Below are 108458 nucleotides of genomic sequence, written 5' to 3'. Positions count from 1 at the left end.
GCCGCGTTCACGTTGCCCATCCTGCATCGCCTGATGCCGCTGGCCAACACCAGCGCCTCGCCCGCGCGGCACCCGGTGCGCGCACTGATCCTCACGCCCACGCGCGAATTGGCGGACCAGGTCTACGAAAGCGTCAAGCGCTACAGCAAGCAGACGCCCCTGCGCTCGGCCGTGGTGTTCGGCGGTGTCGACATCGGTCCGCAAAAAGAAGCGCTGCGCCGCGGTTGCGAAGTGCTGGTCGCCACGCCGGGCCGCCTGCTCGATCACGTCGAACAGAAGAATGTGAACCTCAGCCAGGTCGGCATCCTGGTGCTGGACGAAGCCGACCGCATGCTCGACATGGGCTTCCTGCCCGACCTGGAACGCATCATCCGCCTGCTGCCCGCGCAGCGCCAAGGCCTGTTGTTCTCGGCCACGTTCAGCAACGAAATCCGCAAGCTCGGCCGTTCGTACCTGAACCACCCCGTTGAAATCGAAGTCGCGGCGCGCAACGCCACGGCCACCACCATCACGCAGATCGCCTACAAGATGGCGGGCGACAAGAAGCGCGCCGCGGTGGTGCACCTGGTGAAGTCGCGCGGCCTGAAGCAGGTCATCGTGTTCTCGAACACCAAGATCGGCACGGCGCGCCTGGCCCGCGAACTCGAACGCGACGGCGTCAAGGCCGAATCCATCCACGGCGACAAGACCCAGGCCGACCGCATGAAGGCGCTGGAAGCCTTCAAGGCCGGCGAACTCGAAGTCCTGGTCGCCACCGACGTGGCCGCTCGCGGCCTGGATGTGGCCGGCGTGCCTTGCGTCATCAACTACGACCTGCCGTACAACGCCGAAGACTACGTGCACCGCATCGGCCGTACCGGCCGCGCGGGCGCCTCGGGCGAAGCCATTGCCCTGTTCACGCCCGACGAAGAGCGTTTCCTGCTCGACATCGAAAAGCTGATCAAGCGCGAAGTGCCGCGCGGCACGCTGGACGTGCCGGCCGATCTGGTGGCCCGCAGCCATGGCCGCGGTGAAGATCGCGAGCGCGGTTCTTCCTCGCGTGAAGGTCGTGGTGAGGGTCGCGAGAGCCGCGAAGGCGGCCGCGAGCGTGGCCGTTCGTCCGACCGCCGTTCGGGTGGGGGCTACGGTTCCAATTCGTCGCGCCAGCCGGTGGACGATTTCTTCCTCAAGCCCTACGAACCCTCGGCCGCGCCGGCCCCGGAACAAGAGCAGGCCCCGCGCCAAAATGGCAATTCGTCCGCGCCCAAGCGCCAGATCGCCGTGTTGCTGGGCGGTAGCCGAAAGTGAAGTGAGCAGGGCGCATGCGGTATGCGCCCGATGCCCCAAAGAGAAAGCGCCCTGGCCGGGCGCTTTTTGTTTGCAGGTCGTTCGCTGATGAATCAGGCCGCGAGCAGCCGGGGCAGGTCGGGCAGGTCCGATGTCACTGCCGGGCTGTCTTCGTTCAGGCTTTCCAGCAGGCGCTCCAGGTGGCCGATATGCGGCAGCATGGGGCCATAAAACACCACGCGCCCCTGGATCTGGACCATCAGGGTAGGGAAATTTTCGACGTCGACTTCGCCCAGCAATTCGGCATGGTCTTCGATGTCGATCCAGGCGAATACATGCTGGCGCAGGGTGCCGGAAAGCGTGCGCAGCTTGGGCCGGTATTCGCCGCAGGTATCGCACCAGGCGGCGCAGAAACAGGCAATCAGCCACGACTGCGGCGAGGCCGCCAGTTGGGCGCGCAGGGCGGTCAGATCGGAACCAGGTACCAGGAGTGTCATACGAGCGAAGGCAAGCGTGTTTGACTATCATACCCGGGATGCCCACCTTATATTTGCCATGCCATGACCGCCTTGCGCACTGATCCCCAAGCCCCCGGCGCCGGCCGTTTTTCCGGGCCCGCGGGCAGCGTGGCGCAAGCCTTCAAGCGCGCGCTGGTTTCGCAATGCCACCCGTCGATGCTGTTCGCGGTGCTGCTGCCTTTCCTGATTGCGCTGGTCGGCGCCTTCCTCTTGCTCTGGCTGTTCTGGACGCCCCTGACCGACTGGTTGCGTGTCGAGGCTTCGCACTGGGACTTCGTCAACCGCACCGACGAATGGCTCGTGGCGATGGGGCTGTTTTCGCTCAAGATCTACCTGATCCCGGTGATCGCGGCCGCCATCCTGCTGCCGGTGTCCGGCATCCTGGGCCTGGCCATCGCGGCCGTATTCGTCATGCCGCTGGTATTGCGCCATGTCGGCCAGCGCGAATACGCCGGCCTGGGGCGGCAGGGCAAGTTTTCCACTGCCGTCAGCGTCTGGAACGCGGTCTGGGTGTCGGCGGCGTTCGCCGCCGGCTGGCTGCTCACCTTGCCCCTGTGGCTCGTGCCGCCCATGGCCGTGGTGCTGTCGGTGTTCTGGTGGGCCTTTGCGTTCTCGCGCATGATGCGCCTGGACGCCATCGTTGAACACGCCAGTCCCGCCGAACGCAAGATCATCCTCAAGCGCAACAATGGCGGCTTCTGGGTCATCGGCCTGATCTGCTCGCTTCTGAACCTGCTGCCGCCCGCCTGGATCATCCTGCCGGTGTTTTCGGCGCTGGTCTATGCGCACTACGGACTGGACGCCGTGCAGCGCCTGCGCCAGGAACGCACGATCGACGTCGACTGACGCTCCTGCCTTTCCCTCATTCAACCGCCTCAATCTGGAACCGGACATGGCTGCAGAATCTGCCTCCCGCCGCATCGGCCTCATCATCGTCGGCGACGAAATCCTGTCGGGCCGCCGCCAGGACAAGCATTTCTCCAAGGTCGTCGAACTGCTCGCCGCGCGTGGCATGCAACTGAGCTGGGCGGAATTCCTGCCCGACGAGCGCGATACGCTGGTGGCCGCCTACCGCCGCAGCTTTGCCACCGGCGACGTGGTGTTCTCGTGCGGCGGCATCGGCGGCACGCCCGACGACCACACCCGCCAGGCGGCGGCCGCGGCGCTGGACCTGCCGCTGGCGCTGCACCCCGAGGCCGAGCAGGCCATCGCCCTGCGCACCGCCGAGATGGCGGCCAAGGGGCAGGGCACGGCCGACATGAGCGCCCCCGAAAATCAGCAGCGCCTGCAGATGGGCGTCTTTCCGCAGGGTTGCGAGATCGTTCCCAACCCCTACAACCGTATCCCGGGCTTCTTCATCCGCGACCACACGTTCGTGCCGGGGTTTCCGGTCATGGCCTGGCCGATGCTCGAATGGACGCTCGATACGCGCTATCGTGCATTGCAGCATGTGCGCCAGCACGCCGAGCATTCCTTCCTGGTGTTCAGCATGCCCGAATCGCGCATCACCCCGGCCATGCAAACGGTCGAAACCCGCTGGCCGGGCGTGCGCGCCTTCAGCCTGCCCAGCGTCGGCGAAGCCGGTGGCACCCCGCATATCGACCTGGGCGTCAAGGGCGAACCCGGGGCGGCCGCCGAGGCGTTGGAGTTCCTGCGGGGCGAAGTGCTGCGCCTGGGCGGCAAGCTGGCGCCGCCTGCCAACTGAAGCCGGATACGATCAAAACGGGGGGCGTCCCCGTTTTGATGGATAAAAAAGCGGTTGCCAAATCTTCCCGCAAATTTCACAATACGGGAAAGAACTGTTTGCTGCGTTGCCGCAAGACTGGTCTCTTTCGGTGGCGCCGCACGAGCCCCTTTCCCTTCCTATGTCCCGTCTTCCCACCACCCGCAATGCCCTGGACGCCGAGGCCGATGGCGCGTCGTCCCATCCGATCGCCATCCAGGTCATCGAGCGCGCCATGCGCCTGCTCGACGCGCTGGCCGCGCAACCCGAACCCGTCACGCTCAAGGAACTGTCCGCGACCACGGGGCTGCACGCCTCGACCGCGCACCGCATCCTGAACGACCTGGTCGTCGGCCGCTACGTCGAAAGGGTGGACAACGGCCTGTATCAACTGGGCATGCGGCTGCTGGAACTGGGTTCTCTGGTCAAGGGTCGGCTCAATGTGCGCGAGGCTGCCATTTCGGCCATGCGTTCGCTGCACAAGCTGACCGGCCAGACCATCAACCTGTCGGTGCAGCAGGGCGACGAAATCGTCTATATCGACCGCGCCTGGAGCGAGCGCTCCGGCATGCAGGTGGTGCGGGCCATCGGCGGACGCGCACCGCTGCATCTCACGTCCACCGGCAAACTGTTCCTGTCCACCGGCGATACCCGCCAGGTGCGTGCCTACGCGCTGCGCACGGGTCTGGCCGGCCACACCCGCAACAGCCTGACCGATCTCGATCGCCTTGAACGCGAACTCGCGCTGGTGCGGCGCCACGGCTATGCGCGCGACAACGAAGAACTCGAACTGGGCGTGCGCTGCATCGCCGCCGGCATCTTCGACGATACCGGCAAGCTGGTGGCGGGCCTGTCGATCTCGGCACCCGCCGAGCGGCTGCAGGACGATTGGATCAAGGCCCTGGTGGATACCGCCGCCAGCATTTCCGAAGCGCTGGGCTACGAGCCTTCCGTTTCCAGTGGCTTCAACGGGCTGGGACTGGCGGCCGAAGCCATGCGGTCCTGATCACTTGGCGCCCCGTGAATGAAAAAAGCCCCGCAAGGGGCTTTTTCACTACCGGCGCAAGCCGGACGGGGCGCCTGCCGGACACGCCCGCCGTGGCGGACGTGTCCGGCAGGCGCGCCCGCGTTATTGCTGTTCGACGCCAGCTTTCTTGAACAGCTCGGCCCACTGCGGCACCTGCTGCTTCACCTTGGCATCCAGCGCCTGGGGATTGGCGTCGGCGGTCAGGACCGTGGCGCCCAGCTGCTTCATGCGTTCCTGGAATTTCGGGTCGGCCAGGCCGGCCTGCAGGCTCTTGATGAGCTTGTCCACCACCGGCTTGGGCGTGCCCTTCGGCACCCACATGCCATGCCAGATACCGACTTCGAAGCCCTTGAAGCCGGACTCGTCCATGGTCGGCAGCTTCGGCAGGGTGGGCACGCGCTGCAGGCTGGTGACGGCGTAGGCCTTGACCTTGCCGCTGTCGATCTGCTGCGTGGTGTTGGTGGTCTGGTCGCACAGCAGGTCCACCTGCTTGCCCAGCAGGTCGTTCATGGCCGGCGCCGTGCCCTTGTAGGGAATGGTCAAGAGTTGCACGCCCAGGGCTTCGACCAGCATGGTGCCGCACAGGTGGCTGGCGGCGCCGATGCCGGCGTTGGCGAGCGAAACCTTGTCCTTGTTCTTTTTGACGTACTCGGCCAGTTCCTGGATGGTGTTGGGCGGGAAGTCCGAACGCGCAATGATGGTCATGGGCACATCGACCACCAGGCCGATAGGCTCGAAGCTCTTGTAGGGGTCGTACCCCGGATTCTTGTACAGGGACGGCGCGGTCGAGAAGCCGGCGTGCATCAGCAGCACGGAATAACCGTCCGGCTGGGCCCGCGCCACTTGTGTCGTGCCGATGGTGCCGCCCGCACCGCCCTTGTTTTCGACCACGACGGTCTGGCCCAAGGAGTGACGCATGGCTTCTGCCAGCGAACGCGCAACGTTGTCCGTCGGACCGCCGGCGGCGAAAGGCACCACCATATTGATGGGGCGTTCCGGGAATTCCGCGTGGGCGGCGCCGGCCGCGAGCATGGCGCTGGCCGCGAGCAGGGCCGAAAGCGTGCGGGGGATGAAGGTCATGAAGTCTCCGATTGCAGGGTTTTGCTTGCTGCGATGTGTTTTTGATCGCTGACTTATCGTTTGTGTTTGTCTGTCATCAGCGTGCAAGCAGTGTAGAAAAGAATTGATACGCCGTCATGTCCGGTATTTCCCGAATCATGGGAAATCCTTGCGCGCGATCAAACGCGCGCAGGGGCGTGCACTGTTAAAGTGCAAATAGTTGTTGCGTTGCACCAATATTGCTTGACAGGTTTTTTTTGGCCCGTAGAATGTGAATTGTGCAGTGCATCAAACGGGCCGGCGGTAGCTTGTAGTACCAGTTTCCGCGCACGTTGTTAATTTCGTCGCAGACACCATCCTTACCTGCCGGAAAGCCTCCGGCTACCCCTAAAAGGAGCAATTCTATGAGCGCTATCCCGCAACAAGTCCTGGACCGTCAAAAAGCCAGCATCAACACCTTCGTGGCCGCCCAGTCGGCTGTGTTCGCCGGTTTCGAAAAGCTGGTCGAGCTGAACCTGAAGGTCGTGCGCGCCACCCTGGACGAAGTCGCCCAGAAATCGCAACAAGCCACCGAAGTGAAGGACCCGCAAGAAGCCGCGGCGTTCGCCTCCGGCCTGCTGCAACCGGGCGCCGAAAAGGCCCTGGCGTACACCAAGCACGTGTATGACATCGTTGCCGGCGTGCAAGGCAACCTGGTCAAGCTGACCGAAGAACAAATCGCCGAAGGCCAACAGCAACTGACCGACGCCGTCGAGCAGTTCTCCAAGAACGCCCCCACGGGTTCGGAAAGCGCCGTTGCCCTGATCAAGTCGTCGTTGGCCACCGCCAACAGCGCCTACGATTCGCTGACCAAGGCCGCCAAGCAGGCCGCCGAAGTCGCCGAGTCCAACCTGAATGCCGCCGCGAACGCGACCTTCAAGGCTGCGACGGATGCCGCCGACGCCGCCACCAAGGTTGCCAGCCGCAGCCGCCGCAGCGCCTAAGTATTTGGCGCGCAGTGCTGCGCAAATCGCAGTTATGTAGTACTGTTGAGTGACAGAGCAGAGCTGGAATTAGGGCCACCCTTCGGGTGGCCTCTTTTTTTGCCTGCGTTTTGGCTTGCGCTCAGGGGCGCGCGACCGCGCGCACGCATTCGCCCACCAGGGCGGGGCCGCGGTAGATCAGGCCCGTATACAGTTGCACCGCATCGGCGCCGGCCTGCATTTTCTCTTGGGCCTGGCGGCCCGACAGTACGCCGCCCACGCCGATGATCGCCAGGCTGTCGCCCAGGCGTTCCTTCAGGCGGCGGATCACCGCCAACGACAATTCATGCACCGGTGCGCCCGACAGGCCGCCGGCCTCGTCGGCATGTGCCATGCCCGTGACGGCCTCGCGCGACAGCGTCGTGTTGGTGGCGATCACGCCGTCGATACCGTGGCGCGGCAGGGCATCGGCGATGGCGTCGATCTGCTCGGTCGTCAGGTCCGGGGCGATCTTCACGGCCATCGGCACGCGGCGCTGGTGCTGGTCTTCCAGCGCCCGGCGCTTGTCCGCCAGCAGCGCCAGCAGGGCCGACAGCTCGTCGCCGCCTTGCAGCGCGCGCAGGTTCTTGGTGTTGGGCGACGAGATGTTCACCGTCACGTAGTCGGCATGCGGGTACACGCCCGCCAGGCCGATCAGGTAGTCGTCCGCCGCGCGTTCGATCGGGGTGTCGGCGTTCTTGCCGATGTTCAGCCCCAGGATGCCGCCTTGTTTGCGCCACTGGCTGCGCTGCACATTGGCCAGAAAGGCATCCAGGCCCTGGTTGTTGAAGCCCAGACGGTTGATCAGCGCATTGGCGCGCGGCAGCCGGAACATGCGCGGCTTGGGATTGCCGGGTTGCGCGCGCGGGGTCACCGTGCCCACTTCCACGAAGCCGAATCCCAGGTTGCCCAGCGCGTCGATATACGCGCCGTTCTTGTCCAGCCCGGCGGCCAGGCCGATCGGGTTGGCCAGCTGCATGCCCATCAGGGTGCAGGGCGCCTTGGGCTGCGCGTGCAGCAGCTTGCGGGTGGCGCCGCAATCGTAGGCCCGTTGCAGTCCCGACAGGGTGACTTCGTGGGCGGTTTCCGCGTCCATGGCGAACAGCGCCGGGCGGGCCAGGGGGTAGGCGTGGAAGAGGATCGACATGGAGCGGGATTGTAAAGCGTCTTTGGCTGCCCCTGGCGCCGTCCGGCCGCCGTCAGGCCGGATCGGTGGGCGGCGGCGCGGCGGGCGTGGGGGCTTCGCGCCAGCTGCCGTCGATCAGGTACTGGGCCGGGTGGAAGCTGGCCTTGTACGACATCTTGCGGCTGTCTTCGATCCAGTAGCCCAGGTACAGCCACGGCAGGTTCAGCGTGCGGCATTGTTCGATCTGCCACAGGATGCTGTAGGTGCCCAGGCTGCCCGGCACGTCGGGGTCGTAGAAGGTGTAGACGGACGACAGGCCGTCATCCAGCACGTCGATGATGGACACCATCATCAGGATGCCGCCCGGGTCGCGGAATTCGACCAGGCGCGTATTGACGCGGCTGGTCAGCAGGAATTGCGCGTACTGGGTGCGGCTGTCTTCGTCCATGCCGCCGCCGGGGTGGCGGCCCTGCTGGTAGCGCGTGTACAGACGGTAGTGTTCAGGCGACCAGGCCAGTTCCGCCACGAACGATTGCAGGTTGCGGTGATCGCGCCATGCGCGCCGCTGGCTGCGGTTGGGGGCGAAGCCGGCGGTGTCGACCCGCACCGGCACACAGGCGTGGCAATTGTCGCAATGCGGGCGGTAGGTGAACAGGCCGCTGCGGCGAAAGCCCTGTTCCACCAGCTGGGAATACGTGCCGGCGTTGATCAGGTGGCCGGGCGCGGCGACCTGCGACCGTGCCTGGCGCCCTGGCAGGTAGCTGCAAGGGTAGGGGGCGGTCGCGTAGAACTGCAGCGTGGAGAAGGGTAATTCTTTAAGCTGGCTCATCTGGGGTCCCGGCGTGCGGCGCCAAGTCCGTGACGGGATGGGTACATATTAACGCTTAACCCGCAGACCCATGTGGCCTCAGGCGCCGGCTGCGGGATAGTCCGGGGCCGCGCCCGGGCGCGCCAGGGGGATCAGCCGGCCGGCGCTGTCCAGGCGGCCGGGCGCCCAGGCGATGGCAGGGCCGGCGGTCGCGGCGCGCACATGCGCCAGGAAGCGCGAACGCGGCACGGGCTTGGCGCCCAGGCTGGCCAGGTGGCGGGTCTGCTGCTGGCAATCGATCCACTGCACGCCCTGGGCCGTCACATAGCGCACCAGGTAGGCCAGCGCGATCTTTGACGCATTGGGCACGCGCGTGAACATCGATTCGCCGAAGAACATTCGGCCCAGGCTGATGCCATACAGGCCGCCGGCCAATTCGCCGTCGATCCAGGTCTCGATGCTGTGGACATAGCCGGCTTCGTGCCAGGCGCGATAGGCCTGGCGCATGGCGCCGGTGATCCAGGTGCCCGGCTGGCCGTCACGCGGCGCGGCGCATGCCGCCATCACGTCGGCAAACGCCGTGTCGACCCGTACTTCGATGCGCGGGGTCGGGGCGATTTCCTGGCTGGCGACCTGGCGCAGCAGCTTGCGCAGCGAGTGCGAAGGGGCGAAATCCTTGCACGCCAGCACCATGCGCGGATTCGGGCTCCACCACAGAATGGGCTCGCCTTCGGAATACCAGGGGAAGATGCCGTTGGAATAGGCCTGGATCAGCCGGTCGGTGGTCAGGTCGGCGCCGGCGGCGAGCAGGCCGTCCGGATCCGTCAGCGCGAATTCGGCCGGCGGAAACGGCGTGTCTGCAGCAAGCCAGGGCAGCTTCAACGGTGCGATTCGAGGGTGTAGTGGTGAGGGCCGAACGTGCCGCGCTTGCGGTCCTCGAAATAGCGCTGCAGCGTGGTGGCCACGGTGCGAAACGCCAGGTCGTCCCAGGGAATGTCGGCCTCGTCGTAGAAGCGGGCTTCCAGGCTTTCCGGGCCGGGATCCAGCTCGGGGCCCAGCACCTCGGCCAGGTAGAAGACGTGCACTTGCTCGATCTGCGGCACGTCGATGATGGTGTAGATCTCGCCCAGCCGGATGCGCGCGCCGGATTCTTCCAGCGTTTCGCGGCCGGCGCCCTGTGCCGTGCTTTCGCCCAGTTCCATGAAGCCGGCCGGCAGCGTCCAGGTGTTGTAGCGCGGCTCGATGGCGCGGCGGCACAGCAGCACGCGGTTGTCCAGCACCGGCACCGTGCCCACCACCAGGCGGGGGTTCTGGTAATGGATGGCGCCGCAGTGGTCACAGATGTCGCGTTCGCGGTTGTCGCCCTCGGGCACCCGGCGGTTCACGGGCGAGCCGCATTGGCTGCAGAAATTCGCACGGCGGGGCGCGGGGAAGTATTCGAGGGGCGATTTGGCGGTCATGGGGTCGATTCTACCGGCTGCGGCGCCGGCTGGCGCGCCGGGCCGGGGGCGCCGGGGTCCGGCTGCCGAAGCGTTCTTCCAGGTGCTCGACGAACGAGCGCACCTTGGGCGACAGGAAGCGCCGGTGGGGGTACACGGCATACATGGAGATCGGGGTGTGGCCGTAATCCTGCAGCAGCGCCACCAGCCGGCCCGCACGCACATCGTCGCCCACCAGGAACTCCGGCTGCAGGATCACCCCGTGCCCGGCCAGCGCGGCGGTGCGCAGCACGTCGCCGTTGTTTGCCCGCAAGGCCGCATTGACCCGTACCAGGTGGGTGATGCCGTCTTTCTGGAAATGCCATTCGTTGCCCGTGCTGGCATAGGCATAGTGCAGGCAGCGGTGCTGCTTCAGGTCGTCGGGCGTCTGCGGCACGCCATGGCGTTCCAGGTACGTGGGCGCCGCGCACACCAGCAGCTGCTGCGCCGCCAACGGCCGCGCCACCAGCGACGAATCCTGCAGCGGTCCGATGCGCACCGCCACGTCGTAGCCATCTTCGACCAGGTCGACCACGCGGTCGTTCAGGTCCAGGTCGATCACCACGTCCGGATAGCGCAACAGGTATTCGGCGATGGCCGGGCCCAGGTGCAGGATGCCGAAGGACACTGGCGCGCTGACTCGCAGGCGGCCGCTGGGCGCCTGGCCTTCGGCCTGCAGCGACAGTTCCAGGTCGGCCACTTCCGCCAGTATCGGCCGCACCCGCTCATAGAAGGCGCGGCCCGCGTCGGTCATGCTGAGCTTGCGGGTGGTGCGGTTCAGCAGCCGCACGCCATATTTTTCTTCCAGGTAGGCAATTTGCCGCGTGACCACGGAACGGGCCTGGCCCATCTTGTCCGCGGCGGCCGCGAAAGAGCCCAGTTCGACGACCCGGGCGTAGGTCTGCATCGCGGTGTGAGTGTCCATGGCGTGTCCGGTATTGTTACCAATCGGGGAACAATAAGTTGCGATTTTGCATGTTTATCTTTGTTTTTGGAATCGCAAGAATAGCGGCCATGAAGAATCTTCCCGTCCTGGGCGATTCGCTCACGGAGAGTGCAATGATCGATACCCGTACCGCGCCTTATGCCGCGCTTTTGCTCCGCATCGCGCTGGGCGTGATGTTCCTGGCCCATGGCCTGACCAAGCTGCTGGTGTTCACCCTGCCGGGCACCGCGCAGTTCTTTGCCAAGATCGGCTTTGCCGGCTGGCTGGCCTATCCGGTGACCTTCTTTGAAATCGGCGCCGGCGTCCTGTTGATCCTGGGCGTGGTGCCGCGCTGGATCGCCGTCATCGCCACCGTGCAGTTGTTCGTGGCGTCCACCGTCCACTTCGGCAATGGCTGGGGCTTCAGCAACCCGAACGGCGGTTGGGAATACCCGATCTTCCTGTCGGTCGCAGCCGCCGTGCTGGCGCTGCTGGGCGATGGCAAGTTCGCGTTGGTCAAGAGCGGCCGCGGCTGATCGTCTCGCGCATCAGTCTGTCTACCGGATTGGACGTCGCCCCCGGGGCGGCCGGCCCCTAGAATGGTCCGGCCGCCCCGGTATTTTTTATCTGGAGATTCCATGACGTTCATGAAGCGCGCCTTTGGCGCTGTCCTGATTGCCGCCGCTTTGTCACCCGTGGCCTATGCTTCGCCCGAGCAGGAAGCCGCGAATAAAGAGGCCGTGCTGGCCTTCTACGAAAAGGGCTTGAACCAGAAAGACGCGGATGCCGCCTTGAAATACGTGGGCGACCGCTATGTGCAGCACAACCCCAACGCGGCCGACGGCCCCGAAGGCTTTCGCAAATTCGTCGCCTTCCTGCGCGACAAATACCCGCAGTCCAAAAGCGAGATCAAGCGCGTCTTCACCGACGGCGACTACGTGATCCTGCACGTGCACGCGGTGCGCGAGCCGGGCTCGCGCGGCAACGCCATCATCGACATCTTCCGTCTGGAAAAAGGCAAGATCGTCGAGCATTGGGATGCGGTCCAGCCGATTCCCGAGCAATCGGCCAATACCAACGGCATGTTCTGAAGCGGCTCGCCGCGAGAGGCGTCTCGGCGCGTGCCTTATTCGCCGCGCTCCGGCTCGCCTGGCGCGGCCTGGTCGATGGGGTTCGCTTGAAAACCCAACGTGGCGGCCAGGTCGCGCTGATCGATCAGGCGCAGCGGCGCGGGGGGATAAGCGTCCGGCAGCGTGACGCCGATGGCATGCCCGGAATCCAGCGCGTCCAGCACATCCAGCAGCGGCGCGCCGTCCGGGGTTGTCAGCCGGTCCAGCAGCGCAGGCAGGTCGCGGTCCAGCACGATGCCCGGCCCCAGCGGGGTCATGGCATAGAGCTGGCCGCCGTCGTCCAGCCACCAGCCGCTGACGGTATCCACTGCGGCATCGGTGTGCGTCACCAGTGTGCGGCTGTCATCGCTCAATCGGAGCACGTACGGCGCCGCATCCAGCCGCAGGTACACGCGCTGCGGGCCGTTCTGGAAAAACCAGCGGCCGGCCTCGTCGTGTTCGTAATTGCGGTTGATGAAGCCCAGGATCTGCGCATTGGTGATGGACTCGCCCGGACCGCCTTGCGCGGCCTGGCCTTGCGGATGCAGGCGCCAGCGTCCGCGCGCGTCCAGCGACAGCCAGCCGAACACCGCCGGCACGTCGGGCCAGCGGGCGATGGCGTCTTTCACCGAAGGGTCCATGGTCAGGGGCGGATGATGATGGGGGGCGGGTTGATGACGATGGCGGGCGCTGGCATCGGCACTACGACCGGTTGCGGCGCGCCGTAGCCGTAACGGTAGTCGTCGCGGCACTTGCGCTTTTCGCGGTAGTCGCCATTGCGCTTCCATTTGCGCTCGACCTCACAGGCGCCGTCCCAATACTTCTCTTTGTACTCGCCGCGGCCATGCTTATGGCGGTGGTGGTGACGGTCGGAATCCGCCTCGGCCGCCAGGGGCGCCAGCGTCATCAACGTCGCGGCCGACAGCGCCAGCAGGGTGGAGGGGGCGCGTCGCAGCATAGGTTTTTTCTGATTGTGGGGCATGGCTTCGTCGTTCAATGAAAACGGCGTCACCTTAGCAACCAATCGATTGACCGGGCGTAGGGATGGGTAACGAGATGCAGGGGGAGGGGTATTGCAGGAGGGGGGGTACTGGAGGCGCAAGCCGGAATCGAACCGACGTACACGGATTTGCAATCCGCTGCATAACCACTCTGCCATTGCGCCAGTACTGCAAGAAAAAAGGAAGCTCGGTGTTGGCCGGTGCTTCCTTTTTGTATTTGGAGCGGGAGACGAGTCTCGAACTCGCGACCTCAACCTTGGCAAGGTTGCGCTCTACCAACTGAGCTACTCCCGCTTGGGTACTGCTGGGCTTGTTTTCAAGCCTTACTTCACTTGTCTTGGCGGGGCTTTCTAAAAAAGGCCGTGTCCACCAAAGACAGCGATTATACACAGTTTTCCGAATTGTGCCGATGCGTGAGCCGGAAACCGGATCTTCCAACAACGTCGCCGCCGAAATGAAAACGGCCTGCTGCGTAAGCGTTGGAGCGGGAGACGAGTCTCGAACTCGCGACCTCAACCTTGGCAAGGTTGCGCTCTACCAACTGAGCTACTCCCGCGCGGGGCACTGCGGTACTGCTTTGAAGAGGCAAGAGTATACATCAAATCCGCCAAGGGTCAACGAAGCGGGGGCGCATCATGGCCCAGCCCAAATTGCGCTTCTTGGCGCTTTCTCGCCAGGCGGTGGCATTGCACTATGTCGGTACGCGGTGTCGTCCGCAACCCATTGAAGAAAGGTACGAGTGAAATGAGCCAGCGTTTGAATTACTTCGAGGTGTCCGCCGAACTGTCCAAGCACTACCTGGATTTCAGCGCCTCCCTGAAAAAGAAGGCCGTCATCAAGGAATTCAATGACCTGGTGACCATCCGCGCCTCGCAGATCAATGGCTGCGGCTTCTGCCTGGACATGCACGTCAAGCAGGCCAAGATCGGCGGCGAGCGCGAACTGCGCCTGCACCATATCGCCATCTGGCGCGAGTCCAAATTGTTCAGCGCACGCGAGCGCGCCGCGCTGGAATGGACCGAAGCCCTGACCGTGCTGCATCCGCATGGCGTGTCCGATGCGGTCTACGAACAGGTCCGCAGCCAGTTGTCCGAAGCGGAAATCTCGGACCTGACCTTCCTGGTCGTGGGCATCAATGGCTGGAATCGCTTGAACGTCGCCTTCCGCACCGAGCCCGGCTCGGCGGATGCCGCATTCGGCCTGGACAAGGCCGGGTTGAACTGAGGCGCGGCGGGCGTTGGCCCGTATCGTGGTCTGCCAAGGCCTGCCCATCGGGGCAGGCCTTGTTCACATCAGCGCAAGAATCCTGCGGCCCAGCTGTTCGGCCCGTTCCTGCGATTCGATGTTGGTAAAGCTCATCAACAGTCCCGAGCCGCAGGGCGCGGCCGTCGACCAGCGCGACAGCGCGTGCGCATAGATGCCGTTCTCGACCATGCGGCGGGCCAGCGGGCGGTCGGTGTGGTGTCCCTTCATCCTGACCAGCAGATGCATGCCGCCCGGTTGCGGATTGATGGGCATGTCCGGACCGAACACCTTGGACAATCCCGCTGCCGTGGCCTCGCGGCGCTCGGAATACAGCCGCCGCATGCGCTGGATGTGCCGCGCGAAATGTCCCTCGGTCATGAACGCGCAGACCAGCGCCTGGGTCAGGCCGGGGATGCCATTGCCGAGCACGCGATTGACGTCCTCGAAACGCCTGATCTGCGTTTCGGGCACGACCAGGTACGCCAGGCGGATGCCGGGAAACATGACCTTGCTGAACGTGCCCGCGTACAGCACGCGGCCATGGCGATCCAGGCTTTTCAGCGCCGGTAGCGGCCGGCTGATGTAGCGGTATTCGCCGTCGTAGTCGTCTTCCACGATCCAGCGCTGGTTGCGTTCGGCCCACTCCAGCAGTGCCTGGCGCCGGGTCAGCGACAAGGTCACGCTCAGCGGGCTTTGGTGGGCCGGGGTCACCACCGCGGCACTGGCCTGTGGCGCTTGCTCGATGCCGCGCGAGACCATGATGCCCTCGGCGTCCACCTCGATAGGGGCCAGTTCCAGGCCGGCGTGGGTCAGCAGTTCGCGCGTGGGCGGGTAACCCGGATCTTCGACCCACACTTGCTGGCCCGGTTGCAGCAATGCCTGGATCACCAGGTTCAGGCTTTCGCGATAGCCGGACGTGATGAACACTTGCGAGGGCGTGCAATGGATGCCGCGCGCCACCTGCAGGTGGGCGGCGATGGCGGTACGCAGCGCGGGCAGCCCGTCGGCCGGCGGATATGACAGGTCGGCCGCCTGCGTGGCGCGCAGGTGGCGGGCGCCCAGCCGCGCCCAGATCTTGCGCGGAAATGCATCCAGCGCTGGCAGTCCCATCTGGAAGGGCAATACCGACGGCGGGTGGCGCCAGGTGTCGGGGTCCGGCTTGACCGGGGCGGGCGCTGGCTTGGTCACGGTTTGCGCCTGCAGTCCCGGCGTCACCACGGTGCCGGCCTGGCCACGCGGCTGCACATAGCCTTCGGCGTGCAGCAGTGAATAGGCCATCTCGATCGTGCCGCGGGCCACGCCCAGGTCCTTGGCCAGCGCTCGCGCCGACGGAATCCGGTCGCCCGGCTTCAGGGTGCCCTGGGCGATGGCCCCACGAAAGCGGTCGTAGATCTGGCGGTAGAGCGGTTCGTCGCTGGCGGCAGCGGGCGGAAGGCTGTCAATGGGAGACCGCGTCATGGCCTAGTCCAAAGTTCAATTTATGGTTCTTCAAATTATGGCATGGGCTGACTAGCATGATGTCTGCCTCGGTCGGTTCCGGCCGCGGGCCCGATTCACGGCAAGATTGCCAGGACAGGACTATCAAGACATGAGTGACCCGAACATCCGCCACCTAGAAACCGCCGACGAGCTGCGCGCTGCTTTTCCCGTCATGCAGGAACTGCGTCCGCACCTGGCCGACGAGTCTGATTTTGCCGCCCGCGTTGCCCGCATGCGTGCTGAAAACTACGCGCTGCTGGCCGTCTGGGAAGGCGGCGAGCCGGTTGCTCTGGCGGGCTACCGCTACCAGGAAAACCTGATCTACGGCCGTTTCCTGTATGTGGACGACCTGGTCACCACCGAGCGCAGCCGCGGTGGCCGCCACGGCGCGCGCCTGCTGCAGGCGCTGGAAGGCATCGCCCGCCAAGCCGGGTGTGCCAAGCTGGTGCTGGACACCGGCCTGGCCAACGCCCTGGCGCAGCGCTTCTATTTCCGCCAGGGCCTGTTGACCGGCGCCATGCGTTTTTCGAAAGTGCTGGGAGGTCAGGCAGCATGAGCATCCTGCGTTTGACTTGCAGCCCGCGCGGCGTGGGCTCGGAAAGCCATCGGCTGTCCCAATTCGTGGTGGAACACCTGGCTCGGCACGACCCTGTGCGCGGCCGCGATATCGTCGAAATCGACGCCAACCTGCTGCCGCATGTGGATGTGGACTACGCCCGCGCGTTGGGTTCGCCCGCCGACCCAGGCAGTGACGTTTGTGGCCGCGGCTCGCTGCGCCAATCCGATCAACTGATCCAGTCATTGTCCGATGCGGACTATGTCGTCATCGCCACGCCGATGCACAACTACACCGTCCCGTCGGCGCTGAAGGTCTGGATCGATCACGTGGTGCGGGTGCGCAGCACCTTCAGCGTGACGCGCGAAGGCAAGGTCGGCGTGCTGGCCGACCGGCCGGTGTTTGTCGCCGCGTCGTCGGGTGGCCTGTTCTCGGGTCCCGATGCCAGGCAGCCCGACTTCCTGACGCCTTACCTGAAAGTGGCCCTGGCCACGATCGGCTTGAAGCGCCTGACCTTCTTCTCGGTGGAAGGCACCGCCATGGGCGGGCAGGCACTGGATGCGGCCAGGCTGCGCGCGCAGGAACAGATCGCGGGACATTTCTCACAGCAATAGGGCGGCTTGCAGCCCATGCCGCTATCGGGTAAGCGGCGGGCTGCCGGCTACTGATCCATCCACACGTCTTCGTAACCCTGGTCGTCAATGATGAACTTCGCCCCGGGTGGCAGGTGCAGGTAATCCACAACCTGGGGCAGCATCTGCGCCAGATGCGCCGTGTGGACCGGCTGATAGAAATCATCCGCATCGGAATAACCGCCGCAGTGAATGAACCAGCTGATGGTGCCGTTTTCCGGCAGGACGATACGGGTGCCGTAGATGGGCATCTGGCCCGGCGTGGATATGGCGACGGCGATCATGTCTTCGGGAGGCGTGTCAGCCAGGCCATATTTGGCGCAGATGTCGTTGCGTGCTTGCATATCGGGAATCCCTCGCTACATGCGGCGATCTGGCGCACCAATGAAAAAAGGGCCCGCAGGCCCTTTCGTCAATTTACGCAGCGGTTGTGAACGCGCTGCGCATCAAAATCTGGAGCGGGAAACGAGTCATGCACTAGAGCGCTAAGTCTCTGTTTCCCAATCACTTTCTCCACTGTGGTGATCAGCGAAGAACTCAATTATAGCCTTGTTTTTCGCCCTCGGCAACAAAGTTCATCCAACCACTTCCACCAGCGTCCAAGGATGATCCATCCACCCGTCGTTACGCCTGATGCGTCCAGCTGCTGAGCGGGTTCGCTATCGAACTCCAACTTGCGACGATCATGACTTGCGCTCGCTCCGCAGGCAGCGCGGGGTGGTGTCGCGTGGACTACCTGGCACCTGGACGGCTGTAGGACACAACCGCCGGCATCGGAACACCGCAAGTACTCATCTTTACATCGCTGCGGCTAACTTCGCCGGAGCGCAACGCGGCGCCAGTGTAGTGGCAGCCAGCCTCAACGAAGGCGTGCAGCAATCCGGTTCATCTGCTCGATCTCCGCGCGCTGGCCATCGGAAATCGCTTGGCATAGGTTGACGAGTTCCGGATCTGAGAGCTGCGCCTCGCGGCACATGAGGATCGCTCCCGAATGGTGCGGGACCATAGACGCGATGAACTGTCGATCGCCGATTCCGGTTTGAGCACGGGTAGCGGCAAAAGAACCGAGTGTGAGAACGGCAAACAAGCCGTACAGCACGAGATTGAGCCGCCGGTTTGGAAACATGCCGGGCATTGTCGCTAGCATGAAGATGCCCATTGGCGCCCACATAGTGACCGCCATGTAGAGCATGTTGAGATTGTTTCTGAAGTCCCTGGCGCCGTCGATCATGCTGAACATTACGAAGTACATGACGACGAGGCCCAACACCATGTTCACCCAGAACTTGGCGTATGGTCGGCCGTGCTTACCCATCTGACCGGATGTGTGATGTTGATGTTCATGGGAATGTTCAGCCATCTCCGTCTCCTATGTGCTGGGGCAACCTGGCAGGGTCACTGGTACTGCGGCAGATACTTTGTCGATATATCAGCATGTGGAGCGATGCATCACTAACCGCTGATTTCCAGTCCCCAACTGGACGTAGGGGCGTCGAACGCTTCAACTCGCTGGTCTTGAACCGTCTGGATATCAGACCATACCAAATCGGTCTTGATGGGCTTTGCGCCACCTATGACGCTGGTACCGTGAGCGCCAATATCGAGCTTGCGTCCTCATCGCTCGATGGGCCGGCAACTGATCGATTCTTGCATATCAAGCAAGACAAGGCCACCTGCGGCGGACGCCAATGGCCTCCTCCGCCTTCGCTTAGGGCATCGCCTCAAGCGTCCGTCGCAGGCCATAACGACACAACAGCCCTTGGGCAAGAAAGGAGCCGGTGATGTAGCGCACCCGAAAGGAGACGAAGACATGCACAAGGACATTTCAACATCAAAGGTGTTCTATCGTCCCATCGAGGCGGCCATCCGATGGGCTGGGTTGCTGCGGTATCTCCCGATGATCCTGGCCACGATCGCGTCACCGCGTGTCCTGCCTCGGTCGCTGAACTGCCCTCGATGGAATGAGTGCCGGCTGCACTCGGAACGTATCTATGACGGCATCCTCAACGGAGAGCTGCCCTACGGCAAGAACGGGATCACGCTCAATGATCCGAACCTGCTCAATTCTCTGGATCTGACTGTTCGCCATGTCGATCTAAAACGCTGGATGCGCACCCACTATCCCGAGCACCGGCCAGGATTTCTGTTCAGCCGTGGCGAACGCATGGCGCATCCTTTCATCACCATGGAAACAGGACAGGCGATCCTCGTGGAGCGGCTGGCCCTTCAGGCCGCGCTTGAACAAGCCCGACGTGAGATGCGAGAACTGCAGGAGCAGCACGACACGCTACTCAAGCAATCCTCGGTGCTGTTGGCATCCAAGCAATGCGAGATCAGCGAACGGGCGGAAACGACCTATCTCAACATCATTGGAGGGATGTTGACGCTGATGCTGAGCCAGTCGCCTTCAGGCGTGCCCTATTCCAGCTTCAAAACGCAGGAGGCCCTTGTCTCTGCATTGGTCGCCCACTACGGCGGCACCATGGGCATCACTGAGCGCACCTTAAACGGAAAGTTCGCCAACGCTAAGAGGTACGTTCGTAGCGCAAGCGCATGAGGTTATCCAGCTTGTATGTGCAATCGCGGAGATTGCATTTGCAATGTCTTTCCGCAGCCAGGTCTATTGAATAGAGGTCACGCCAACAAACGCCACCGAGCGTTCAGGAGTGACCGCCATGTCGCAGACCCCTGTACTCCCGCCGAACGAGCGCCGCATCCTGCGGCTCGATGAAGTCGAAGCGAAGTCCGGCTTCAAACGCGCCCACATCTACAACCTGATGAAGAAGCGCCAGTTCCCTCAGGCGCTGCGCCTGGGCGTGCGCGCTGTCGGCTGGGATTCGATCGAAATCGACCAGTGGATCGCCGAGCGCCTCAACCACCGGACCTGACCCGCTCTCCCGCGGACTTCCCATTCCCAGCCGGAGAGCGCCATGCAGGTCGTGTCCATCATTTCAACGAAGGGCGGCGTCGGCAAGACCACGACGGCCGCCAACCTGGGCGGGCTCGCCGCGGACGCGGGCCTGCGCGTGCTGCTGCTCGATCTCGACGTGCAGCCCACCTTGTCCTCCTACTACGAACTGACCCAGCGCGCGCCGGGCGGCATCTATGAGCTGTTGGCCTTCAACGAGCGCGACCTTGGCCAGCTCGTGTCCCGCACGATCATCGCGGGCCTGGACCTGGTGCTGTCCGACGACCACCGGGGCGAGCTGAACACGTTGTTGCTGCATGCGCCGGATGGCCGCCTGCGGTTGCGGCATCTGCTGCCAGCACTTGCTCCCCTCTACGACCTGGTGCTGATCGACACCCAGGGCGCGCGTTCCGTGCTGCTGGAGATGGCGGTGCTCGCCTCCGATCTCGCGCTGTCGCCCGTCACGCCGGAGATCCTCGCGGCACGCGAGCTGCGGCGCGGCACCATGCAGTTGCTCGAAGACATTGCGCCGTACCGGCACCTGGGCATCGAACCGCCGCCGCTGCACTTGCTCATCAACCGCGTCCACCCGGTGTCCGCCAACGCACGGCTGATCCAGCAGGCCTTGCGCGACCTGTTCCAGGACAGCGCCGGCATCCGCGTGCTCGCCACCGACGTGCCGGCCATAGAAGCGTATCCACGTGCCGCAACGCGCGGCCTGCCGGTGCATCGGGTCGAGCACCGCCAGCCGCCCGGCAGAGTCGCCCCTGCCGCGCTCGACACGATGCGCGCGCTCGCCAGCGAGTTGTTCCCGCAATGGCAGGACCGACTGGCTCAAGTATCCGGCCGCCCGCAGCGACCTCTTGATCCTGGGAGGCCCCATGGCGAACGCACATGAGCTGGCCCGCGGCCACAAGCGGCTGCGCGCCCTGATCGAGTTCGCGGTCGGTGAGGGCTGGCACGTCAAGCGCACGCCGGGCGGGCACCTCAAGTTCACCAAGGCCGGCTGCGCGGCGATCTACACGAGTTCGACAGCGAGTGACCACCGGGCCGAATTGAACGCCCGTGCGCAGATCCGCCGCGCCGAGCGAGAGGCCCGCATGGCGCCGGCCGGCGGTCGTGGGGACTGCGAGGGGTGCGGCCATGGCTGACATGACCTCGCAGGACATGGCAGGCAAGCTGCTCGCGGCCGGCTTCGAGCGCAGCGGCCCAGCGGCTACGGCCTTGAGCGACCCGATCGCGGACACGCCCATGGTCGTGACGCTGGACCAGTTGCGGCCCTACGACCATGACCCGCGCATGAAGCGCAACCCGGCTTACGAGGAAATCAAGGCATCCATCCGCGAGCGCGGCCTGGACGCGGCGCCGGCCATCACGCGCAGGCCCGGCGAGGACCACTACATCATCCGCAACGGCGGCAACACGCGACTGGCGATCCTGCGCGAACTCTGGTCGGAGACCAAGGAAGAACGCTTCTTCCGCATATCGTGCCTGTTCCGACCATGGCCGGAGCGCGGTGAAATCGTCGCGCTGACCGGGCATCTTGCCGAGAACGAACTGCGCGGCGGCCTCACGTTCATCGAGCGCGCGCTCGGCGTCGAGAAAGCACGGGAGTTCTACGAGCAGGAGAGCGGCGCCGCCCTGAGCCAGTCGGAACTGGCCCGCCGCCTGGCGGCCGATGGCTTCCCCGTCCAGCGGTCGCACATCACCCGCATGGCCGACGCGGTGCGCTACCTGCTGCCCGCCATTCCCACTGTGCTCTATGGCGGCCTGGGGCGCCACCAGGTCGAGCGGCTGTCGGTCATGCGCACGGCCTGCAAACGCACCTGGGAGCACTACGCCAAGGACCGTTCGCTGCCGCTGGACTTCGACAGTTTCTTTCAGGAGGTGCTGGCGCAGTTCGACACGCAGGGCGACGAGTTCGCGCCGCAGCGCGTGCAAGACGAGCTGATCGGCCAGATGTCCGAGCTGCTGGGCATCGGCTACGACGTGCTGGCGCTGGACCTGACCGAATCGGAAAGCCGCCACCGGGCGCTGGTCAGTGACCCGACGCCACCTGCGGCGCAGCCGGCGTTGCCTTCGCCCACCGCCGGCACGCCGACTCCGCCGGGCGCAGCATCGTCCATCGCCACGCCTGCAGCGGCGGCCGGTCCTCCACCCGCCAGCCCTCCGGCGTCCGAGCCCACCTTGCGCCACGACGACACGGCGGTTGGCGAAGCGGCCACGGGAAGCCAGCCGGCCGCACCGGGCGATCTGCTTCGCGAGCACATCGTCTCGCCAGCACCGACGACAGAACGGCTCCAATCGATCCAGCGCATGGTCGCCGACCAGTTGGGCGATGCGCTGCCGCCCGACTTCTCGGCGAGCGTGCTGCAGTCCATCCCGGTGCAAGCCGGCGGACTCTATCCGATCTCCGACGTCTGGTACATCGACGCCGGCCTGGACACGCCCGATCGGCTGCGCATCCACATCGCGCAGTTCGCGCGCGAGATCGCCGGGGAGGCAGGCCTGGACGAGTGCATCGAGGATCGCGCCGATGGCATCGGGTTTGCGTGCCGCGCCCGCGGCCAAGCCCCGTCGCCGCTCGGCCGCGCGGTGCTGACGCTGCTCACTTCCCTGACGGGTCAGCCCGTCGCCGAAGCGGGCCTGGACGGCGCGCAGCTCGCCGCCGACCTGCCGACCCTGTTGCACGGCCAGAGCCAAGGCCATGGCAGCGGCGCAAGGCGCTTGAGCGACACGGCGTTGGTCAAGCTCTTTCGGCTGCTGCGCCTCGCCCGGCGTCTGCTGGACCTGGAAGCCGGCACCACGGCGCCCGGGACGTGAGCGAGGGAGGCCGCATGTCCACATCGCATCCGCTCAACCAGGCCGTGATTGCCCAGGCGCTGTATGACCTTCGCAACGGCCAACTGCGCCGCTGCAAGGCCATGGGCTTCGGCGAGGCCGAGCTGGATGCGCTCAAGCACCCCGCGCTGATCAGCGTGCTGGCCAACGCCAGCGTCTCGTGGTGCTCGGTCACGGTCAACCGCGAAGTGCTGCAGCGCCTGCTCAACCAGGCACAGGACGTGGAGAAGGAAATCGCCACGGTCGATCGCATGCTGCGGCTGGGGGCCAGCACGGAGATGGTCAGCCGCTTCTATGGCCTGACCCATCAGGAAGTCGCCCTGCGGCGGGAGATCCTCGGCCTGCCCAAGCGCAAGGGGCGCCACCCCGTCCTGGACGAGACCCAGGACACCGAACTGTGGCGGCAATGGAAAGCCGTGACCAGCAGCAGGAACGTCGATCTGGAGGACGAGACCTCGATTCTCGATGCGGCCATGGACCTGGCCGAGGGCATGTCGCTGCCGCTCTCGGTGGTCTGGGCCGCGATCAGGAACTGGGTCGATCAGGGATTGGGCTAGGCCATGGCCGTGGACGACACCGCCCCACGAGCCCAGCGCCCTGGCCCCATCGCACTCGCCGACCTGTTCGACGCTGCGCTGAAGGACCTCGCGCCCAAGTCCAGCTCTGGCGCTCCCGCGTCCCTGCCTGCTCCAACGCCCACGCCTCCTACGTCCGGCGACGCCTTCCTGTTCAGTGGCAATCGGCACGAGAGCGTGCCGCGGCGGCTGTTCCTCGACCGCCGCCTGACACCGCTGGAGCGCAACGCCTGGCAGGTGTTCCGATTGATGCTCAACGACGATGGCGTCACGGCATTTCCCACCTATGAGCAGTTGCGCCCCTGGCTGGCGTCGATGCCCTGCGCAGGCCAGGCCTCCCATGAGACCGTGGCGCGGGCGCTGACGCTGCTGCGCCTGACGCGCTGGCTGAGCCTCGTGCGACGACGGCGCGACCCCAAGACCGGTCGCATCCTCGGCAACCTCTACGTCCTGCACGACGAACCGCTGACGCCGTTCGAGGCGATGCAACTCGACGCCGACTACCTGGCCCTGGTCAGCCAGTCGCTGGGGCATTCGGCCAAGGCCGTCCAGGTGGTGGGACTCAACACCCTCCAGGAGATCGCGGACGACCCGATGCTGTCCGGACGCACCTTGCCGTCGCGGCTGCAAGTGCTCGCCGAGCGCCTGGCCGACCAGGGCATCACCGCCTCCGAAAGTTATCCACAGGAGGATGCGGTCCACGATTCCGAAGAAGGGCCCGCGAGCCTTCTTCGGAATGGCGATCGCCCATCTTCGGAATCCGAAGCAGGGCCGAAACCCGCGCCAGACGGCGCTCTTCGGAATTCGAAGCAGGACCGTACAGTACGTAGTAGTCGTATTGATGAAGTACGTACTACCGCGCAGGCGCGTGCGCTGGGCGACCTGCAATGGCCCAAGCGCTTCGCGGAACTGAAGGCGGAACAGCAGGCCGGAGCCAAGATGGCGTTGCAGCAGGTGGACGCTGCCCTGCGGCAGGCCGTGCTGGACGAATGGGCCGCACGGTGCGGCAAGCATGGCATCCGCAACCCCGCCGGTTATCTGTTCGGCATCATCCAGCGCGCCATGCGCGGCGAGTTCAATGCCTGGGCCAAGCAGACCGGCCCGGCACCGCCAACACCATCGGCGGCGCGAGCGCCACCAACCGAGCCGCCGCGCAACGTCGTGCCGCCCGAGGTGGCCCGGCAGCACATCGAGCGCCTGCGCGATCTGCTGCGCAAATCCTGAGCACAGGGCTTGTCAAAGCCGTGAAGTAGATCTCCATGGCGGTCGGCAGAAACGGTCCCCTGGGGACGGCTGTGCGGTGAAGCGCCGGGCGACGGCGCGACATGCTGCGCAAAACCTGAGTAGAGCGCATGCAAGACCATGAAGCAGACCTCCATGGCGCTCAACGGAACGGTCCCCTGGGGACGGCTGCGCGGCGAAGGATCGTGTCGAACGGCAGCGCGACGTGCGGTGCAGCACGCATACCGTCAACAACCGAGGACGGGAACGCCGATGTGAGTGCCCATCTGCGGAGCGGTCCCCAGGGGACCGTTGCGCGCTGCGCCGCCAGCGCGCACAGAACCGGGGGTCGGCTCATTTCGGTTTGTTGACTGACTGCCTTCCGCTGCATGCGGATGCTGGCGGCTCCCTGTCCACCAGCGAGCGATCACCATGGCAACCAGCAACGAACCATTGCAACTCAACCTCGGCTCCCTGCGCAGCGCGATGTCGCTGACGCTGCACACCCACCACGCCTCGCGCATCTGGCATGGCCGCGCCGCCGCCGAGGGGCGACCCGGCATCGTCGGCCTGAACGGCTACATCGCCGTGATGAACAAGATGAAGCGCGGCTCGGAGCAGGACGACCCGTACAGCGACTGGTGGATGTTGCGCATCGAGGAAAAGCTCGACCAGACCAGGACCACGTTGCAATCGCTGCGCGAGCAGGTTGACCAGGCACTGGCCGGCGTGCCTGCGGCGTTGAGCCTGGGTGAGAACCTCAACGTGCAGCCGGTGAAGCTCCCCTTGTTCGTGAACGCGCAGCTCGGCTTTGCCGCCGTCTATCTGCTGGCCGACTACGACGACATCGCCCGCAAGCTGATCCTCGCCCACCACACCGCGCTGATCGATCGCTCGACGTTGGAGCGCTGGCTCAACGAAGGTGCCCACGCGCTGCGCAGCCTGTTCAGCCTGGCCCAGCAATACCGCTACTCGGGCTGCACCCGCGACGACTTCGCGGCCAAGAACGCCGCAGCTCGGGCAGCATTGGAGAAGTTCGGCGAACTGCCGCAGGACGTGCTCGAAGGCATGCGCCGCTCGAAGTTTGCGCCGCCCGTCGTGCGCCGTGGTCTGCAACAGCGTGGTGATAGCGCTGCCGCAGCCGCATCTCCCACCGACGAAGGCGCTGCCGCCGATTCGGCCGAGGCCAAGTCCACAGCCGCCGGCGAGGACGAACCGGCATGAGCGACCCGAACCGCGAACCGCGCTACTTCCGTCGTCTGGAACAGCCAGCCTTCATGCGGCTGGAACACGCGGCCTCTCTAAAAGGCCTTTTAAAGCCTTTTAAAGGTAAAGGGGACTTCGAGGCCTGGGCCAGCCAGTGCTTCGCCATGCGCGACGAGTTGATTGCCCTGGCGCAGCGACAGGTGCTGCCACAGGCGTGCGGGCATCCCTTCCACCTGCTTCCCGTCGAGCTGGCCCAGCAGACCACTGGCGCAGGCACGACCTTTCTTCGCTGGCGCAAGCACGATCGATCGGCCATGGGCGTGGCGTTGTGGCAGGAGCTGATGGCGAGCCCCAGCACGCCGGTCAACCTGCTGCACGACCTGCACGAGATCGAACTGCAGCGCGTCATGCTGAACATGCAGATCAGCCTGCTGCACACCCTGGGCAGGCAAGCACAGGAATGCGCCAGCAAGGCCGCGCAGGCGGACAACACCTACCTGCGCCGGCTCGCGTCCGTTCCTGCCGCAGTGCGCGATCGGTGATTGCGCCTGCCATCCGAGCACGCGCCCGAGCCCAACGAGGCACGGGTATTTCAACCACCACGGAGATTCCAACATGAGCACACAATTCATCGGCGAGGGCAACATCGGATCGCCTCCCGAGTACCGCGAATTCCCCAATGGCAACGACGATCCTCGCCGGTTGCTCCGGCTGAACGTGTACTTCGACAACCCCGTCCCCACCAAGGGCGGCGAGTTCGAGGACCGCGGCGGCTTCTGGGCGCCGGTGGAACTCTGGCACCACGACGCCGACCGCTGGCAGCAGCTCTACCAGAAGGGCATGCGGGTGCTGGTCGTCGGCCGCATGGAGCGCGACCCCTGGACGGACAACGAAGATCAGCCGCGTGAGACTTGGCAGGTCAACGCGCGCAGTGTCGGCATCCTGCCGTACCGCATCGAGTCTGTGGCCCTCAGCCCGAAGCCACAGGAGGCAGAGCCGAAGCCCCAGGCCACCCAGGAATCGACGGCGCCGAAAGAGACCAAGCGCAGGAAGTGATCGGGCATGGAGGGCGGCTGCCGCAGTGCTTCGCCGCCCTCCATGCGCTGCGAATTATCCCCAGGGGATAGCTCCACCAACGTCCACCGAGTTCCACGCGCGCTCCCGGAAATCGCGGCTCTCGGCCCGCACACTTCCGGCCACGCACCTTCCCCGCACTCGCCATTTCATCGGCGTGAAAGCGGTCGCTGCCGCATGCGGCTTGTTTGCTGCTGCCAGGGGCTGCGCTCGGCATCCTCGATCCCAGCAACTCCATGAACAACAGGAATCGGGATGGACGGATATGCGGCTGTTCTTGTGCGAGAAGCCCTCCCAGGGCAAAGACATTGGCCGGATTCTCGGCGCCACGCAGCGCGGTGAAGGCTGCCTCAACGGTTCCGGCGTCACGGTCACCTGGTGCATCGGCCATCTCGTGGAGGCGGCGCCGCCCGAGGCCTACGACGAGCAGCTCAAACGATGGTCCGTTGAGCAGTTGCCCATCATTCCCCAGCACTGGCGGGTCGAGGTCAAACCGAAGACCGCCACGCAATTCAAGGTCGTCAAGGCGCTCTTGGCGAAGGCGACTCACCTGGTTATCGCCACCGATGCCGACCGCGAGGGCGAATTGATCGCCCGCGAGATCGTGGAGCTTTGCGGCTACCGCGGCCCCATCGAACGCCTGTGGCTGTCGGCGCTCAACGATGCGTCCATTCGGGCGGCACTGGGCAAGCTGCGGCCTTCGGCCGAGACGCTTTCGATGTACCACTCGGCGCTGGCGCGCTCCCGTGCGGATTGGCTCGTGGGCATGAACCTGAGCCGGCTGTTCACGGTGCTGGGGCGACAGGCGGGTTACGACGGCGTGCTGTCGGTCGGCCGCGTACAGACCCCGACGCTCAAGCTCGTTGTGGACCGCGACCGCGAGATCGCGCGCTTCGTGTCCGTACCATACTGGGCCATCGCCGTGTCCCTGTTCGCAGGCGGTTCGACTTTCGCCGCGCAATGGGTTCCACCCGATGCGTGCACCGACGACGCAGGCCGCTGCCTGCGGCAGCCGGTCGCACAGCAGACCATGCAGCAGATCCGCGCTGCGGGCAGTGCCCACGTCGTGTCGGTGGAGACTGAGCGTGTCCGCGAAGGCCCGCCGCTGCCGTTCGACCTGGGCACCTTGCAGGAAGTGTGTTCCAAGCAGCTTGGGCTGGACGTGCAGGAAACCTTGGAGATTGCCCAAGCCCTGTACGAGACGCACAAGGCCACGACGTACCCCCGCTCGGACTCCGGCTACCTGCCCGAGAGCATGTTTGCCGAAGTGCCCACCGTTCTCGACAGCCTGCTCAAGACCGATCCCTCGCTGCGCTCGATCATGGGCCAGCTCGACCGCTCGCAGCGCTCGCGCGCCTGGAACGATGGCAAGGTCACGGCGCACCACGGCATCATCCCGACGCTCGAACCGGCGAAGCTCTCCGCCATGAGCGAGAAGGAACTGGCCGTGTACAGGCTCATCCGGTCGCATTACCTGGCGCAGTTCCTCCCTCACCACGAGTTCGACCGCACTGTGGCCAAGTTTTCGTGCGGGGGGCAGAACCTGGCGGCCACGGGCAAGCAGGTTGTCATCCCGGGTTGGCGCCAGGTGCTCGCCGAGCCGCAGGCCGAAGACGGTGATGGCGAGGGCGATACTGCGGTCCGCGCCCAGGTGCTGCCCGCGCTGCCGAAACTGTATGAGGGCCTGGCATGCCAGGTGGCCGACGTCGATCTCAAGGCACTCAAGACGCTGCCGCCCAAACCGTACACGCAAGGCGAGTTGGTCAAGTCCATGAAAGGCGTCGCCAAGCTGGTGTCCGATCCCCGCCTGAAGCAGAAGCTCAAGGATACGGTTGGCATCGGCACCGAAGCGACGCGGGCCAACATCATCGGCGGCCTGATCGCTCGCGGCTACCTCGTGAAGAAGGGGCGCGCCATCCGCGCCTCGGATGCGGCTTTCACTTTGATCGATGCCGTGCCTGCGGCGATTGCCGACCCTGGCACCACCGCCGTCTGGGAACAGGCGCTCGACATGATCGAGGCCGGACAGCTCACCCTGGACGTGTTCATCGGCAAGCAGGCCGCGTGGATTTCGCAGTTGATTGCGCAGTACGGCAGCGCCTCCCTGTCCATCAAGGTTCCCCAAGGGCCGGCATGCCCGCAGTGCGGCGCACCCACGCGCCAGCGCAGCGGCAAGAGCGGCCCGTTCTGGTCGTGCAGCCGCTACCCGGACTGCAAAGGCACGCTGCCAGTCGAATCCGGCAGCTCCAAGCGCGGCGCCTCGCGCCCGCGCCGTAGCGGCCGCAAAGGCTCCTGACCGCCCCCGTTCCCCGTGAGCCGTGCCCGCCTTCGGCGGCGTGGCCCCTGTCCCGCACTCCGCCGCATGCCCTGCGGGACGCCCAGCGCGCAACGCCTTCTTGATCCGTGTGCGCGTCCCGCCCAGCCGTCCCCGGCCGCGGGACCTGAAGGTAGCTTCTCTGCGAGCCGCACCACGCGCGTTCTGTTGATCTGCGTTTCTTCCGCCCTCTGCGAAGGGTCTCCCGGTGGCTTGCCAGGCTGCACGAGCCACCGGGAGACCCTTCGTGGTCAGCGGTAATCGGTGCCGGTGCCCGCCGGTGCAAAAACGGGCTCCCTTTGTGCGCGGATGTGCGCCAGACGATGCCGGCCCCAGCCACGACATGGGCCGGGTGTGATTGCTTGATGAGCAGACGGTTCTAGCGACGACCGGGCCTGCCAATCAGCCCACGGGTGGTTCCTCTTTTCTCCCGAGCCGAAGGCCGTTGGGCCTTCGGCGCCATTCTCCTGCCCATCAACGTCCCGGCCCGGCCATTGGCCTGGGCCACACGAACAGGAGAGACGACATGCACCCTCAACCTTGCGCACCGCTGCTGTACGGCAGACGGAGGTCGAGAACGGCATGCCCGCCTATCGCGCGGCCATCGCCAATGGTACGCTCGGCTGCAGCCGAGGCCGTAGCCCAAAGGCTGGACTACCTCTTTTGCAGAGGTAAACCTCGGGATGAACTGGGCGAAAACATGCCTTATGTGCCCGCCTTACGGCGAGCTGTTTCCGATGCTTCGCGCAGGATTTCCCGCCCCCCATTCGCTGCGATTGCGGCCACGATGACGCCCAGCACCAGATCCGGGATGTTCGACCCGAACCCCATCACCAGCACCCCGGACAGCACAATCGCACCATTGACGATGGAGTCGTTGCTGGTAAAGATCGCTGACGCCTTGAAGTTCACATCTTCCCCGCGATGGCGGCGCAGTAGTCTGAGGCACACTAGGTTCAAAGCCGCGTTCAGCGCGGCCATGGCCATCATGGCTGGGCCGACAGGCTCTTCCCCTCCAGCGAAGCGGCGTAGGACTTCCAACAGCAGCAGCGCGGCCAGGCCGATTAGCAAGAAACCCGACAAGCGGGCCGCGCCCACCTTGACCGTTGCCGCACGACCGACGGCATACAGGCTAACCGCATAGACCGACGCATCGGCGAGGTTGTCCAACCCGGCGCCCATCAGCGCCGTAGAGCCAGCCCAGATGCCAAGGGCAATGCCGGCGGCGGACTGCGTCAGGTTGATCAGCAACACAGTCAGAAGAATCTTTCGGTCCTTCGCATCGCTCGCATCTAGGCGGCCCAACTCGTCGTTTTCGTGATTTCTGTGGTTTTCAGCCATGCATTGTTCCTTCCAAATCGATGGATGCTGAAGCCTGTAGCGGCTGGAGAGTCAAGGCGCAGATGCAACGAACTTGCCACAGGGTCTTCCCGGACGCCCTTGACTCTACCGTAGCTAGAAGGTTTTCCAATCCAGTCAGAGCTTTAGGACAGAACAGATGAGCACCAATGCGCCCCCTTCATTGCGACTGTCATCCGGTATGGCTGCTATCCACTGATCCGTGGCGCCACTGCGGTTGTGCTCTTCGGCGAGCTCGCGACCGGCCGGCCGTCTTTTCCGACGGAGCTACTCACAGTGATCGTCGCGCTCGCTTGTGCCGCCTTGCTAGAGGGCGGGCGGCCTTTCCACTCCCCGTTGAGCCAGTAGCGGCGTTCCAAGCTGTGGTTGGCCGTCGGCGCATGGCTCGGCTTCTTGGTCGTGCATCTGGCCTTCCAGCACTCCAATCTGGGATACCGGGTCGGGCCGTTGGGATTGTTGATCGGGGTGGCTGAAGCCCATCGCTGGCATCACAAGCGTGAGCACGAAGACGCCCAAGTCAACTACGGCGATTTCTGGATGCCCGGGGGCCACTTGTTCAGCGCTTTCCGGTCGCAAAAGCACACGCTGGGCGCCAAAGAGTGACACTCAAGAAAGATGGACTTTCCAATGGACTACGGCCCGCAGCTTGTCTATCCCTTCCGGAGCCGGCCAGCAGCGGCAAACGCTTGCGCTGCTGGCTATACGATCTTGCCCACGTCGCATTCTTGCGCGAGTCGGGCCTTGCGGCTTCTTGCGAAGCGATCGCGAGTTGCGTGGCGTGCCCATGAGTCGGGCCGCGTCGTGGCGCACTGCTACCTTGGCCTGCACCTGCACCTGCGCAGCCACGCCGCGATGCTCGGTCTGGCCTGGAGAACCCGTAAGGTGGCGGAGATTGCGGCGCGCAGGTCGTCCGGCTCGCGCTGGCTCCTGTGGGCCACGCCCTCGGTCGCACGCCGTCTCAAAACGTCAGAATCGCGCGCTTTCGCATGATGGAGCGCGGCACGTGGCTCTCAGAACTGGACCCGATCACTTCCAGCACCGATGACACGCTCGAGCTTCAGGCGGGCTCGGCCAAGCTGTTGAGAATGCCGCACTCGCGCGAGGTTCGGGCGCTATCGCAGGAGCGTCGCAGATCCATTAACTCGCGCTCCAAGGCGCGCAATTCCTTCATCTTGGTCCGCACTTGCGCGATATGAGCGTCGACCAGCGCGTTCACCTCGCCGCAGCCCAACTCTGGCCGATCCCGTAAGTTCAGCAGTTGACGGATCTCATCCAGCGTCATGTCCTTCGCCCGGCAGCGGCGGATGAACAGCAAGCGCTGCAAATGGACTTCGTCATAGAGCCTGAAGTTGCCCTCGCTACGTGCAGGCTCGGGCAGCAAGCCTTCTGACTCGTAAAAGCGCACGGTCTGCACCAAGCAATCTGCCTTCTTGCCCAGTTCACCGATCCGCATCATGGTTGCTTCCTATAAAAAACTTGACTCTATATCTACTAGAGGTTTTCTAATGATGGCATCCGGGGAAAACCTTGTCAATGAAGAGCGATCTATGAACAAAGAACCTTCCAGCCCATGCGCCTGCTCCGGCGGCAATGGCCAACAGACGGCGTGCGCCAGTGAGCAGGCCAGCACTGAAACCACCGTTTTCCACGTGAGCAACATGGATTGCCGCAATGAGGAAGCACTGGTGCGGCGAACGCTGGAGGGCATGCCCGGTGTCGAGCGGCTCCTGTTCGATCTTCCGCAGCGTTTGTTGACCATTTCGCACCGCGAAGTCTCGGCCGATGCCTTGGAGCAAGCGCTGAATTCGGTGGGCATGAAGGCTCAGGCTGTCCGAGACGCCGCCGTGTCGACCACCTACCGCATCGAGAACATGGACTGCCCGAGCGAGGAGAAACTCATCCGCTCGCACCTCGGGGCAGTCGAGGGAATTCAGGACCTCGACTTCGACCTCGCTGAGCGCACCCTGTCGGTGAAACACCTCGCTCAGGCACGCGCGCAGATGGAGCAGGTCCTGGCCTCGATCGGCATGCGCGCCAAGGAGCAGACCTTCGGCCACACGGGGCCGATCGAAGCCGCGGCTGTGATCCCATCCTCGGCCCTGCAGCAGCAACCAACCGCTGCCGTTTCCGCGCCGCCGATCGGCGAGCGGGTGACGTACCGGATCGAGAACATGGATTGCCCGACGGAAGAAGCGCTGATCCGCGACCGGCTGGGCAAGCTGCCGGGTGTGACCGCGCTCGACTTCAATCTGATGCAGCGTGTGCTGGGAGTCCAGCACACGCTGGCGACCTCAGCGCCGATCGAGAAGGCGCTTGCTTCCATTGGAATGCAGGCTGCGCGGCAGGACATGCAGACAGCCACCACGGTACTTCGCATCGCGAAGATGGACTGTCCGACCGAGGAAAGTCTGATCCGCGGCAAGCTGCAAGGCATGCCGGGCGTGCAGGGAATGGATTTCAACCTGATGCAGCGCACGCTCACGGTTCGGCACACACCCGACGCGATCAAGCCGGCAGTCGAAGCCATCGAATCGCTGGGCATGGAAGCCGAGGTCCAGAGGACTGATGAGCCGCGCGATGCCCCGGTGGCCGCGCACAAGACCAATTGGTGGCCGATGGCGGTTTCGGGCGTTGCGGCGGTGGCCGCCGAAGGCGTGTACTGGGTCAACGACGGCAATCATTGGGCCGTGATCGTGCTGGCACTGGTTTCGATCTTCACCGGCGGCCTCAGCACCTACAAGAAGGGCTGGATCGCGCTGAAGAACCTCAACCTGAACATGAACGCCCTGATGGCCATCGCGGTCACCGGCGGCATGGCGATCGGCCACTGGCCGGAGGCCGCCATGGTCATGTTCCTGTTCGCGTTGGCGGAAGTGATCGAGGCGAAGTCGCTGGACCGCGCCCGCAACGCCATTCGGGGGCTGATGGACTTGGCGCCCGAGACCGCGACCGTGCGGCAGGCCGATGGCTCATGGACAGAGCTGCCGGCCAAGGAGGTCGCAAAGGGCGCGGTGGTCCGCGTGCGTCCTGGCGAGCGCATCGCACTGGACGGCCTGATCACCTCGGGTCGATCGGCCATCAACCAGGCGCCCATCACCGGCGAGAGCCTGCCCGTCGAGAAGGCCGAAGGTGACCAGGTCTTCGCCGGAACCATCAATGAGACCGGCTCTTTCGAATACAAGGTGACCGCAGGCGCCAGCGACTCGACGCTCGCGCGCATCATCCATGCCGTGGAGTCCGCGCAGGGCAGCCGTGCGCCCACGCAGCGCTTCGTCGACCAGTTCGCCCGCGTCTACACGCCGGCGGTGTTCGCGGTGTCCGTGCTGGTTGCCGTCGTGCCGCCGCTCGCCTTCGGCGGCGCATGGTTTGACTGGGTCTACAAGGCCCTGGTACTGCTGGTGATCGCCTGCCCCTGCGCTCTGGTCATCTCCACGCCGGTCACCATCGTCAGCGGCTTGGCCGCTGCCGCCCGACGCGGCATCCTGATCAAGGGTGGCGTCTACCTGGAGGGCGGGCGCAAGCTCAAGGCGTTGGCCCTGGACAAGACCGGCACACTCACACATGGCAAGCCCGAGCAGACCGACTTCGTGCCGCTGATCGGCGAGGCGCAGGAAGTTGCCGCCTGGGCCGCAAGCCTCGCGGCACGCTCGGACCATCCTGTGTCTCAGGCCATCGCCCGCAAGGCGAACCGTGACGGCATCGCGCTGCACGAGGTCGACGACTTCGCGGCGCTGCCTGGCCGCGGCGTGCGCGGCCGCGTCGCCGGGCGCATGTTGCACATGGGCAACCACAGGCTCGCCCAGGAGCTGGGCCTGAGCGAAGCGACGCTCCAGGCTCGGCTGGAGACCCTGGAGCGCCAAGGCAAGACAGCGATCCTGCTGATGGACGATGCGACCGTGCTCGGCATTTTTGCAGTGGCCGACACCGTGAAGGAAACCAGCCGTGAGGCGGTGGCCGACCTGCAGGCGCTGGGTGTGCGCACGCTGATGCTGACGGGGGACAACCAGCACACGGCCGCGGCCATCGCTGCCCAGGTCGGAATCTCTGAAGCCCGTGGTGACCAACTGCCCGAAGACAAGCTCAAGACCATCGAAAGCCTGGTCGGCGGCGAGGGCCAGGTGGGCATGGTGGGCGACGGCATCAACGATTCGCCCGCGCTCGCCCGTGCCGACATCGGCTTCGCCATGGGCGCGGCCGGCACCGACACCGCGATCGAAACAGCCGACGTCGCCCTGATGGACGACGACCTGCGCAAGATCCCCGCCTTCATCCGGCTGTCGCGTAGCACTGCGGCGATCCTCACGCAGAACATCGTTCTGGCCCTTGGCATCAAGGCGGTGTTCCTTGCGTTGACGTTCACAGGGCATGCCACCATGTGGATGGCTGTGTTCGCTGACATGGGGGCAAGTCTTTTGGTTGTCGTCAATGGGCTGCGCCTCCTGAAGTTCAAGGCGGCATGAACAATGGATGAACCATCTCTTCGCAAGACGCAGTGGTACTCACTCGCGATCGTTATATTCGCCGGCGATCAGGCAGCTAAGAGCTACATTGACGCGACAACTCCCTTGGGTTGGTCGCACGAGGTGGCGTCATTCTTCAACCTAGTTCACGCTCTCAATCCCGGCGCGGCGTTCAGCTTCCTTGCTGGCGCGGGCGGCTGGCAGCGGTGGTTTTTTCTGGCGATCGCGTTCGCAATATCGGCATGGCTCGCATGGCTGCTCTCCCGGCCGCTGCGCAAAACGGAAGGCCTTTCGTACAGCCTCATTCTGGGCGGCGCATTGGGCAACGCGTTCGACCGCGCCACGCGCGGGCACGTTATCGACTACATCGACTTTCACCTGCACGGCTGGCACTGGCCCGCCTTCAACATCGCTGACATGGCCATCGTGGGCGGGGCGATCGCGCTGGTGGCCCAGTCGTTCATGAGCGTGGAGAACCCGGCCGCCACAAAGGAGTCCCAGTGACATTGGGACGATCCGGAAATTCGCAATGCACACGGTGCAGGACACCAATCTGAAGAGAACGGCCCCCAGCATGAGCGGCCGCGGCTTGGCCCTCATGCTAGCGCCCACCGCCGCTTTTGCTGCAACGCCCTGTTGCGATGGCGGCGATTGCTGCAACGACGTCGCAATGCCTTGCTGTGAATAAACAGCACGCAAGCCAGTTGACCTGGCAATTATGAAAGTCCATCACGGCGATGCTGGCCTTTTTCGTTCCAATGAGCCGTCACGGAGAGGTGATGATGAAGCTATGCCGGGATCCTGCAAGCTTTAGGACGGTCTTCTTTACCGCATAGCGATATGCTGATGTCACCCGTTCGCCTCGCCTGGCAAGTACAAGTAGTTCGTCGCGGTTTTCTGGCCGTGTCCGCCCGCTTCGCTGGCCCTTTTGCCCCAAACAAGCGCAATCATGCCTGCGTTACCACCAAAGTTCGCCCCCGCCAGTTGCTGTTCCTAAAGGGCATCAAGCTCAACGCCATCGCCGACCGGCCAGCGTATTTCGCATCGCTGCGTGCCCGTCGGGGCCAGCCCATCGTCATCCTCGCAGAGCTGGGACCGGACGAGGCATTCGCCCTGTGGAAGCAGCATGTACTGGGCGACAGGCCTCGCTGACCCAGTTTCGCCTCATCCTCCTGACAGCCCCGCACTTATTGCGGGGCTTTCTTTTTTCCGCGTTCGCCAATCGGGGCTGTTGCAAATGCCGATTTCCGGCTGACGCGGCTCGCCTCGCGCATGAAGCTGCCCGCATGTGTCGCTGATTCGTCAGCACCATGCCAGCAGCCAGAGTTTCCAGGCTGCCGCGGATTCTTTCCGCGCTACCCGCCAGTCCGCCATCGCATCGAGTCTGCGGACGCGCGTCACCCGTGACGCCGATGCTTTTTTCTCAACCGCGTGCGGGAGCTGCCATCCCGTGAGGGACGAGGCCCCGCTTTTTCCAAGGAGCCCGTCCATGTCCCAGCAAGCCTCTTTCGGCCAGTTGGCCTTGATCCATTGCGGCAAGTTCCTGCCGCTCGAAATCCTGCATAGCGCCGCCGGCCACTACATCGGCACGCGCGATACAGAAGGTCCCGTTTCGCGGGAATCCTGCCAGTACTTCCGCAGCTATGCCGCGGCTCAACGTGCCCTCGAAAGAGGCGGCTGGTCCCAGCTCGCCACACCCTGATCCAACTGGAGGAACCACGTCATGAACCAGCTTTTGCCCCAGGAAGTCGTCGATCAGATCATGCGGGAAGAGCAGCATTTCGCCGCCGCGCCCCAAGCCTTCTTCGAGGTCTGGAAGCGCGGCGTCGAGATCGCAGGCCCGCAATGGTTTGGCGACGGCACGCGCGAAGGCCTGAACCAGGCAAAGAGCAAGTGGGATCTGCGTCCCGACATGCTGCGTGCCAACGACGCACTCGGCGTCCTGAGCAGCGGGGAACGCATGTTCCTGTCCGCCATGTTCAGCTTCTACAACGCGCGCGAGGGCGGTGCCATGCTCAAGCGCTGCCACTTCCAAGGACTGTCGGACTTCGATGGTCTCGATCTGCAACGTCGCCAGGTGATCGCCGACCTGCTGCTGAACTACAGCGGTTGGTGAGCCGGTCCCTGGCACACCTTCATCACTGCGTTCACGGGACCCCATGAGGGACATGCGCCTCGTTCGAGGCCATGTCCCTCGCGTTTTCTCCCCGCCCAGCGCCATCCGGCATCAGGCGGTTTCCCCTGCGGATGCCATCGTCCGCAAGGGCTGGCTCCGTTCATTCATCGAAAGGAGCCTTCATGGCCAACAACTACTACGAAGCCACCGGCGTTCTCGTGCTCGACCGTGTGACGCCCGTCATCCAGGCGCTGTTCGGCGCCTTCGCGCTGGACGAGAGCCACCCCGGCAACGGGCAGGCCTACATCGCCCAGATCGCCGAGACCACCAATCCGCAATGGCCGGACGTGCTCGATGGCCTGGAAGACCTGGCCACGCAACTCGGTATTCCGATGCCGGACGACGAAGGGCTGTCGATCCCGCCGCTGCTCGAACTGCTCGCCGTGCACTTCCGTGCCGATGAGGACGAAGAGCTGGGGAACTTGATCGACCGTCATTCGTTCGAGGACACCGCCGATCTCGACGCATTGTTTCTGATCGCCACCCGGTTCGATGACGGGCACCACCTGACCGCCATCCAGTTCGAGGGCTGCTGGTACTGCAGCAAGCCGCGGCTGTTCGAGTTCGGCGGCAACGGCTGCTACCTGAGCCGCGAGGTCCGCTTCATCAGCTCCTCCTCCCAGGCCCTCCAGCTCGGCGACCAATTGCGCAAGACCATTGTGGCCGCCGACATCGAAGAGGCTTCGGCCCTGATCGCGCTGGAGACCATCAATCTGCTGGCGGGCGTCAGCGACGAGCCATTCCGCATGAATTTGCGCCGGCGCGTCGCCGAGCGATTGGCCCAAACGCCAACGATCAGCGTCACCTGACGCTGTTTCCTTTCTTTCCACCCACCGGGGTCAATTCCCGGTGGCGGGGATTTGCTCCATCATTATTCTGTTGGAGAAATCCCATGTCCCAGAATCCCAATCCCTTTCTACGCGGCTACTGGAATCTGAAAATCGTCCGCACGCTGTCCATCAGCTACGAGGACGGAAGCCCGCATGTTTGGCGAAACATCCACCCGAGCCAGCAGCACCTCTGCGACGCGGCGCTGGTTTCTTCTCCTTGCATCATCACCAGCGACTTCGCGGTGGTCAGGACTGGCACCGAACCTGTCGGCGCCGCACTGATCGCCGAATGCGACGCGGCTGAAGGGGGCAGCGGCGAAGGCATGGTGGGTGCCGTGGTGTACGCGATCCACGGCGACGACTTCGACGGCCGCCCCGTCCACATTGGCGACACCTATTCGGCCGAGGCCGCACGGGAAGTCGTGCAGCGGTTGAGCTTCGAGACCGGCTACTACAGCCGGTGCTGGGAAATCAGCAGCGCGCACATCAGCCGCGAAACCGGCCAGTACCTGGCCAACCTGGCTGACCTCGCGACGCCGGAGGCCTTTTTGTTCATCGCGTTCCGGATTCCCTACAGCCCGGCGATCGGCGTCAAGCTGATCTCCACGCCCTGGACGGACCAGCACCTGCAGGACGTCGAGGGGATCGCCGCCGAGCAGCTTCGGCAGGAGCACCGCAGCAAGGGCATGCCGGACGAGCTGGCACAGATCCTTGAACTGGCCGGCCAGGCCGACGTGCGCATCCTCATCCTCGATGCCGACGCACCCGTGTTGCCGGGCCTATCGCTGGCCGGCGAATAGCTGCCACACACATCCCCGGCCTTCCTTGTCCTCACCGCATGCCGGCCCGGTCTCCCGCCAGAGAGCCGGGCCGGCGCACTTTCACAGGAGCGATCCCATGTTCCCCGACCTCATCACACCCGCATCCGACTTCGAGCACCAACTCGGAGCCTGCGTCAACGCCATGAGCCAGGAAGATGCCATCGGCCAGATCCTGGTATTCGAGCGCATGAGCGGCACGCTGCACATGCGCCATATCGCCAGCGCCGACCTGGTGGACACCGACGTGGACGACTACGAAATGGTCGTCTTCGACGGTGGCAACACAAGCGGCGACACGTGGAAACACGTGTTCTTTCCGCGTCAGCGCGAGCACTACTTCGTGTACCAAGCCTGATTCCTCCAGCCCCTTTCGAGGGGCTTTTTCTTGCCCGCAGCACAGGAAAACGGTTGTGGTGCGGTGCCGTTTCCTGCGGGCAGGCAGACCGCCCCAGGGCCATGCTTGCCCCATGTTCGTCGGCGTTGCCGGCACATGCCCAGGCAGTCGAGACCTTCGAGGCTGCAAGCGCGGGAAACCGTGCTGGTCGTTTCTTCCTACGGACCTACCGCGTCCATCCACGCCACCCACAAGGGACCTCTCCCTTGCGGGCGGGGAATCCCTTGTTTTTCCTCAAGGAGTTTCCCCATGGATCGTTCCCTCATCAAATCCATGATGCCTTCGCTGGTCGCAGGCCATGTGCCCCGCAACGTGCGGTCGTTCAAGTACCGCGTGTTCGATGATCAGCCGCTGTCCTCAACGCTGGGCTTCGCCATCGACCCCCAACCCTTCGACGGCAAGGTGGTCGCCGCGACCGACGATGCCATCGTCGTCAAGCTCAAGCCTTCCGAGTTCGCGGTGCTCGATCCCAGCCTGGTGACCACGGTTCCTGCCGAAGGCGCCAAGGTGCATGTCCAACCCTATGCCCGTCGTCGCTTCGACGGACTGCGCGCGGACACGCCGGAGGTCATCACCGAGGAGACTTCGGACGGCACGCCGTACACCATCACGAGGCACATCCTCGGCTCGGCGCCGGCCAAGCTGCCCATTCCCACGCCGCAGTGCATGGAGTTGGGCCAGCTCATCGAGCAGTTGGAGGAGATGCCGGCCCCCGATCGCTTCCGGCGCATCACCCACATGCTGGTGGATGCCGGTGCCCGCGACTTCACCTGGGTCGATCCCACGCCCTCCAAGATCATCGAGACCCCGCCGGCGATCAGCTTCACGGTCTCGACCGCGAAGTTCGAGGGCCGGGTGACGATCCTCTACGACCGCGGCGGAGACACCTACGTGGTGGAACTGCACCGTCAGAACGGTGAATCGGTCGAACTGGTCGATCGGCACGACGAGGTGTATTTCGACATGCTCGGCGAAGTGCTGGAGAGGCTCATCGACGACGGGCGCTGGCGCCAGATCGACGTGAGCATCCTCGACGCGAAAGCGGCCCGCAAGCGCCAGGCCGTCCCGGCATGACGCCCCGCAGCGAAACCGGGCGGTCCTGCGGCTGACCCGAGGCATCCGCCACGGCGTTCCAGCCGTTCCGGCCGCGTGCACTACAGGCCCTTCATCCCATCGGATGGAGGCCTTTCTCATTCTTCCACACAGGAGATTTCATCCATGTCACTGCGATTCAAAGGCGCTGACCTGCGCCCCGTGCTGACCGAAGCCATCGCCAATCAGGGGTCGTCTCAGAAAACGGAAAAAAATCGTACGCTAAGAGCCGAAGTGGGCCCTTTAGCAGCAATGCAAAGCTGCGATCAACGGGCAGGAAACATTGCCATGGTGCGCGTTGCACTCTCTCACTAGCGTCGACAGGGCCTCTTCCATCCGCGTGAGGTCCGCCATGCGTGCGCGCACATCGGCCAGCCGGTGAGCAGCCAGTTCGGCCGCCTCGCTGCAATGGGTGCCGTCCTCCAGTTTCAGGAGCTGGCCGACTTCATCCAGGCTGAATCCCAGGCGCTGGGCTGACTTCACGAACTTCACCCGCGCCACGTCCGCCTGCCCGTAGCGGCGGATGCGACCGTAGGGCCGCTCCGGCTGGGGTAGCAAGCCCTTGAGCTGATAGAAGCGGATCGTCTCCACGTTGACCCGGGCTGCCTTGGCGAAGGCCCCGATGGTCAGATTCTCTTGAGCGTTCTCCATGGCGCTTGACTCCGTAGTTGACTACGGAAGTAACGTTACAGCATCAAGCGAAGTCCCGGAAGGAGAACCTTATGTCGGAACCCAAGAACGGCTGCGGCGCACTGGCGACCGGCGGCGTCGCGGCCGTCCTCGCCTCGGCCTGCTGCCTCGGCCCCCTTGTCCTGGTCGCGCTCGGCTTCTCTGGCGCGTGGATCGGCAACCTGACCGTGCTGGAGCCGTATCGGCCGATCTTCATCGGCGCAGCGCTCATCGCGCTGTTCTTCGCCTGGCGCAGCATCTTCCGACCAGCCCATGCCTGCAAGCCCGGCGACGTTTGCGCCGTGCCCCAAGTGCGGACTGCCTACAAGGTGATCTTCTGGATCGTGGCCGCCCTGGTTCTGGTTGCCCTCGCGTTTCCCTACGTCCTGCCGCTGTTCTACTGAAAGGAGATCACCATGAAGAAACTCACCACCCTCACCACCCTCATCGCCCTGGCCGCCGCTCTAAGCGCGCCCGCCTGGGCTGCCACCAAGACCGTCACCCTGTCGGTGCCCGGCATGACCTGCGCCGCGTGCCCGATCACGGTCAAGACGGCTCTGTCCAAGGTCGCCGGCGTCGAGAAGGCCGAAGTCAGCTTCGAGAAGCGGGAGGCCGTCGTCACCTTCGACGAGGCCAAGACCAATGCCGACGCCTTGACCAAGGCCACCGCAAACGCGGGTTACCCGTCCAGCGTCAAGCAGTGAGGGCGTAATCATGGCCGAGGCGATCACCCTCCACATCGAAGGCATGACCTGCACGTCGTGCGCCGAGCACGTCCAGCAGGCTTTGACGAACGTGCCCGGCGTGCGCGCGGCCTCGGTGTCCTATCCGCAGCGGCAGGCCGAAATCGAGGCGGATGCAGGCGTGAGCGTGGCCCCGCTGGTTGCCGCAGTGGCCACGCTCGGCTATCGCGCACGGCTTACCGACACGCCGAACAAGCCTGCCGGCCTGCTAGACAAGGCGCTGGGCTGGCTCGGTGGCGAAACGAAGCATGTTGGCGGTGAACAAGCGCTGCACGTGGCTGTGATAGGCAGCGGCGGCGCGGCGATGGCGGCTGCCTTGAAGGCCGTGGAGCAAGGCGCCCGCGTCACGCTGATCGAGCGCGGCACCATCGGCGGCACCTGCGTCAATGTCGGCTGCGTGCCGTCCAAGATCATGATCCGCGCCGCGCACATCGTCCACCTGCGCCGCGAAAGCCCGTTCGATGCTGGCCTGCCGGCCGCAGCGCCCGCTGTACTGCGCGAGCGGCTGCTGGCCCAGCAACAAGGCCGCGTCGAGGAGCTGCGCCATGCCAAGTACGAAGGCATCCTGGCAAGCACTCCGGCCATCACCGTGCTGCGCGGCGAGGCCCGGTTCAGGGACACGCGCACGCTGACCGTGGCGACCGCTGACGGCGGCACGCACGAGGTGAACTTCGACCGCTGCCTGATTGCCACCGGCGCGAGCCCGGCGCTTCCGCCAATCCCGGGCCTTGCGGACACACCCCACTGGACCTCCACCGAGGCGCTGGAAAGCAGCTCGCTCCCCGAGCGGCTGGCCGTGATTGGTTCCTCCGTGGTGGCGGTCGAGTTGGCGCAAGCCTTCGCCCGGCTGGGCAGCCAGGTCACGATCCTGGCGCGCAGCACGCTGTTCTTCCGAGAAGACCCGGCCATCGGGGAAGCCGTAACAGACGCCTTCCGCGCCGAGGGCATCGAGGTGCTGGACCACACCCAGGCGAGCCACGTTGCCTATGCGGGCGGGGAATTCGTGCTCACCACCGGGCAGGGGGAAGTGCGCGCCGACAAGCTGCTGGTCGCCACCGGTCGCGCGCCGAACACGCGCAGCCTGAACCTTGAAGCGGCAGGCGTCGAAGTCAATGCGCAGGGAGCCATCGTCATCGACCGCGCCATGCGCACGAGCGCACCGCACATCTTTGCTGCCGGCGACTGCACCGACCAGCCGCAGTTCGTCTATGTGGCGGCGGCGGCCGGCACGCGCGCCGCGATCAACATGACCGGCGGCGACGCGGCGCTGGACCTGACGGCGATGCCGGCGGTGGTGTTCACCGATCCGCAGGTGGCGACCGTGGGCTACAGCGAGGCGGAAGCGCACCACGACGGCATCGAGACCGACAGCCGGCTGCTGACGCTCGACAACGTGCCGAGGGCGCTCGCCAACTTCGACACGCGCGGCTTCATCAAGCTGGTGGCGGAAGCTGGCTCAGGGCGGCTGATCGGCGTACAGGCGGTCGCGCCGGAAGCGGGCGAACTGATCCAGACGGCCGCGCTGGCGATCCGCCACCGGATGACCGTGCAGGAGCTGGCCGACCAGTTGTTCCCCTACCTGACCATGGTCGAGGGACTGAAGCTCGCGGCGCAGACCTTCAACAAGGACGTGAAGCAACTGTCCTGTTGCGCCGGATGAGGAAAAGGGAGGTGTTCGATGAACGCCTACAGCCGCGCCAACCGCCGCATCTACGCGGCCTTGTCCGATCCCCTGTCGGCCACCCACCGGCACCGCCTCGACGATCTGCTCAAGCGCCACGACAACGGCAAGACGACCTGGCTGGCCTGGCTGCGCCAGTCGCCCGTCAAGCCGAACTCGCGCCACATACTCGAACACATCGAGCGCCTCAAAGCCTGGCAGGCGCTCGACCTGCCTTCCGGCATCGAGCGGTCGGTGCACCAGAACCGCCTGCTCAAGATCGCCCGCGAAGGCGGCCAGATGACGCCCGCCGATCTGGCCAAGTTCGAGGCACAGCGCCGCTACGCGACCCTGGTGCGCTCGCCATCGAGGGCATGGCCACCGTCACCGACGAAATCATCGACCTGCACGACCGCATCCTGGGCAAGCTGTTCAACGCTGCCAAGCACAAGCATCAGCAGCAGTTCCAGGCGTCCGGCAAGGCGATCAACGCCAAGGTGCGGCTGGCCACCTCGATCAAGCAGGGCACGGTGACGGCCTCGCTGATGCTCAGGAAACTCGGCAGCTACCCGCGCCAGAACGGCCTGGCCGTGGCGCTGCGCGAGCTGGGCCGCATCGAGCGAACGCTGTTCATCCTGGACTGGCTGCAAAGCGTCGAGCTGCGCCGCCGCGTGCATGCCGGACTGAACAAGGGCGAAGCCCGCAACGCGCTAGCCCGCGCCGTGTTCTTCAACCGGCTGGGCGAAATCCGCGACCGCAGTTTCGAGCAGCAGCGCTACCGGGCCAGCGGCCTCAACCTGGTGACGGCGGCCATAGTGTTGTGGAACACGGTCTATCTGGAACGGGCCTCAAACGCCTTACGCGGTCACGGCCAGACTGTCGATGACGCCCTGTTGCAGTACCTGTCGCCGCTGGGCTGGGAGCACATCAACCTGACCGGCGATTACCTCTGGCGCAGCAGCGCCAAGATCGGCGCGGGCAAGTTCAGGCCGCTACGACCGCTGCAACCGGCTTAGCGTACGATTTTTTCCGTTTTCTGAGACGTCCCCAATCAGTGCCGCATTGTCCTGGTCAAGGATCAGGGCGTGTACTTCCTCGCCGAGCGTGGGGAGCGTCGCCCGGATGGGCGCCAGGCACTGCTCGCCTACGCCGTCGGATGCAACCCGGACACCGACCCGTTCGATGACTGGTGGCACCTCGCCGGCCGCGAGCTGGGCGGCGATGACTTCGCGGAGTATTTCGACCCGAAGGACGGCCTGTTCACGCGCCTCCAGCACTCGGCGGACGATCTCGTGCTTTCCGCCACCGCCACGCACCTGTCCTTAGCAGTGGTGCCTCCCGCCTGACGCGGCAACCGCCTCGCAGCCCCCGCATCGGGGGCCTTCTTTTGTTCGCACCGCCGCCATCGCCGCGCGTGCGCGTTTGTCTCCAGCCGCCGAGGCACGCCCCGCCGGCCACAACGCCGGCATGCCACCGGAGACAACCGCATGAACACGCCATCGACCTCGCCGAGGCTGCACCTCCTACCGGTGTCGCTGCGCACGGCCAATGCATTCGTTCTGTCGCACCATCGCCACCACCGCCCGGTCCAGGGCGCGAAGTTCGCCCTGGCCGTCACGCTGAGCGACAGCGACCTGATCCACGGCGTGGCCATTGTCGGCCGCCCGGTCGCGCGGCACCTGGACGCTGGAAGTCACGCGGCTGTGCACCGACGGCACACCCAGCGCCTGCAGCAAGCTCTACGGCGCGGCCTGGCAGGCGGCAAGGGCGCTGGGCTACATACGCCTGCTCACCTACACCATGCCCGACGAAGGTGGCGCCAGCCTGCGCGCCGCCGGCTGGCGGCTGATCGGCGCGCGCGGTGGCGGCGCCTGGAGCCGTCCCGGCCGTCCGCGCGCCGATACCCCCGAGCACCTGCGCGGCGCCAAGTGCCTGTGACAGGCGCCGGGTGGCGCGGACAAAGGGAAGCGCCCGGGTGCCGATTGATTGCTGCCGCGCGCGCGAGGCCCCGCCATGCTGGCCCCATGCCTGCTGACGTCGTCAGCGACATGCCAGGCAACCATCGGTCTTCGAGGTTGCGGCGCAGTTCCCACTGCGTGACCGAGCCAGCTCGCACCGCATCCTTCCGCGAGCGGCCACCAGCCTCTGGTGGCGGATGCTTTCGCCTTATCAACCCACCGCGGGGTCACGCACCTTCCCCGCATGCGTGGGCCGGTGTGTCTCCGCTTCATCCCAATGGAGATTCACCATGAACACCACGTCCAACGAGAAATCGTATTTCGACCTCCACACCTCGGGCATCGGCTACATCCAGCGTGTCCGTGAAGTGCCCGTCCGGGGCGGCCGCCGTGCGCAGCCTTTCCTGGCATGCACCATCGCCGCGCTGGTCGGCCCCGCCCGGGACCCCAGCTACCGCTACTTCGACGTCAAGGTCTCGGGTGCCGAGGCCAAGAAGCTCGTTCAGCGCTACATCGGCGTTGACGATCCCAAGCAGCGCCCGCTGGTGCGCTTTCGCCTCGGTGACCTGTGGGGCGATGTGTACATCCGCGACAAGGGTGAGCAGAAGGGTCAGGCCGCCGCGTCCCTCAAGGCGCGACTGCTCAAGGCCGAACTGATCGACCGGGCCGAACTGGCTTCGATCGAGCAGCACGAGTTGATCACCCGCGGCATCGGCTATCTCAATCGTGTGAAGGACGTCACCCCAAAAGCTGGCGACTCGTTCCTCTCTTGCACCGTCGCGGCACTGGCCGGGCCTGTCGATGAACCGGAGTATCGGTACTTCGACACCATCGTCGCCACCCCGGAAGCCGAGCACCTGGTTCGCCGGTGCGTTCAGGCCGTCGAGGGTGACCGCAAGGTGCTGATCGCCTTCCGTCTGAACGACATGAAGATCGATCCGTACATCCGCACCAAGGGTGAGCACGCCGGGGAACCGGCCGCCAGCCTGGAATCGACGCTGGTCCACATCGGTCTCATCAAGATCGACGGCACCCAGGTCTATCCGACGAGCCAGGCGCAAGCCGAGGCGCCGCCGGCCGAAGACGCATCCGCGTCCGAAGCCGACGATGCCATCGACACGGCCACCGAGCCCGCCGAGCGCGAGCCCGAGGCGCAAGTCCAGGAGCAGGAGCCGGCATTGGCTGCTTCGTTCTGATCCGGCACGGCCTCTCACGGGGCCTTGTCGCTTTTCCTCCCCACGTACGCCGCGTCCCCAGGACGCGTGCTTGCGCATTTCATCCCCCGAGTTCCGCGTGGTCTCACGGCCACGCGGTTGTCGAATTTCTCAAAGGAGATCAGCCATGTCTCTGGTATCCCGCTTTGCTCCGCAATCCCCGATCCTGCGCTCTGATCGCCCACTCTCGGACGACCGCATTCGTGCCGTCGTTCCGTCGATCTTCGCCGACGCTCCACATGGGAGCCGGTCCGATCGGTATGCCTACATACCGACCTCGACCGTGCTGACCAAGCTGCGCCAGGAGGGCTTCGAGCCCTTCATGGTGTGTCAGACGCGCGTGCGCAACGAAGACCGGCGCGAGTACACGAAGCACCTCATCCGACTTCGCCATGCAAGCCAGATCAACGGCGACGAGGCGAACGAGATCATCCTGCTCAACAGCCATGACGGCACGAGCAGCTATCAGATGCTCGCCGGCATGTTCCGGTTCGTCTGCCACAACGGCCTGGTTTGCGGTGACACCACCGCAGACATCCGCGTTCCCCACAAGGGCGACGTGGCCAGCCAGGTGATCGAAGGTGCCTACGGAGTCCTCGAAGGTTTCGAGCGCGTGCATAACGCGCGCGATGCGATGCGCACCATCACCCTCGATGAGGGCGAAGCGGAGGTCTTTGCGAACTCTGCGCTCGCACTCAAGTACGACGATCCGGCCAAGTCCACGCCTGTCACCGAGAGCCAACTGCTGGCCCCTCGGCGATGGGACGACCGCAAGAACGACCTGTGGGCCGTCTTCAACCGCGTCCAGGAGAACCTAGTCAAAGGGGGCCTGAACGGACGCACGGCCAACGGCCGCAATCAGCGCACCCGTCCGGTGCAAGGCATCGACCAGAACCTGCGCCTGAACCGGGCGTTGTGGCTGCTGGCCGAAGGCATGCGCCAGCTCAAGGCGTGATGCCACGCGGACCTCGCCCACCTCGGGCGAGGCCATTTCCTCTCATCCACCGGGTGCCGTCGGCGGCCCGTCATTCATCATCAGGAGAACCATCATGGCAACCCCATCGGCTTCCGAGAAATCTGTTGCGCCCATCGTCGTCCCCGGCCAGCTCACGCTGCGTACCATCCGCGGCAAGAACGGCCCGTTCACGGTTGGCCGCCTCGCGACGCACCTCGGTACTTTCGAGGTCAAAGACCCGGAGCTGGAGCAGTACCCCGAAGGCAAGTACGACGGGGAATTCATCATCAGGTACATCTTCCCGAAGTCCTATCCGGTCGGCGGCGGCATGCGGTTCGAGATCCGTGCCAGCCTCGACGGCATGACGCTCAACGGCATCGACAAACTCAGCCGCGACGAAGCCCGCAGCTTCGCCACCCAGGACGTCGATCCGCTCGATGAAGAGCAAGGGGCGCAGCCTGCGGCAACGCCGGCCAAGCCCACCAAAGCGTCCAGGCCCGCCAAGCCCGCACCCGTGCAGGCGTCCGCGGACCCGCTGGTCGATACCACGCCCTTCGGCGTGGATGCGCCACCGCCTGCTACGGCCGCTGCCCCCGGCAGCACCGAAGACGGTGACGCCGCGCTCTTCGGCCTGCTGTGGCCGCTGGGCGAGTCCGTGAAACTGGATTCGACCATCGACCGCCGCACCCTGCGCGCGCAGATCGCCCGCCTGGGCGAGCTGGGCTACGCGCTGGACTTCAAGACGCAGGAGTGGAGCCGCCAGGCCGAACCAAAACCTGCGTGATCGCAGACGCCGCATGCGCGGTGTTCTTCATCCACCCGCCGGGGTTCCTTTCCCATGCGGGGGAGGCCCTGGCCATTTTCTGGAGGTCTCCATCATGTCCACCATCGCTTGCGATACCCCGCGTTCAACGCTGGATGAACCCGCGTGGCGGGACCTTTGCAAAGCGGCCGCCGCACACGCCCAGCGCGGTTGCGGCTTGTCCTACGACCACTACGTGACGCTCTTCAGTTCGGCGATCGACGCACAGGCCAATCGTTTGCCGGATGAGCAACGTGCTCAGGCTCTCGAAATCGCGGCCCAGGAATGGGACTACGCAACACCTGCCGAACGGCAGGAAACCCAGGACTGGAATGCGGAGCATGGCTATTGCTCGCACGGGATCGAGTTCGGCTACTGCCCGGCCGGTTGTGATCGAGACGATGACGACTGGGATTGAGGGCGACGCATAGGTTCCTTCGCCGCAGATGCGGCATTCCATCACCCGCTGGGGGTTCTTCCCCACGGGGAGGCCTTCAGCTCAACTTTTCGAGGAGGCCTCTCATGGGCTGGTATTTCTCAAACCAATCGCGGTCCGAACTGATCGCGGAACTGATCGCACCGCAAGAGACCGAGCGCGCCAGCGTCAAGGTCATCGCTCACACCCTGCGCGGCAACGTGCTGTGGTCCGTCGCCGAAGTGACCGCCAAGGTCGAAGGCGTGCATCGTGATCTCGCACCGGGCCAGTCCCTGCGCTACATCCGCTGCGATCTGCTTGAACGAAGCGGCGGCCAGTGGGGCTACAAGTCCTTGGACGAGTCCATGCACCCGTACTACTACACGTGCCCGCTGTCCTATCTGGACCTCGCACCGGAGCAGTCCGCCGACTGGCGTGCAGGCGTTCGCGCCTACCACGCCCGGCGGCGCACACCCACGGCATCCGCGGCATCCGCCGCGGCGTCGATGGCCTGAGCCAGGAGGAACCGACATGGACCCGATCCTGGCAACGCTTCCGCCCTCGTTGCTGGCACTCGTTGAAGGGAGTTTGTCCAACGACGAAGTGTCCTCCGACGAGGAAATGCTGGCGTACTTCATCGACAACGGCCTCACCGAGGACCAGGCACGGCAGGCACTGACCTACCGCGACCAGTACCTCAACAACATCTACCTGGAAGGCTTCACGCCGATCACTTCGGCGGACGAGCCGCTTCACTTCAACCCGCACACCCGGCAGTTCGAGCCGGACTGAGCGGTTTTCTTCCACCCCCTGGGGCAGTACTTGCCCCAGCGGGCGGTGCTGTTCCCGTTCATCCGAGGACACCACCATGCCCGCAAACACTTCTTCCACGCTGTACCGCATCGACGAATGCCCGGACGTGATGGCCGACGCCTGCGTCGGCGATGACCAGGGCAACCTGATCTTCCTGTCCATCTGGGCGCGGGACACCGCCGTCCAGCAGTTCCTCGCTCGCCTGACCCTCGGGCGCGACGAGCAGGGACTGGACCAGTTCCACGTCATCACCGACCAGGGCGGCAGCGTCCCGGTATTCATCGGCAACGTCGATCGCCTGGAAAAGCGCATCACGCGCGCGTACCGGCGGACGCTGTTCGGCTCGCTGTCCAACGTGTGGCTGTTCGACCGGCGCTGCGTCAAGCCCGACAAGGCCAACGCCAGCGCATTGGCACTGCTGCCACGCGACAGCGCCCACAGGCTTGACCGCCTGTGGATGCTGGTGCGGGACACCTGCCCGTTGCCGCTGCTCGATCACTGGCGCGAGACCGTGCTGGAACTGCTGCAAACCCGCGAGATGCTGGCCCGCCTTCCGTTCGCCCTCGGGCCGCTGGAAGGCCATCGGCTCGCCATCGACGTGCCGGCGCTGACCCTGGCGCTCGGCTCCCTGATCCGCAGCGACGCGCTCACCGCCTATCCGTATCCGGCCAAGATTTGGACGCCGGAAGCGGTAGCGGCTTGACCCACCCTCGGAGGCACGCCTTGGCGTACTTCCGTGTTTCATCCCCGCCAACCAGGAGACTTCCATGGCCCTCATGTTCCCGCGGCTCGCCCGCAATTTCGTCAAGAACGGATATTTCCCGACCGACGAACCCACGCTCGAAAGAGCGCTCAACGCACTGATGCCCAGCGACGGGCCGATGTGCATCCTCGATCCCTGCGCCGGCGAAGGCGTGGCGATCGCCGAAGCCGCCCATGCCCTCGGGCGCGAGCAGGCAAAGGCGTTCGCCGTCGAGTTCGACGCGGAGCGGGCGCGCCATGCCCGCGGCCTGGTCGATCACTGCCTGCACGCGGACCTGATGGACACGATGGTCTCCAAGCAGTCCTTCGGGCTGCTCTGGCTCAACCCGCCGTATGGGGACCTGTCCAAGGACGTCAACGGCAACATCGGCTATCAGGGCCAGGGCCGTGCCCGCCTTGAAAAGCTGTTCTACCAGCGCACGCTCTCGCTGCTGCAATACGGCGGCGTGCTGGTTTTCATCGTCCCCGGCTACGTGCTCGACGCGGAGTTGGTCGGCTGGCTGACGCGCCACTACACGGACCTGCGCATCTACCGAGCGGTGGAGACGCAGTTCAAGCAGGTGGTGATCTTCGGACGCCGGGTGCGCCAGCGCGAGCAGGTGCCCGATGGCGTCAAGGCCGTGCGCAATCTGCTGTTGCAGGTAGGGCAAGGCGAAGTCGAAGCCGAGGAACTGCCGAGCGAGTGGCCGTTCCTGCCGTACATCGTCCCCGCCAGCCCGGCCGAGCCAGAGCATTTCTTCCGCGTGACGATGGAGCCCGAGCAGTTCGCCGATGAGGTTGGCAGGCTGCAAGGCTTGTGGCCATCGCAGGACACGCACCTGGGGGCTGCGCAGCAATCGCTGCGTCCACCGGCGCGGGCCTTGTCCCGCTGGCATCTCGCCCTGGCTCTGGCCGCGGGTGCGATCTCGGGGGTTGTGCGCTCCAAGACCGGGCGCGTGCTCGTCGTCAAAGGTGACACCCACAAGGACAAGACGCTCCAGCGGGAGTTCACCGAACGCGAAGACGGCTCCATCGCCGAGACCCGCATCCTCACCGACAAGTTCGTTCCCGTCATCCGCGCGTGGGACATGACACCTGGCTCCGCGACACGGGGCGAGGTGTTGACCATTCGCTGATCCACCGGACGCGCTGCCGTCCTGCTGTACCAACTCGAAGGAGAAACACCATGATCCCCAATCCGTTCAAGCGGCCTGCGCCGCACAAGCAACCGTTGTTCGCACCGAGTACGTTGAAGTTGAGCGAGAAGGTGCATTGGCTGGCCCGGCGAGGCCTGATCGACCCCTTGGCCTATGTCCAGCGCCATGTGCGCGGGGACTGGGGCGAGATCGATGAGGCCACACGCCAAGCCAACGACGTGGCGATCCAACAGGACAACCTAATGATCTCGCAGTTCAGGATCACGCCGGACCTGGCGCTGATCGTCAAGACCAGCGAGGACCACCAGACCACGGTGGTCCAGCTTCCCGAAGAGCGGGACCTGATCTGAGGCCCCACATCGTCATCCTCATCCACCTGACGGAGCCACTTCACTCCGGCAGGGGTGTCGTGGCTCAATGACTCATCAAGGAGGAGCCCATGGCATCGCATCGCATCGAAACCTACTGCCAGCGGCTGGCGTTCCCCATCGGGGCGCTCATCTTCAGCAGAGGTGTAGACCGCCTGGTCCGCGCGGGTCGCCTGGACCCGATCCCGTACTTCAGGCGCCACACCCGTGGCGACTGGGGCGACGTCAACATCCAGCAATGGCAGACGAACAGCAGCGCGCTTCAATCGGGCGCGTCGCTGGAATCGCACTACGTGATCCATCCGGGGCTCGCCATTCGCATCGTCACCGATTCGCAGCGCTGCGCAACCGTCATCGTGCTTCCGTCCGAAGACTGAGCACGGTTCACCTGCGGGCCGCCCAGGCCAGCACCTTCAACCACCCTCAGCCACGCGTCGATTCTCTTCCCACCACGGGGCATGCCATTGCCCCGCTGGGGGGGGTGCATGCCCCATTTTTCTTTGGAGCATCACCATGTCCCTCGATCTCGAAACCACTGCCGCTGAATCCGCGCCCGTACAGGGCGAACTGCTCGACGCGGAATCTTCCCCTCTGACCCTGAGCCTTCAGGATTTTGTCGGCGAGTTCGGCGACGAACTACTCGACGCCCTCAACAGCGCTAATCCGCCGGTCTATACCGGCCAACCGCAGGCGCACCGGCAACTGGTGGTCGCCAGCCTCAAGCGCAAGCTGTTCCCAGCCCAGGCCGAAGTCGTCCACGCCGCCGCCGAGCTGCTGATCGACCGTGGCGAACGTGCTGCGATCGTCAATGGCGAGATGGGCTGCGGCAAGACGACCGTCGGCATTGCCACGGCCGCCGTGCTCAACGCCGAAGGCTATCGCCGCACTCTGGTGCTGTCGCCGCCCCACCTGGTTTACAAGTGGCGGCGCGAGATCCAGGAGACGGTGGCCGGTGCCAAGGTGTGGGTACTCAACGGGCCGGATACGCTCGTCAAGCTCATCAAGCTGCGCGAGCAGTTGGGCGTGCAGCCCACGGGCCAGGAGTTCTTCGTCCTGGGGCGCGTCAGGATGCGGATGGGCTTTCACTGGAAGCCTGTCTTCACCACGCGGCGCACCCGCCACGGCGACGTGGCGGCCTGCCCGGACTGCGGCACGGTCATCACCGACCTCGACGGCGAGCCGGTCAACCCGATCGCGCTCCAAGCCGAGGAGTGCCGCAGGAAGTGCGGCCACTGCGCCGCGCCCCTGTGGACACTGATCCGCCCGCGCAGTCTGTCCGGCAGCGACCAGTCCTCGGCCGTGCTCAAAGCCTTAAAGCGCATACCGACCATCGGAGAGGTCACCGCGCAGAAGCTGATGCAAAAGTTCGGTGACGGGTTCCTGGCGTCGATGCTCGGCGACAACATCCATGAGTTCATCAACCTCATGGATGGCAACGGCGAGCTGGTGTTTTCCGACCGTCAGGCCACGCGCATGGAACGTGCGATGGCCAACATGGAGTTCGGCTTTGGCGAGGGCGGCTATCAGCCGTCCGAGTTCATCAAACGCTACCTGCCGCAAGGCACGTTCGACCTGCTCATCGCCGATGAGGCACATGAGTACAAGAACGGGGGCAGTGCCCAGGGCCAGGCCATGGGCGTGCTGGCGGCGAAGGCTCGCAAGACCTTGCTGCTGACCGGCACGTTGATGGGCGGCTACGGGGACGACCTGTTCCACCTGCTGTTCCGAGCCCTTCCGGGGCGGATGATCGAAGACGGCTACCGCCCGACCACGAGCGGCAGCATGACCTCGGCTGCGATGGCGTTCATGCGCGATCACGGGGTGTTGAAGGACATCTACTCCGAGAGCACCGGCACGGCGCACAAGACGGCCAAGGGCACCAAGGTATCGGTGCGCACGGTCAAGGCCCCGGGGTTTGGCCCCAAGGGCGTGCTGCGCTGCATCCTGCCGTTCACGATCTTTCTCAAGCTCAAGGACATCGGTGGCAACGTCCTGCCGCCGTATGACGAGGAGTTCCGTGAAGTCGCGATGGACACGGCGCAAGCCGCGGCCTACCGCGATCTGGCGGGTCGGCTGACCGCGGAGCTGAAACAGGCTCTGGCGCGACGCGATACGACCTTGCTGGGTGTGGTCCTCAACGTGCTGCTGGCCTGGCCGGATTGCTGCTTCCGGTCGGAGACCGTGGTGCATCCGCGCACGCGCAACACCTTGGCGTTTGTCCCGGCTCAGTTCAACGAGTTCGAGATCAGCCCCAAGGAGCGTGAGCTGATCGACATCTGCAAAGAGGAGAAGGCGCAGGGCCGCAAGGTCCTGGCCTACACGGTCTATACCGGCACGCGCGACACCACGTCGCGCCTGAAGGTGTTGCTGGAGCAGGAAGGCTTCAAGGTGGCGGTGCTGCGCGCGAGCGTGGATGCCAGCCGCCGCGAAGACTGGATCGCCGAGCAACTGGACCGTGGCATCGACGTGCTCATCACCAACCCCGAGTTGGTCAAGACGGGGCTGGACCTGTTGGAGTTCCCGACGATCGTGTTCATGCAGTCGGGCTACAACGTGTACTCGCTCCAGCAGGCGGCACGCCGCTCCTGGCGCATCGGGCAGAAGCAGCCCGTGCGTGTGATCTACCTCGGCTACGCCGGTTCCTCGCAGATGACCTGCCTGGAGCTGATGGCCAAGAAGATCATGGTCTCGCAGTCCACCTCGGGCGACGTGCCCGAATCCGGGCTCGATGTCCTGAACCAGGACGGTGATTCCGTCGAGGTCGCACTGGCCCGGCAGCTTGTCGCCGCATGACACGTTCCACTTACGGCCCTTCGGGGCCGTTTTTTTTGCCGCTCCCGGTAAATCGGACGCTGCCTGGTTCGCATTGTTTGCTGCCGCTCGCGGCCTGAGCGGCGATGGTGAGGGCTGGATGTTTCAGGACGCCGAGCTATGTGCCCCTCTCCACCGTGGTTTCACTATCCCGAACGCCGCCTTCTGGCGGGATTTCTCGGCCTGCTGTGGTCGGTGCTGGCCGGTGGCTGCGCGACGACGACTGCGCCGGTCGCGCCCGACACCATCGCGGAAGTCTTGGCCGCGCCTGAACCCGAGGCTTCCGAGTACATCCCGGTCGTGCGCTACGCCCGCTACACACTGGTCGAACTGGCACCCATGGCGGCGCAGCGCGACCTGTTGTTGCAGACCATCGACGTGTCCATGCCCGAGGATGCCCGCGCCACGGTCGGGGATGGGCTTCGGCACGTGCTCAAACGCAGCGGCTATGGCCTGTGCCAGACCGCGCATGCCGTGATCGAGCTGTACGCGCTGCCGTTGCCGGCGGTACACCTGCACCTCGGCCCCATGACCTTGCGCGATGCGCTGCTCACGCTGGCTGGCCCGGCCTGGGAACTGCACGCGGATGACCGCGCACGGCAAATCTGCTTCGAGCGGCCCGGCGATCGCGCGGTCGCCGAGTCCCCATCCGAGCCACCCGCCACCGAGGCGGTGCAGACGTTCCCGCTGGCACCCATGGTTTCGGGAGGCCAGCCATGAACGCCCCGCAACCTGCCCAGCGATCGACCGCCGCCGTGGTGGTGCAGAGCCTGATGTGGCTCTGGTTGATCTTCCTCAGCGTCTTGGCGGCCCTGGGCTACCAGGCCCTCAGCGACCAGGCCGACCAGGAGCGGCTGGATTCCCGCCTGCAACGCCTGGAAGCGCAGGCAACTGGCTTGGCCGAGACGATCGAGGCCATCCAGCAGCGCCCGGCCGTCGCGACGGACGCTGACCTCAAAGACACCCGCCAGATTCTGGAAGCACGCGCGGCCCAGGTCGAGAAATCTCTCAGTGGCTACGCAGCGGCCGACGACCTCCAGGCGCTGCGCGCGGAGGTCGAGCAGATCAAGGCGCGCCAAGCCGCCGCGCGTGCCACCGCACCCGCCCAGCGGCGCGCATCGCGCACGTCCGCCGCCTCCAAGACCGAGCTGCCGCCGCTGCCATTCCGCGTCGTCGGCGCCGAACTGCGCGCCGGCCAGCGCAGCGTGTCCGTCGCGCCGAGCATCGGGGACTTCACGCCCGCCCAACTTCAGGTGCTGCTGCCCGGGGATGCGGTCGGCCCGTGGCGCCTGCAGGCGATCGAGGGCAACACCGCAGTGTTCCAGGCCGGCAACCAGACCCGCCGCGTGGCGATTCCCTGACCGGAGCACCCCATGAAGCCGTCGATCCTCCTTTTCGCGGTCCTGGTGGCGTCGTCGCAATGGCCCGCCTGGGCGCAGCAGCCCGCAACGACCTCGGCGCGCAACGCACAGAGCCAGGAGCGCCCGCTGGCCGCCCGCGTGCTGGACGACCGGGTGGCAACCGAATGGGGCTTGCAGCCACAAGAATGGGCACGCTACCGCGAGCTGATGGATGGGCCGCTGGGTATCTACTCGCCCAACCTGGACCCGCTGTCCGCCCTGGGCATCGAAGCTCGCACGGACGAAGAACGGCGCCGCTATGCGGAACTGCAGGTGCAGGTGGAAGCGCGCCGCGTCGAGAAGCTGCTCGCCTACCAGCGCGCCTACGACGAGGCCTGGCAGCGCCTGAATCCGGGGATGCAGCGCGTGAACCTGCCCGACGACAAGCCGGGCGCCGGCCCATCCAGCAGTCCCTTGCGCGGCAGCGGCCGCATGGCGGTGTTCGTCAAGGACGGCTGCGCAGCCTGCGGACAGCTCGTGCAGCGCCTGCAATCCTCGGGCGCGGAGTTCGACCTGTACATGGTGGGCAGCCGCCAGGATGACGCGCGCATCCGCGACTGGGCCAAGCGCGCGCAGATCGACCCGGCGCGCGTGCGCGCCGGCAGCATCACGCTCAACCACGACGGCGGCCGCTGGCTGTCACTGGGCCTGCCCGGCGATCTGCCCGCCGCCGTGCGCGAAGTGAACGGCCAATGGCAGCGCCAGCCGTAGCCATGCCCCTGCGCGCACTGGTGCTCACTGCCGGCCTGTATGCCGTTGCCGCCCTGGCCCAGGAGGTTCCGCCACCGGCTTACCAGCTTGCCGCCCAGCGCGCAGGCATCCCCTCGACCGTGCTCTACGCCGTGGCCTTGCAGGAGAGCGGCATCCGGCGCAACGGGCGCCTGGTGCCGTGGCCGTGGTCCCTCAACGTCGCCGGCCAGTCGCGCCGCTTCGCCACGCGCGCCGACGCCTGCGCTGGCCTGCAGCAGGCGATGCGCGCCACGCCGCACACGCGCATTGATGCGGGCCTGGGCCAGATCAACCTCGGCTACCACAAGCACCGCTTTACCGGCGCGTGCGACCTGCTGGATCCGTATCGCAACCTGGCCGTTGCCGCCGAGATCCTGAAGGAGCAGCACACCCCCGGCGAGGACTGGCTGCTGGCGATCGGCCGCTACCACCGCCCCGCAGGCGGCGAGCCCGCCGCCCGCTATCGGCGCAGCGTGTCGCGCCACCTTGCCCGCGTGCAGGGCACGCGACCAGCCGCCGCGGTCCTCGCGGCGCGCCAGGAGACCTCCCCATGACGAAACCCCATCCCGCCCATCTCGCGTTCACGGGCCTACTCATGCTGCTGTCAGGCCTGCCGCTGGCCTCGCGTGCCGGCGAGCCACTGATCGTTGTCGAGGACCGTGGCGGCACGTCGGCATTGCCGTACTACGAAGCCCTGAATCTCCAGCCGCGCGCCAACGCACCGGCGCGGCCGTCCATCCCGACGCCCCAGGTTCCTGCCACACGGGCGGACGAAGCCGCGATGCTGCCGGTGCGCAGCGCCAAGCTCACGCCCGGCACCGTCGCGCGACGGGTGATCGAAGCGCCCGGCCTGCGGCCGTTCGTGGTCATCGGCGACGACGAGGCTTCCCGGGCCTGGTTGCAGCGCCGCGCCGCCGCTTTGCGCGAACGTGGCGCGGTCGGCCTGGTCGTCAACGTCGAGACCGCGCAGGGCCTGGCGCGGCTGCGCGCCCTGGTGCCGGGCGTGCCGCTCGCGCCCGTGGCCGGCGACGACCTGGCCGATCGCCTGGGCCTGCGGCACTACCCGGCGCTGATCACGGCCACCGGCATCGAGCAATGAAGCCATGTCGGGCAAACAGCCGGTCGAGGTTCTGCTACGCCCAGCGGTGGAGCTATACACCGTCGCGGCGTGTGCAGGCGCCGCGTTTCTGTGCCTGGTGGCCCCATGGTCGCTCGCGCTGAGCCCGGCCATGGGCATCGGCAGCGCCTTGGCGTTCGGCGCCTACGGCGCGATCCGCTACCGCGATGCCCGCATCATCCTGCGCTACCGGCGCAACATCCGCCGTCTGCCGCGTTACGTGATGACCAGCAAGGACGTGCCGGTCAGCCAGCAGCGCCTATTCGTGGGGCGCGGCTTTCTCTGGGAGCAGAAGCACACGCATCGGCTGATGCAGACGTACCGGCCCGAGTTCCGCCGCTACGTCGAGCCGACGCCGGCCTACCGGCTGACCAGGCGCCTGGAGGAACGGCTGGAGTTCGCGCCATTGCCGCTCTCGCGCCTGCCGAAGCTCACCGGCTGGGACGCGCCTTTCAACCCCGTGCGCCCGTTGCCGCCTGTCGGCGGCCTGCCAAGGCTGCACGGCATCGAGCCCGACGAAGTGGACGTCAGCCTGCCGCTGGGCGAGCGCGTCGGGCACTCGCTGGTGCTGGGCACCACGCGGGTGGGCAAGACGCGCCTGGCCGAGTTGTTCGTCACGCAGGACATCCGTCGCAGGAATGCTGCCGGCGAGCATGAGGTCGTCATCGTCATCGACCCCAAGGGGGATGCCGATCTCTTGAAACGGATGTACGTCGAAGCCCAGCGCGCTGGCCGCGAAGGCGAGTTCTACATCTTCCACTTGGGCTGGCCGGAAATCAGCGCCCGCTACAACGCCGTGGGCCGCTTCGGTCGGATCTCGGAAGTGGCGACACGCATCGCGGGGCAGCTCTCCGGCGAAGGCAACAGCGCGGCGTTCCGCGAGTTCGCATGGCGCTTCGTGAACATCATCGCCCGCGCCCTGGTGGAACTGGGGCAGCGCCCGGACTACATGCTGATCCAGCGCCACGTCATCAACATCGACGCGCTGTTCATTGAGTACGCCCAGCACTACTTTGCCAAGACGGAGCCCAAGGCCTGGGAGGTGATCGTCCAGATCGAGGCCAAGCTCAACGAGAAGAACATCCCAAGGAACATGATCGGGCGCGAGAAGCGTGTGGTGGCGCTGGAGCAATACCTCTCCCAGGCGCGCAACTACGACCCTGTGCTCGATGGCCTGCGCTCGGCGGTGCGCTACGACAAGACCTACTTCGACAAGATCGTTGCATCGCTGCTGCCGCTGCTGGAAAAGCTCACGAGCGGCAAGATCGCCCAGCTCCTGGCGCCGAACTACTCCGACCTGGCCGACCCGCGCCCGATCTTCGACTGGATGCAGGTCATCCGAAAGCGGGCCATCGTCTATGTGGGTCTGGATGCGTTGTCTGACGCCGAGGTCGCCGCAGCGGTCGGCAATTCGATGTTCTCTGACCTGGTTTCGGTGGCCGGACACATCTACAAGCACGGAATCGACGATGGCCTGCCCGGCGCAGTGGCTGGCGCTCGCGTGCCGATCAACGTGCACGCGGACGAATTCAATGAACTGATGGGCGATGAATTCATCCCGCTCATCAACAAGGGCGGCGGTGCCGGCCTGCAAGTCACGGCGTACACGCAGACGCTCTCGGACATCGAGGCCCGCATCGGAAATCGCGCGAAGGCCGGCCAAGTGATCGGGAATTTCAACAATTTATTCATGTTGCGCGTGCGCGAGACGGCCACCGCGGAACTGCTGACGAGGCAGTTGCCGAAGGTCGAGGTCTATACAACCACCATCGTCTCGGGCGCGACGGACAGCTCAGACATCCGCGGCGCGACGGATTTCACGTCGAACACCCAGGACCGCATCAGCATGGCCAGCGTGCCGATGATCGAGCCGTCACACGTCGTCGGCCTGCCCAAGGGCCAGTGCTTCGCGCTGCTGCAGGGCGGCCAGCTCTGGAAGGTGCGTATGCCGCTGCCGGCGCCGGACCCGGATGAAGTGATGCCGGCGGACCTGCAGCAACTGGCCGGGTACATGCGCCAGAGCTACAGCGAGGCCACGCAGTGGTGGGAGTTCACCAGCTCGTCGGCCTTGCAGGATGCGGCCTTGCCCGACGACCTGCTGGACGATGCCGCTGCGGCCGAGCCCGGCGCGGTGGCCACCGGCGCCGACGATGGCGCGGGCAACGAGGCCGTGCCATGAAGGATGCCGCCTCGACCGCGCAGCGGGAGCAGAACCATCGCCAAGGCTTGATCGTCGGCACCATCACCTTACCGTTCCGGCTGCTCGGGGTGCTCATTGGCTCGCTGCTGTTCTCGATCGTGGTGGAGTGCGCCGGCATGCACCTGTTCTGGAAGGACCAGGGCTGGCGCCACTCCCAGCAGATGCTGCGGTACGAACTCGGGCACCTGTCCAACCACTTCACGCGCAGCGTGGTGGTACAGGAGCCCGGGCGCACGGCGCACGAGTTGGTGGATACCGGGTACGAGTGGGTGTTCGTGCGCTCGGGGTTGCTGGAGCGCATGAGCCAGACCGCCGAGCGCGTCCGCGCGCCCAGCCACGGGCAGAGCCGCAACTTCCGCTACTACATCAGCCAAGTCTATGTCTGGGCCGAAAGCTACCTGATCGCTGCGGCCTTCACGACGCTCACCTTCCTGGTGCGCCTGCTGGTCCTGGTGCTCACGCTGCCGCTGATCCTCACGGCGGCATTCGTCGGCCTGATTGACGGCCTGGTGCGACGGGATGTGCGCCGGTTCGGCGCGGGCCGCGAATCCGGCTTCATCTACCACCGCGCGAAGGCCAGCCTGATGCCGTTGGCCGTGCTGCCTTGGGTCACCTATCTCGCTCTGCCCATATCGGTGCATCCTCTGGTCATCCTGCTGCCCAGCGCGGCGTTGCTGGGGATGGCAGTCAGCCTGACCGCAGGCAGCTTCAAGAAGTACTTATGAGGTGACACGGGCGGCACGGCTCTGCAAAGCCGTGTGCCGTTCATCGGTTCTGCAGGGTATCAAGAGCAGCATCCAACGCCGTAACCGCCTCGACGACCGTTCTTACCGTCGCCCGATCAAACTCATGATCGCGCTGAGCGTCGTGCACACCGCTATTGAGGTAACCCCATTCAATACTCGTACCGCTGACATTGAGCAGCCGGACCAACGCCCCTACGGCATCCGGCGCACCCGCATGTTGCGCCGCGATACGCTCGACGGCCGACCGCAACTTGGTGCATTTATTGTTCAGCTCCCAAGGCGCGCGGGGCCCGCTCAGCTTGATGTCGATCCGGCCGTCCGCCCGCCGACCCAGCCACGTCCACAGGCGGTCCGTCAGACTCTCCAGCGCCGGCCGGGCCTGACGCAGTGCCTCGCGTTTCTCGTCAGCCGCCAACGCCTGCTGGGCCAGAAGAACATAGTTCTTCGCTGGCGGGTCGCTGTCGACCCGCAGTTCGTGCTCTCCCTGATGCGGGAGAAACTTGTAGCGCTTAATGGCCGCGGCGCGGCGCACGCCCAACTCCTGCTGGATGCGGTGCAGGAACTCCTCTGCGTGCGAGGTGAGGATAACCTGCTTGCCGTGGAGCAAACCGTCCTCGAAGAAGGTACGCCAGATGCCATCGCGATGGTCGTCGTCGATCGCGTTGACGACGTCATCGAATATGACCACGGGGCAGCCCTGCGCGAGGTTCTTGGCAAGCAGAATCGCCAGGCCCAGGCATTTGATGTGCCCTTCGCTGAAGACGATCAACGCGTCGTAGCGCGCGCCCGGCTCGCCGGCGAACTCCACCTCGATCTTGCCGTTCTCGGCCACGGGCAACCACAGCGCGTGCAGCAGATCGCCGGGCGGATCGGCCCGGTTGAATGCGTTGTAGAGATGGCGGGCTTGGTCTCCCAGCCCCTGTAGCAGAACCCCCGGCAGAGCGGTCAGGTATGCCTGAATCTCGGGCAGGAAGCCGTCGTAGGCGGCCTTGACCCGCTGATGGTGCACCACCACCGGCATTTCGTCCGTGGCCGCCTGGATCAGGCCGCGGTTCGCGTCGTCGAATTGGGCCACGGTTTGGCGGGCGGCCGCCAGCTCCTGATCCGCAGTCGTGCGCATGGTCCGCAGCCGTTCGATCTCCAGCTGATGCTGTTGCAGGCGGTCCCGCTCCTGGGCCATCGCGCCGCGCTGGGCATTCACGTCGCGCGCCTGCGCGTCGAAGCCTTCGATGATCTGTGCGATCCGTAAGAGGGCTTGCCAGGCGCGCTGGTCCCCATTCACCCCGCCGCCGAGCCAATTGCCCGCCGACGTGGGAGGCAGCAGTGGCAGGCCCGCGGCCTGCGATTCGGCAGGACAAGCGACCCCAGCCGCCGCCACCACGCGGCGCATTTCGTCACACAGCGCTCGGACCGCCTCGCTCAACTGCGTCCGATGCCCGGCCTCCTGCTGCTGCAGGACGGCCAGTTGCGCGAGCTGCTCCAGGCCCATTCGCGCCCTGGCGAACGGGTCCTGCGCCACGGCGGCCAGTTCGGTTCCACATGCCGGACACGCGGTCGCCCCGTCCGCCAACGCTTGCACGGCCTCGTAGAGCTTCGCGTACGACACCTCGCCGGCGCGGGCCGCGAGTTGCGCGGAAGACGCTTGCCACAGTCCCTGGACGCGGTAGGCCTCTGCCAGCAACGCTTGCAGGCGGGCCTGGGTCACCTCGTGAATGGCAGGCGGGTTGGCGTCCAGCTGAGCCTGGACATACGGTAGCCGTCCTTGCTGCTGCGGCGTACCCAGCAGCCAGTCCACGCAGGTTTGATAGGTCGCGCCAGGTGACATGCGCTGCGCCAAAGCTTGTTCCAGGCCCTCGACCGCTGCGATCTTCTGCGGGTAGGCGGCGATGGTCTGTTCGGAGTTCGCCAACTGCAGGCGACGCTGCGCCAGCTGCGCCGCCTGCACGCCGGCAAGCATCAGGTCCTGATCGAGCGAGGGGTTGAAGCCGCGCACGAACTCGCTGAACTGGTCCACGCCGAACAGGGTGGCGATGAGCTGGCGCTGATCGCTCGGGGTCCGCGCGGCGATTCGGGCGAAATCGTCGAGGCGGTTCTTCTCGATGAAGCAGAAGCGATACTCAGCTTCGTCGGGCTGGACGGCCTGCGCCTCGCCCGCCGCCGTAGACGACAGGACTGGCGCGATGTGGCGGCGCAGGCGAGCGTTGTTGCAGTACGTCCGCTGGTCGACCCGCTTGGCCTGCGCTTCGCTGATCGAACCGAGCATCGCCACTTCCAAGGCTTCGCAGAAGCTGCTCTTGCCGGTGCCGTTGGCACCGTAGACCAAGGTGATGTCATGGCTGAGGTCGAACGTCTCCTGCCGCATGAATCCTCGAAACGGCCCGACTTCGAGCTGGTGCAGTCGCCCGAGCGCCGGCCCGTTTTCGGGGCCGCGCGCGTCCCCGTCGTAGGCGACAGGCATCTGCGCCAGATGCGCGATGGCCAGCGGCGCCAAGCGCGTGGAGCGCCCCCGGCGTGCAGCACCGACCTCGGCCAGTGGCTGCAGGTGATCGAGCACCAGGTGCGCCAGCCGGCGCACGTCGTCGTGCACGTGCCGCTGCGTCAAGTGCGCCAGGAACCGGTGGTACTCCGAACGTATGCTTGCCACAGCGACCCCTCACTTGGTCAACCACTGACCGTAAGCCTCCACATCGATCATGGGGACCGTTCCACTGAACTGAAGCTGCGCGATCAGCTTGAAAAGAAACGCGGTCGCCGGCTTGTTTTCGTTGGTGTAGCTGTACGCGCCGCTGGCTTGGTCATAGAAAAAGTGCCCGTGGGCGGCAACGCATCCGATGTCCAGACGCCCCTCGGTGAGGTTTGCGTTCAGCGCCTTGTCCATGGATGGGCCCAATGCAGGACTCCATTCGCTCTCGAAGGTGAGCAAGCCACCCAGAATCGGAATCAACGGCTTCGCTGGGTAGGTCCCGCCAGCGTGCGGGATCGGCAGGCTCGTGCGGTGCAGCCTGCGCACACTGGCGACCTTCTCCTGGGCATAGGCCACAAGCCCCGCGTCAGCCGTCTGCTTGGCCTCGAACACGGCGTACACGCTTTCGGCTGGAATGATCGTCTCGTTCTCGTAGGTGAAGATAAAAGGCGAATATTGCCGATCAAACACCACCACATCGATCTGCTGGCTGAAGTTCCCCAGGCTGTCCACCACATGCGCCTTCGCCGCCTGGTACCGTTTGGGCAGATAGGTATCCAGCATGTCGATCCAGACGTTCTCGCTCGCATCCCCCTTCGTACCCGGGTGACCGAAGGTCTTGCGTACTACGGACAAGCGCTGCTGGATGTCTTCATGCAGGGACGACAGGAGCTGGGAAAGCGACCACTGGGACATGCTGTACCTCGATGGGACGTGTATGGAAGCCGATGGAATCAGGACAGTGGGAACTTGGGGCCAAACAGTGCGCGCCAGGCGCGAAGCGCTTCGATATTGCGACCACGACGCGCGTGGTCGATGGCGATGCTTGCGTCCTGGCTCGCCTGGAACAGCAGCTGCTGCGCGCGCTGCTTGCGCGCGGCATCCATATCGTTGCTGATCGCCGGGCCAAGTCCGGCGGGATCCGGCCACTCGTCATGAACACGATCGGCAAGCGTGGCAAAGAACGACTGGATCTCGCGATCGAACGATCCTCCCCAGCCGCCGTAAAGACACTCAAGGGCCATTACCTCGATCAGGAACGAGGGCTTCACCGGCTTCTGATCGCCGTGCTTGGGATTGTTGTTCCAGTACTTCACCATGCGCACGAGACCTTTCCACTCATTGCCATAGGCTTGGTGCGCTGCGGTCGCCTTGTCCTTATGGATCTCCGGGTCCGTCTTGATCCACTTTCCGGACGCCGTATCGGGGATCTCATACTGGTCGCCGGTGTCGAATGCGGGCACCGCATCCACGCTGACCACCCGGTAGTCCGTGTTGTCCTCCGCGTCGATGTGAACACCGAAATCCACGTTGATCGAGCGCGCCTGTTTGCGCACGGCCGCCGAACCGTATTTCTCCACCAATGCAGAGTGGAAATCATCCAGCACTACCGATGCGGCCTTGCCGTGGTAATGCTTCTCCGAGTCCTTCAGCACGAAGAAGATGTCGATATCCTTGAGCGGCTTCGTCTTCGTGTATCGAGCATAGGACCCGGTCAGGAAGCTGCGCGCAATGCCGAACTTGGTCTGCAGGTAGTCCCGCACTTCGTTCTGGCGTTGCGAGGCATTCTTCTGTTCGCGTTCGTTGAGTTCCAGACGCGACTTGAACTTGCGAAAAGCTTCATCGATCGACAGCATCAGCGTTGCCTCCAATATCCGGCCTGACCCGCCAGGCCGCTGTGTTCGACAGTCGAGCCTAGGCTCTGCTTGACCATTCCATCCGTCGAGCGATAACTTCCTTTGCTCCACCCCTCCACATCAGGCCGCCCTGGCTTTGTATCGAGCATTAACTTGTACTTGGCCTGCGATGGCAGCAGCCCAGCTTTCTTGATCGCGTACTTCAACTGCTCGGTATCTGTCCAGAAGCTGCCGTCGCCATCGGACCACCCATACACGATGTCGATATCCCATCGGGTCACGAGTTTGTCGGTTGCCGGGTTGTAGATCTCCAGAATCACCTTGCGCAGATCACCGGTCCCGAGCCACGTCTTGATGGCTCGGGTATTGCTCTCCCAGCGATCCGCGAAGTGCTCGGGGTCCAGCCCACTGAGCAGGATGATGTCTTTCAAGCTCTTGAGGATGTTGTCGGTCACATAGGTAACCGAGTGCGTGTACGAGTAGGTGGCGACGGTGCTCATGACTTGAGGAAACCTCCGAGGTCGAGCGACAGCGCTTGTCCAGCATCGGCCTGCGCCTGCGTGGCAATTCCTTGGCTCAAGTCCCGTGCAATGATGCGAGAACTGTGCTTTTTGAGCGCGGTTTGCACCCAGCCGAGCTGCTCCTTCGGACACGGCAGCGAGACTCCCCAGTCTCCCTTCAACGGCTCGAACCCCAAGACTTCTTCGTTGGCATCATCACCATCGATCGCGTCTTCGTCGAAGAGGCAGTAGATCCTGGTCCGTGGTCCATCGCATGTCGCAACGATGGGCGCGCTCTTGGGTGCCTGGTCGGCGATCAAGCTGGCGGCCACGCCCGCCACGGCCCTGAGTTCAGAGCGAGCCGTGCCGTCCTTGCCCTGAGTGAGCAGTTCGACAATGGCATCCCACGTCTGCAACGCATCGCGGTGCGGCGAGCTGCGAAACGTCCGGCTGACAACGGTGGTCATTTTTGCTTCCCTCCTTGAAGGCGCATTTGCGTTGCCTGTCGTATCGCACTGCGCAGGTGCTCTACGGAAAGCTTGTTCGGATCGATAGCCACTTGCGGGTCGGCCGCGAGGGCGTTGGCTACGACCTTGCGAATGGCCCGACCATCCAATCCGACGCACTCGCCAGCGCACGCGTCGAACTGGTGAGCCGAGGAAAGCTTGCCAATCCCCGGAAATGTCTTTGCCAGGCCATTCAGGCAGTCCACCAGGATCTGCTTGCAGGCATCCTTGCCGGGCAGTGGCACCTCCATCACCATGTCGCAACGAGATAGGAAGGCACTGTCGACGGCCTGTGGGAAGTTGCTGGTGGCCACGAACAGCAGATGCGGGTTGCGTTCGGCCAACATGTCCAACTGCACCAACACCGCGTCGGTGGCCCGGTGCACATCAACCGGGTTGGCTTCCAGGCTGAGCTTGGCTCGATCAGCCGCAAGCGTTTCGACCTCGTCCAGAAGGACGATCGTCGGGCCCGCCGCTGCGGATTCTGCGATCGATTGCGAGAACAGGTCTGCCACGGCGCGTTGAGTCTTTCCCATTGCAGAGCTCGTCAGCGTGTGAGGCTCTACTTCCAGCAATCGAAACTTCGCAGAAGAAAAAGATTCGGCCACACGATGCGCCAAGCCCCGTGCCAAGGAGGTCTTCCCAGTCCCCGGCGGGCCGACCAACAAGATCACGCCGTGCAGGGGGAGTACCGTGCGCTCCACCTTGGGGCGCACCGTGAAGTTGACGATCGCCTGTGACAGCAACTGCTTCTTGAGAGCTTCGTCCATGACGATGGAATCCCACAGGGCGCCCAGCGACGTGTCCGGCAGCTTCCAGCTTCGATGGATGCCTTTCGGCAAAGTGGCGTCTGATGAAGGATTCTTGGTCATCCGTGGCTCTCGGCGGGTCAGAGAATGGTGCGATAGGTCGCCAGCACCTTGGTCGTTTGCACAAGGCCCTGGCGCAGCAGGATTTCGAGATAGCGGTCCACCTCGATCGGCGGATGCTTGAGTTGGGCACGCTGGCGCTGCGCAGCCGACACCACGGCGGCCGCGTCCAGATCCAGTAGGTTGTCCACAAACTCATCGGGGTGCTGCGATTCGATGCCGTACGGAGCCAGCAGATCGTTCGGGAAATCCCGTTCGTTGAACGTCACAATCACGCTCGCACCGCAGCGAATCGCCGCAGCCAGGACGTGCCGGTCGTCCGGATCGGGCAATGTCAGGCCTGCCACGAGCGCTTCGTAGCCCTCCACCAAGCCGTCCGGAATTGCCCGGTCCATGAGATCCGACGTCCTGTCGACCTGAACCCGGGTGAGATCGGGGCGGTTGATCAACAGGTTGCGTTTCCACTCCTCATGAATGGCTTGGCTCCACCGCGCCCGGAAGCGGCCAGACAGGCCGAGCCACATCAGGAAATCCCGCAGTGGCGCGGGATATAGAACGCACGCGTCGTAGACGGCGGTGAATGGGGAATGCCTCATTCGTATCCCATTCCCAACTCTTGCGACTGCTGAGCGAGTTCGGCCATCGCCTGCTCACTGGCGCGCTCGCGCGCTTCCTTGTACTGCATCAGATCGGCGAACCTCACCCTGCGGTGCTTGCCGGTGCGATGAAATGCCAACACCCCATCTTCGAGCAGCTTGACGAAATGGGGACGGGACACGTTGAGCAAGTCCGCCGCCTCTTGGGTCGTCAGCTCTGCATGGACGGGCACCACCTTTACTGCATTGCCATCGGCCAACTCGGCCAGGATGTCGACCAGCAGGCGTAAAGCCGAGGTAGGCAGTTCCACCTGATGAGCCTGTTTGTGGTCATCAAAGATCTGGATGTGCTGCGTCTCGAACTGGGTTGCGAGGTAAGCCGCCAAGGCACGTTGACCCTGGACGGCTGCCTTCACCTCTCCCGCGGCGGGAAGGGTCATCTTGGATTGGGCAGTGGCGGTGGTCATGGGTAGCTCCTAAGCGAAAACGGTTGCAGAGCCGATCATATTCGAAATACTCGAAAAACGCAATAATCGAAGCGCGACCCGTGCTTTTGTAGGTTCGCTCGCAGCATGCCCAATCCGGTCGTCCGCCAGTTCCTATTGTTTGCGGCCTGAAACAGCCCTGATCTCCACGATCAACCCATTGCTGATCACACAGGAATGGCGCGATGGTGGCTTCGATCTGGCTGCGCGCCGCGCATCGCGGCGTGCCCACTTTTTTCGTGACGGCCCTCGTGCTGGGCCAGTCCCCGATGGCATTGGCCGAGTCCCCGGCGCAGCGCCAGGAGTTGGTCGCCGCGCTGCGCCAGCTCGACGCGCTGGAACGCACCGTCGCGGACAGCGCCGCGCATGCCCCCATCCAGCCGGGCGAGCGCTACCACTTCGATTACCCACGGCTGCTGGCTGACCTGGCGCGCGTGCGCGCCGGCATCCAGTTCCACCTGACGCCATCACGCGCTCAGCCGCGCGACCCCTCCGAACTGGCCGGCGACTACCGCACCGAGCGGGCCGCTTCGCCATCGCCGAAGACGACTGCGGAGGGCGAGCAATGAACGGCGCCCAGGTCTCGGCATTTCAAGCCAACAGCGGTATCGCGCCTTCCGCGATGGCGACCGTCCTGGTCGGCGTCGTGTTCGCGGTCCTGCTCGTGTGGGGCGTCTGGGCCATCCGAACGGCCTATGTGGGGTGGTCCGAGAGCCGCCTCAACCAGCGCCAGTTCCTCGGCGTCTGCATCCGCTTCGTCGCGATGTACCTCGTCCTGAGTTTCTTCCTCCTGTCCTGACATGAAAGGCCCGACCATGCACAACCGCAACCTCACTTCCCGTTTTGCCCAGCGCGCCGCCGTGGCCCTGGGCGCCGCCGCGCTGCCCGCACTGTCGTTCGCGCAAGGTCTGCCGCAGTTGGAGAACCCGACGCGCGGCACCGGCAACGGCATCATGGAGACCATCCGCAACTACGGCTACGACATCATCATGCTCGTGGCCCTGCTGGTGGTGGCGTCGATGTTCATCGGCGTCTGCTACCACGCCTACGGCACCTACGCGGAGATCCACACCGGCCGCAAGACGTGGGGCCAATTCGGCCTCACGGTCGCCATCGGCGCCGTGCTGCTCGTGATCGGCATCTGGCTGCTCACCGAAGCCACCGGCATCCTGTAAGCGAGGCCGGTATGTCCGAGCAGCAGCACGTCCGTGCGGACGGGACGGTCACGTTCCTTCCGCACCGGCTCAACCGCCATCCCGTGGTCGTGCGCGGCCTCACCGCCGACGAGCTGTGGATCTGCTGCGGCCTGTCCGGCGCGGCCGGCCTGCTGGTCGGCGCGCCGCTTTCGTGGGTGTTCCGCACGATCGCCATCGCACCGACGTTCGTTGTCCTGGGCGTGGCCTTGGGCGTGTTCATCGGCGGCGGCATCCTGCGCCGCCTCAAGCGTGGGCGCCCCGACACCTGGCTGTATCGACAGTTGCAGTGGCGCATCGCAACGCGCCATCCGCTGATGGCCGGCTGGGTGGGCGGCCACGTGCTGATCTCGCGCTCGGGCTTCTGGTCCACCCGCAGGAGCATGCGATGAGCCGCTTCAAGAACGAGATCGCCCACCTGCAGGCGCACATCAAGACCTTGCGCCTGGGCGCGGGCGCGCTGGTCATTGTCGCCCTGGTCATGGGCGGCGGCTGGTGGAGCGCGCCGCGCGACCTGACCATCCACGTCCCGCCCGACCTGCGCTCTGGCAGTACCCGCAAGTGGTGGGAAGTGCCGCCCGAATCGGTCTATGCGTTCACGTTCTACGTGTTCCAGACGCTGAACCGCTGGCCGACCAATGGCGAAGAAGACTACTCGCGCAACCTCCATACGCTCTCGCCGTACCTCACCCCGTCCTGCCAGGCCTTCCTGCGGGCGGACTATGACTACCGCCGCTCCACGGGCGAGCTGCGTCAGCGCGTGCGCGGCATCTACGAGATTCCCGGCCGCGGCTATGGCGACGACCCCACGGCGCGCGTGCGCACCGTATCCGATCGCGACTGGGTGGTGACGCTGGACATCACGGCGGACGAGTACTACGGCGCCGAGCAGGTCAAACGCGCCCTGGTGCGCTATCCGATCAAGGTCACGCGGGTGGACGTCGATCCCGCCCGCAACCCGTTCGGCCTGGCGCTGGACTGCTACGAAGGCGCGCCCCAGCGCATCAGTGCACCGGAGCCGGCGCGCCCGGCGCCGAGTGACCTGAATCCGCAAGCGCCTCAAGGAGGAAACACCCCATGAAGCATCCTGTACTCGCGCTGCTGGGGCTACTGGCCGTGGCCGCGGCACCCGTCGCCCAGGCGGTGGAGATCCTGCGTTGGGAACGCATGCCACTGGCAGTGCCGCTGAAGGTCGGTCAGGAACGCATCGTATTCATCGACCGGAACGTGCGCGTGGGCGTGCCCGCAGGCGTGGGCAAACGCCTGCGCGTGCAGAGTGCGGGCGGCGCGGTGTACCTGCGTGCCAGCGAGCCGATCGAGCCCACGCGGTTGCAACTGCAGGACGCCGACACGGGCGCGCTGATCCTGCTGGACATCGCAGCCGAACCGCCCAAGGACGGGGAAGCCGAGCTGGAGCCGGTGCGCATCGTCGAGGGTGACAGCGCACCGGGACGCTATGGCGAGCAGGCCGACAGTGCCGAGGCCCCGGCACGCGCCCAGGGCCAGGCAGGTGCGCGGACCGCGCGGCGCGAAACTCCGGTCCCTGTCGTGCTGACGCGCTTCGCCGCGCAGAACCTCTACGCACCGCTGCGCACCGTCGAGCCGCTTCCGGGCGTCATGCGGGTCAACCTTCCCCGCGACCTCGACCTGGACACACTGATGCCAACGCTGCCGGTGCGCGCGGCCGTGCTCGCGTCGTGGCGCCTGGAAGACCAATGGGTGACTGCCGTGCGCCTCACCAACACCGGCGCCGACTGGGTCGCGCTCGACCCGCGCGTGCTGCAAGGCGATTTCCTCACCGCCACCTTCCAGCACGAGGCGCTGGGCCCGCGCGGCACGACCGAGGACACGACCGTGCTGTACCTGGTCACGCGCGGCCGCGGCCTCGCGCAGTCGCTGCTGCCGGCGATTCACCGCTTCGACCCTGCCGTGCATCTGCCGCAGCCGGACGGCGACGAGAACGCCAAGGAGGCCCGCCATGCGCAGTAACGGCCTGCTCAAGTGGCTGATGATCCCTGTCGCCATCCTGGTGCTGTTCGCCGGTATCCGGCTGTTCTCGGGTGGAGGCGGCACGGCGCCACCCGTGGCGGACAACGGCGCCCAGCTCACGCCCGAGGAAATGAAGGCGCTGGGCATCGAAGGCGACACCCCGCGCGACACCGTGGCGACGCTCGTTGCCCAAGTGAAGCAGTTGCGCACCGAGCTTCAGACCGCGCTCTCGGACAACAAGTCGCAGCGTGAAGAGAACCAGCGGCTGCGCCAGCGCGAGAACTCCATCGACCAGCGCATCAACTCGGCGCTCGAATCCGAGCGGTCCAACCTGCGCCGCGACCAAGAGCAGGCGGCCAGCGCGCGCCAGCAGACCGAAGGGCTGCTCGCCGACCTGCAGCGGCGCCTGGACAGCATCGGCGGGCGCGGCGGCGGCCATGCGGACCTGCCCGTGGGCCTGGGGCTGCAGGGCGGCGACGAGGCCGGCATGGAGGGCGGCGTGCGGTGGGTCGAGCCGGACGACGCAAAGCCCGCCGAGGGGCGCAACGGGGGGCGTGGCGCGAGCGGCGGCATGAGCTTCCCCACGAGCTTCGGCCCGGCGCAGAGCACGCTCGAAACCACCGCTGAAACCGTGGCCAACGCGGGCGCCCGCGCCGCCGGGGTCAAGAATGCCAAGCCGGTCTATACCGTGCCGACCAACTCGACGCTAATGGGATCGGTGGCGATGACGGCCCTGATCGGCCGCGTGCCGATCGACGGCACGGTCAACGATCCCTATCCGTTCAAAGTTCTGGTCGGGCCGGACAACCTGACCGCCAATGGCATCGACATTCCCGACGTGGCCGGCGCCGTGTTCAGCGGCACCGCCTCGGGCGACTGGACGCTCTCGTGCGTGCGAGGTCAGGTGCGCAGCATCACGTTCGTCTTCAACGACGGCACGATTCGCACGATCCCCGAAGACCGCGAGGGCAACCAGCAGAACAACCAACAGCGCGACGGCTTGGGCTGGATCAGCGATCCCCACGGCATTCCTTGCGTCAGCGGCGAGCGGCGCAGCAACGCCCAGCAATACCTCGGCTCGCAGGCCCTGATCACCGCGGCCGGTGCCGGTGTGGCCTCGCTCATCGAGAGTGGCAGCGGCCGCATGTCCTATGTCGGCTCGGACGGCTCCATCGGCACCGTGGGCATCACCGGCCAAGAAGCGGTCGGCCAGATTCTCGCGGGCGGTGTCCGGGACATGTCGGCCTGGGTCAACAAGCTCTACGGCCAAGCCTTCGCCGCCGTCTATGTCCAACCCGGCGCCAAGGTTGCCGTCCACCTCGAAAAGCCGCTCGCCATCGACTTCGATCCCGAAGGCCGCAAGGTCGATCACCGCGCAGGAGAAAGCCATGCCCTTGAACTTGACTAACCTGGCCCGTGGCCTAGCACTGGCCCTCGCCGTCGCGGTGCTCGCCGGCTGCGCCACCAGCAAGGAAAAGCTGTTGACCCACGGTGACCGCACGATGATGGACATCTGGCAGCAGGAGGCCGGCGACGGCGGTGGCGCAGCCGGACGGAACGCCGGCCGCCAGTTGCTCGATGCGCGCCAGAGCCTGCGTCGGCCCCTGACCGACGCCGACGTGCAGGCCGCACCTGTCGAGCAGATGCGCTACACGCGCACCGCGCGCAATGAGGTTCACCGCCAGTTCCAGCGTCTGCCCAATCCCGATCTCGTGATGTACGTGTACCCGCACCTGGCCGGCACCGACCCCGTTCCCGTGCCGGGCTACACGACGGTTTTCCCCTTGTACCAGCGCGTGCAGTACGCGATGCCTGGCGAGAGGACGGAGGACTACTGATGCGGTGGAAACTTCCATGGCCGAAGCTGGCTGCCGTCAGCGCCGAAGACACCGCCGCCGACGAGCAGCCGGACGGCTGGCAGCGCCACGTCGAGGCCTTGCAGCAAGCCGGCATCCCCGAACCCGGCGCCGCGGTCCAGGGCCGCAAGCCGGCGACCGTGGCCGACGAGCAGGCGCTGTACGACGTCGCACCGTCCTTCGTGGAACTGCTGCCCTGGGTGGAGTTCTTGCCCGAGTCGAAATCGATGCTCCTGGAGGACGGCCAATCGGTGGCCGCCTTCTACGAGCTGGTGCCGCTGGGCACCGAAGGCCGGGAACCCGGCTGGCTCGCGCATGCCCGCGACGCCCTGGAAAACGCGCTTCAGGACAGCTTCGATGAACTGGACGAGAACCCGTGGGTGCTCCAGCTCTATGCCCAGGACGAACCGAGCTTCGACCAGTACATGCAGACCTTGCGCGATTACGTGCAGCCACGTGCGCGCGGCTCGGCGTTCACCGAGTTCTACCTGCGCTTCTTCGGCCACCACCTGCGCGCTGTGGCCAAGCCCGGCGGCCTGTTCGAGGACACGGTGGTCACGCGGCTGCGCTGGCGCGGCCAGACGCGGCGCGTGCGCATGGTGGTGTACCGCCGCGCGAGCGGACAGGGACAGGCAAACCGCCGCGGCCAGACACCCGAGCAGATGCTGGGCATCGTCTGCGACCGCCTGTGCGGCGGCCTGGCGAACGCCGGCATCCAGGCCCGGCGCATGGTCGCGGCCGACGTCCACGACTGGCTGCTGCGGTGGTTCAACCCGCGCCCCACGCTGCTCGGGCCTGGGGTGGAGGACCGGGAGCGCTTCTACGCGTTGGCGCGCTATCCGGACAGTACCGAGGAAAGCGAGGCCGGCGAGATCGAGCTGGCGAGCGGGCGGGATTTCAGCCAGCGGCTGTTCTTTGGGCAGCCGCGCTCGGACGTGGCGCAAGGGGCCTGGTACTTCGACGGCATGCCGCACCGCGTGCTGATCACCGACCGGCTGCGCATGCCGCCCGGCACCGGGCACCTGACCGGCGAGACCCGCAAGGGGGACGCGATCAACACGCTGTTCGACCAGATGCCCGAGGACACCTTGATGTGTCTCACCATGGTGGCCACGCCGCAGGACGTCCTCGAATCGGACCTCAACCATCTGGCGAAGAAAGCTGTGGGCGAGACGCTGGCGTCGGAGCAGACGCTCAAGGACGTGCATGAAGCCCGCTCCCTGATCGGCAGCGCGCACAAGCTCTACCGGGGCACTCTGGCGTTCTACCTACGCGGGCGCGACGAGGCGGAACTGGATCGGCGCGGCCTGGACCTCGCGAACGTGATGCTCAACGCCGGCCTGCAGCCGGTGCGCGAGGACGACGAGGTGGCGCCGCTCAACAGCTACCTGCGCTGGCTGCCGTGCTGCTACAACCCCGGCAAGGACCGGCGCCGGTGGTACACGCAACTGATGTTCGCCCAGCACGCGGCGAACCTGTCGCCAGTATGGGGCCGCGCCCAGGGCACGGGGCATCCCGGCATCACGATGTTCAATCGCGGCGGCGGCCCGATTACGTTCGACCCCTTGAACAGGTTGGATCGGCAGATGAATGCCCATCTGTTTCTATTTGGCCCCACCGGCTCGGGGAAGTCCGCCACGCTCAACAACCTGCTGAACCAGGTGACGGCCATCTACCGGCCGCGGCTTTTCATCGTGGAAGCCGGCAACAGCTTCGGCCTGTTCAGCGACTTCGCCAGGCGCCTGGGCCTGACCGTGAACCGGGTCAAGCTGGCCCCCGGATCGGGCATCAGCCTGGCGCCGTTCGCCGACGCACGCCGGCTGATCGAAACGCCCAGCGACGTACAGACGCTCGATGCCGACGCGCTGGACGAAGACCTGCCCCCCGATGCCTCGGCCATGGAAGCGGACGAGCAGCGCGACGTGCTGGGCGAACTGGAGATCACAGCGCGGCTGATGATCACGGGCGGCGAAGACAAGGAAGAAGCGCGGATGACGCGGGCCGACCGCTCGCTGATCCGCCAGTGCATCCTCGACGCCGCCGAACATTGCGTGGCCGAAAAGCGCACCGTGCTCACGCGCGACGTGCGCAACGCGCTGCGCGCCCGTGGCCAGGACCCGACGCTGCCCGAGATGCGGCGCGTGCGGCTGCTGGAGATGGCGGACGCGATGGACATGTTCTGCCAAGGCACGGACGGCGAGATGTTCGACCGTGACGGCACGCCGTGGCCCGAGGCCGACATCACGCTGGTCGATCTGGCGACCTATGCCCGCGAGGGCTACAACGCGCAGCTCTCCATCGCCTACATCAGCCTGATCAGCACGGTGAACAACATCGCCGAGCGCGACCAGTACCTGGGCCGGCCGATCGTCAACGTGACCGACGAAGGTCACATCATCACCAAGAACCCGCTGCTCGCGCCCTATGTCGTGAAAATTACAAAAATGTGGCGCAAGTTGGGCGCCTGGTTCTGGCTGGCGACGCAAAACATCGACGATCTGCCGCGCGCCGCAGAGCCCATGCTCAACATGATCGAGTGGTGGGTGTGCCTGTCGATGCCGCCGGACGAAGTGGAGAAGATCGCCAGGTTCCGCGAACTCTCGCCGGCGCAGAAGGCGCTGATGCTCTCCGCACGCAAGGAAGCGGGCAAGTTCACCGAGGGCGTCATCCTCTCCAAGAGCATGGAAGTGCTGTTCCGCGCCGTGCCGCCAAGTCTCTACCTCGCGCTCGCGCAAACCGAGCCCGAGGAGAAGGCAGAACGCTACCAGCTCATGCAGCAGCACGGCGTCAGCGAGCTGGATGCCGCCTTCAAGGTGGCTGAGAAGATCGACGGGGCACGTGGCATCGAGTCGCCGACCCTGGACCTGCCCTGAATCTGCCGTACACCGGAGAACGCCATGGAACAGAAACGCCCATCCATTCCGATGCAGGTACAGGCGTTCCGCCGTCGGCGCTGGAGGCTCAGCTGGCCCTGGGTGTTGGCCGCCGTGCTGGTAGCGCTGCTGCTGATCTGGCTCGTGTCCCGCTATTCTGGCAAGTCCACTCCCCAGACTTCAACGCCGGTCAGCGTGACGCAGGTGGCCGGGCCTCCGTGGCAGATGGGAAATCCGGAAGGGCGTTTCACGCTGACGCTCTACGCGGACCTCGAATGCCCGTTCTGCCGATCCTATTTCCCAGTGCTCAAGCGTTGGGTGGCCGGCAACGCGGACGTGGCCTTGCAATGGCACCACCTCCCGTTGGCCGCGCATGAGCCGGCCGCGTCTGCCGAAGCGAGCCTGGCGGAGTGCGCCGGCGAATCTGGCGGCCATGCCGCCTTCTGGCAGGCTGTCGAGTGGGTCTATGCCCACACGCGCAGCGACGGCCAGGGCTTGCCCGAGGACCTGCGGTACCCCGACCTTACGCCAGCCATCGAGCAGTGTCTGGCGAGCGAACGGCCCGAGGCGCCGATCCGCACCCAGACGGCGGAAGCCACGAGCAGCGGCGTGACCGCCACGCCGTCGCTGCGGCTGCACGATCGCGAAACCGGCAAGGCGATCCTACTGCAGGGTCCGATCGAGGGCGATGCCTTGCTGTCGGCCATGGACATGCTCGCGGCCGGCGATCCCGCCGCCACACCTACTACATCGGAAATGCCTGCCGACGTCGTCGGCGACATGCCCAGGTAGCCCCGGTCTTCAAGGCTACGGCGCAGTCCACTGCGCTGACCGAAACCCGTTCGCCTCGCATCCTGGCCGCGAACGATCACCGCTGCCGCGGTGATGGATGCACCTTGTTCGTTCCCCAGGAGGGCTTGCCCTCCCAGGGCGCGCGCCCTCCGATCTCACCGTCTGGAGGTTCGCCATGTCTTTCGTCGTCAATGACTCCTGCCTGGAGTCGCTTTCCGCCATCGCTGCCCAACACGAGGACTGGATCATCCAGCAAGCCATTGCACTGCTGGAGAAGCGGGTTTTCAAAGCGGGTGCGAAACTCCTCGACCCCACGGCCGTGCGCGACTACCTGCGCGTGAAGCTGGTCGCCGAGCCCAATGAGATATTCGCCGCGGTGTTCCTGGACAGCATGCACCAGGTGCTGGCCTACGAGCCGTTGTTCAGGGGCACGATCAACTCGACTTCGGTCTATCCGCGTGTCGTCGTGCAGCGTGTGCTGGAGTTGAAGGCCGCCGCGGTGGTCTTCGCGCACCAGCACCCCTCGGGCATTTCCGAGCCGTCGAGCGCGGATCGCATGCTGACCCAGCAACTGCAGGCCGCGCTGGCGCTCATCGATGTGCGGGTACTGGACCACATCATCGTCGGCCAGGGTGCCCCGTTCTCCTTTGCGGAGTCCGGCCTGCTGTAAGGGTTGCACTGCTTCGTTGATCAGCGCGGAGGCTTCGGCCTCCGCTTTTTTCTTTGCGGCGACGCAAGCAGGTATGCGGGGTGGCCGCGATGCGCATTGTTTGTTGGGGCCGCCTGGGGTTCGGCGTTTGACTATGGCCCTGATCAACTTCCGGGGCACATGACATGCCAGCAGCTTTTACCCGGTTCGCACCAGGCTGGCGAACCCTTGGCCTGGCCGTGGCGCTGCCGACGTCTCTGGCGGTGTTCAGCCCGGCCACCTTCGCCGCCGACGTGGTGGTCGTCACCGACAGCCGCCACCCGGTCAAGACCATGGGCGGCGAGCGACTGATCGAGTTGGGCGAAACGCCCCGGATCGAGGCCGAGCTTTCCGCGAATCTTCCAGCCGACCCTGAGCGGGCAGCAGCCATCGTCCGGCAACGCCTGAAGCAAGGCGGCACCGATCTTCAGCGCCGCATCGGCACCGCCTACCAGGGCGTCACCGACGCATGGAGTTTGGGTGTCACGACCATCCCGGCCGTCGTGGTGGATCAACGCTTTGTGGTCTATGGCGAGCCGGACGTGGCCCGGGCCGTCGCGCGCATCGAGCAACACCGGAGGACGCAGCCGTGACCCATCGCCCATTCGACCTGCTGCGCCGCCTGCGCGTCGCCGTGGCCTCGCTGCTGCTGATCAGCGCCACGGGCAGCTACGCCTTGAACACCGCCACCATCGTGTCCTCCGTCATGTCGCCGGACTGCCTGGAGTACCGGGTGGTGGGCATCTGCTACTGGCTCTACTGCACCTGGACGGGCTGCACGGTGCGCACATCCACCAAGGTCCGGCACTACGTGCCCGATGCGGTCGTCTCCAGCTACAGCAACACCGGAGAGAACCCCTGGGTCGAGGTGCAGGCGATGAGCACGCCCAACCCATCCGCACAGGCAGGTGGGGATGGGACCACGAACGAAGACCACGAAAACAACCTCGCCAAATTCAAGAACAGCGATGTCATCGGCCATCCTGGCGGCGAGGTATTCAACCAGTTCGCATCGTCGTCGGGCTATTTCTGCCAAGGCGCGGGCACGGCCTTCATGCCGTATCTACTCAGCACCCTGGACACGCTGGCTTGGCGCTACAACGTGCCTGAAATGGCCTACCCGGAGGCGTTGATTCCGGGCATGCGCGAGGTCGGTGCGCGCACCACGATGAACCTCTGGGGCAATGTCTATCCGCGCGGCGGCTTCCTGCATCAGACCGATGACTACAAATCCGGGGCCGTCGTGGCCCAGCGCGCCGGTGATGTCGTCACGCGCCGCGGGCAGATCCACGTGTACCAGCCGCTGCTTGCCAACGCCCGCGACGGCTACTGGCCGGCCGGCGCGCTGATGGAGGGTGATGCCTCTACGGGCAAGTGGCAGGAGCTGACGCCGCGCCTGTCCAACACCTGCGTGGTGTTCCCGCACAGCGGCACGCTGACCCAGGCCCAACAAGGCGACTACGCCTGGGCGCTGTGGCGTCCCTATGCGTGCTGCGAACGCCGCGGGCAGGTGTTCCTGGGCAGCGTCGATTTCCTCTGAGGTGCCACGATGAAGCGTCCTGAATCGATGAACCTTTCCGCCAAGGCGTGCCGCCTGCTGCGCCCGAAGGCGCTGGCCGGCCCGCTCGCTCTGGTCTGCGGCCTGGCGTGGGCGCAGGTCGGATACCAGAACAGCGGCCCCGTCCTCGGCGATGACGTCATGTACTCGATCGGCGGTGGCAGTGCGGTGTCCATGGGCCGCGCGGCCGGCATGCGCTCCATCGGGGTCGGCGTGGGGTGGAACAGCAACCTGATCTGCGGCGACATGAGCATCCAGACCACGCTGCGCAATCAGCTCAACGGCATCACGAACGGCTTTCAGCAGATCATGAGCAACGTGATCCAGAGCGCGACCAGCGCGGTTGCATCGCTGCCGGCGCTGATCATTCAGCGCGCCGATCCGGGCCTGTACAACCTGCTGACCAACGGCGTGCTGCAGGCGCGGCTGGACTTCGACCGCTCCAAGCTGACGTGCCGCGCCATGGCGGAGAAGATGGCCGAGACTGCGGGTGGCCAGCTTGGCTGGAGCCAGATGGCCGAAGGCATGGCCTTGCGTGACGCGGTTGGCAGCAACGATGCCGTGTCGGCCGTCGAGCAGGCCGAGACGCGCCGCGGCAACGACGGCCTTCCCTGGGTGGGCGGCAGCAATGCCGGTGGCGCAGGCCAGTCCGCCATCCGCGTGGTCGGCGACGTCACCCGCGCGGGCTACAACCTGGTCAACGGGCGCGGCGTGACGGACACATCCTCCATCGCGTCCACCAGTTGCGCGAGCCTGTCCTGCCAGACCTGGACGTCGCCGCAGCAGGCGACCGAATGGGCCACCCGGGTCCTCGGGGAACAGGTGCAGCGCACGTGCGATTCCTGCACCAAGACCGAGACGGTGCCCGGCGTCGGGCTGACGCCGCTGATCCAGGAGGAGTACGAAGCCAAGCTGGAAGTCTTGCAGGAACTGGTTTCCGGCGTGCGCAACACCACCTTCGAGAACTTGCGCGAGGCCGGCAGCACGTCGCTGCCGATCACGCGCGGCGTCATCGAGGCGCTGCGCGACGAGCCGGACCAGGACCTGCTGGCGCGGCGCCTCGCGTCCGAGGTGGCGCTTTCGTCGGTGCTGGAGAAGGCACTGCTGCTCCAGCGCACGCTGCTCACCGGCAAGAAAGAGCCCAACGTGGCAGCCAACGAGTTGGCAGTCGAGGCCGTGAACCACGAGAGCGACACGCTCGACCGGGAGATCCGCAACCTCAAGACCGAACTTGAACTGCGGCGCGAGCTGGCGAACAACTCGCCGATGGCCATCATCCAGCGCCATGGCACGCGCGCGGCAGGCTCGCGCGGCATCTATGAGGGCGATCCGGTGCCCGACCGCCTCGACCAGTTGCAGAAGGGCAATCCGGGAGGCCGGCCATGAGCGCGGAGCGCATGGCCTGGCGCCCCTTGCGCTGGCTCATCAGCCGGCGTGCGGCGAAAGCACTGCTGTGGGCGGCCGTGATCGTCGCCGCTGCGGTGGGCGCCAACATCGCCGGCATCTATCTCGTTGGCAGCGTGGCCGGCTGGGAGCGGTGGCTCGCGGCCGCATCGGGCTACTTCTTCGTGTGGCGGTTGTTCCTGTACGGGGCGACGGCCTGCGGCTGGGTCTGGATGCGGCGGCGGCTGCTGGCGCGCGAGGACAGCACGCTGGCCCGACGCCGGCTGATTCGCGCTGAGGTCGCCGGCATTGTTGCCATCGTGGCGCTGGAAGCCAGCCTGTTGATGCAGGCCGCTTGAGGGGATCGAGGCCATGACGCTTTTCACGACCGACTACCTGGAGTACTACCTAACCCTCGTGTCCTGGATCGTCAACAACGGCATCTGGGCGGTCCTCGTATCCAGCGGGGTATTCGCGCTGCCTTTCGTCGCCATCATCGTGCAGGAGTGGTTGAAGGCCCGTGCGGAAGGCGCCGACGAGGGCAACAAAGGCGTGCTGAGCGCCGCCCGCATCGAGAACCGGGTCTTCGTCGCCATCGTGGTGGTGATGTTCGCCGGCATTCCGTTCATCGACGTGGACCTGAACACCATCCAGTACGACAGCTCGCGCTCGGCCCAGTGCCAGGTCAGCGTGGCGCAGCCCGGGGATACCGGCTGGTCGCAGTCCTTCAGCACCATCAACAACCAGTCGGCGAAGGTGCCGGTGTGGTGGGCGTTCATGCACGCGCTCTCGCGCGCCGTCACGGGCGCTTCGGTGGCAGCGATCCCGTGCGGCACGGACCTGCGGCAGATGCGCATGGAGATCGACGCTACGCGCATCGATGACCCGGTGCTGGCTCAGGAAGTAGCGGATTTCTCGCGGGATTGCTATGGGCCTGCACGGGCCAAATTGTTCATGCAGCGCCCTCAGCTCGATGAGCAGCAGATGCACGACGTGACCTGGATCGGATCGCGGTTCTTCACCGACACGAACGGCTACTACGACACATACCGTTCCAGCACCCCACGCGAGGACTGGCCCTATGACAGCACCCGCGACGCAGGGCTTGCGCAGGTGGCCAGCGGTGGCGGCTACCCGACCTGCCGCCAGTGGTGGAGCGATGGAAGTAACGGCCTGCGGGCACGCCTGCTGGGTCAGGTGGACCCGAGCCTGTTGAGTCGCCTGGCGGGCTGGGCCGGGTTCCTGAGCCGGGCCGAGGTGGACGACTCGGTGATCCGAGCCATCGCGTCACCGCGGCAGCAGAAGTTGAACCAGGGCAGCGTCTATACGGACTACGGAGGCCAGATCGACAAGACCTTGCCGAACATCGTGACACGGGCCACGGGAGACGTTGGGATGGCCGTCGGCGCGATTGCCGCGTTTCCCGCCATGGACGTCGTGAGACAGTCTCTACCCATGGTCCTCGCCTTGCTCAAGATGGCGCTGGTCATCTGCATCCCGCTCGTGCTGGTCGTGGGCACCTATGACCTGAAGACGGTCGTCACGGTCAGCGTCGTGCAATTCGCGCTGTTCTTCGTGGATTTCTGGTTCCAGCTCGCTCGCTGGATCGACAGCACTATCCTCGATGCGCTCTATGGCTGGGGCTTTGGCTGGAACCGGCCACACACGAACTTCGACCCGCTGGTGGGGCTGAACAATGCGTTCGGCGACATGCTCTTGATGTTCGTCGCGGGCACGATGTTCCTGGTGCTGCCAGGATTCTGGCTGGCAAGCCTGACCTGGGTTGGAATTCGGGCGGGACATGCCATTCAGGGGTTGTCGGACGGCAGCAAGAGCGCCGGCCAAGCCGGGGGCAAGGGGGCTGGGGCACTCACGGGAGGCAAGCTGAAGTAGCCCGGAGTCCGTCAGTCGTCGGTGTACAACTCGTGCGACGTATCGTTGTACAGATTGGGATCGTAGCCCGGTGTCTTGCGCAGTTCTGTGAGATCGGTGAAAGGCCACTCGTCCTCGTCAGAGGTATTGGCAGCAGCAGCCCACGCCGCCGCCACGACGCCCAACAACACGAGTGCGAACCAAAAAGCAACGTAGAGCAGCAATCCCACCACAGACAGCTTGACCACCCACACGAGCGCGGTGGCAACGGCCGCCGGCACCCCCTTGGACACCAACCAGTTCGACGCCCGACGTTCGCCGCGCGCGTAGGCGCGCCATCCGCGGCCAAAGGTGCGGCCGAGGCGTTCTGCGGTGCTGATGCGGGTCGTGGTGTTCATGGTCGTCTCCTGCTACAGAGGGATGCCTATTCCAGTTTGGTCCATTTCATTCTGTTTGGGGCTTCAATGTGCTCTCTTGCCGCTTCAGGACGCTTCGTCATCCGGTTCCACCGGCCCGGGATCAGGCTCCACGCCGACGCGATACGTGGCAACGAAGCGCGGCCAGTCCACATGGTCCACCAGGTCGATGTCATCGACAACGCCGACTCTTGCTGCCGCACGCTCGAACAGGGCGATGCTCTTGGCGGGATAGTTGTTGCGCGACGGATAGAGCACCCCGTCGAACAGCGGCTGGCCATCATCGCCGAGCATCGCATGCACCTGGGCGGACACCTGCTGCGTGTGCGTGTAGTCGCGGCTGGCCAACTGTTCCAGGTTCAGGCCGAAGTAACCCGCCATGACACCCTCGGCCGTGAGATCGGCCAAGCGCACGTCGTCCAGGACCCCCACGGCCCGCACGAGCCGGCTCTCGACTTCCTTCAGCGCAATCGAGCGCTTCTCGTCCGCCAGCCACTGGTGCTTGTGAAACACCGACTCCATCAGCGCCGTGGACAGGTCGCGGCCCAGGTAGAGCACGCCGTAGGTCCGCGCCGGGTCGTCGTAGCGATTGGTGCCGCTGCGGCCATAGTACAGCGGGCTGCCCCGATAGACGACGCGGCTCACATGCTGGAGCAGTTCACCCGCATCGATCAAGAACAAGGGCAGTTCGCGGCTCATGGCGGTCTTGCCTCAATGCACCTGGACGCCCAGCACGTTGAACACCGCTTCGGCCACGTCATCGATTGTGCCATGCGTCACCGCATCCACCGGCGAGCGTCCGCCCAAGCCTTCGAGCGGTTCGGATAGTGCGCGGTAGATCGTCCAGTGGTCGATGCCCTCGACCTCTTGAAGCACGGTTTGGGTCAACTGCTGCTTCACCGGGTCGAGCTGCCAGTCGGGCAGCTTCTGGCCGCGCGGCCCCACATTCAGCGCCAGCAGCCGGCGCGCGAGGATGTCCTTGTAGATCTGCTGGCGCGACTTGTCCGCCAGCTTGGCGTACTCGGGGATCGGCAGGTTGTGCGGCTGGTTGAAGGATTCCAGCAACACGGCGCGGCCTCGCTGGACGTCGGTTTCAGTCGGGGTCCAGCGCGTTTCGGTGCGCAGCGCGGCCGCCTTGCGCGCCAGGGCCTGCTCCACCGTTTCGCCTTCGAGGTTGGCTGGCAGTTTTACCGCCTCCACGCGCTCGTGAATGAACGCCTGCAACTCGGCCGCGAAAGCCGGCGCATCCCGGATTTCAACGGTATCCGCGAAACGGCGCACGTCCTCCACGGTGACGCGCGGCAGACGATCGGCAATGAATTCAATGGCGGTGGGCATGGTCATCTCCCAAGCAGGTTTGAGACAGGATTCACTCTAGTCGCCCTTGTCGCATTTGTCAACTTGGTCGCCTGAGCGAGAGCCTACCTGCCGGGGGTAGCGTCCCCGCAGCATAGGCAGGGGCCAGCGCCAGGTCTCCGTCCAATCCATTCGTGCGGGTTCCACATTGACGCTGGAGACGCAACCCAGGCCCGGCTATACCGAAACGGTTAAAGGCCAAAGGGCCGAAACGGCAAGGGAATGGGGTGCAAGGGGAAAGGCCCTACCTCGAAAAGGCGAAAAGGCCTCCCGGCCGGCCCCCCAGAGGACACCCGCATGCTCTCCCTGTTCCAGCGAAAACGGCCCCCGGTCGCTGCCCCGTCGCCAGCGCCCGCCACCGACCTCCCGAAAGGGTTGCTGCGGCCCGAATCGGCCGCATCGCTGCTGGCAACACCGCGCCGGCAGAAGCTGCTGGAACACATCTGGCAGCGCACGTCGCTGTCGCGGCGGCAGTTCGCCACCCTATACCGCACGCCGCTGGAGCACTACGCCGAGTTGGTCCAACAATTCCCCGCATCGGAAAGCCATCACCACGCTTACCCCGGCGGCATGCTGGATCACGGGTTGGAGATCGTCGCCTATGCGCTCAAGCTGCGGCAGTCCCATCTGCTGCCCATTGGCGGCAGTCCCGAAGACCAGGCGGCGCAGTCTGAAGCCTGGACTGCCGCAGTCGCTTATGCCGCGCTGCTGCACGACATCGGCAAGATCGCCGTCGATCTGCACGTCGAACTGTCCGACGGCTCGCTGTGGCACCCCTGGCACGGCCCGCTGCACCAGCCATACCGCTTCCGCTACCGCGACGATCGGGAATATCGGCTCCACAGCGCCGCGACAGGTTTACTCTACCGTCAACTGCTCGACCGTGATGCCCTGGACTGGCTCAGTGGCTATCCCGACCTGTGGGGACCGCTGCTCTACGTCCTGGCCGGCCAGTACGAGCGCGCCGGCGTGCTGGGCGAACTTGTCGTGCAGGCCGACCGGGCTTCGGTGGCCCAGGAACTGGGCGGCGATCCGGCCCGCGCCATGGCTGCACACAAGCATGCGCTGCAGCGCAAGTTGCTCGACGGGCTGCGCTACCTGCTCAAGGAACAGTTGAAGCTGAACCAGCCGGAAGCCTCCGATGGCTGGATCACCGAGGATGCCTTGTGGCTGGTAAGCAAGACGGTCTCGGACAAGCTGCGTGCGCACCTGCTGTCACTAGGCGTCGACGGCATCCCCGCGAGCAACACCGCCGTCTTCAACGTGCTGCAGGATCACGGCATGTTGCAACCGACGCCGGACGGCAAGGCGGTCTGGCGCGCGACCGTGACCAGCACGACTGGCTGGTCCCACTCATTCACCCTGCTGCGTCTCGCTCCCGCGCTGATTTGGGAGTCTGGAGAGCGGCCAGCGCCCTTCGCAGGGGCAGTGGCAATCGACGGGACACCGGCACCCAACAATGCCGATGCCTTGGTGCCCTCGCCGGCAATGACGGCAAAGCCAGCCACCGACGATCAAGAGTCCCTTCCATGGGAGGGCGTCGACGCCGCGACTCCGGTTCACTTGCCTGCCGCACAAGCCGCACCCGATGTCATGGAGGACCTGCTGGCGATGGTAGGAATCGGCGATTTGCTTGTTCCCCAACAGGATGCGGAAGCCGTCTCGGGCGACGCACCCGCCGCTGGCCCTCAAACGCCACCGCCAACCTCGATGGTGCCCGTGCCGTCATCAGCGCCGGTGCCCACGTCCTCGTCGGCGCAGCCATCGGGCGAGCACTTCATGGCGTGGCTGAAACAAGGTATCGCTACCCGCCGGCTGGTCATCAACGACGCGAAGGCGCTCGTGCATACGGTGGGCGACACGGCCTACCTGGTCAGCCCCGGGGTATTCCAACGCTACGCACAAGAACACCCCCAGGTCGGGACTCTCGCCAAGCAGGAGAACCAGCAGGATTGGCAATGGGTACAAAAGCGCTTCGAGCGCCTGCAACTGCATCGCAAAAAGCCCAGGGGCCTGAACATCTGGACGTGCGATGTCACAGGCCCCAGGAAGTCCCGCCGCCTGTATGGCTATCTATTGCACGATGTTCGGCTCCTGTTCGCAGAGCCACCACCGAACAATCCTTACTTGTCACTTCTCGCGTAACCGGCGGCTCAAGAGCCGTCCAAAAATGCGACGCGGCGGACCAATCCGCAACGGCGCGAATCAGAACGTCGATATCGCTTGACCTCAAGTTTTGAGGCTTTGTAATGCCGCCGAGGTCGGTTTGCGCGCGCGTTCTGCGACGAGACGAGAAGCCGACAACCAACGGGATTCGATCTCTGCCGCATCTGTCGCTCATGGTCTTGCGCTGCCAAGAAAGCAGCGTCAGGGGACAGCGTGCAGCGCGATCGCGCTCGCTTCATTCGCTTTACGACCTGACCACGGAACCTGTTCAGATGACGACTTCCAGCTCCGACCCTCGCGGCGTGCGCCTGCTTTGGATACTGATCTCCCTCAGCGCGATGGCGCTCGCAGGTTGTAAAGAGAACGCCGGAGCTGGCGCCGGAGGCCATCCACCGCCGCCGCAAGTCAGCGTCGCGCAGGTCGAGATCAAGCCCATCACGTAATGGGACGAATACAACGGACGCATCGAAGCCATCGAGAGCGTCGAGCTGCGCCCACGGGTGTCTGGCTACGTCGAGCGGGTCGCCTATCGCGAAGGAGACGAGGTCAAGAAGGGCGATGTGCTCTTCATGATCGATGCCCGAAGCTACCGCGCGGAACTGGCCCGGGCCCAGGCGCAATTGACCCGGGCGCGCAGCGAAGCCGGCCGCAGCAGAAGCGAGGCGCAACGTGCCAAGGTGCTGGTCGAGCAGCAGGCTGTCTCCACCGAGGCCTGGGAGCAGCGCCGCGCCGCTGACGAGTCCGCGCAGGCTGAGGTGCAGGCCGCGCAGGCTGCGGTGGAGACGGCGCAGTTGAACCTGGAGAGGACCCAAGTGCGCTCGCCCATCAACGGGCGCGCCAGCCGTGCCCGCTTTACCGCAGGCAACCTGGTGGCCGCCAGCGATGCAGCCAGTGTGCTAACCACCATCGTGTTCCAGGACAGGGTCTATACCTACTTTGAGGCCGATGAGAAGGCGTTCCTGCGCTACTCGCGCATGGCGCGCAAGGGAGAGCGCCCCAGCGAGCGAGGCGGCCAGCTGCCGGTCCAGATCGCCCTGGCGGACAAGGCGGACTTCTCTCACACCGGCACGGTGGACTTCCTCGACAACCAGGTGGACCGGGGCAGCGGCACGATCGCCGTGCGCGCGGTGCTGGACAACAAGGATCGCGTTTTCACGCCGGGCCTCTATACCCGCGTGCGACTGGTCGGCAGCGGCGAATTCTCGGCCGTGTTGATCGACGACAAGGCGGTGCTGACCGACCACGACCGTAACTACGTCTACATCGTAGACAAGGATGGACTGGCGCAGCGACGTGATGTGAAACTGGGTGGCAGTTCCCATTGGCTGCGCATCGTGCGAGGGGGGCTGGCGGCGGGCGACCGCGTGATCGTCAACGGCGCGCAGAAGGTGTTCTTGCCGGGCATGCCTGTGCAGGCCACGGCGGTGCCCATGGTGGCTGCTGCGGCGCCCGCGTCCGCCACCAAATGAAGCACCACGCCGGAGCGCGCCACCGATCGGACGTATCACACAACGAGCGGCGCGGCGCGCTTCCCCCTGGACTCCTTTCAAGGTATTAGCCCATGGACCTCTCCAAGTTCTTCATGGACAGGCCGATCTTCGCGGCTGTGCTGTCGATCGTCATCTTCGTCTCGGGCCTGCTCGCGATCCCGGCGCTGCCGATCAGCGAATATCCCAAGGTCGTGGTGCGCGCCGTGTATCCGGGCGCCAACCCCAAGGTGATTGCCGAGACCGTGGCGACACCCCTGGAGGAGCAGATCAACGGCGTCGAAGGCATGATGTACATCAAGTCTGTCGCCGGCTCCGACGGCGTGCTGGTGACCACGGTCACCTTCCGTTCTGGCATCAACGCCGATGACGCGACGGTGCGGGTACAAAACCGCGTCGCCCAGGCTCAGGCCCGGCTGCCCGCGATGTGGTGCGCCAGGGCATCACCGTCCAAAAGCAGTCCCCCGCCTTCCTGATGGTGGTGCACCTGACATCGCCCGATAAGCAGTACGACACGCTGTACCTTCGCAACTACGCCCGGCTGCACGTCAAGGACAGTTGCACATCGAGCCGCGCAAGACCGACAACGAGTAGTCCTGTCCCAAGCAGTCGGGCGTCCCGGCGTGCCGCCGTCGCGCTGTCGTGCTGCGCATTGAGCCTCGCTGCGCGAGTCTCGCCCCTGTCGGGCTTCCATCGCTGGCGCCTCCGGCCCGGCTCGCTGATCCGTGCCTGCGCGCTCCGCTTGCCGAAAACCGGCGTGCGTGGGTGGCGTGAGGGGGCGGTCTTGCTGTGTCCCTTCGCCGACGACCACGCCGCGCAGGAAGCCACGTTCTATGGTGCGCCGGAATGGCAGCGCAGCCCGTCCAAGCTGCGCGAGCGCCTGACCGAGCGCGAAATCGACGCCGCGCACGCGCTGGTGCGCTTCGTCGGGCTGGACGCCTACCGGCAGGCAGGCGGCGGCATCCGCCGCGACCTGTTCGCGGAAGGCGATGCCGGAACCTACCTCACCGATACCGCAGTGCTGGAAACGCTCGTGCGCGACAAGCTGGCAACGCTGGCCGAGGACGTGCGCGCCGAGGGCTGGGCATGGGTGGAGGCCGTGCCGCATCTGGCCTACGAGGAACGGCAGGCGTTCCAGAACGCCCCGCGCCACCGCCGCGAGCCGACCACCCGCGAGGCCCGCCGCATCGCCTCGCTGGAAACCCGCCTCGAAAAGATCGACGCCGAACTGGAAGAAGCCTGCGACGCCGAGGACGAGGCCAAGGCCGAGAAGCTGGAACAGCGGCGCGATCAGGTGGTCGGAGAACTGCAAGACGCGGAGAATGCCTTGCAAGGCTACGCCCCCGAAGTGCGCGAGGTGGCCGGTGCCATCGTCACCATCGACCGCAACGGCGAGGCTGTTATTCATCGCGGCCTGCTGCGCGAAGCCGAGGCCAAGGCGCTGCGCACGCTGGAAAAGCTGCGGCGCGGCTTCGGCAGCACCGAAGGCGAAGCCGCCAACGAGGAGCACGAGGACGCCGACGACCCGCCCAAGGCCGCGAGCCTGTCCGACCAGCTGGCGCAGCGGTTGAGCGCCCACCGCACGGCGGCGCTGCAAATCGAAGTGGCCCGGCATCCGCACGTCGCGCTGGCCGCGCTGGTGCATGGCATGGTGCAGAAGGTTTTGCAGGACAGCTACCACGGCCACGACCTGCCGCTGGGCGTGAGCCTGAAAGTGCAAGACCGGCTGGAAGGCATGGCCCCGGACTGGCCGGAGTCGCCCGCCGCTGTGGCGCTGCGCGAACTGCAACAGGTAGCCGGGGAAGCCTTGCCGGAGGACAGCGCCGAACTGTTCGCCGCGCTGCTGGCGAAGTCGCAAGACGAACTGGTGCGGCTGCTGGCCGTGTGCGTGGCTTCCACGGTGGACGTGGTGACGCCCCGTGCCACGCCGCACCAGCCCGGCGCAGAACTGGCGCAGGCCGTGGGCCTCGACATGGCCGCATGGTGGAAGCCGACCGCAGAAGGCTACTTCAAGCACGTTTCCAAGGCCGTGATTCTGGATGCCGTGGGCGCGTTTGCACCGGAATTCGTCACCCGGCTGGCGAAGCTCAAGAAGGCCGACATTGCCAGCGAGGCCGAGCGGCTGGCCGATGGCACCGGCTGGATGCCCGCCATCTTCAAGGCCGAAGGCCCGCAGGAGGCCGCGCAGGAAGAAGGCCCGGAGCAGGACGCCCCGGAGGATACCGAGGCAATGGCGGATGAACCCGCCGAGGCACTGGCCGCTTGACCCGCGCCGAAGGCAAGCGCCCCGGCCTCGACCGGGGCGCTTCGCTTTGTGTGGTGGCGCATCGAGACGAAGGAATAACCGCGATCAGCACCGCGCCCAGGCCGTTCCGCCCTGGGCGCGGTGGACGCGAAATCCGGGTGCGACAGTGGCCGCGCCCGGTGTTCAAGGCCAATAGCCGAATTAAAACGCCGCCGCCTTCGCGCTGGCTCAGGCGGCGGCGTTGAAGGCATCGCTGTAGTGCGCGATGCCTTCCGGCACTGTCCCATGCAGGGCCAGCGCCATGAAATAGCCGGGCGGCACGCCCGGCAGTTGCAAGCCCGCATGGGCCTGGAAGCCAAAGCGCGTGTAGTACGTTGGATCTCCCAGCAGCACGCAGCCTGCGGCCTGCATAGCCCGCAGTTCAGACAGCGCCTGTTCCATCAGGCGCGAACCGATGCCTCGCCCCTGCCTTGGCGGCAGGACGGAGATCGGCCCCAACCCATACCAGCCCTCGGTCTTTCGCCTGTGCTCATGGGTGATCGTTACTGGCGACAGCGCGACGTGACCGACGACGCGCCCATGTTCTTCGGCCACGATGGAAAGCGTCAGTTCGTTGGCGGCACGCAAGGCGCGCACGATGAATTGCTCGGTGTGGCTGGTGTGTGGTGCATCAGCGAAGGCGGCGGTCGTGACCGCTTCGATGGCGGCAATGTCGTCGGCGGTTTCGTGTCGGAGCTGGATGGTCAGGGTGTGCCACATGAGATTCAGACGCCCATCGCCATGACCCAGCCCACCAGCCCGGCTAACAGCACCACGAGCGCCGGCGGCACGCGCCCCACCGTCAGCAGTCCGAACGAGAGCAGCGCCAGCCCAAAATCCGCCTTGCTGTGGATGGCACTCGTCCATACCGGGTCATAGAGGGCGGACACCAGAATACCGACCACGCCGGCGTTGATGCCGGCCATGGCCGTCTGGATGCCCGCGCGGTGGCGCAGCCCTTCCCAGAACGGCAGTGCACCGACCAGCATGAAAAAAGCGGGGAGGAAGATCGTGCCCAGGAGTGCCAGCCCGCCGATCCAGCCATGCAGCGGTCCGTGGGCGACCGCGCCGAGGTAGGCCGAGAAAGTGAACAGCGGCCCCGGCACGGCCTGCGCCGCACCGTAGCCGGCCAGGAAGTCGGCATTGCTCACGACGCCGCTGGGCACCACCGAGGCCTGCAGCAGCGGCAGCACAACGTGTCCACCGCCGAAGACCAGTGCACCGGAGCGGTACACCCCTTCCAGCAGGGCTATCGTGGACGAGTCCGTGGCTGCCGCCCACAGGGGCAGCCCGACGAGCGGTGCGGCAAACAGCAGCAGCGCCACGATGCCCAGCTTGCGCGAGACGGGGTAGCTGTGGGCGTGGCCGCCGCCGGGTTGCGCGATCTTCAATGTCCACCAGCCCAGCAGCCCTGCCACCGCGATGGCGGCAAGCTGTCCCGCGGCCGAGGGCAGGACCATGGTCAGCAGCGCCGCCAGAATGGCCAGCGCGGCGCGCGGCCGGTCCGGGCACAACGACTTGGCCATCCCCCAGACCGCTTGCGCCACGATGGCCACGGCGACGACCTTGAGCCCGTGCACCCAGCCGGACTGGGCCAGCCCCTGGTACTCGGCGATGCCAAAGGCGAACAGGATCAGCGCAATCGCCGATGGCAAGGTGAATCCGGCCCAGGCCGCCAGCAGCCCCAGCCAGCCCGCGCGGCCCAACCCCAGCGCCATACCGACCTGGCTGCTGGCCGGCCCCGGCAGGAACTGGCACAGGGCGACCAGATCGGAGTAGCTGCGGTCATCCAGCCAGCGGCGACGCTCGACGAACTCCGAGCGGAAATAGCCCAGATGCGCGATCGGCCCGCCGAAGGAGGTCAGCCCCAGCTTGAGGAAGGCGCCGAAGACTTCGACGGGTGAGCCGCGCGCGGCAGCGGCCTCATGCTGCAAGGTGTTGGTGGAATCTGTCATTTGTGCATCGCCTCCCCGGTGAACTCCCGGATGCGGTCCTTGGCCAGCGCCAAGCCTTCCTTGCCCTTGGGCGTGATCGTGTAGAGCTTGCGCACGGTGCGCCCTTCACGCTCCTGGCGGGAGACGAGGTAGCCGTCGCGCTCCATCTTGTGCAGCATCGGGTACAGCGTTCCGGGGGAGAGGCGGTAGCCGTGGTGGGCCAGCTCGTCGATCATCCATTGCCCGTAGATCTCCTGCTCGGCTGCGTGGTGCAGCACATGCAGGCGGATCAGCCCCGACAGCAGGTCGTGGTGCTCCATGGCACGTGGAGTAGGTTTCTCTTTCATATCGAATATCGATAACGAAATTCGATAATACCAGCCTCACTTCAGATTGCCTGCCGCTTGTGCGGGAGGTCTCAGACCCTGCGACCCTCCGCATCCACCACGGCTTCGCCGTCTTCCTTGCGGAACGCGCCGCGCTGCGGCTGCGGCAGGATGTCCAGCACGGCCTCTGAGGGCCGGCACAGGCGCGTGCCCAGCGGGGTCACCACGATGGGCCGGTTGATGAGGATGGGGTGCTGGAGCATGAAGCCAATCAACTGCTCGTCACCCCACTTCGGGTCATCGAGGCCCAATTCCGCATAGGGCGTACCCTTCTCACGCAGCACGGCGCGCATTGGCGCGCCCATGTCCGTGATCAGGCGTTGCAGCGTTTCGCGGTCAGGCGGTGTCTTCAGGTATTCGATAACGTTCGGCTCTTCGCCGCTGTTGCGGATCAGAGCCAGCACGTTGCGCGACGTGCCGCAGGTGGGGTTGTGGTAAATGGTGATGTTGCTCATGAGTCGTGTCTTGGTTATCCGCGGGCAGGGTTCGGGCCGCACTCATACCAGCCCTTGCTTTGGTTGACGATCCGAACGACCAGTAGCATGACTGGCACCTCGATCAGCACGCCGACCACGGTGGCCAGCGCGGCGCCGGACTGGAAGCCGAACAGGCTGATGGCGGCGGCTACGGCAAGCTCGAAGAAGTTGCTGGCGCCGATCAGCGCCGAAGGACAAGCGATGCTGTGCTGCTCGCCCGCCTTGCGGTTGAGCCAGTAGGCCAGGCCGGAGTTGAAGAACACCTGGATCAGGATCGGAACGGCCAGCATGGCGATGACCAGTGGCTGGCGGATGATGGCCTCGCCCTGGAAGGCGAACAGCAGCACCAGCGTGAGCAGCAGCGCCGCGATGGACAGCGGCCCGATGCGCTCCAGCGCCCGGTCGAAGGCGGCTTGGCCCTTGCTCAGCAGGGCGCGGCGCCAGAACTGGGCCAGGATGACGGGAATCACGATGTACAGGCCGACCGATACCAGCAGCGTGGCCCACGGCACCGTGATGGACGATAGGCCCAGCAGCAGGCCGACGATGGGCGCGAAGGCGAACACCATGATGGTGTCGTTCAGCGCGACCTGCGACAGCGTGAACACAGGATCGCCCCCGGTCAGCCGGCTCCAGACGAACACCATGGCTGTGCAAGGTGCGGCGGCCAGCAAGATCAGGCCCGCGACATAGCTGTCGAGCTGGTCGGCGGGGAGCCACTGCGCGAAGACCTGGCGGATGAAGATCCACGCCAGCAACGCCATCGAGAATGGTTTGACGGCCCAGTTGATGAACAGCGTCACGCCGATGCCGCGCCAGTGCTGCTTGACCTGGCCGAGAGCGCCGAAGTCCACCTTGAGCAGCATGGGAATGATCATCACCCAGATCAGCAGGCCCACGGGCAGGTTGACCTGAGCCACTTCCGTGCGGCCGATGGCCTGGAACACGCCCGGCGCGAACTGGCCGAGCGCGATACCGGCGACGATGCACAGCAGCACCCACACGCTCAGGTAGCGCTCGAAGACGCTCATGGTGGGGGCGGCCGGCACGCGGCCGGCCGTTTGGGTTCCAACACTCATCGCGCCAACCTCACTTCGTACCAATGCTGCGCAGCTCGTGCTGCAGCGACATGGCATCCAGGCGCTGAATCGGCAGCGACAGGAACAATTCGATGCGTCGGCGCAGCGTCAGCGCCGCATCCGTGAACGCCTTGCGCTTCTGCTCGTCGGTGCCTTCAACGGCTGCAGGATCAGGCACACCCCAATGCGCCGACATCGGGCGCCCCGGCCACACGGGGCAGACCTCGCCGGCGGCGTTGTCGCAGACCGTGAAGATGAAATCCAGCTCCGGCGCACCGGGCGCCGCGAACTCGTCCCAGTTCTTGCTGCGGTAGCCGGCGGTCGGCATGTGCAGCCGCTCCAGCGTGGCGAGCGCCAGTGGGTGGACTTCGCCCTTGGGGTGGCTGCCCGCCGAGTAGGCGCGAAAGCGCCCCTGGCCCAATTCATTGAGGATGCCTTCGGCCAGGATGGAGCGGGCCGAGTTACCCGTGCAGATGAACAGGGCGTTGTAGGTCTTGTCGGTGGTCATGGGTATCTCACATCAGCAGCAGGAGGAAGCCGGCTTCACCGCAACGCCCACCGGCTTGCCGCGCACCGGGGTACAGCACGCTGCGGCGGAAGTCGCTGCAGGCGCCGCTTCGTTAAAGACCGGAATGTTGCCCAGCGTGTGGAAGTGCTCCCAGGCCACGCCCTGCGGATCGGTGATCCAGTGCTTCTCGCTGCGCGCGTAGCAGCAGGTCGTGGTGCCCTCGTCCAGCAGCGTCATGTCGGCCGCCTCGGCGCGGGCCTTCAGCACCGCCAATTCCTCGGCATCGTCGGTCTGGATACCCAGGTGGTCGATGCCCGGCTTGTTGCCACGTGTGGAGATGGCGAAGTTGACCGGCGGGTCTTCGAGCATCCATTTGGCGTAGTCGCCTTCGACGCGCGCGGGCTGCGCGGCGAACAGTTGGGAATAGAAGCCGATGCTGCGGTTCAGGTCATCGACGTGCAGGTGGACGTGAAAGCGCTTCATGGGGGTGATCCTTTCAGCAGGAAGTACAGGCAGAGGAGGATTCGGTGACCTCGCACGCGCCGCCCTGGCAGCAGTGCTCGGTCAGATAGCCGAGCAGCCCATTCATCTGGGTGAAGTCGGCGCGGTAGATCAGGTTGCGGCCCTGCTGCTCGATGGTGACCAGGCCGGCATGGGCCAGTTCTTTCAGGTGGAAGGACAGGGAGTTGCGGGCCACGTCGAGCTGGTCGGCGAGGACGCTGGGTGTCAGCCCTTCGGGGCCGGCGACCACCAGGGCGCGGAACACGCGCAGCCGCTGGGTATGGGCCAGGGCGCCGAGGGCGGAAATGGCTTGGGTCTCGTTCATGATTCGATAATACAACATTTATTGAATCATTGGCAAAACGCTTCAATTGAATGGAGCCTGCGCGCTTGCGAGGCTTGACTTTCAAGACAGTTGCTCACGCCTTCGCGCCTGCGGCGCTGCGCGCTTCGCTTGCCTCCAGGGGAAAGCCCTGCGGGCTATCCCCGCCGCGCGATGCTTGGCGCCCCTCGATGCCGCCGAACCGGCTGCGCCGGATCGGCCCGGCCAGCGCCCCGCCGCGATGGACGGGACGCTGGCGAACACGCTGGCGCTTGCTGCGGCAGGTTGTGCAGGTGCGTGCCGTCCTCAACGCGGTTCAGGGACAACCCGCCCGGCATCGCTATGGAGCTTCCACGCCACGCCTCAAGACCGGCGCTGCAAGGCATGGCGGGGCGTTCTCGCCTGTCGTTGTGGGGTTGACCTGGCCCGCGTCAGCGGGCGAGTCGGAGAAGCCTTCGGGCGGGGTGCAGTGGTCAAGTTTTAGTGGACACCTGCATAGGTAGTTTTGGCGGTTGGCTGCGTTCATATGCAGCCGGCGCCTGATAGCAGTACCTTGATCTTGATCAATAAGACTCTCTGTACCCAGCTACGGGTACATATACCCGCGCAACGAACCAGCAGACCAACTTCCAACTCACCTCAGGGGCTCAGCGCACACAGCCAGGTCTGCGCGCGATCGAGGCGCCGAGCAGGCAGACGTTCGGCACTGACCGCTGAGGCTATCGACGATCGGTGACCGGATCACGACCGAGCAAAGGCCCCCGCGCGCGGTGTGGACGTAGCGATGGGATACACAAGCGCATGATGTCGGCGCCTGCCGCTAGGACTGGGCACGTGGCAGTCACGGAGAAAAAATGTCCCGCTCGCGTAGCAACGTGGCCGGCCGGGTAGATCCCAGAATCAGGCAAAGAGATACGCCAGTTGGCTGGACGGACCGCAGCGCCCTCGGACTACTGCCGCAGATGGGGCAATACCAAGTCAAACCTGGTGACAAGCTCACTGGAGGTCACGGCAACGGAGCCACCATGTGCCTCCGCAATCGATTTCACGATGGCAAGGCCAAGACCGGCGCCCGCCGTATTTCGTTGCCGTGCCGGATCAACTCGGTAGAAGCGGTTGAAGAGCTTTGGTAGATCGCGCTCAGGAATTCTCTCACCGGGATTGACCACACTGATCGTTGTCCACTGCTCGTCCTGCGAAAGCAAGACCGTGATGCTCTTGCCGCGAGGCGTGTGTCGAATTGCATTCGAGAGAAGATTGTTCAGCGCCCGGGTGAGCATTTCCCGATCCGCCGCTATGCTGCCGATCGCCCCTTTAACACCAAGCGTAATGCCGCTATCTTCTGCCAGCGCCTCGAAATAGTCGAACAGACTCCGCACCAATTCGGACAGATCAATGGTAGACAGACGCAAGTTGCGGGGATCATTTTCCGTTTGGGCAAGAAACAGCATGTCACCAATCATGCGTCCCATCCGATCAAACTCTTCCAAATTTGAATAGAGGATTTCTCTGTATTCCTCGTTGCTGCGCGGCTGGCCAAGCGCCACGTGAGTCTGCGTGACCAGGTTGGTGACGGGCGTGCGCAACTCGTGCGCGATGTCTGCGGAAAAGTGTGATAGCCGGGTGAAGCCTTCCTCGATTCTCGCCAACATATCGTTGAAGGCGAATACCAGTTCCGCCAGTTCGATCGGCACATCCCGAGGATCCAGCCTCACATCCAGCTTTGAAGAGCGAATCGCCCGAATCTCTTCATTGACCTTGCGAATCGGCAGGTGGCCCCACTGCACCGCCAGCCAAGCCACACCGAGCGCCAGGCACATGACCAAGCCGGTTGCCCACCAGAGCATGCGCTTGAACTCCGCCAGGAAGTCGAGATGAAAGCCGATGTCCATGGCAGCGACGATGCGGTAGCCGGGCGCCGCTGAATCGTCAGCAGGCAGTTGCAGCACCACACCTCGATATGACCTCTGATCCTCCTGCCACACGATCAAATCGTCAGCGGTGATGCGGTTGACCAACTTTTTGCTACTGGCAAGTTTAGACAGGTCAGGACCGGGCGTGGCATAGATGCTATTGCCAGCCCCATCGTAGACGCCGTACGTCATCCCATGATGTCCTGCGACTGCGTTGGCCAAGTGTTGCTTCAGTTCGTCGCTTGCGATGTCACTTGCAAGCTGGTGCAAGGGCTGAGCCAAAGCGGTTGTCACTGCCTCCAGTTCGTGGGCATCCTGTTGAGCAAAGTGGTGCTCCAACGACCGGAGAATGACCCAATTGAACACAAGAAACACCAAGGTCGTGGCGATACCAACGAGGGCCGTGACCCTCAATGCAAGCGACGCTGGACGGCTTTGCCGCGGCTTATGGCGCAGGGGCATCATCGGGCGCATCGAGCGTGTATCCCATTCCACGCACGGTGTGGATGAGCTTCGGATTGAACGCATCGTCTATCTTCGCGCGTAGACGGCGGATGGCTACATCGATGACGTTGCTGTCGCTGTCGAAATTCATGTCCCATACCTGCGACGCGATCAGAGACCGTGGAAGGACCTCCCCCTGGCGACGGGCCAGGAGCTCAAGCAACGCGAACTCCTTGCTGGTGAGATTGATGCGTTGGCCAGCGCGCGTTGCGCGCCGGCGCGCCAAGTCCAGCACCAAATCGGCAACCTGGATGCGATCAGGCTGGCTCGGAGCGCTTCCGCGTCGCAGCAGCGTCCGCACCCGCGCCAGCAACTCAGAGAACGCGAATGGCTTGACGAGGTAGTCGTCCGCTCCCAGTTCCAATCCCTTGACACGGTCGTCTACACCGCCACGCGCCGTCAGAAAGAGCACAGGGACCTGTTTACCGGCATCTCGAAGGGCACGCACGATGCGCCAGCCATCGACATCCGGCAGCATGACATCCAAGACCACCAGATCGTATGTCTCGCCCATGGCCAGGTGGTGTCCGTCCAATCCGTTGCGCGCCAGATCCACGACGAATCCCGCCTCCATGAGACCTTGGCGGACGTAATCCGCCGTCTTGTTCTCGTCTTCAACGACCAGCAGTTTCATCGCATGTCCCATGAAATCGCTACGGCGCGGAAAAATAGCCGCTCACGATGTACGCATTCATCCACTTTCAATCAGCAATTTACTGGTTGCCAGCTTCCACGAACATGACACGAACATTACATGAATGTAATTCAGGGGTCATTCGATGGAAAGTGCCCAACCCATAGCATGACCTGCATTGCGTCGAACTGTGCCGCTCAGGATGGGGTGGCGTTTAGAACGACTTCCGAGTCATCTATGGAGGATTTCAGGCCATGCCGCCTCGTTCACCCTTTTTTATCGTGCCCACACAGGGCCTTTCTCGTCGGCGTTTCGTCCAAGGGTTAGCCGCCGGCGGCGTTCTCGCTGGGCTGTCCACGCCGGCGTTCAAGGCATTTGCCCAGCAAGGCTCCGCGACGCGCGGTGCCGCCCCTGTGCTGAAGGGCACCGAGTTCGACTTGGTGATCGCCGAATCGCCCGTGAACTTCACGGGCAAGCCAGGCGTGGCTACGACCATCAACGGCTCGCTGCCGGCACCGACATTGCGTTGGCGCGAGGGTGACACCGTCACAATCCGTGTAACCAACAAGCTGCGTGAAGCCACATCCATTCACTGGCACGGGATCATCCTGCCGTATCAGATGGATGGCGTGCCGGGCATCAGCTTCAATGGCATCGCTCCCGGCGAGACCTTCACGTACCGCTTCAAGGTTCAGCAGAGCGGCTCCTACTGGTACCACTCGCACTCCGGCTTCCAGGAACTCACGGGCATGTACGGGGCGATCATCATCGACCCCGCTGGCGCCGAGACCATCCACGCCGACCGTGACCACGTGCTGCTGTTCTCGGATTGGACCGACGAAGACCCGATGCGGGTGTTCACCAAGCTCAAGTCCCAAAGCGACTATTACAACTACAACCAACCTACCGTCTTCGACTTCTTCCGGGACGCCTCGCGCGAAGGCACGGCCGCTGCGATCGACAAGCGCAAGATGTGGAACGAGATGCGGATGAATCCGACGGATCTCGCAGATCTGTCTGCCGCCACGCTGACCTATCTGGCCAACGGCGTCACCCCCGCCGGCAATTGGACGGCGCTGTTCCGACCGGGTGAGCGCGTGCGGCTGCGCATGGTCAACGGTGCGGGCAACACCTTCTACGACGTACGCATTCCAGGACTGAAACTCACGGTGGTGCACGTCGATGGTGTTGACGTGGAGCCGGTGACCGTCGATGAGTTCCGATTCGGTCCTGGCGAAACCGTCGACGTGATCGTCCAGCCACGGGATGACGCTTACACGATCTTCGCCCAGGCGATGGACCGGACAGGCTACGCGCGTGCCACGCTGGCCGTGCGTGAAGGTCTTCAAGCTCCCGTGCCTGCCCTCGATCCGGTCGAATGGCTGACCATGAACGACATGATGGGCGGCATGATGGGGGGCATGGACCATGGCGGGTCCGGCCAGGCCATGGAGATGACCGGGATGACGGGCATGACGGGCATGACCGGGATGACCGGGATGGGCTCGGGTTCGATGTCCGGGATGGATCATGGGGCGATGGCAGGCATGAATCACGGCGCCATGAACCACGGTGGCATGGCGATGGATCACAGCCAACACGCCGCGGCGGCGGGGGGACTGGCCGTGCCCAGCACTACTGCTCGCCACGCTCGCACCGAGTATGGTGCCAGCACGGACATGCGCGTTGACATGGCGCGCACCAACCTCGATGACCCCGGCATCGGACTGCGCAACAACGGTCGGCGCGTGTTGACCCTCGCGGATCTGCATACCCCGTCGGGGCCGCTGGACAAGAGAGGCCCCGGCCGGGAGGTCGAACTGCACCTCACGGGCAACATGGAACGCTACGCATGGTCCCTGGACGGGCTGGAGTTCGGAAAGTCCACGCCGGTGCACTTCAAACACGGCGAGCGGCTGCGGGTCATTCTGCACAACGACACCATGATGACCCATCCCATGCACCTGCACGGCATGTGGAGCGAGCTGGAAAGCCCCGACGGTCGCTTCCTTGCGCGCCGCCACACCCTGCCGGTGCAGCCGGCACAACGCATCAGCTTCCTGGTGACAGCCGACGCGCTCGGCCGCTGGGCGTGGCACTGCCACCTGATGTTCCACATGGATGCCGGCATGTTCCGCGAAGTCGTGGTGTCTTGAACCCAGCGCACAAGGAAGACCAAGAATGTCCAAAGCACTCCCCACTCGCGCACTGGCCACGACGCTTCTGGCCCTGGTAAGCGTCGCCGCCCAGGCACAAGCACAGAACGACCATGCAGCGCACGGCCAGGCCGACGCTCAAACGGCCGCGCCATCCACTCAGACCGTGGCTCCTGCCGCCGACCCGCACGCGGGTCACGCGACGTCGGCGAGCGGCTCGACCGCGGCCCCGGCCATGGATCACGGCAACATGCAGATGCAGGGCGGGTCGGCGCCTCCTGACGCCCGCGATCCGCATGGCTACTCCAATGGCCTGACATTGGGATCGGGCGACTACGCCGTACCCGGTGTGCCGCGGCTGATGCTGGCCGACGAACACAGGTTCTTTTCGTTGCGCGGCGAAACTCTGGAACGCCGCTTCACGCGCAAAGGAGACGACTCCACGGCCTACGACCTCCAGGCGTGGTATGGGACGACCTACAACAAGGCCGTCGTGAAGGCCGAAGGCGATATCGCCAAAGGAAAGCTCGAAGAATCGCGTACCGAGCTTCTCTGGGGGCACGCCGTCGCACCGTACTGGGACACCCAGCTCGGCGTTCGGGTGGATAACGGGGAAGGCCCGAGCCGTCAATGGTTGGCTTTCGGCATCCAGGGCCTCGCCCCCTACTGGTTCGAGCTGGAGGCGACGGGCTACGTGGGAAGTGGTGGACGTACGGCGCTGCGTGTCGAAGGCAGCTACGAGCTGCTGCTGACCCAGCGACTGATTCTGGAGCCTCGCGCCGAGTTGCAGTTTTATGGCAAGGACGACCCGGAACGCGGTATCGGCAAGGGCCTGGCCGAAGCGTCTGCTGGCTTGCGCCTGCGCTATGAATTCAGTCGCCAGTTCGCCCCCTATATCGGCGTGGAACGGGCGGGCAGCTTCGGACGCACCGCGGACTATGTGCGTGCCGAAGGCGGCCGTGCGCAGCAGACGCGCTGGGTGGCTGGCGTGCGATTCTGGTTCTAGAACCTAGCGGGTTTGATCATCTGATGAGAGGCGATCCATGAACATGCACTACGACAGAAGCCAGGGCAAAGTGCCGAGACGCCAGGCATTGATCGCTGGCTTGTTGGTGATGGCACTCGCAGGACCGAGCCTGGCGCAGAGCCGACCGATTGCCAAGGTCTGGAAGGACCCGAGCTGCGGATGCTGCAAGGACTGGGTCTCACACCTGCAAGGCGCAGGCTTCGATGTGCAGGTTCTCGACACCGGGAACACCGCAGCGCGCACGCGGCTGGGCATCCCGCAGAAGTACGGTTCTTGCCACACGGCGCAGATCGGCGGCTATGCCATCGAGGGTCATGTGCCTGCCTCGGACATTCAACGCTTGCTGCGCGAAGCCCCGCAGGCCATCGGCCTCGCGGCGCCCGGCATGCCGGTCGGTTCGCCCGGCATGGATGGTCCGGCCTATGGTGGACGCAAGGACGCCTACGACGTGCTGCTGATTGGGAAAAACGGTAGCAGCACGGTCTATCAGTCGCATCGCTGACCATCCATCAACCCTTCTCCGTGGAGATATGCCATGCAGCATCAGCACACACAGACCCCCAGCGATCGCCCCCGGTTCTGGCGATCGCGCTACGGCGTGGCGTTCCTCATCATCGCCGCTGTCGCCGCGTATTTCCTGCTCAAGGAGCATACGGCACATGTTGCCGGCTATCTCCCCTTCCTGCTGCTGGCGGCTTGTCCGCTGATGCACCTGTTCATGCACCGTGGTCACGGCCACGGCGGACACGATCATGCCGCGCGTCAGGGTAAGGAAGGTGCCGCAGCCTCCAAGGAGCAGAAGCAATGAGTCGAGGCACTCGCACCGTGCGAGCACGCGACGCCGCGCTTGTCTCCTTGCGCGCCTGCGGCCTGCTGCGATCACCAGACACCAAAGGTTAACGGCGGAGGGCACTTGTCACTATGAATTCACCCAGCAAGTCTTCAGGACATGAGCACGCAGGCATGGCGGCGGGTGCCACAACGTCCGGCCCGCATACGCACCACCATCACGCCAGCCATGCTGGAAGTGACGACGCGGGCGGGTCCTCAAGCCACACGCAGCCCGATGCCGCGACGCGAGATCCGGTGTGTGGCATGGCGGTCACGGCGGCGTCGGAGCACCGTTCCACGCACTTGGGGAACACGTACTTGTTTTGCAGCACCGGATGCAAGGCCAAATTCGACGCCGATCCGGCGCGATATGCCAGCGGTGACGCGGGCATAGGCACAGGCAGCGGCCATGCACCGCATCACCATGCCAGCACCGCAGTTTCACCGGCCCCGGCGGCATCGCCAACCGCGCCCGGAACCATCTACACCTGCCCGATGCACCCGGAGATCCGCCAGGATCATCCGGGAACCTGCCCCAAGTGCGGGATGACGCTGGAGCCTCTGCTGCCCGACCTCGATGACGACAACCCGGAGTTGCGTGACTTCTCGCGTCGCTTCTGGTGGACCTTGCCGCTGACGCTCGTGGTCTTGGCGCTGGCGATGCTGGGCGAGCGGCTGCACCTGATGGACATGGCTACACAGAGCTGGGTCGAGTTGGTGCTGTCGTTGCCGATCGTGCTGTGGGCCGGCTGGCCCTTCTTCTCCCGCGGCTGGCTGTCCGTGGTCAACCGCAGCCCGAACATGTGGACACTGATCGGCCTGGGAACGGGTGCGGCATTCATCTACAGCGTTGTGGCAACCGTTGCGCCGGAAGTGTTTCCAGCTTCCTTCATGTCCATGGGACGGGTCGGCGTGTATTTCGAGGCCGCCGCCGTCATCATCTCGCTGACACTGCTCGGCCAGGTGCTGGAACTCAAGGCCCGCTCCCAGACTTCGGCAGCCATCAAGTCGCTGCTGGGGCTGGCACCCAAGACGGCGCGGCGCATCAATGCGGACGGCAGCGAGGAAGACGTGCCACTCAGCCATGTGCACGTCGGCGACCTGCTGCGCATCCGACCCGGCGAGAAGGTGCCGGTGGATGGCATCGTGCACGAGGGCAGCAGCTCGATTGACGAATCCATGCTGACCGGCGAACCGCTGCCCGTCAGCAAGCGCGTGGGCGACAAGGTCATCGGGGCCACACTCAACACCAGCGGCGCGCTGGTCATGCGTTCGGAGCGGATCGGCTCGGACACCGTTCTATCGCAGATCGTCCAGATGGTCGCCCAGGCGCAGCGTTCCAAGGCACCGATGCAACGCATGGCCGATGTCGTTGCCGGCTACTTCGTGATGGCCGTCGTCGCCATTGCGGTAACGACGCTCCTTGTATGGGGATTCTTCGGGCCACAGCCCACCTGGGTCTATGGACTGATCAATGCGGTGGCCGTCCTGATCATCGCCTGCCCGTGCGCGCTGGGTCTGGCCACGCCGATGTCGATCATGGTCGCAACGGGCCGTGGCGCCACGCAGGGCGTGCTGTTCCGCGATGCCGCGGCGATCGAGAATCTTCGCAAGGTCGATACCCTCGTCATCGACAAGACAGGAACCCTGACCGAAGGCCGACCTGCTTTCGATCAGGTCGTCGCAGCCCCCGGCTTTACGAACGATGAGGTGCTGCGTCTTGCGGCCAGCCTGGACCAGGGCAGTGAACACCCCCTGGCCGACGCCATCGTGCAGGCCGCGCGTGCCCAGGGCCTCCAACTCGTGAAGCCTCAGAGCTTTGAATCGGGAACCGGCATCGGCGTGCGCGGAAAGGTTGAGCACCGGCAACTGGCGTTGGGCAACACAGTGCTGATGGAACAGTCTGGCGTATCGGTGGAACCGCTCGTACCCCAGGCCGAAGCTCTGCGCGGCGAAGGGGCCAGCGTCATGTACCTGGCGGTGGACGGGCAGCTCGCGGGCTTGCTCGCCGTGTCCGATCCGGTCAAGGGCAGCACCCCCGAGGCCCTGGCCGCGTTGAAGGCTGCGGGCCTGCGGGTCATCATGGCCACCGGGGACGGGCAGACCACCGCCAAAGCCGTCGGTGCACGCCTAGGCATCGACGAGGTGCATGGTGAGGTCAAGCCGGCGGACAAGCTCATGTTGATCGAGCGACTGCAGAAAGAAGGACGCATCGTCGCCATGGCCGGAGACGGCATCAACGACGCGCCGGCCTTGGCGAAGGCAGACGTGGGCATCGCCATGGGAACGGGAACCGACGTGGCGATGAACAGCGCCCAGGTCACGCTGGTCAAGGGTGACCTGCGTGGCATCGCTGTCGCTCGCACGCTCTCGGTGAGTACCGTGCGCAACATGAAGCAGAACCTCATGTTCGCCTTCCTCTACAACGCGCTGGGCATCCCCATCGCCGCCGGGGTTCTCTATCCCCTCACGGGCTGGCTGCTGTCGCCGCTGATCGCAGCATTGGCGATGAGCCTGAGTTCGGCGTCGGTCGTTGGCAACGCCTTGCGCCTGAGAGCGAGCCGACTGTGACCGGATTTTCTTTCTGAAACTACAGGAGCCTGCTATCGCCCAGCAAACCGTTTCTTTCGTTCCACGCCGTTGCAAAGGTGCAAGCCTTATCTCGGCATTTCGTTCTTAAACCACACCTCACACATCCAGGTAGAAACTTCTATGACCCGTTCACATTTCATCGCCAAGCTCGTCGCGCCGATCGCTGCTGGTCTGTTCGCCACCGCCGCATTCGCGCATCCTTCGCTGGTGTCTTCAACGCCGGCCGACAAGTCGCAGGTTTCTGCGCCAGCCACCATCGAACTGAAGTTCTCCGAGACGCTGGTGCCGCAGTTCTCCGCCGCGAGCCTTGTCATGACTGGCATGCCGGGAATGGCGAGCCATGGCCCGATGAAGATCAACGCCAGCGTCGCGGCTGCCGGCGACGGCAAGACCATGGTCATCACGCCGGCACAGGCGCTCCAGCCCGGTGACTATCGCGTCGAATGGCGTGCCGTCTCCTCGGACACGCATCCGATCACGGGTAACGTCACCTTCAAGGTGAAGTAAGCCCATGGCCGGGGATTGGTTGACCATCGTCCTGCGCCTGGCGCTGTATCTGGACCTGGCGGCGGCGTTTGGCGTCGCCATGTTCGGTCTCTATGCTTTGGGCAACGACGAGCGATCCTCGACGATCTCGCGCCGCTATCGCGTCCTCATTGGCGCATCCGCTGCCATCGGCATTGCCCTGTCGATGTGGGGCATGACGGTCATGGCCAAGGCCATGTCCGGTGCCCAGAGCTACGCGGAGCTGTCAACGCACGTCTTCGACATGCTCATTACGGGCACGCACATGGGCATCGCCTGGTGCATTCGCATCCTCGCGCTGTTGGTGTGTGTGCTCGTCGCAATGTTGAAATTGAACGCTACCTTGCGATTTGCAGTGATGGCGCTCTCCACCGGCGTGGCGCTGGCGACCCTTGCGTGGGCAGGCCACGGCGCGATGGACGACGGCGTTCGCGGCTACATCCATCTTGCGTCGGATATCACGCACCTCTGGGCAGCGGGCGCTTGGGTGGGCGCATTGGTGGCGTTCTTGATGCTGGCATCCCACAAGCAGGATGTCGCGCAAGACCCGGTAGCGGTCCTCAGTCGGACGTCGAATGGCTTTACTCGCATAGGTACAGCGATCGTGGCTGCACTCGTCGTGAGTGGAATTCTCAATTACCTGTTGATCGCCGGACCATCGTTTGATCCGCTCATCTCGACGCTGTATGGCCGGCTGCTGATGGTAAAGCTCTTGCTTTTCGCAGGCATGCTGGCGTTGGCTGCTGCCAATCGGTATCGGTTGAGCCCGAGCCTGGAGGCTGCTTTGAAGGCAGGCAATCGCGCACAGGCAGTCATCAAGCTTAGACAGAGTCTGTTCACGGAGGCGACCTTGGCCGTTTTGGTTCTGGCGAGCGTTGCATGGCTTGGCATCTTGTCTCCCACTGGAACCTAGTCCTTCATGGGCGGCAGATGACAGCACATGAATTGAATGTAATGCACGGGTAAGCGCTCTGTAGACCGCCTGCTTCTACATTTAACGACGCGGCGCAAGTTGTCGTCGTTTTTACAAAGGAGTCGATCATGAAATCGCAAATTGTCATTGCCGCCCTGTTGAGCGCTCTCTCCGTGCCAGCCTTCGCCGGTCATGCAGCAGCCCAAGCAGCCAAGGAAATGGTTCCCTTGGCTGACGGGGGAACGCTGTACATCTTCAAGGACGGAAAGATGGCACAGGAAAGCCGCTTCGGGCGCGCCGTCTATCTCAATGTCGGAGCTTCGGTGTCGACGAAGGATGGGCGCAACATCGCGATCACCAGCAATGAAGTCGCTCGCCTCGGGTCGCTGCTACAAAAAGAGCACGGCGGATGACGCCGCGGGTGTGCGGTGCTTTTCAAAGCTTCTGCACAGTGTGACAGAGACGCGCGCCCCGATTGGGCGCGCGCGCTTGGGACGCGTCACGAGCAACCACGAGCGCTCAAGGTGCCAGTTTTTGCGATGTCAAGCGCATCAACTTCCCTGAAATGGATCCAGCCTCCCCGTCCACCGTGATTCGTCCACGGGACATCTGGCGCGAATGAGGACTTGCGAGGAGCCCGATTTATGGAGTTGCGTCATCTACGATGCTTTGTCGTCTTGGCAGAGGAGTTGCATTTCACGCGGGCGGCCGAGAGGCTGCATATAGAGCAACCCCCCTTGTCTCGCGCGATCAAGGAATTGGAAGATGAGCTTGGGGTCACGCTGTTTGACCGCGACCGCAGGGGCACACGGCTGACCGTGGCGGGGGCGGCATTCTTGCAGGACACCCGCCGACTCTTCACTGTCCTGGAGCAAGCGCGTGAAAATGCCAGAGCCATTGCCGCGGGCCTGAGGGGCAGCCTGCGCATTGCAATTTCCGATGGTGCGATGGACCCACGACTATCGGCGTTCCTAGCTCGTTGCCGCGCGGAAGAGCCCGAGGTCGAGATACGTCTCTCCGAGGTACCGCTGACCGAGCAGATACGGGGCCTACGGTCTGGCGACTTCACGATCGGATTTGCACACGCGGCGGATGTTGGCGAAGGCATCGTGGCTGAACCGATCTGGCGAGACCCGATTGTGATCGCCATGCCAGCGCGGCACTCGCTTCTTGCGCACAAGCAAGTTCCGCTGAACGAACTTCAGGGTCACCCACTGGTTCTGTGCGACAAACTGGCCTGCGAAGGCTACTGCCGAGAACTAAATCGGCTGCTACAGGTTCTGGAACACAGACTCAACGTTGTCGAAGAAGTGTCGTCGCTGGACATGATGCTAACGCTCGTCGGCGCAGGCTATGGGATTGGTTTCATGACGGCGACCAAGATTCCCATCAGCCAGAGGCCGGACGTGGTGATTCGCCCTCTGGCGCAGGACACGGCGGTAATCACAACCTATCTGCTTCGGCCAGAAAGCAGCAACTCATCGGTTTCGCTGGATCGCTTCATCGAACGTCTGCGAGGACCTCCGGGTGACTAAAGCGTCAATGCCTATCTGAATCGTGCGCCGCGGCACGAAGATTGCGTTCGGCTGCGCTGACGAGTTCCGCAGCACTGAGCTTGAGTCCGGCGGCGATTCTTAAGATCAGAGCGAGAGTGGGCATGTGCTCCCCACGCTCTATTTTGCCCATGTGCGATCGCTCGATCCCTGCTTTCGCAGCCAGTTCTTCCTGAGCAACACCTTGCGTCAGGCGGGCGACACGAACGGCCGCTCCGAATGCCAACGCTGGCTCGGCGTCGAAAGTGGTAGTTCCTGGGGGACGGCCTCGTCGGACAGTTCGCTTCTCCATCCTTGGAAGCGTCGAACAGTCCAAACAATTTAACCACGTTAAGTTTAACTCAAACTAGCTATCATGAAGACTTTCCATCCTTGTCTTATCGCTTCTTGGGGCCTCTCATGCACGACGCCACCAGCCCACGCCCACAGCTCAGGCTCGCCATAGCGCCTGGTGTGGCCTCTTCGTACCTAGCTGCATTGCTTGCCCTGCAGCGCGCGGAGGAGCCCGAAGTTTCTATGGAATTTAATGAGGTTACGGCGAGCGATCTCATTACGGGCCTCTACAAACGGCGCTTCGACGTCGTGACCTGCCCCCCGTTTTCCGGGCCAACCTGATCTTAGTAGAGTCCGTCTCACAAGAGGACGGACATGAAGAAGCGATACACCGAAGAGCAGATCATCGGCTTCCTGAAG

117 protein-coding genes, 3 tRNA genes and 6 pseudogenes (1 of these 126 running past the window's edge) are annotated in these 108458 nt (G+C 65.0%); 86 read left to right on the top strand and 40 right to left on the bottom strand.

The window, feature by feature from the left end; genetic code table 11:
- Positions 1 to 1287, top strand: the 3' portion of a protein-coding gene (locus HV798_RS21640; protein ID WP_175190828.1) for a DEAD/DEAH box helicase. The gene continues 210 nt to the left of window position 1, outside the view; the window shows 1287 of its 1497 coding nt (coding positions 211–1497); its start codon lies beyond the left edge, outside the window; the stop codon is at positions 1285 to 1287.
- A 92-nt stretch (positions 1288 to 1379) separates the two neighbouring features.
- On the opposite strand, the gene HV798_RS21635 is transcribed toward HV798_RS21640, so the two are convergent.
- On the bottom strand, positions 1380 to 1763 hold the full coding sequence (locus HV798_RS21635) for a thioredoxin family protein (protein WP_025136840.1): 384 nt from the start codon (positions 1761 to 1763) through the stop codon (positions 1380 to 1382).
- A gap of 63 nt (positions 1764 to 1826) precedes the next feature.
- Here HV798_RS21635 and HV798_RS21630 point away from each other — a divergent pair, with 63 nt between their 5' ends.
- The 3 genes from HV798_RS21630 to HV798_RS21620 all read left to right on the top strand — a co-directional run bounded on the left by HV798_RS21630 (position 1827) and on the right by HV798_RS21620 (position 4513).
- A complete protein-coding gene (locus HV798_RS21630; RefSeq protein ID WP_175190829.1) occupies positions 1827 to 2630 on the top strand; it encodes an EI24 domain-containing protein in 804 nt (267 codons plus the stop codon).
- A gap of 46 nt (positions 2631 to 2676) precedes the next feature.
- A complete protein-coding gene (locus HV798_RS21625) occupies positions 2677 to 3489 on the top strand; it encodes a competence/damage-inducible protein A (RefSeq protein ID WP_025136842.1) in 813 nt (270 codons plus the stop codon).
- A 160-nt stretch (positions 3490 to 3649) separates the two neighbouring features.
- Complete coding sequence (locus HV798_RS21620; protein WP_175190830.1) at positions 3650 to 4513, top strand: IclR family transcriptional regulator; 864 nt, start codon at positions 3650 to 3652, stop codon at positions 4511 to 4513.
- Between the two features lie 123 nt (positions 4514 to 4636).
- On the opposite strand, the gene HV798_RS21615 is transcribed toward HV798_RS21620, so the two are convergent.
- The gene (locus HV798_RS21615) at positions 4637 to 5614 is read right to left on the bottom strand and encodes a tripartite tricarboxylate transporter substrate binding protein BugD (protein WP_175190831.1); all 978 of its coding nucleotides are present in this window, start codon (positions 5612 to 5614) and stop codon (positions 4637 to 4639) included.
- A 383-nt stretch (positions 5615 to 5997) separates the two neighbouring features.
- Here HV798_RS21615 and phaP point away from each other — a divergent pair, with 383 nt between their 5' ends.
- On the top strand, positions 5998 to 6576 hold the full coding sequence (phaP, locus tag HV798_RS21610) for a TIGR01841 family phasin (RefSeq protein WP_175190832.1): 579 nt from the start codon (positions 5998 to 6000) through the stop codon (positions 6574 to 6576).
- Between the two features lie 121 nt (positions 6577 to 6697).
- Here the strand turns inward: phaP and HV798_RS21605 are convergent, their stop codons facing one another.
- The 5 genes from HV798_RS21605 to HV798_RS21585 form a co-directional block, all read right to left on the bottom strand.
- On the bottom strand, positions 6698 to 7741 hold the full coding sequence (locus HV798_RS21605) for a quinone-dependent dihydroorotate dehydrogenase (protein WP_175190833.1): 1044 nt from the start codon (positions 7739 to 7741) through the stop codon (positions 6698 to 6700).
- A 52-nt stretch (positions 7742 to 7793) separates the two neighbouring features.
- A complete protein-coding gene (locus HV798_RS21600) occupies positions 7794 to 8549 on the bottom strand; it encodes an arginyltransferase (RefSeq protein ID WP_175190834.1) in 756 nt (251 codons plus the stop codon).
- A gap of 78 nt (positions 8550 to 8627) precedes the next feature.
- Positions 8628 to 9410, bottom strand: coding sequence for a leucyl/phenylalanyl-tRNA--protein transferase (aat, locus tag HV798_RS21595; protein WP_175190835.1), 783 nt, complete (start codon positions 9408 to 9410; stop codon positions 8628 to 8630).
- Positions 9407 to 9988, bottom strand: a complete 582-nt coding sequence (locus HV798_RS21590; protein WP_006393199.1) for an NUDIX hydrolase — start codon at positions 9986 to 9988, stop codon at positions 9407 to 9409. Before HV798_RS21590 ends, aat begins: the two co-directional genes overlap by 4 nt.
- A gap of 10 nt (positions 9989 to 9998) precedes the next feature.
- Positions 9999 to 10931, bottom strand: a complete 933-nt coding sequence (locus tag HV798_RS21585; RefSeq protein ID WP_175190836.1) for a LysR family transcriptional regulator — start codon at positions 10929 to 10931, stop codon at positions 9999 to 10001.
- Between the two features lie 134 nt (positions 10932 to 11065).
- Between HV798_RS21585 and HV798_RS21580 the strand changes: the two genes are divergently transcribed.
- Positions 11066 to 11467 carry a DoxX family protein gene (locus tag HV798_RS21580; protein WP_175191110.1) on the top strand — a complete coding sequence of 134 codons (402 nt, stop codon included), beginning with the start codon at positions 11066 to 11068 and terminating at the stop codon, positions 11465 to 11467.
- 102 nt (positions 11468 to 11569) lie between these two features.
- Positions 11570 to 12022, top strand: coding sequence for a nuclear transport factor 2 family protein (locus tag HV798_RS21575; protein ID WP_025136850.1), 453 nt, complete (start codon positions 11570 to 11572; stop codon positions 12020 to 12022).
- 35 nt (positions 12023 to 12057) lie between these two features.
- Here HV798_RS21575 and HV798_RS21570 read toward each other — a convergent pair whose 3' ends face one another.
- From HV798_RS21570 to HV798_RS21550, 5 genes are all read right to left on the bottom strand, one after another.
- Positions 12058 to 12681 (bottom strand): DUF2946 family protein, encoded by a 624-nt coding sequence (locus HV798_RS21570; RefSeq protein ID WP_175190837.1) that lies wholly within the window; start codon positions 12679 to 12681, stop codon positions 12058 to 12060.
- Between the two features lie 2 nt (positions 12682 to 12683).
- Positions 12684 to 12998 carry a hypothetical protein gene (locus HV798_RS21565; RefSeq protein ID WP_232786518.1) on the bottom strand — a complete coding sequence of 105 codons (315 nt, stop codon included), beginning with the start codon at positions 12996 to 12998 and terminating at the stop codon, positions 12684 to 12686.
- A 133-nt stretch (positions 12999 to 13131) separates the two neighbouring features.
- Positions 13132 to 13205: transfer RNA gene (locus HV798_RS21560), tRNA-Cys, on the bottom strand.
- Between the two features lie 54 nt (positions 13206 to 13259).
- Positions 13260 to 13335 (bottom strand) — tRNA-Gly (locus tag HV798_RS21555).
- A gap of 186 nt (positions 13336 to 13521) precedes the next feature.
- A tRNA-Gly gene (locus tag HV798_RS21550) sits at positions 13522 to 13597 on the bottom strand.
- A 188-nt stretch (positions 13598 to 13785) separates the two neighbouring features.
- Between HV798_RS21550 and HV798_RS21545 the strand changes: the two genes are divergently transcribed.
- Positions 13786 to 14265 carry a carboxymuconolactone decarboxylase family protein gene (locus HV798_RS21545; RefSeq protein WP_175190838.1) on the top strand — a complete coding sequence of 160 codons (480 nt, stop codon included), beginning with the start codon at positions 13786 to 13788 and terminating at the stop codon, positions 14263 to 14265.
- 63 nt (positions 14266 to 14328) lie between these two features.
- On the opposite strand, the gene pdxR is transcribed toward HV798_RS21545, so the two are convergent.
- Positions 14329 to 15744, bottom strand: coding sequence for a MocR-like pyridoxine biosynthesis transcription factor PdxR (pdxR, locus tag HV798_RS21540; RefSeq protein WP_175190839.1), 1416 nt, complete (start codon positions 15742 to 15744; stop codon positions 14329 to 14331).
- Between the two features lie 130 nt (positions 15745 to 15874).
- Between pdxR and HV798_RS21535 the strand changes: the two genes are divergently transcribed.
- Both HV798_RS21535 and HV798_RS21530 read left to right on the top strand, forming a co-directional pair.
- A complete protein-coding gene (locus HV798_RS21535) occupies positions 15875 to 16321 on the top strand; it encodes a GNAT family N-acetyltransferase (RefSeq protein ID WP_175190840.1) in 447 nt (148 codons plus the stop codon).
- Complete coding sequence (locus HV798_RS21530; RefSeq protein WP_175190841.1) at positions 16318 to 16935, top strand: FMN-dependent NADH-azoreductase; 618 nt, start codon at positions 16318 to 16320, stop codon at positions 16933 to 16935. The genes HV798_RS21535 and HV798_RS21530 overlap by 4 nt, the downstream gene beginning before the upstream one ends.
- 47 nt (positions 16936 to 16982) lie before the next feature.
- On the opposite strand, the gene HV798_RS21525 is transcribed toward HV798_RS21530, so the two are convergent.
- Both HV798_RS21525 and HV798_RS21520 read right to left on the bottom strand, forming a co-directional pair.
- Complete coding sequence (locus tag HV798_RS21525) at positions 16983 to 17297, bottom strand: immunity protein Imm33 domain-containing protein (protein ID WP_175190842.1); 315 nt, start codon at positions 17295 to 17297, stop codon at positions 16983 to 16985.
- A gap of 515 nt (positions 17298 to 17812) precedes the next feature.
- Positions 17813 to 18313 (bottom strand): DUF305 domain-containing protein, encoded by a 501-nt coding sequence (locus HV798_RS21520; RefSeq protein WP_003098996.1) that lies wholly within the window; start codon positions 18311 to 18313, stop codon positions 17813 to 17815.
- A 450-nt stretch (positions 18314 to 18763) separates the two neighbouring features.
- On the opposite strand from HV798_RS21520, the gene HV798_RS21515 reads away from it, so the two are divergent.
- The 11 genes from HV798_RS21515 to HV798_RS21465 all read left to right on the top strand — a co-directional run bounded on the left by HV798_RS21515 (position 18764) and on the right by HV798_RS21465 (position 29074).
- On the top strand, positions 18764 to 19510 hold the full coding sequence (locus HV798_RS21515) for a hypothetical protein (RefSeq protein ID WP_003098991.1): 747 nt from the start codon (positions 18764 to 18766) through the stop codon (positions 19508 to 19510).
- Between the two features lie 118 nt (positions 19511 to 19628).
- Entirely contained in the window at positions 19629 to 19841 is a 213-nt protein-coding gene (locus tag HV798_RS21510; RefSeq protein ID WP_003090093.1) for an AlpA family transcriptional regulator, read from the top strand.
- A 42-nt stretch (positions 19842 to 19883) separates the two neighbouring features.
- The gene (locus tag HV798_RS21505; RefSeq protein ID WP_003098988.1) at positions 19884 to 20759 is read left to right on the top strand and encodes a ParA family protein; all 876 of its coding nucleotides are present in this window, start codon (positions 19884 to 19886) and stop codon (positions 20757 to 20759) included.
- Positions 20743 to 21012: a hypothetical protein gene (locus HV798_RS21500; protein ID WP_003050422.1), complete on the top strand. Its 270-nt coding sequence runs from the start codon at positions 20743 to 20745 to the stop codon at positions 21010 to 21012. Before HV798_RS21505 ends, HV798_RS21500 begins: the two co-directional genes overlap by 17 nt.
- Positions 21005 to 22684, top strand: coding sequence for a ParB family protein (locus HV798_RS21495; RefSeq protein WP_004350508.1), 1680 nt, complete (start codon positions 21005 to 21007; stop codon positions 22682 to 22684). The genes HV798_RS21500 and HV798_RS21495 overlap by 8 nt, the downstream gene beginning before the upstream one ends.
- 14 nt (positions 22685 to 22698) lie before the next feature.
- The gene (locus HV798_RS21490) at positions 22699 to 23259 is read left to right on the top strand and encodes a DUF2857 domain-containing protein (protein WP_003090097.1); all 561 of its coding nucleotides are present in this window, start codon (positions 22699 to 22701) and stop codon (positions 23257 to 23259) included.
- Positions 23260 to 23262: 3 nt separating this feature from the next.
- Entirely contained in the window at positions 23263 to 24501 is a 1239-nt protein-coding gene (locus HV798_RS21485; protein WP_003116837.1) for an STY4528 family pathogenicity island replication protein, read from the top strand.
- Between the two features lie 429 nt (positions 24502 to 24930).
- Complete coding sequence (locus HV798_RS21480; RefSeq protein ID WP_003116836.1) at positions 24931 to 25722, top strand: PFL_4669 family integrating conjugative element protein; 792 nt, start codon at positions 24931 to 24933, stop codon at positions 25720 to 25722.
- A complete protein-coding gene (locus HV798_RS21475; protein WP_003098978.1) occupies positions 25719 to 26246 on the top strand; it encodes a DUF3158 family protein in 528 nt (175 codons plus the stop codon). Before HV798_RS21480 ends, HV798_RS21475 begins: the two co-directional genes overlap by 4 nt.
- A 73-nt stretch (positions 26247 to 26319) precedes the next feature.
- A complete protein-coding gene (locus tag HV798_RS21470) occupies positions 26320 to 26760 on the top strand; it encodes a single-stranded DNA-binding protein (protein ID WP_003098976.1) in 441 nt (146 codons plus the stop codon).
- A gap of 283 nt (positions 26761 to 27043) precedes the next feature.
- Entirely contained in the window at positions 27044 to 29074 is a 2031-nt protein-coding gene (locus HV798_RS21465; protein ID WP_003116834.1) for a DNA topoisomerase III, read from the top strand.
- Between the two features lie 723 nt (positions 29075 to 29797).
- Here HV798_RS21465 and HV798_RS21460 read toward each other — a convergent pair.
- Positions 29798 to 30433 carry a cation efflux transmembrane domain-containing protein gene (locus HV798_RS21460; RefSeq protein ID WP_003098972.1) on the bottom strand — a complete coding sequence of 212 codons (636 nt, stop codon included), beginning with the start codon at positions 30431 to 30433 and terminating at the stop codon, positions 29798 to 29800.
- Positions 30434 to 30844: 411 nt separating this feature from the next.
- Here HV798_RS21460 and HV798_RS31730 point away from each other — a divergent pair, with 411 nt between their 5' ends.
- On the top strand, positions 30845 to 31054 hold the full coding sequence (locus tag HV798_RS31730; protein ID WP_014747696.1) for a sterol desaturase family protein: 210 nt from the start codon (positions 30845 to 30847) through the stop codon (positions 31052 to 31054).
- Between the two features lie 12 nt (positions 31055 to 31066).
- Positions 31067 to 31441, top strand: a complete 375-nt coding sequence (locus HV798_RS31725) for a DUF3703 domain-containing protein (RefSeq protein WP_011516992.1) — start codon at positions 31067 to 31069, stop codon at positions 31439 to 31441.
- A gap of 67 nt (positions 31442 to 31508) precedes the next feature.
- Here the strand turns inward: HV798_RS31725 and cadR are convergent, their stop codons facing one another.
- On the bottom strand, positions 31509 to 31907 hold the full coding sequence (gene cadR / locus HV798_RS21450; protein WP_003098965.1) for a Cd(II)/Pb(II)-responsive transcriptional regulator: 399 nt from the start codon (positions 31905 to 31907) through the stop codon (positions 31509 to 31511).
- A 91-nt stretch (positions 31908 to 31998) separates the two neighbouring features.
- Between cadR and HV798_RS21445 the strand changes: the two genes are divergently transcribed.
- From HV798_RS21445 to HV798_RS21405, 9 genes are all read left to right on the top strand, one after another.
- The gene (locus tag HV798_RS21445) at positions 31999 to 34911 is read left to right on the top strand and encodes a heavy metal translocating P-type ATPase (protein WP_003098961.1); all 2913 of its coding nucleotides are present in this window, start codon (positions 31999 to 32001) and stop codon (positions 34909 to 34911) included.
- A 3-nt stretch (positions 34912 to 34914) separates the two neighbouring features.
- On the top strand, positions 34915 to 35415 hold the full coding sequence (gene lspA / locus HV798_RS21440) for a signal peptidase II (protein WP_003098955.1): 501 nt from the start codon (positions 34915 to 34917) through the stop codon (positions 35413 to 35415).
- 336 nt (positions 35416 to 35751) lie between these two features.
- The gene (locus HV798_RS31960) at positions 35752 to 36063 is read left to right on the top strand and encodes a hypothetical protein (protein WP_003108988.1); all 312 of its coding nucleotides are present in this window, start codon (positions 35752 to 35754) and stop codon (positions 36061 to 36063) included.
- Positions 36064 to 36400: 337 nt separating this feature from the next.
- Positions 36401 to 36613, top strand: coding sequence for a hypothetical protein (locus HV798_RS21430; RefSeq protein ID WP_003116833.1), 213 nt, complete (start codon positions 36401 to 36403; stop codon positions 36611 to 36613).
- 21 nt (positions 36614 to 36634) lie between these two features.
- The gene (locus tag HV798_RS21425) at positions 36635 to 37027 is read left to right on the top strand and encodes a hypothetical protein (protein ID WP_003116832.1); all 393 of its coding nucleotides are present in this window, start codon (positions 36635 to 36637) and stop codon (positions 37025 to 37027) included.
- 182 nt (positions 37028 to 37209) lie between these two features.
- Complete coding sequence (locus tag HV798_RS21420) at positions 37210 to 37896, top strand: hypothetical protein (protein WP_003116830.1); 687 nt, start codon at positions 37210 to 37212, stop codon at positions 37894 to 37896.
- Positions 37897 to 37979: 83 nt separating this feature from the next.
- Complete coding sequence (locus HV798_RS21415; RefSeq protein WP_003116829.1) at positions 37980 to 38717, top strand: DUF5983 family protein; 738 nt, start codon at positions 37980 to 37982, stop codon at positions 38715 to 38717.
- 97 nt (positions 38718 to 38814) lie between these two features.
- Positions 38815 to 39093: a hypothetical protein gene (locus HV798_RS21410; protein WP_003116828.1), complete on the top strand. Its 279-nt coding sequence runs from the start codon at positions 38815 to 38817 to the stop codon at positions 39091 to 39093.
- Between the two features lie 288 nt (positions 39094 to 39381).
- Entirely contained in the window at positions 39382 to 40206 is an 825-nt protein-coding gene (locus HV798_RS21405) for a hypothetical protein (RefSeq protein WP_003098941.1), read from the top strand.
- A 261-nt stretch (positions 40207 to 40467) separates the two neighbouring features.
- Here HV798_RS21405 and merR read toward each other — a convergent pair whose 3' ends face one another.
- Complete coding sequence (gene merR / locus HV798_RS21395) at positions 40468 to 40875, bottom strand: mercury resistance transcriptional regulator MerR (protein ID WP_003098939.1); 408 nt, start codon at positions 40873 to 40875, stop codon at positions 40468 to 40470.
- Positions 40876 to 40946: 71 nt separating this feature from the next.
- On the opposite strand from merR, the gene merT reads away from it, so the two are divergent.
- The 25 genes and pseudogenes from merT to HV798_RS21275 all read left to right on the top strand — a co-directional run bounded on the left by merT (position 40947) and on the right by HV798_RS21275 (position 60701).
- Positions 40947 to 41297 (top strand): mercuric ion transporter MerT, encoded by a 351-nt coding sequence (gene merT, locus HV798_RS21390; protein WP_003116827.1) that lies wholly within the window; start codon positions 40947 to 40949, stop codon positions 41295 to 41297.
- Between the two features lie 12 nt (positions 41298 to 41309).
- The gene (gene merP, locus HV798_RS21385) at positions 41310 to 41597 is read left to right on the top strand and encodes a mercury resistance system periplasmic binding protein MerP (protein WP_003116826.1); all 288 of its coding nucleotides are present in this window, start codon (positions 41310 to 41312) and stop codon (positions 41595 to 41597) included.
- A 10-nt stretch (positions 41598 to 41607) separates the two neighbouring features.
- Entirely contained in the window at positions 41608 to 43296 is a 1689-nt protein-coding gene (gene merA / locus HV798_RS21380; RefSeq protein WP_003098932.1) for a mercury(II) reductase, read from the top strand.
- Between the two features lie 18 nt (positions 43297 to 43314).
- Positions 43315 to 43830 carry a Tn3 family transposase gene (locus HV798_RS31955; protein WP_003098931.1) on the top strand — a complete coding sequence of 172 codons (516 nt, stop codon included), beginning with the start codon at positions 43315 to 43317 and terminating at the stop codon, positions 43828 to 43830.
- Positions 43794 to 44312 (top strand): annotated as a pseudogene (locus tag HV798_RS31950) (Tn3 family transposase); the annotation flags it as partial. The gene HV798_RS31955 and the pseudogene HV798_RS31950, both read left to right, overlap by 37 nt.
- A 33-nt stretch (positions 44313 to 44345) precedes the next feature.
- Positions 44346 to 44642, top strand: a pseudogene (locus tag HV798_RS21370) (DUF3085 domain-containing protein); the annotation flags it as partial.
- 141 nt (positions 44643 to 44783) lie between these two features.
- Positions 44784 to 45234: pseudogene (locus HV798_RS31720) on the top strand (XF1762 family protein).
- A 310-nt stretch (positions 45235 to 45544) separates the two neighbouring features.
- Entirely contained in the window at positions 45545 to 46450 is a 906-nt protein-coding gene (locus tag HV798_RS21360; protein ID WP_003116825.1) for a DUF3577 domain-containing protein, read from the top strand.
- A 145-nt stretch (positions 46451 to 46595) separates the two neighbouring features.
- Complete coding sequence (locus tag HV798_RS21355) at positions 46596 to 47423, top strand: DUF932 domain-containing protein (RefSeq protein ID WP_003116824.1); 828 nt, start codon at positions 46596 to 46598, stop codon at positions 47421 to 47423.
- 94 nt (positions 47424 to 47517) lie between these two features.
- Complete coding sequence (locus HV798_RS21350) at positions 47518 to 48207, top strand: DUF3275 family protein (RefSeq protein WP_003116823.1); 690 nt, start codon at positions 47518 to 47520, stop codon at positions 48205 to 48207.
- A gap of 94 nt (positions 48208 to 48301) precedes the next feature.
- A complete protein-coding gene (locus HV798_RS21345; protein WP_003116822.1) occupies positions 48302 to 48643 on the top strand; it encodes a hypothetical protein in 342 nt (113 codons plus the stop codon).
- 104 nt (positions 48644 to 48747) lie between these two features.
- Positions 48748 to 49155 carry a hypothetical protein gene (locus HV798_RS21340; protein WP_003116821.1) on the top strand — a complete coding sequence of 136 codons (408 nt, stop codon included), beginning with the start codon at positions 48748 to 48750 and terminating at the stop codon, positions 49153 to 49155.
- Between the two features lie 16 nt (positions 49156 to 49171).
- Complete coding sequence (locus HV798_RS21335) at positions 49172 to 49432, top strand: hypothetical protein (RefSeq protein ID WP_003090124.1); 261 nt, start codon at positions 49172 to 49174, stop codon at positions 49430 to 49432.
- A 76-nt stretch (positions 49433 to 49508) separates the two neighbouring features.
- Entirely contained in the window at positions 49509 to 50156 is a 648-nt protein-coding gene (locus HV798_RS21330) for a hypothetical protein (RefSeq protein ID WP_003116820.1), read from the top strand.
- 40 nt (positions 50157 to 50196) lie between these two features.
- On the top strand, positions 50197 to 51330 hold the full coding sequence (locus HV798_RS21325) for a DUF6094 domain-containing protein (RefSeq protein ID WP_223224654.1): 1134 nt from the start codon (positions 50197 to 50199) through the stop codon (positions 51328 to 51330).
- A 50-nt stretch (positions 51331 to 51380) separates the two neighbouring features.
- Complete coding sequence (locus tag HV798_RS21320) at positions 51381 to 51701, top strand: hypothetical protein (protein WP_003116818.1); 321 nt, start codon at positions 51381 to 51383, stop codon at positions 51699 to 51701.
- 89 nt (positions 51702 to 51790) lie between these two features.
- Complete coding sequence (locus tag HV798_RS21315) at positions 51791 to 52096, top strand: hypothetical protein (RefSeq protein ID WP_003116817.1); 306 nt, start codon at positions 51791 to 51793, stop codon at positions 52094 to 52096.
- Between the two features lie 136 nt (positions 52097 to 52232).
- Positions 52233 to 54512: a helicase-related protein gene (locus HV798_RS21310; RefSeq protein ID WP_004350563.1), complete on the top strand. Its 2280-nt coding sequence runs from the start codon at positions 52233 to 52235 to the stop codon at positions 54510 to 54512.
- Between the two features lie 138 nt (positions 54513 to 54650).
- Positions 54651 to 55250 carry a PFGI-1 class ICE element type IV pilus protein PilL2 gene (pilL2, locus tag HV798_RS21305; RefSeq protein WP_003098890.1) on the top strand — a complete coding sequence of 200 codons (600 nt, stop codon included), beginning with the start codon at positions 54651 to 54653 and terminating at the stop codon, positions 55248 to 55250.
- Positions 55247 to 55891: a hypothetical protein gene (locus HV798_RS21300; RefSeq protein WP_003098888.1), complete on the top strand. Its 645-nt coding sequence runs from the start codon at positions 55247 to 55249 to the stop codon at positions 55889 to 55891. Before pilL2 ends, HV798_RS21300 begins: the two co-directional genes overlap by 4 nt.
- A 12-nt stretch (positions 55892 to 55903) precedes the next feature.
- On the top strand, positions 55904 to 56641 hold the full coding sequence (locus tag HV798_RS21295) for a TIGR03759 family integrating conjugative element protein (RefSeq protein WP_003098886.1): 738 nt from the start codon (positions 55904 to 55906) through the stop codon (positions 56639 to 56641).
- Positions 56623 to 57213: a transglycosylase SLT domain-containing protein gene (locus HV798_RS21290; protein ID WP_003109780.1), complete on the top strand. Its 591-nt coding sequence runs from the start codon at positions 56623 to 56625 to the stop codon at positions 57211 to 57213. Before HV798_RS21295 ends, HV798_RS21290 begins: the two co-directional genes overlap by 19 nt.
- Positions 57210 to 57758 (top strand): integrating conjugative element protein, encoded by a 549-nt coding sequence (locus HV798_RS21285; protein ID WP_003109779.1) that lies wholly within the window; start codon positions 57210 to 57212, stop codon positions 57756 to 57758. The genes HV798_RS21290 and HV798_RS21285 overlap by 4 nt, the downstream gene beginning before the upstream one ends.
- Positions 57759 to 57762: 4 nt before the next feature.
- On the top strand, positions 57763 to 59955 hold the full coding sequence (gene traD / locus HV798_RS21280; protein ID WP_003116813.1) for a type IV conjugative transfer system coupling protein TraD: 2193 nt from the start codon (positions 57763 to 57765) through the stop codon (positions 59953 to 59955).
- On the top strand, positions 59952 to 60701 hold the full coding sequence (locus tag HV798_RS21275; RefSeq protein WP_003109778.1) for a TIGR03747 family integrating conjugative element membrane protein: 750 nt from the start codon (positions 59952 to 59954) through the stop codon (positions 60699 to 60701). Before traD ends, HV798_RS21275 begins: the two co-directional genes overlap by 4 nt.
- A gap of 40 nt (positions 60702 to 60741) precedes the next feature.
- Here HV798_RS21275 and HV798_RS21270 read toward each other — a convergent pair whose 3' ends face one another.
- From HV798_RS21270 to HV798_RS21235, 8 genes are read right to left on the bottom strand one after another with little or no spacing between them, the layout of a single operon-like run.
- Positions 60742 to 63366: an AAA family ATPase gene (locus HV798_RS21270; RefSeq protein ID WP_003116812.1), complete on the bottom strand. Its 2625-nt coding sequence runs from the start codon at positions 63364 to 63366 to the stop codon at positions 60742 to 60744.
- Between the two features lie 9 nt (positions 63367 to 63375).
- Entirely contained in the window at positions 63376 to 64101 is a 726-nt protein-coding gene (gene nucC / locus HV798_RS21265; RefSeq protein WP_003050273.1) for a CBASS effector endonuclease NucC, read from the bottom strand.
- Positions 64102 to 64139: 38 nt separating this feature from the next.
- Positions 64140 to 65042: a CBASS oligonucleotide cyclase gene (locus HV798_RS21260; RefSeq protein WP_003105624.1), complete on the bottom strand. Its 903-nt coding sequence runs from the start codon at positions 65040 to 65042 to the stop codon at positions 64140 to 64142.
- On the bottom strand, positions 65042 to 65542 hold the full coding sequence (cap7, locus tag HV798_RS21255) for a type III CBASS phage resistance system CD-NTase-associated protein Cap7 (RefSeq protein WP_003090159.1): 501 nt from the start codon (positions 65540 to 65542) through the stop codon (positions 65042 to 65044). The genes HV798_RS21260 and cap7 overlap by 1 nt, the downstream gene beginning before the upstream one ends.
- A complete protein-coding gene (cap8, locus tag HV798_RS21250) occupies positions 65539 to 66009 on the bottom strand; it encodes a type III CBASS phage resistance system CD-NTase-associated protein Cap8 (RefSeq protein ID WP_003105626.1) in 471 nt (156 codons plus the stop codon). Before cap8 ends, cap7 begins: the two co-directional genes overlap by 4 nt.
- Positions 66006 to 66920, bottom strand: coding sequence for a CBASS system CD-NTase-associated protein Cap6 (cap6, locus tag HV798_RS21245; RefSeq protein WP_003105629.1), 915 nt, complete (start codon positions 66918 to 66920; stop codon positions 66006 to 66008). The genes cap8 and cap6 overlap by 4 nt, the downstream gene beginning before the upstream one ends.
- A gap of 17 nt (positions 66921 to 66937) precedes the next feature.
- Positions 66938 to 67513 carry a PIN domain-containing protein gene (locus HV798_RS21240; RefSeq protein ID WP_003109777.1) on the bottom strand — a complete coding sequence of 192 codons (576 nt, stop codon included), beginning with the start codon at positions 67511 to 67513 and terminating at the stop codon, positions 66938 to 66940.
- Positions 67510 to 67980: a helix-turn-helix domain-containing protein gene (locus HV798_RS21235; RefSeq protein WP_003050245.1), complete on the bottom strand. Its 471-nt coding sequence runs from the start codon at positions 67978 to 67980 to the stop codon at positions 67510 to 67512. Before HV798_RS21235 ends, HV798_RS21240 begins: the two co-directional genes overlap by 4 nt.
- Before the next feature lie 203 nt (positions 67981 to 68183).
- On the opposite strand from HV798_RS21235, the gene HV798_RS21230 reads away from it, so the two are divergent.
- The 16 genes from HV798_RS21230 to HV798_RS21155 all read left to right on the top strand — a co-directional run bounded on the left by HV798_RS21230 (position 68184) and on the right by HV798_RS21155 (position 82223).
- Entirely contained in the window at positions 68184 to 68567 is a 384-nt protein-coding gene (locus HV798_RS21230; protein ID WP_003120001.1) for an integrative conjugative element protein, RAQPRD family, read from the top strand.
- On the top strand, positions 68564 to 68797 hold the full coding sequence (locus tag HV798_RS21225) for a TIGR03758 family integrating conjugative element protein (protein WP_003050225.1): 234 nt from the start codon (positions 68564 to 68566) through the stop codon (positions 68795 to 68797). Before HV798_RS21230 ends, HV798_RS21225 begins: the two co-directional genes overlap by 4 nt.
- Before the next feature lie 16 nt (positions 68798 to 68813).
- A complete protein-coding gene (locus tag HV798_RS21220; RefSeq protein ID WP_003090173.1) occupies positions 68814 to 69173 on the top strand; it encodes a TIGR03745 family integrating conjugative element membrane protein in 360 nt (119 codons plus the stop codon).
- A gap of 11 nt (positions 69174 to 69184) precedes the next feature.
- Positions 69185 to 69583, top strand: a complete 399-nt coding sequence (locus HV798_RS21215) for a TIGR03750 family conjugal transfer protein (protein ID WP_003105639.1) — start codon at positions 69185 to 69187, stop codon at positions 69581 to 69583.
- Positions 69580 to 70272 carry a PFL_4703 family integrating conjugative element protein gene (locus tag HV798_RS21210; protein ID WP_003105641.1) on the top strand — a complete coding sequence of 231 codons (693 nt, stop codon included), beginning with the start codon at positions 69580 to 69582 and terminating at the stop codon, positions 70270 to 70272. The genes HV798_RS21215 and HV798_RS21210 overlap by 4 nt, the downstream gene beginning before the upstream one ends.
- Positions 70269 to 71180, top strand: a complete 912-nt coding sequence (locus HV798_RS21205) for a TIGR03749 family integrating conjugative element protein (protein WP_003105643.1) — start codon at positions 70269 to 70271, stop codon at positions 71178 to 71180. The genes HV798_RS21210 and HV798_RS21205 overlap by 4 nt, the downstream gene beginning before the upstream one ends.
- Complete coding sequence (locus tag HV798_RS21200) at positions 71170 to 72588, top strand: TIGR03752 family integrating conjugative element protein (protein WP_020924934.1); 1419 nt, start codon at positions 71170 to 71172, stop codon at positions 72586 to 72588. Before HV798_RS21205 ends, HV798_RS21200 begins: the two co-directional genes overlap by 11 nt.
- The gene (locus HV798_RS21195; protein ID WP_003109775.1) at positions 72569 to 73018 is read left to right on the top strand and encodes a TIGR03751 family conjugal transfer lipoprotein; all 450 of its coding nucleotides are present in this window, start codon (positions 72569 to 72571) and stop codon (positions 73016 to 73018) included. Before HV798_RS21200 ends, HV798_RS21195 begins: the two co-directional genes overlap by 20 nt.
- Positions 73018 to 75909: a conjugative transfer ATPase gene (locus HV798_RS21190; protein WP_175216498.1), complete on the top strand. Its 2892-nt coding sequence runs from the start codon at positions 73018 to 73020 to the stop codon at positions 75907 to 75909. The genes HV798_RS21195 and HV798_RS21190 overlap by 1 nt, the downstream gene beginning before the upstream one ends.
- A 24-nt stretch (positions 75910 to 75933) precedes the next feature.
- Positions 75934 to 76701: a DsbA family protein gene (locus HV798_RS21185; RefSeq protein WP_003090202.1), complete on the top strand. Its 768-nt coding sequence runs from the start codon at positions 75934 to 75936 to the stop codon at positions 76699 to 76701.
- A gap of 175 nt (positions 76702 to 76876) precedes the next feature.
- Entirely contained in the window at positions 76877 to 77371 is a 495-nt protein-coding gene (locus HV798_RS21180; protein WP_003090203.1) for a JAB domain-containing protein, read from the top strand.
- A 164-nt stretch (positions 77372 to 77535) separates the two neighbouring features.
- A complete protein-coding gene (locus HV798_RS21175; protein ID WP_003109772.1) occupies positions 77536 to 77982 on the top strand; it encodes a TIGR03757 family integrating conjugative element protein in 447 nt (148 codons plus the stop codon).
- Positions 77983 to 78065: 83 nt separating this feature from the next.
- Complete coding sequence (locus tag HV798_RS21170) at positions 78066 to 78929, top strand: TIGR03756 family integrating conjugative element protein (protein ID WP_425265766.1); 864 nt, start codon at positions 78066 to 78068, stop codon at positions 78927 to 78929.
- A 9-nt stretch (positions 78930 to 78938) separates the two neighbouring features.
- On the top strand, positions 78939 to 80333 hold the full coding sequence (locus HV798_RS21165) for an integrating conjugative element protein (protein ID WP_003109770.1): 1395 nt from the start codon (positions 78939 to 78941) through the stop codon (positions 80331 to 80333).
- A complete protein-coding gene (locus HV798_RS21160; RefSeq protein ID WP_003090212.1) occupies positions 80330 to 80689 on the top strand; it encodes a hypothetical protein in 360 nt (119 codons plus the stop codon). Before HV798_RS21165 ends, HV798_RS21160 begins: the two co-directional genes overlap by 4 nt.
- 13 nt (positions 80690 to 80702) lie before the next feature.
- Positions 80703 to 82223, top strand: a complete 1521-nt coding sequence (locus tag HV798_RS21155; RefSeq protein ID WP_003090214.1) for a conjugal transfer protein TraG N-terminal domain-containing protein — start codon at positions 80703 to 80705, stop codon at positions 82221 to 82223.
- An 11-nt stretch (positions 82224 to 82234) separates the two neighbouring features.
- On the opposite strand, the gene HV798_RS21150 is transcribed toward HV798_RS21155, so the two are convergent.
- The 3 genes from HV798_RS21150 to HV798_RS21140 all read right to left on the bottom strand — a co-directional run bounded on the left by HV798_RS21150 (position 82235) and on the right by HV798_RS21140 (position 83956).
- A complete protein-coding gene (locus tag HV798_RS21150; RefSeq protein ID WP_003090216.1) occupies positions 82235 to 82600 on the bottom strand; it encodes a DUF3742 family protein in 366 nt (121 codons plus the stop codon).
- Positions 82601 to 82684: 84 nt separating this feature from the next.
- Positions 82685 to 83317 (bottom strand): RES family NAD+ phosphorylase, encoded by a 633-nt coding sequence (locus HV798_RS21145; protein WP_003090219.1) that lies wholly within the window; start codon positions 83315 to 83317, stop codon positions 82685 to 82687.
- 12 nt (positions 83318 to 83329) lie between these two features.
- On the bottom strand, positions 83330 to 83956 hold the full coding sequence (locus HV798_RS21140; protein WP_003109769.1) for a hypothetical protein: 627 nt from the start codon (positions 83954 to 83956) through the stop codon (positions 83330 to 83332).
- A 315-nt stretch (positions 83957 to 84271) separates the two neighbouring features.
- On the opposite strand from HV798_RS21140, the gene mobH reads away from it, so the two are divergent.
- The 4 genes and pseudogenes from mobH to HV798_RS21120 form a co-directional block, all read left to right on the top strand.
- Positions 84272 to 86119, top strand: coding sequence for a MobH family relaxase (mobH, locus tag HV798_RS21135; RefSeq protein ID WP_003109768.1), 1848 nt, complete (start codon positions 84272 to 84274; stop codon positions 86117 to 86119).
- A gap of 293 nt (positions 86120 to 86412) precedes the next feature.
- Positions 86413 to 87609: pseudogene (locus tag HV798_RS21130) on the top strand (efflux RND transporter periplasmic adaptor subunit).
- 92 nt (positions 87610 to 87701) lie between these two features.
- Positions 87702 to 88183, top strand: a pseudogene (locus HV798_RS21125) (efflux RND transporter permease subunit); the annotation flags it as partial.
- A gap of 243 nt (positions 88184 to 88426) precedes the next feature.
- Positions 88427 to 89893, top strand: a pseudogene (locus tag HV798_RS21120) (chromosome partitioning protein ParB); the annotation flags it as partial.
- Positions 89894 to 90100: 207 nt separating this feature from the next.
- Here the strand turns inward: HV798_RS21120 and HV798_RS21115 are convergent.
- From HV798_RS21115 to HV798_RS21070, 10 genes are all read right to left on the bottom strand, one after another.
- The gene (locus HV798_RS21115; RefSeq protein WP_023980163.1) at positions 90101 to 90619 is read right to left on the bottom strand and encodes a GNAT family N-acetyltransferase; all 519 of its coding nucleotides are present in this window, start codon (positions 90617 to 90619) and stop codon (positions 90101 to 90103) included.
- A 17-nt stretch (positions 90620 to 90636) separates the two neighbouring features.
- Positions 90637 to 91866, bottom strand: a complete 1230-nt coding sequence (gene chrA, locus HV798_RS21110) for a chromate efflux transporter (RefSeq protein ID WP_003107233.1) — start codon at positions 91864 to 91866, stop codon at positions 90637 to 90639.
- A complete protein-coding gene (locus HV798_RS21105) occupies positions 91863 to 92192 on the bottom strand; it encodes a PadR family transcriptional regulator (protein ID WP_015014846.1) in 330 nt (109 codons plus the stop codon). The genes chrA and HV798_RS21105 overlap by 4 nt, the downstream gene beginning before the upstream one ends.
- 71 nt (positions 92193 to 92263) lie before the next feature.
- Positions 92264 to 92686, bottom strand: coding sequence for an arsenate reductase (glutaredoxin) (gene arsC / locus HV798_RS21100; protein ID WP_003107236.1), 423 nt, complete (start codon positions 92684 to 92686; stop codon positions 92264 to 92266).
- Positions 92687 to 92700: 14 nt separating this feature from the next.
- The gene (arsB, locus tag HV798_RS21095) at positions 92701 to 93786 is read right to left on the bottom strand and encodes an ACR3 family arsenite efflux transporter (protein WP_003109696.1); all 1086 of its coding nucleotides are present in this window, start codon (positions 93784 to 93786) and stop codon (positions 92701 to 92703) included.
- A gap of 10 nt (positions 93787 to 93796) precedes the next feature.
- Complete coding sequence (locus tag HV798_RS21090) at positions 93797 to 94294, bottom strand: arsenate reductase ArsC (RefSeq protein WP_003107241.1); 498 nt, start codon at positions 94292 to 94294, stop codon at positions 93797 to 93799.
- Between the two features lie 12 nt (positions 94295 to 94306).
- Complete coding sequence (locus HV798_RS21085; protein ID WP_003107243.1) at positions 94307 to 94777, bottom strand: ArsI/CadI family heavy metal resistance metalloenzyme; 471 nt, start codon at positions 94775 to 94777, stop codon at positions 94307 to 94309.
- Positions 94778 to 94790: 13 nt separating this feature from the next.
- A complete protein-coding gene (locus HV798_RS21080) occupies positions 94791 to 95138 on the bottom strand; it encodes an ArsR/SmtB family transcription factor (RefSeq protein ID WP_003107245.1) in 348 nt (115 codons plus the stop codon).
- 929 nt (positions 95139 to 96067) lie between these two features.
- Positions 96068 to 97492: a Cu(+)/Ag(+) sensor histidine kinase gene (locus tag HV798_RS21075; RefSeq protein ID WP_003121551.1), complete on the bottom strand. Its 1425-nt coding sequence runs from the start codon at positions 97490 to 97492 to the stop codon at positions 96068 to 96070.
- Positions 97476 to 98168 carry a heavy metal response regulator transcription factor gene (locus tag HV798_RS21070; protein ID WP_003097513.1) on the bottom strand — a complete coding sequence of 231 codons (693 nt, stop codon included), beginning with the start codon at positions 98166 to 98168 and terminating at the stop codon, positions 97476 to 97478. Before HV798_RS21070 ends, HV798_RS21075 begins: the two co-directional genes overlap by 17 nt.
- A gap of 254 nt (positions 98169 to 98422) precedes the next feature.
- Between HV798_RS21070 and HV798_RS21065 the strand changes: the two genes are divergently transcribed.
- The 9 genes from HV798_RS21065 to HV798_RS21025 all read left to right on the top strand — a co-directional run bounded on the left by HV798_RS21065 (position 98423) and on the right by HV798_RS21025 (position 107747).
- Positions 98423 to 100324: a copper resistance system multicopper oxidase gene (locus HV798_RS21065; protein WP_003097515.1), complete on the top strand. Its 1902-nt coding sequence runs from the start codon at positions 98423 to 98425 to the stop codon at positions 100322 to 100324.
- Between the two features lie 25 nt (positions 100325 to 100349).
- A complete protein-coding gene (locus HV798_RS21060) occupies positions 100350 to 101330 on the top strand; it encodes a copper resistance protein B (RefSeq protein ID WP_005408883.1) in 981 nt (326 codons plus the stop codon).
- Positions 101331 to 101367: 37 nt separating this feature from the next.
- Positions 101368 to 101853 (top strand): DUF411 domain-containing protein, encoded by a 486-nt coding sequence (locus tag HV798_RS21055; RefSeq protein ID WP_003090303.1) that lies wholly within the window; start codon positions 101368 to 101370, stop codon positions 101851 to 101853.
- Positions 101854 to 101886: 33 nt separating this feature from the next.
- Positions 101887 to 102159 carry a DUF2933 domain-containing protein gene (locus tag HV798_RS21050; RefSeq protein WP_003097518.1) on the top strand — a complete coding sequence of 91 codons (273 nt, stop codon included), beginning with the start codon at positions 101887 to 101889 and terminating at the stop codon, positions 102157 to 102159.
- 155 nt (positions 102160 to 102314) lie between these two features.
- Positions 102315 to 104753, top strand: a complete 2439-nt coding sequence (locus HV798_RS21045) for a heavy metal translocating P-type ATPase (protein WP_197286470.1) — start codon at positions 102315 to 102317, stop codon at positions 104751 to 104753.
- Positions 104754 to 104894: 141 nt separating this feature from the next.
- Entirely contained in the window at positions 104895 to 105281 is a 387-nt protein-coding gene (gene copC, locus HV798_RS21040; RefSeq protein ID WP_003090319.1) for a copper homeostasis periplasmic binding protein CopC, read from the top strand.
- A 4-nt stretch (positions 105282 to 105285) separates the two neighbouring features.
- Positions 105286 to 106212 (top strand): copper homeostasis membrane protein CopD, encoded by a 927-nt coding sequence (copD, locus tag HV798_RS21035; RefSeq protein WP_003116797.1) that lies wholly within the window; start codon positions 105286 to 105288, stop codon positions 106210 to 106212.
- Between the two features lie 128 nt (positions 106213 to 106340).
- Positions 106341 to 106625, top strand: coding sequence for a CopK family periplasmic copper-binding protein (locus tag HV798_RS21030; protein ID WP_003090336.1), 285 nt, complete (start codon positions 106341 to 106343; stop codon positions 106623 to 106625).
- A gap of 231 nt (positions 106626 to 106856) precedes the next feature.
- The gene (locus tag HV798_RS21025; RefSeq protein ID WP_014833982.1) at positions 106857 to 107747 is read left to right on the top strand and encodes a LysR family transcriptional regulator; all 891 of its coding nucleotides are present in this window, start codon (positions 106857 to 106859) and stop codon (positions 107745 to 107747) included.
- Positions 107748 to 107751: 4 nt separating this feature from the next.
- Here the strand turns inward: HV798_RS21025 and HV798_RS21020 are convergent, their stop codons facing one another.
- The gene (locus HV798_RS21020) at positions 107752 to 108057 is read right to left on the bottom strand and encodes a helix-turn-helix domain-containing protein (protein WP_003097526.1); all 306 of its coding nucleotides are present in this window, start codon (positions 108055 to 108057) and stop codon (positions 107752 to 107754) included.
- Between the last annotated feature and the right edge of the window lie 401 nt (positions 108058 to 108458).

This window comes from Achromobacter deleyi, from assembly GCF_902859705.1.
Lineage (GTDB): Bacteria > Pseudomonadota > Gammaproteobacteria > Burkholderiales > Burkholderiaceae_B > Achromobacter > Achromobacter deleyi.
The sequence above is the reverse complement of the archived record's forward strand: the minus strand, read 5'-3'. Positions and strand labels throughout refer to the sequence as shown.

What these genes read in the sequence shown, in the direction of transcription:
- HV798_RS21475 (WP_003098978.1), top strand. Translation starts at nt 25,719, where the DNA reads ATGAGCGACCCGAACCGCGAACCGCGCTACTTCCGTCGTCTGGAACAG.
- HV798_RS21330 (WP_003116820.1), top strand. Translation starts at nt 49,509, where the DNA reads ATGCCCGCAAACACTTCTTCCACGCTGTACCGCATCGACGAATGCCCG.
- HV798_RS21275 (WP_003109778.1), top strand. Translation starts at nt 59,952, where the DNA reads ATGAAGGATGCCGCCTCGACCGCGCAGCGGGAGCAGAACCATCGCCAA.
- HV798_RS21525 (WP_175190842.1), bottom strand. Translation starts at nt 17,297, where the DNA reads ATGCAAGCACGCAACGACATCTGCGCCAAATATGGCCTGGCTGACACG.
- HV798_RS21530 (WP_175190841.1), top strand. Translation starts at nt 16,318, where the DNA reads ATGAGCATCCTGCGTTTGACTTGCAGCCCGCGCGGCGTGGGCTCGGAA.
- HV798_RS21505 (WP_003098988.1), top strand. Translation starts at nt 19,884, where the DNA reads ATGCAGGTCGTGTCCATCATTTCAACGAAGGGCGGCGTCGGCAAGACC.
- HV798_RS21315 (WP_003116817.1), top strand. Translation starts at nt 51,791, where the DNA reads ATGGCATCGCATCGCATCGAAACCTACTGCCAGCGGCTGGCGTTCCCC.
- HV798_RS21240 (WP_003109777.1), bottom strand. Translation starts at nt 67,513, where the DNA reads ATGAGGCATTCCCCATTCACCGCCGTCTACGACGCGTGCGTTCTATAT.
- HV798_RS21470 (WP_003098976.1), top strand. Translation starts at nt 26,320, where the DNA reads ATGAGCACACAATTCATCGGCGAGGGCAACATCGGATCGCCTCCCGAG.
- HV798_RS21020 (WP_003097526.1), bottom strand. Translation starts at nt 108,057, where the DNA reads ATGGAGAAGCGAACTGTCCGACGAGGCCGTCCCCCAGGAACTACCACT.
- HV798_RS21050 (WP_003097518.1), top strand. Translation starts at nt 101,887, where the DNA reads ATGCAGCATCAGCACACACAGACCCCCAGCGATCGCCCCCGGTTCTGG.
- cap6 (WP_003105629.1), bottom strand. Translation starts at nt 66,920, where the DNA reads ATGACCAAGAATCCTTCATCAGACGCCACTTTGCCGAAAGGCATCCAT.
- HV798_RS21575 (WP_025136850.1), top strand. Translation starts at nt 11,570, where the DNA reads ATGACGTTCATGAAGCGCGCCTTTGGCGCTGTCCTGATTGCCGCCGCT.
- cap8 (WP_003105626.1), bottom strand. Translation starts at nt 66,009, where the DNA reads ATGACCACCGTTGTCAGCCGGACGTTTCGCAGCTCGCCGCACCGCGAT.
- HV798_RS21340 (WP_003116821.1), top strand. Translation starts at nt 48,748, where the DNA reads ATGGGCTGGTATTTCTCAAACCAATCGCGGTCCGAACTGATCGCGGAA.
- arsB (WP_003109696.1), bottom strand. Translation starts at nt 93,786, where the DNA reads ATGAGTGTTGGAACCCAAACGGCCGGCCGCGTGCCGGCCGCCCCCACC.
- HV798_RS21190 (WP_175216498.1), top strand. Translation starts at nt 73,018, where the DNA reads ATGCGGTGGAAACTTCCATGGCCGAAGCTGGCTGCCGTCAGCGCCGAA.
- HV798_RS21085 (WP_003107243.1), bottom strand. Translation starts at nt 94,777, where the DNA reads ATGAAGCGCTTTCACGTCCACCTGCACGTCGATGACCTGAACCGCAGC.
- HV798_RS21420 (WP_003116830.1), top strand. Translation starts at nt 37,210, where the DNA reads ATGGCCAACAACTACTACGAAGCCACCGGCGTTCTCGTGCTCGACCGT.
- HV798_RS21065 (WP_003097515.1), top strand. Translation starts at nt 98,423, where the DNA reads ATGCCGCCTCGTTCACCCTTTTTTATCGTGCCCACACAGGGCCTTTCT.
- HV798_RS21030 (WP_003090336.1), top strand. Translation starts at nt 106,341, where the DNA reads ATGAAATCGCAAATTGTCATTGCCGCCCTGTTGAGCGCTCTCTCCGTG.
- cap7 (WP_003090159.1), bottom strand. Translation starts at nt 65,542, where the DNA reads ATGAGCACCGTCGCCACCTACTCGTACACGCACTCGGTTACCTATGTG.
- HV798_RS21025 (WP_014833982.1), top strand. Translation starts at nt 106,857, where the DNA reads ATGGAGTTGCGTCATCTACGATGCTTTGTCGTCTTGGCAGAGGAGTTG.
- HV798_RS21500 (WP_003050422.1), top strand. Translation starts at nt 20,743, where the DNA reads ATGGCGAACGCACATGAGCTGGCCCGCGGCCACAAGCGGCTGCGCGCC.
- HV798_RS21070 (WP_003097513.1), bottom strand. Translation starts at nt 98,168, where the DNA reads ATGAAACTGCTGGTCGTTGAAGACGAGAACAAGACGGCGGATTACGTC.
- HV798_RS21520 (WP_003098996.1), bottom strand. Translation starts at nt 18,313, where the DNA reads ATGGCTGAACATTCCCATGAACATCAACATCACACATCCGGTCAGATG.
- mobH (WP_003109768.1), top strand. Translation starts at nt 84,272, where the DNA reads ATGCTCTCCCTGTTCCAGCGAAAACGGCCCCCGGTCGCTGCCCCGTCG.
- merT (WP_003116827.1), top strand. Translation starts at nt 40,947, where the DNA reads ATGTCGGAACCCAAGAACGGCTGCGGCGCACTGGCGACCGGCGGCGTC.
- HV798_RS21515 (WP_003098991.1), top strand. Translation starts at nt 18,764, where the DNA reads ATGCACAAGGACATTTCAACATCAAAGGTGTTCTATCGTCCCATCGAG.
- HV798_RS21335 (WP_003090124.1), top strand. Translation starts at nt 49,172, where the DNA reads ATGGACCCGATCCTGGCAACGCTTCCGCCCTCGTTGCTGGCACTCGTT.
- HV798_RS21590 (WP_006393199.1), bottom strand. Translation starts at nt 9,988, where the DNA reads ATGACCGCCAAATCGCCCCTCGAATACTTCCCCGCGCCCCGCCGTGCG.
- HV798_RS21625 (WP_025136842.1), top strand. Translation starts at nt 2,677, where the DNA reads ATGGCTGCAGAATCTGCCTCCCGCCGCATCGGCCTCATCATCGTCGGC.
- HV798_RS21460 (WP_003098972.1), bottom strand. Translation starts at nt 30,433, where the DNA reads ATGGCTGAAAACCACAGAAATCACGAAAACGACGAGTTGGGCCGCCTA.
- HV798_RS21175 (WP_003109772.1), top strand. Translation starts at nt 77,536, where the DNA reads ATGCCAGCAGCTTTTACCCGGTTCGCACCAGGCTGGCGAACCCTTGGC.
- HV798_RS21485 (WP_003116837.1), top strand. Translation starts at nt 23,263, where the DNA reads ATGGCCGTGGACGACACCGCCCCACGAGCCCAGCGCCCTGGCCCCATC.
- HV798_RS31725 (WP_011516992.1), top strand. Translation starts at nt 31,067, where the DNA reads ATGGACTTTCCAATGGACTACGGCCCGCAGCTTGTCTATCCCTTCCGG.
- HV798_RS21345 (WP_003116822.1), top strand. Translation starts at nt 48,302, where the DNA reads ATGTCCACCATCGCTTGCGATACCCCGCGTTCAACGCTGGATGAACCC.
- HV798_RS21160 (WP_003090212.1), top strand. Translation starts at nt 80,330, where the DNA reads ATGAGCGCGGAGCGCATGGCCTGGCGCCCCTTGCGCTGGCTCATCAGC.
- HV798_RS21195 (WP_003109775.1), top strand. Translation starts at nt 72,569, where the DNA reads ATGCCCTTGAACTTGACTAACCTGGCCCGTGGCCTAGCACTGGCCCTC.
- HV798_RS21285 (WP_003109779.1), top strand. Translation starts at nt 57,210, where the DNA reads ATGACGAAACCCCATCCCGCCCATCTCGCGTTCACGGGCCTACTCATG.
- HV798_RS21210 (WP_003105641.1), top strand. Translation starts at nt 69,580, where the DNA reads ATGAGCCGCTTCAAGAACGAGATCGCCCACCTGCAGGCGCACATCAAG.
- HV798_RS21410 (WP_003116828.1), top strand. Translation starts at nt 38,815, where the DNA reads ATGTTCCCCGACCTCATCACACCCGCATCCGACTTCGAGCACCAACTC.
- nucC (WP_003050273.1), bottom strand. Translation starts at nt 64,101, where the DNA reads ATGTCCCAGTGGTCGCTTTCCCAGCTCCTGTCGTCCCTGCATGAAGAC.
- HV798_RS21215 (WP_003105639.1), top strand. Translation starts at nt 69,185, where the DNA reads ATGTCCGAGCAGCAGCACGTCCGTGCGGACGGGACGGTCACGTTCCTT.
- HV798_RS21185 (WP_003090202.1), top strand. Translation starts at nt 75,934, where the DNA reads ATGGAACAGAAACGCCCATCCATTCCGATGCAGGTACAGGCGTTCCGC.
- HV798_RS31955 (WP_003098931.1), top strand. Translation starts at nt 43,315, where the DNA reads ATGAACGCCTACAGCCGCGCCAACCGCCGCATCTACGCGGCCTTGTCC.
- HV798_RS21570 (WP_175190837.1), bottom strand. Translation starts at nt 12,681, where the DNA reads ATGGACCCTTCGGTGAAAGACGCCATCGCCCGCTGGCCCGACGTGCCG.
- merR (WP_003098939.1), bottom strand. Translation starts at nt 40,875, where the DNA reads ATGGAGAACGCTCAAGAGAATCTGACCATCGGGGCCTTCGCCAAGGCA.
- HV798_RS21465 (WP_003116834.1), top strand. Translation starts at nt 27,044, where the DNA reads ATGCGGCTGTTCTTGTGCGAGAAGCCCTCCCAGGGCAAAGACATTGGC.
- copD (WP_003116797.1), top strand. Translation starts at nt 105,286, where the DNA reads ATGGCCGGGGATTGGTTGACCATCGTCCTGCGCCTGGCGCTGTATCTG.
- HV798_RS21235 (WP_003050245.1), bottom strand. Translation starts at nt 67,980, where the DNA reads ATGACCACCGCCACTGCCCAATCCAAGATGACCCTTCCCGCCGCGGGA.
- chrA (WP_003107233.1), bottom strand. Translation starts at nt 91,866, where the DNA reads ATGACAGATTCCACCAACACCTTGCAGCATGAGGCCGCTGCCGCGCGC.
- HV798_RS21320 (WP_003116818.1), top strand. Translation starts at nt 51,381, where the DNA reads ATGATCCCCAATCCGTTCAAGCGGCCTGCGCCGCACAAGCAACCGTTG.
- copC (WP_003090319.1), top strand. Translation starts at nt 104,895, where the DNA reads ATGACCCGTTCACATTTCATCGCCAAGCTCGTCGCGCCGATCGCTGCT.
- HV798_RS21060 (WP_005408883.1), top strand. Translation starts at nt 100,350, where the DNA reads ATGTCCAAAGCACTCCCCACTCGCGCACTGGCCACGACGCTTCTGGCC.
- HV798_RS21310 (WP_004350563.1), top strand. Translation starts at nt 52,233, where the DNA reads ATGTCCCTCGATCTCGAAACCACTGCCGCTGAATCCGCGCCCGTACAG.
- HV798_RS21205 (WP_003105643.1), top strand. Translation starts at nt 70,269, where the DNA reads ATGAAGCATCCTGTACTCGCGCTGCTGGGGCTACTGGCCGTGGCCGCG.
- HV798_RS21425 (WP_003116832.1), top strand. Translation starts at nt 36,635, where the DNA reads ATGAACCAGCTTTTGCCCCAGGAAGTCGTCGATCAGATCATGCGGGAA.
- HV798_RS21225 (WP_003050225.1), top strand. Translation starts at nt 68,564, where the DNA reads ATGAACGGCGCCCAGGTCTCGGCATTTCAAGCCAACAGCGGTATCGCG.
- HV798_RS21360 (WP_003116825.1), top strand. Translation starts at nt 45,545, where the DNA reads ATGAACACCACGTCCAACGAGAAATCGTATTTCGACCTCCACACCTCG.
- HV798_RS21140 (WP_003109769.1), bottom strand. Translation starts at nt 83,956, where the DNA reads ATGCCCACCGCCATTGAATTCATTGCCGATCGTCTGCCGCGCGTCACC.
- HV798_RS21260 (WP_003105624.1), bottom strand. Translation starts at nt 65,042, where the DNA reads ATGCTGTCGATCGATGAAGCTTTTCGCAAGTTCAAGTCGCGTCTGGAA.
- HV798_RS21510 (WP_003090093.1), top strand. Translation starts at nt 19,629, where the DNA reads ATGTCGCAGACCCCTGTACTCCCGCCGAACGAGCGCCGCATCCTGCGG.
- HV798_RS21295 (WP_003098886.1), top strand. Translation starts at nt 55,904, where the DNA reads ATGAAGCCGTCGATCCTCCTTTTCGCGGTCCTGGTGGCGTCGTCGCAA.
- HV798_RS21490 (WP_003090097.1), top strand. Translation starts at nt 22,699, where the DNA reads ATGTCCACATCGCATCCGCTCAACCAGGCCGTGATTGCCCAGGCGCTG.
- traD (WP_003116813.1), top strand. Translation starts at nt 57,763, where the DNA reads ATGTCGGGCAAACAGCCGGTCGAGGTTCTGCTACGCCCAGCGGTGGAG.
- HV798_RS21445 (WP_003098961.1), top strand. Translation starts at nt 31,999, where the DNA reads ATGAACAAAGAACCTTCCAGCCCATGCGCCTGCTCCGGCGGCAATGGC.
- HV798_RS21545 (WP_175190838.1), top strand. Translation starts at nt 13,786, where the DNA reads ATGAGCCAGCGTTTGAATTACTTCGAGGTGTCCGCCGAACTGTCCAAG.
- HV798_RS21495 (WP_004350508.1), top strand. Translation starts at nt 21,005, where the DNA reads ATGGCTGACATGACCTCGCAGGACATGGCAGGCAAGCTGCTCGCGGCC.
- HV798_RS21300 (WP_003098888.1), top strand. Translation starts at nt 55,247, where the DNA reads ATGAACGCCCCGCAACCTGCCCAGCGATCGACCGCCGCCGTGGTGGTG.
- pdxR (WP_175190839.1), bottom strand. Translation starts at nt 15,744, where the DNA reads ATGACGCGGTCTCCCATTGACAGCCTTCCGCCCGCTGCCGCCAGCGAC.
- HV798_RS21075 (WP_003121551.1), bottom strand. Translation starts at nt 97,492, where the DNA reads ATGCCCCTGCGCCATAAGCCGCGGCAAAGCCGTCCAGCGTCGCTTGCA.
- HV798_RS21290 (WP_003109780.1), top strand. Translation starts at nt 56,623, where the DNA reads ATGGCAGCGCCAGCCGTAGCCATGCCCCTGCGCGCACTGGTGCTCACT.
- HV798_RS21180 (WP_003090203.1), top strand. Translation starts at nt 76,877, where the DNA reads ATGTCTTTCGTCGTCAATGACTCCTGCCTGGAGTCGCTTTCCGCCATC.
- HV798_RS21600 (WP_175190834.1), bottom strand. Translation starts at nt 8,549, where the DNA reads ATGAGCCAGCTTAAAGAATTACCCTTCTCCACGCTGCAGTTCTACGCG.
- HV798_RS21580 (WP_175191110.1), top strand. Translation starts at nt 11,066, where the DNA reads ATGATCGATACCCGTACCGCGCCTTATGCCGCGCTTTTGCTCCGCATC.
- HV798_RS21605 (WP_175190833.1), bottom strand. Translation starts at nt 7,741, where the DNA reads ATGTCGATCCTCTTCCACGCCTACCCCCTGGCCCGCCCGGCGCTGTTC.
- HV798_RS31960 (WP_003108988.1), top strand. Translation starts at nt 35,752, where the DNA reads ATGCTGATGTCACCCGTTCGCCTCGCCTGGCAAGTACAAGTAGTTCGT.
- HV798_RS21145 (WP_003090219.1), bottom strand. Translation starts at nt 83,317, where the DNA reads ATGAGCCGCGAACTGCCCTTGTTCTTGATCGATGCGGGTGAACTGCTC.
- pilL2 (WP_003098890.1), top strand. Translation starts at nt 54,651, where the DNA reads ATGTGCCCCTCTCCACCGTGGTTTCACTATCCCGAACGCCGCCTTCTG.
- HV798_RS21480 (WP_003116836.1), top strand. Translation starts at nt 24,931, where the DNA reads ATGGCAACCAGCAACGAACCATTGCAACTCAACCTCGGCTCCCTGCGC.
- cadR (WP_003098965.1), bottom strand. Translation starts at nt 31,907, where the DNA reads ATGATGCGGATCGGTGAACTGGGCAAGAAGGCAGATTGCTTGGTGCAG.
- HV798_RS21105 (WP_015014846.1), bottom strand. Translation starts at nt 92,192, where the DNA reads ATGAAAGAGAAACCTACTCCACGTGCCATGGAGCACCACGACCTGCTG.
- HV798_RS21220 (WP_003090173.1), top strand. Translation starts at nt 68,814, where the DNA reads ATGCACAACCGCAACCTCACTTCCCGTTTTGCCCAGCGCGCCGCCGTG.
- HV798_RS21045 (WP_197286470.1), top strand. Translation starts at nt 102,315, where the DNA reads ATGGCGGCGGGTGCCACAACGTCCGGCCCGCATACGCACCACCATCAC.
- HV798_RS21405 (WP_003098941.1), top strand. Translation starts at nt 39,382, where the DNA reads ATGGATCGTTCCCTCATCAAATCCATGATGCCTTCGCTGGTCGCAGGC.
- HV798_RS21055 (WP_003090303.1), top strand. Translation starts at nt 101,368, where the DNA reads ATGAACATGCACTACGACAGAAGCCAGGGCAAAGTGCCGAGACGCCAG.
- HV798_RS21350 (WP_003116823.1), top strand. Translation starts at nt 47,518, where the DNA reads ATGGCAACCCCATCGGCTTCCGAGAAATCTGTTGCGCCCATCGTCGTC.
- phaP (WP_175190832.1), top strand. Translation starts at nt 5,998, where the DNA reads ATGAGCGCTATCCCGCAACAAGTCCTGGACCGTCAAAAAGCCAGCATC.
- HV798_RS21080 (WP_003107245.1), bottom strand. Translation starts at nt 95,138, where the DNA reads ATGTTGTATTATCGAATCATGAACGAGACCCAAGCCATTTCCGCCCTC.
- HV798_RS21630 (WP_175190829.1), top strand. Translation starts at nt 1,827, where the DNA reads ATGACCGCCTTGCGCACTGATCCCCAAGCCCCCGGCGCCGGCCGTTTT.
- HV798_RS21230 (WP_003120001.1), top strand. Translation starts at nt 68,184, where the DNA reads ATGGTGGCTTCGATCTGGCTGCGCGCCGCGCATCGCGGCGTGCCCACT.
- HV798_RS21355 (WP_003116824.1), top strand. Translation starts at nt 46,596, where the DNA reads ATGTCTCTGGTATCCCGCTTTGCTCCGCAATCCCCGATCCTGCGCTCT.
- HV798_RS21535 (WP_175190840.1), top strand. Translation starts at nt 15,875, where the DNA reads ATGAGTGACCCGAACATCCGCCACCTAGAAACCGCCGACGAGCTGCGC.
- arsC (WP_003107236.1), bottom strand. Translation starts at nt 92,686, where the DNA reads ATGAGCAACATCACCATTTACCACAACCCCACCTGCGGCACGTCGCGC.
- HV798_RS21585 (WP_175190836.1), bottom strand. Translation starts at nt 10,931, where the DNA reads ATGGACACTCACACCGCGATGCAGACCTACGCCCGGGTCGTCGAACTG.
- HV798_RS21430 (WP_003116833.1), top strand. Translation starts at nt 36,401, where the DNA reads ATGTCCCAGCAAGCCTCTTTCGGCCAGTTGGCCTTGATCCATTGCGGC.
- HV798_RS21615 (WP_175190831.1), bottom strand. Translation starts at nt 5,614, where the DNA reads ATGACCTTCATCCCCCGCACGCTTTCGGCCCTGCTCGCGGCCAGCGCC.
- HV798_RS21635 (WP_025136840.1), bottom strand. Translation starts at nt 1,763, where the DNA reads ATGACACTCCTGGTACCTGGTTCCGATCTGACCGCCCTGCGCGCCCAA.
- HV798_RS21620 (WP_175190830.1), top strand. Translation starts at nt 3,650, where the DNA reads ATGTCCCGTCTTCCCACCACCCGCAATGCCCTGGACGCCGAGGCCGAT.
- merA (WP_003098932.1), top strand. Translation starts at nt 41,608, where the DNA reads ATGGCCGAGGCGATCACCCTCCACATCGAAGGCATGACCTGCACGTCG.
- HV798_RS21155 (WP_003090214.1), top strand. Translation starts at nt 80,703, where the DNA reads ATGACGCTTTTCACGACCGACTACCTGGAGTACTACCTAACCCTCGTG.
- HV798_RS21090 (WP_003107241.1), bottom strand. Translation starts at nt 94,294, where the DNA reads ATGACCACCGACAAGACCTACAACGCCCTGTTCATCTGCACGGGTAAC.
- HV798_RS21415 (WP_003116829.1), top strand. Translation starts at nt 37,980, where the DNA reads ATGTCCCAGAATCCCAATCCCTTTCTACGCGGCTACTGGAATCTGAAA.
- HV798_RS21165 (WP_003109770.1), top strand. Translation starts at nt 78,939, where the DNA reads ATGAAGCGTCCTGAATCGATGAACCTTTCCGCCAAGGCGTGCCGCCTG.
- HV798_RS21150 (WP_003090216.1), bottom strand. Translation starts at nt 82,600, where the DNA reads ATGAACACCACGACCCGCATCAGCACCGCAGAACGCCTCGGCCGCACC.
- lspA (WP_003098955.1), top strand. Translation starts at nt 34,915, where the DNA reads ATGGATGAACCATCTCTTCGCAAGACGCAGTGGTACTCACTCGCGATC.
- merP (WP_003116826.1), top strand. Translation starts at nt 41,310, where the DNA reads ATGAAGAAACTCACCACCCTCACCACCCTCATCGCCCTGGCCGCCGCT.
- HV798_RS21565 (WP_232786518.1), bottom strand. Translation starts at nt 12,998, where the DNA reads ATGCTGCGACGCGCCCCCTCCACCCTGCTGGCGCTGTCGGCCGCGACG.
- HV798_RS21200 (WP_020924934.1), top strand. Translation starts at nt 71,170, where the DNA reads ATGCGCAGTAACGGCCTGCTCAAGTGGCTGATGATCCCTGTCGCCATC.